The organism is Streptomyces sp. NPDC053513 (assembly GCF_044544765.1).
Classification (GTDB): Bacteria; Actinomycetota; Actinomycetes; order Streptomycetales; family Streptomycetaceae; genus Streptomyces; species Streptomyces litmocidini.
In genome coordinates, this window is record NZ_JBITXP010000023.1 from 1 (window position 1) to 114918 (window position 114918).

Consider the following 114918-nt stretch of genomic DNA (forward strand, 5'->3'; position numbering starts at 1 on the left):
GCGGGTTCAGGCACAGCAGCCTCGGGCGCCGGCAGGGCGCGGGTCCGTTGTGCCCACCCGTTCCGCCCCAGCGGAACGACTGCCCACAACGGGGGGCGGCGGGTCACCGCCCGGCGGTGTGCACCCACAACGGCGGGGGCACCGCCCCGGCAGGCGCGGCCCGCGACGGGGGTGAGTGCCGCACCGGTGGGCGCACGTCCACAGCGGCGGGTGGGCGCCGCCCGGCGGGTGGGCGCCGCCCGGCGGGTGGGCGCCGCCCGGCGGGTGGGCGCTCGCGACGGGGCGGGCAGGGGGCCGTGTCCTGCTACTCGTACGCCTCGACGACCTTGACCTCTTCCTCGGTCACGACGCCGTCGACGATCGAGTAGGAGCGGAACTGGAAGGGCCCGGCGCCGTCGGTGTCGGCGGTGGAGACGAGGACGTAGTGGGCGTTCGGCTCGTTCGCGTACGAGATGTCCGTACGGGACGGGTAGGCCTCGGTCGCGGTGTGCGAGTGGTAGACGATCACGGGCTCCTCGTCCCGGTCGTCCATGTCGCGGTAGAGCTTGAGCAGGTCCCCGGAGTCGAACTCGTAGAAGGTGGGCGAGCGGGCGGCGTTGAGCATCGGGATGAACCGCTCGGGGCGCCCGCTGCCGACGGGACCCGCGACCACGCCGCAGGCCTCGTCGGGGTGGTCCGCGCGGGAGTGCTCCACGATCTGGTCGTACAGGGCCTGGGTGATGGTCAGCATGCCGACAGGATAAGCAGACGGGCCGTTCCGTACCGGTGTTCGGTACGGAACGGCCCGCATGCTGAGACCTTGCAGGTCAGAGGGTCAGGAGCGCTTGGCGAAGGCCGCGCCCTGGGGGTTGCGGGCCTTGAGGACCAGGTAGGAGACCGCGAGGATCAGGCCCCAGACCGGAGCGCCGTACAGCGCGACCCGGTTGTCCTTGTCCATGCCCATGGTCACGACGACCATCCCGATGAAGGCGAGCGAGAAGACGCTGAACCAGATGCCGCCCGGGGCCTTGAAGGGGGACTGGGGCAGCTCGCCGCGGTCGGCCTTGAGCCGGTAGCGGATCTGGCAGATCAGGATGACGATCCAGGCCCACATGCCGGAGATGGTGGCGAAGGAGACGACGTAGTTGAACGCCTCGCCGGGCCACTGGTAGTTGACCCAGACGCCGGCCATCATCAGCGCGGCCGAGACGGTGGTGCCGACCAGCGGGGTGCCGGACTTCGTCAGCTTGGTGAAGACCTGCGGTCCCTGGCCGTTGAGCGCGAGGTCGCGCAGCATGCGGCCGGTGGAGTACATGCCCGAGTTGCAGGAGGACAGGGCCGCCGTGAGGACGACGAAGTTGACGATGGCGGCGCCGATGCCGAGGCCCATCTTCTCGAAGGCCGCGACGAACGGGCTGACGCCCGGCTTGAACTCGGTCCACGGGACGACCGAGAGGATCATGATCAGCGCGCCGACGTAGAAGACGGCGATGCGCCACGGCACGGTGTTGATCGCCTTCGGCAGGACCGTCTTGGGGTCCTTCGACTCGCCCGCCGTCACGCCGACCAGCTCGACCGCGAGGAAGGCGAACATGACCATCTGGAGGGTCATCAGGGTGGAGCCGATGCCGTTCTCGCCGGCGAAGAAGCCGCCGAGGTCCCACAGGTGGGTGACGGAGGCGGTGTCGCCGGCGTCGGAGAAGCCGAGGGTGAGGATGCCGGCGCAGATCAGGATCATGCCGACGATCGCGGTGACCTTGACCATGGAGAACCAGAACTCCAGCTCACCGAAGAGCTTCACGGAGATCAGGTTGGCGCCGTAGAGGATCACGGTGAAGACGAGGGCGGACAGCCACTGCGGGATGTCCCACCAGTACGTCATGTAGGTCGCCGCGGCGGTGACCTCGGTGATGCCGGTGACGACCCAGAAGAGCCAGTAGGTCCAGCCGGTCGCGAAGCCCGCGAAGGGGCCGATGAACTCGCGGGCGTACTCCGAGAAGGAGCCCGACACCGGGCGGTACATGAGGAGCTCGCCGAGCGCCCGCATGATGAAGAAGATGACGAGGCCCGCGATGGCGTACGCGAGGATCAGGCTGGGTCCCGCGATGGAGATGCCCTTGCCCGCGCCCAGGAAGAGCCCGGTGCCGATGGCGCCGCCGATCGCGATCATCTGGATCTGGCGGGCGCCGAGTGCCCGGTGGTAACCCTCGCCCGAGGCGGAGTCCGCGGCCTCATTGCCGTCGTGCTGCTTGTCGACCTGCACTGAGGTCATGGTGGTGCGCCTTTCTCCATGCTGATCCGCGCGACTGCGAGTGCGTCTGCCGCGGATCAGATCCTGATCCCCCCGGATGTGGATGGAGTGCCACCGGCGGTCAGCCGGTCCAAGCGCCCTCGGGAACAGGGGTGGCGTGCCCGAGCGGTCGTGAAGATTTATCACGACGTGGGGGGTGATCGACGGAGTTGGGTGTGGCGCGCACCACAAAAAAATGCGGACAAAGGGCGCGCAAGATGGCGAGGTGGGCGCTTGAATAACGTATTCGTTATCCGGATTTGAGCGTCCGCTGAGCGAACACCCCCTTTCACGGGGGTGTCGCCACGGCATCAGGGGCGCGAACCCGGACCGTCAGGGTCCCGAACTCAGACCGTCAGGGTCCCGACGAGGGACTCCTGGAGCGCCCCCAGCCAGAGGTACGCCATCACCATCGGCTTGCGCGGGTCGGAGTCCGGCAGCCGGTACAGCTGCTCGCTGTCCTCGTCGTCCGTGACCTCCAGGCGGGTGCCGATGGTCAGCCGGAGGTCGTTGAGCGCGCCGAGCCAGGACCGGGACTCGTCCGGGGTGAGCTTCAGGACCGCGCCGCCCTCCCCCGCCGCCTCGGCGGAGAGGGAGTCCAGGGCGCGCACGACCGCGAGGGCGTCCTCGCGCTTGCGGGCCCGCAGGTCGTTCTCGGTGTAGCGGCGGAAGTCGGACGCGGCCGCCCGGAGCTCCTCGCTGTCGTCCCCGTACGCGTCGGGGAAGAGGCGCCGGAGGGCGGGGTCGGACGGCGGCTCGCTCGGCCCCTCGGCGAAGAGCGCGGCCAGCGGGTCCTCGTCCGCGGCGGGCTCGTCGCCCGGGCCGATCAGCTCCATGAGCTGGACGGCGAGGGAGCGGAGGATGGAGATCTCGACGTCGTCGAGCGCGACGGCCGCGCCACCGCCCGGGAGGGCCTCGAACTGCCCGGCCATCAGACGCGGTCCTGGGAGAGCGTCGCCCACAGGCCGTAGCCGTGCATCGCCTGCACGTCCCGTTCCATCTCCTCGCGGGTGCCGCTGGAGACCACCGCGCGGCCCTTGTTGTGCACGTCGAGCATCAGCTTGTGCGCCTTGTCCTTGGAGTATCCGAAGTACGACTGGAAGACGTACTCGACATAGCTCATCAGGTTGACCGGATCGTTGTGCACGAGGGTCACCCAGGGCACGTCGGGTTCGACGACCGCGGAGACCTCCTCGGCCGATTCCGTACGTTCGATCTCAATAGGCGCGACGCTCACTCACCCCATGTTGTCACCCCTGGGGGGCGGTCGCGCAAACGGGGCGCGCACGGGGGTCCGCTGTTCGGACCCACTATTCGTCACTCTGACGATTTCTGCGCTAGCATCGCTGACATGAACGCTGCGGACCTTGGGCTGCCGGTGGACGTGCCGTCGACCGCGCTCTTCACCGATCAGTACGAGCTGACCATGCTCCAGGCGGCCCTGCGGGCCGGCACCGCCGACCGGCGCTCGGTCTTCGAGGTCTTCACCCGGCGGCTGCCCGAGGGACGGCGCTACGGCGTCCTCGCGGGCGTCGGCCGGGTCCTCGACGCCGTCGAGAACTTCCGGTTCGACCCCGCCGTCCTGGGCTTCCTGCGGGAGCGCTCCATCGTCGACGAGCCGACCCTGGAGTGGCTCGCCCGCTACCGCTTCTCCGGCGACGTCTGGGGCTACCCCGAGGGCGAGGTGTACTTCCCCGGCTCCCCCGTGCTGCGCGTCGAGGGCTCCTTCGCCGAGTGCGTGCTCCTGGAGACGGTGATCCTCTCGATCCTCAACCACGACTCGGCCATCGCGGCCGCCGCCTCCCGCATGTCGGCCGCTGCCGGCGGGCGGCGCCTGATCGAGATGGGCGCCCGCCGCACCCACGAGCTGGCGGCCGTCGCCGCCTCCCGCGCCGCCTACGTCGGCGGCTTCGACTCCACCTCCGACCTCGCGGCCGGCTTCCGCTACGGCATCCCGACCGTCGGCACCTCCGCCCACGCCTTCACCCTGCTGCACGACAGCGAGCGGGACGCCTTCCGGGCCCAGGTGGAGACCCTCGGGCGCGGCACGACCCTGCTGGTCGACACGTACGACGTGGCCGAGGCCGTCCGTACCGCCGTCGAGGTCGCCGGACCCGAGCTGGGGGCCGTCCGGATCGACTCCGGCGACCTGCTGCTCGTCGCCCACCGGGTGCGGGCGCAGCTCGACGAGCTGGGCGCCCGGGACACGAAGATCGTGGTCACCTCGGACCTCGACGAGTACGCCATCGCCTCGCTCGCGGCGGCCCCGGTCGACGCGTACGGGGTGGGCACGCAGCTGGTCACCGGCAGCGGCCATCCGACCTGCTCCATGGTCTACAAGCTGGTCGCCCGGGCCGCCTCGGCCGACCCGAAGGCGCCCCTGGTGCCGGTGGCCAAGAAGTCGCTGGGCGGCAAGGCCTCCGTCGGCGGCCGCAAGTGGGCGGCGCGCCGGCCCGACGCGGCCGGGGTCGCCGAGGCGGAGGTCGTGGGCACCGGCCCGGTCCCGCCGGAGCTCGCCGACCACCAGCTGCTCGTTGAGCTGGTCAAGGGCGGCGACGTGGTGGCCCGGGAGCCCCTGGAGGCCGCCAGGTCGCGGCACATCGCGGCCCGCGCGGGGCTGCCGATGTCGGCGATGCAGCTGTCGCGCGGCGAGCCGGTCCTGCCGACCGAGTACGCCTGACCGGGTACGCCCAGGAGTCCTCGGTGACGCCCCCTCCCGCCGGGAGGGGGAAGTCTCTAGGCTCGAAGAATTCCCTCCCGACCCGCTAAGGACACCCGCCATGCACCGCGCCTTGATCGTTGTGGACGTTCAGAACGACTTCTGCGAGGGCGGCAGCCTCGCGGTGACCGGCGGCGCGGACGTCGCCGCCGCCATCACCGACCTGGTGGGCCAGACGGCGGGCAGCTCCTACCGGCACGTCGTCGCGACCCGCGACCACCACGTCGACCCGGGCGCGCACTTCGCCCCGGCCGGCGAGGAGCCGGACTACGTGTCCTCCTGGCCGGTGCACTGCGTGGCCGGCACGGAGGGCGTCGGCTTCCACCCGAACTTCGCGCCCGCCGTCGCGAGCGGGGCGATCGACGCCGTCTTCGACAAGGGCGCGTACTCGGCGGCGTACAGCGGCTTCGAGGGGTTCGACGAGAACGGCCTGACCCTCGCGGAGTGGCTGCGCTCGCGGGACGTCACCGAGGTCGACGTGGTCGGCATCGCCACCGACCACTGCGTCCGGGCCACGGCCCTGGACGCGGCCCGGGAGGGCTTCCGCACCCACGTCCTGCTGGACCTGACGGCCGGCGTGGCCGGGGAGACCACGGACCGGGCCCTGGAGGAGCTCCGGGCGGCGGGCGTGCGCCTGACGGGCAAGCCGGTCGTGGCGTAGCGCCGGCGCCTGCCGGACGGTGTCCTGCGCCGCCGGCGCCTGCCTGGCGGGGGCCTCTACGCCGCCGGCGCCTTCGGGAGGGACCGTACGGGGTGCCACAGCTCGTGGACGGTGGTGCGCCACAGCAGGCCGTCCGGGTGGTGCAGGACGGCGGTGACCTCGTCCGGGGTGGGCGGCTCGCTGTTGCCACGGAGGTAGACCGCCCGCAGCCCCAGGTTCCGCAGCCGGGTCAGGGCGCGGGCGCGGTTGGCGGCGTGGACCAGGAAGCGGACGGTGGCGCCGTCGCCGGCCGGGCTGGGCAGCCCTATGGCGACGACCACACTGCCTCCCGGCAGTTTGCAGAACCCTCCGTTGGGCATGCGGAACCACTCCCCCGTGGATCAGATGTCAATAAGACTTGGGTCAGACGCACCTAAACACGAACGGCCGCCGCCCGCTAGGGGGCGACGGCCGATCATGCTTTGACCTGCGGTTTTACCAATTAATTGGTCGAAGGACCAACCTGAACCGTGATCGTCTGGCCATCCTTCGGCTCCTTGACGACCTGGATCTTGGTGTTGGTGTCAGTTACCTGGACACCGGCGCGCGGGTTCTCGGCGAACCAGTAGACGCCCTTGTGGTCGTCGAAGACCGGGTTGCCGGCCTGCGACGGGACCCAGGTGGCGACGCCCTTGTTGTGCAGCTGGAAGCCGTCCGTGCGGGCGATCGTGAACGGCGAGTCGTACGCCTGGACGCGGTTGCGCATCAGTTCGCCGTTGGACCACTTCAGCGGGCTCGGGTGCGAGTCGATCGGGAGGACCAGACCGGTGCCCGGGTGCTGGGAGGTGTTGTTGTCCTTCTGGGACAGGTCCCACTTCCAGATGAGCAGACCGTTCTGGTACGGGTAGTGCTCGACCCAGCCGGCCTTGTCACCCGTGAACCCGAAGTTGTACGGGCCGACCTTGAGGGTCGAGTCGTACGAGACGTACTGGCGGTTCTCCGCGATGTAGTACTGCTCGTACTCCTTCGTGAAGCCCTTGCCGACCCGCGAGAAGCCCTTGGCGACCCAGCCGTTGTCGCCGTTCTCGGCGCCGTCGGCGAAGACGGAGGCACCGTCGGCGGTCAGGTTGATGGCGTCGGCCGTGAAGCCCTTGCCGCCCGCGCCGCCGTCCGTCTGGTAGCGGAAGCGGAGGTCGAACTTCTTGCCCGCGTAGGCGCCCAGGTCGTAGACGAGCTTCTTGTGGGTGTCCGAGACGCCGGTCAGACCGGGGGCGCCGGAGGCGTCCTTCGGGATGGCCACGCCGTCGGCGGTGCCCTCCAGGGCCTTCCAGCTGGCGCCGCCGTCGGTCGACACCTCGGCGTAGAGGTAGTCGTACTCGGCCTCGATGTCGTACCAGCCCTGGAGCTCCAGGGAGGCGGACGTCTTGCCCGTGAGGTCGACGGAGCGGGTCAGGGTGTTCTTGAGGTCGTCACCCATGTTGCTCCACCACTGCGTCGCGCCCTCGGCGGGAGCCACGATGTCGGTGGTGACCTTCTTCTTCGGCAGCTCGACGACGAGCGCCTGCGGGTTCTTGGTGTTGTACTCCGCGACGCCCAGCTTGTGGGTGGTCTTGGTGGAACGCTGCCAGTCGTTGACCTTGGCGTAGTTCAGCCAGCCGAGCTGGAGCTTGTCCCAGGCGCTCATGTCGCCGGGGAGGTCGCCGATGGAGTCCTTGCCCTGGCCGAGCCAGGAGCCGGACGACATCAGGGTCCAGAACCCGGTGGAGTTCTCGCCGCCCGCGGTGTCGTAGTGGTCCGGCAGACCGAGGTCGTGGCCGTACTCGTGCGCGAAGACGCCGAGGCCGCCGTTCTCCGGCTGCATCGTGTAGTCGCCGACCCAGATGCCGGTGTCACCGATCGGGGTGCCGCCGGCCTTGTTGTTCGCCGGGCCGGTCTTGCCCGCGTTGGTGCCGTAGGCGTACCAGCGGTGGGCCCACAGGGCGTTCTTGCCCTCGGCGCCGCCGCCGGCCGACTCGTCCTCGCCCGCGTGCACGAGCTGGAAGTGGTCGATGTAGCCGTCGGGCTCGTTGAAGTTGCCGTCGCCGTCGAAGTCGTAACGGTCCCACTGGTCGTACGAGGCCAGCTGGGCCTTGATCTGGGCGTCGGTCTGGCCCTTGGCCTTCTGGTCGGCGACCCAGGCGGTGACGCCGTCGCGGACGGTGTCCCAGACGTTGGCGCAGTTGGTCTGGCCGCAGTAGTTCGAGCCGTAACGGGCCTCGTTGTACGGGACCTTGACCCAGTCCGAGACCGTTCCGTCGACCGAGTAGCGGCCGGACGAGGTGCGCTCGTAGAAGGTCTTCAGGGAGTGCTTCGGCTGGCCCTTCTTGTCCTTGCCGGTGCCGAAGTACAGGTCCTGGAAGTGCTGCTGGTTGTAGTCCGCCTGCCAGGCCGTGGAGTTGTCGTGCGCACGGTCGGGCTGGGCTATGCGGTTGTGCAGCGGACCGGGCGTGCCGCCGTACTTCGGCTTCAGCTCGTCCGTGTCGTCGTCCTTGCGGTCGACCAGGGTGGTGTTGTCCACCTGGTCGCCGAACTCGACGAGGATCGTGAAGATCTTGTCGGTCTTCTCGCGGCCGAGCTCGACGTACTTCTTGTTGTCGAGCTTGACGACCTTGGAGCCGCCCCGGGTCTCGACCTTGGACTCGCCGTTCAGCACCTGCTCCAGGGCAGCCTTGCGCTGCTGGTCCTGTCGCTCACTGAAGGGGCCTTCGAGGTCGTGGTCGACCGTCGTCTTGTCGACGGTCTGGATGCCGGCCGGCGTCACGCTGCCGTGATTGTCGGCCCAGGCGGTGGTGAAGGTCGAGGCGGTGGCGGCGGTGGCCGCGAGCGCCACGACGACTGCGGACGCTCTGATCGCCCGTCGTCTGTTGGTCACTTGATGTTGTCCTCCCCGGCGCCCGCGCCCTCGGACCGAAGGTGGGGTGTCCGTCCGGCGGGGTCGCGCGTCACAAGTGACGACATTCGACCGGAGTGGGGCGAGAAAAGACAGATCTTGACTTGCACGGGTCAACTGCACTATGCAGGATCCGTTTTCCGATTATCGAACACCCAGAGGGCGCACGGTGAAGGAAGATTGACGATTCCGTGACCCCGTGCGCCCCCCGTGCACCGGCGCTGTGGGTAAGGCCACGCTTACCTGCCATGCCCTCCGGGCATCCACCGCCGTAGAGTCGAACCGAAGTCTCGAGGGGCGGTACCCGTCATGCAGCGTCCGAACGCCGCACAGCTGACCTACGGTTCGACCACCGTCGTCCTCACGACCGTCGCCCTGCTGCTGCTCTCCGGCACGACGGCGCCCCTGGGCATCGCGGTGATCTGCGTCGCGGGCCTGCTGCTCGGCGCACTCGTGGCGGTGACGATGCCGGTGCGCGGGCGGCCCGTCAATACCCCCGCGGACGAAGAGATCCGGGTGCCGGCCCAGCGCGTGAGCGCGGGCATCGACACCCGGATCGGTTCGTGACGCTTCGTCCGTGTTGCCGCTTTTTCGGTCCTAGTGGGGGACGGTGACGACCACCGTCTTCGCCGCCTTGTCGTGCAGACCCTGCTTGTACGGCTTGTCGACCACGATCAGGATCAGGATCAGCAGCGGCCACAGACAGGCGCAGCAGATCAGCGCGGGAAGCCAGAGCACGACCGCGCGCAACAGCGACTGGCTCATCGGCGGCGTCGTCCCGTCGTTGAGCATCGCGACCCGCAGCTTCATCAGCTTCTTGCCGATGGTCTGGCCGTTCTTGGCGGTCAGCACCGTGTCGTACGCGATGTACGCGACGATCGTGATGAGCTGGAAGACGAGCTGGCTGCCGCCGTTGAGGCTGTTGACCGTGTCCCCGAAGTCGTTGCCGTCCCGGGACGCCCGTTGGTAGATGTCGAAGGGGATGCCGATGATCGCGAGCGGCACCGCGACGATCACCCAGTCGATCAGCCGGGCGAGGACGCGCCGGCCCGTCTCCGCGAGCGGCGGCATCCCGGAGAGCGGATCGTTTCCGCCGTAACCGCCGCCGTAAGGACTGCCGTACGGACTGCCGTACGGAGGCGGGGGCGGGGACGTGTTGTCGTACGGAGAGCCGCCGCCGTACGGGGAGTCGTACGGGCTCCCCGGTGGCGGGCCGCCCGGCGGAGGCCCTCCCGGGGGCGGCCCCGACGGCGGCGGACCTTCCGGCGGAGGCCCTCCGGGCGGCGGCTCCGGGGGCCTCTTGCTGAAGGGGTCGTCCTCGGGCGGCTGGCCGGGCGGCGGCTGGTCGGTGCTCATGGGGGCAGTGCATCCCGGGCGGGACGGCCCCGCAAGGAATCACCGCCCGTTCGGGGGACGGCGCCCGGTCAGCGCGCGACGAAGGTGCGGGCCGCCTTGTCGTGCCAGCACTGGCGCCAGGGACGGTCGAAGAGGCACCACAGGACGTTGACGACCCCGATGGCCAGGAGCCCCAGGACGCTGTAGACGAGCCAGCGGCGGAGTGCCTTCCCGAACGTCGGCGGCTCGTGCGCCTCGATGTCCCGCACCTCGATCCCGCACAGCTTCTTGCCCAGGGTGCGGCCCCACTTGGCGGTGGGCAGCGCCTCGTACAGGACGCCGAGGACGAACAGCGAGGCGAGCACGATGCCGAACTGGACGGAGGTCGTGGAGTCGAGCAGCCAGACCTGGACGGTGGTGCCGGACTGCCTGGCCGCCTCGATCTTCTCCTCGATGTGGTCCACGGCCGCGGTCACGAAGGGCACGGAGGCCGTGCCGACCAGCGCGCCCAGGACGACGCTGTCGATCAGCCGGGCGACCAGCCGCCTGCCGAGCCCGGCGGGGCGCGCGGCGGCCTGCGCGCGGGCCGCCTGCTGGAACACGTCCTCGACGGGCGGCTTCCACGGGAGGACGGGCTGCTGCTCCTGGGGCTGCCGCGGGGGCTGTGCCTGGGCCTGCTGGGCCCAGGAAGGAGCGGACGGAGTCATGGGGGTCGGGGCCGGTGCCGGGGTCGCCGCGGCGACGGGGGCAGGGGCAGGGGTCGGCTGGGGCTGAGCCTGGGGCTGGGGCTGAGGTGCCGGGGAGGGGGTCGGGATCGGGGTGACCGGCATGCCTCCGAGGCGCGCCGCTCCCCCGGTCGCCCGGGGATCCGCGGCGGGGGCGGGGGCGGCGGCCGCAGGGGCGGCGGGCGTCGAGGCGGCGGGCATCGGTGCGGCGGGCGCAGGGGCGGCGGATGCCGGGGCGGCGGCGGGGCGCTCCTGCTCCGGCTCGCTCCCGCCCGCGACCGGCCACTCCGCCGGGGTACGCGGGTCGGGCGTGCGGGGCGCTCCCCAGGAGACCTTCTGGTCGAGGTCGCCGCCGAAGCCGGTCTGACGGGAGGAGTCCGCCTGCCAGGCCGACGCGGGCTCCGGCGCGAGCGGCTCCTCGTCGAGGAAGACGGGCCCGGTCTCCTCCACCGTCGGTACGGGGGCGGGGGCAGGGGCGGGTGTGGAGGCGGGGGGCTGCGCCTGGGCCGGCACGTGCGCGGAGGCGGCCTGCACCTGCGCGGGCGCCGCGGCGGGCACGGTGGACTGCGCGGGCGCCGCCGTCTGGACGGGCGCCGCCGTCTGGACGGGGGTGGCCGACTGCGCGGGGGCCGCCGACTGCGCGGGCGCGGCGGTCGCCGGTGTCACGGCCGGGCTCGGGGCCGGGGCCGGGCCGGAGGCCAGGATGGGGCCGGCCGGGATCGCCGAGGCGGGCGGGTGCGGTGGAACCTCGCCGTCCGCGGGTGCGGGCCGACTCGTGCCGGGCACCCACGCGCCCCCGTTCCAGTACCGGATGTATCCGGGAATGGACGGGTCCGGGTAGTACCCCGCCTGCGGTACCTCTCCGCCGCCTCCAGGAGGAGTAGCCACTGCCCCGACTCCGTTCAGTCACAACGCCTTTGATCCGCACGGCCGCGCGCCGGGCGTGCCGCACCCAAGGAGGACAGTAACGAAGAACGTCCCCGAGGGAACAAAGAGCCCACGAGAAAGCCCGCCTTCGGGGGGACGCGCACCGGAACCGATCACTCCCCGTGATGTTCGGGCCGTTGCATCCTGCCCGGCGGACCCCCCGGAAAAACTTCCCGAAAAAACTTCCCGAAGTCGCGTAATGGACCGCGTCCACCCCGCTCTCTCCGGGTGAAGGCCCGCCCGGGGCCCGTCCGAGAGAAGGAGCACGGCCATGCAGAACACCGACAACACCACCGTCGAGCGCGAGCTGGAGCTGAAGCTGGTGCTCTCCCCCGAGCGCTCCGTCCCCGTCCCCGCCCGGCTCGCCTACCGGACCGACGACCCGTACGCCGTCCACGTCACCTTCCACATCGGCACGGACCACCCGGTCAACTGGACCTTCGCGCGCGAGCTGCTCGTCGAAGGCGTCTTCCGGGCCTGCGGCCACGGGGACGTCCGCATCTGGCCCACGAAGGTCGAGGGCCGCAGCGTCATCCTGATGGCCCTCTCCTCCCCCGACGGCGACGCCCTGCTCGAAGCCCCGTCCGCGCAGGTGTCCGCCTGGCTGGAGCGGACCCTGCGCGCGGTGCCGCCGGGCACCGAGTCCGAGCGGCTCGGCATCGACGACGGGCTCGCGGAGCTCCTGGCGACCACCGTGGTCGCCGACGAGCTGTGGCTGCGCGACCCGTGGCCGTCGGACGAGTCCCAGGACGGCGAGCTGTGACCCCCGTACGCGTGCGCGTGGACCCGGCGGACCCGGCGGACCCGGCGGACCCGGCGGATTCGACGGACCCGACGGACCCGGCGGATTCAGAAGAGTTTTCCGGGGTTGAGCAGGCCCAGCGGGTCGAAGGTGGCCTTGATGCCCCGCTGGAGTTCGAGCCCGACCGGGCCCAGTTCCCGTGCCAGCCACTCCTTCTTGAGGACGCCCACGCCGTGCTCGCCGGTGATCGTGCCGCCGAGTGCGAGCCCGAGCGCCATGATCTCGTCGAAGGACTCCCGCGCCCGCCGCGACTCGTCCTCGTCGGTGTGGTCGAAGCAGACGACGGGATGGGTGTTGCCGTCGCCCGCGTGCGCGCAGACGCCGATGGTCAGGCGGTACTTGTCCGCGATCGCCGCCGTGCCGTCGAGCATCTCGGCGAGCCGCGTCCGCGGCACGCACACGTCGTCGATCATCGTCGCGGACTTGATCGTCTCCAGGGCGGTGAGGGAGAGCCGGCGTGCCTGGAGGAGGAGTTCGGACTCGGCGGTGTCCGCGGCCGGGACGACCTCGGTGGCGCCCGCCGCCGTGCACAGCTCCCCCACGGCGGCGAGGTCGGCGGCCGGGTCCGGGGTGTCGAAGGCGCACAGGAGCAGCGCCTCGGTGGTGTCCGGCAGCCCCATGCGCGCCAGCTTGTTGACCGCCTGGACGGTGGTGCGGTCCATGAGTTCGAGCAGCGACGGGGTGTGGCCGCGTTCCATGATCGCGCAGACGGCCTCGCAGGCGGCGGCCGCGGAGGGGAACTCGGCGGCGAGCGCGAGCTGCGCCGGCGGCTGCGGCTTGAGGGCGAGCACGGCCCCGACGACGATGCCGAGGCTTCCCTCGGAGCCGACGAAGAGCCGGGTCAGGTCGTACCCGGCGACGCCCTTCGCCGTGCGCCGGCCGGTGCGCAGGAGCCGCCCGTCGGCGAGCACCACGTCGAGCCCGAGCACGTACTCGGCGGTCACCCCGTACTTGACGCAGCACAGGCCGCCGGAGGCGGTGCCGATGTTCCCGCCGATGGTGCAGGTCTCCCAGCTGGAGGGGTCGGGCGGGTAGTACAGGCCGTGTTCGGCGACGGCGCGGGACAGCACGGCGTTGACGACGCCCGGTTCGACGACGGCGATCCGGTCGACCGGGTTGATCTCCAGGATGCGGTCCATCTTGACGAGGGAGAGCACGATGCAGCCGTCGGAGGCGTTGGCGCCGCCTGACAGGCCCGTGCGGGCGCCCTGCGGGACGACGGGGACACGGAGTTCGGTCGCGGTGCGCATGACGTGCCGGACCTGTTCGACCGTGCGCGGGAGCACGACGGCCGCGGGGGTGCCGGCCGCGCAGAAACTCGCCATGTCGCGCGCGTAGGAGGCCGTCACGTCCGGATCGGTGAGCAGGGCCTCGGCCGGGAGTCCGGCGCGCAGGGCCTCGTGGAGCCTCTGAGGATCGTCCTTCTGAAGATCGTCCATGCGTCCAGCCTGGCACCCGGGGCCATCGGTGTGAACCCGCCGGAGCGGGCGCTTCGTGTGCTCTTCGTACAGGCGGAGGCGGGCGCACAGTGAGCGCCATGAAGACCGAGAACGTGTCGAGGACGGTCCTGGCGGCCGGGGCGGGCGCGGTGCTCGCGGCGACGGCCCTGCTGTACGTCCCGGAGTTCGCCGGGCAGGGCCCACCGTCCGCGCCCGGACCGGCGGAGCGGGCGACGATCGCGGCCCGTGCGGGCGCGCAGGCCGCGCTGCCGGACCTGGCCGCGCTGATCACCGACCGGGAGAAGTGGCTGCGGGCCCACCCGGACGACGAGGCCTCCTGGGCCGAGCTGGGCACGGCGTACACGGAACGGGGCAGCCGTCTCGGAGACGCACGGGACTATCCGCGGGCCGAGCGGGCCCTGCGCCGCTCGCTCGCCGAACGGCCCGCCGCACGCGGCAACCTGGACGCGCAGCTGGGGCTCGGGGCGCTCGCCGGGGCGCGGGGCGACTGGAGGACGGCCAGGGAGTGGGGCGAGCGGGTGCGGAAGGCCGACCCGCGCCGATGGCCCGTGTACCCGGTCCTGATGGACGCGTACAACGGCCTCGGGCAGTACGAGGCGGCCCGGAAGGCCATGGAGAGCCTGGAGGAGCTCCACGCGGGCGCGGTGGTGCGGGCCAGGGCCGCGCAGACCTACCGCGACCGGGGCTGGCGCGAGGACGCCGACGCGGCGGCCCTCGACGCGGCGGCGCTCGCGGAGACGGACACGGAGAAGGCGGCGGCCCTCGCGCGGCTCGGGGACCTGGCGTGGGAGCGGGGCGAACCGGAGGAGGCCCTCGGGCGGTTCGGGGCGGCGCTGCGGCTCGTACGGGACCACGGGCCGTCCCTCGCGGGCCGGGCCCGCGCGCTCGCGGCCCTCGGCCGCACGGACGAGGCGGTGCGCGCGTGGCGGGCGGCCCTGGCCCGGCTGCCGCTGCCGCTGCCGGAGCACCTCCTGGAGGCGGGCGAACTGTACGAGTCGCTGGGCCTCGACGGGGACGCGCGGGCCTCGTACGAGCGGCTGCGGACGGGCACGTGGGAGGGCGCGGAGGTGGCTCTCGGGCTGCTCGACGCGGATCACGGCGACCCGGCGGCGGCGGTCGCCCGGATGCGGGCGGAGTGGGCGCGGGGCCACCGCTCGGTGCGGGTGGCGGACGCGCTGGGCTGGGCCCTGCACCGCTCGGGAGCCTCGAAGGAGGCGCTGGGGTACGCGAAGATCGCCACGGAGGAGGGGCTGCGGAGCGCGCTCTTCACGTACCACCGGGGCGAGATCGAGCGGGCACTCGATCAGACCGGGCCTGCGCGGCGCCACCTGGCGGAGGCCCTGCGGATCAACCCGGGGTTCTCCCCGCTGCACGCCGGGCGGGCGGAGGCGGCGCTGGCGGCGCTGGGCCCGCTGCCGGACGAACTCCCGGCGGAACTCCGCCGAGCGCCGACAAAGCCACGACCCGACTGAACGCCCTCCGCACGAGCCGCCCCTCCCCCCTGCGCGGTCCACACCCGCCGGGACGACTCCCACCATGCGCACCCGCGCCCGCCGGACCACCCCTTCCGCCCGCGCACCCGCGCCTCGCGGGGCGGTGCTCTTCCCCACTCCCCCGTGTGGACCCGCGCCCGCTGGGACGGCTCCCCCTGCCCGCGTGGGCCCGCGCCCGTGCTGGGCGTTGCCCCACCCCCGTGTGGGCCCGCGCCCGGCGGGGCGTTGCCCCCTGCCCGTGTGGGCAGTCGTCCCGCTGGGGCGGGACGGGTGGGCACACGGGACGGCGCCCTTAGCGGCGCCTCCGCGTTCCGCGCCTGAACCCGCACCTCGTGTGCGGCGCACCTAGAGGTGCGGGTCCAGGCACATGAGCCTCGGGCGCCGACAGGGCGCGGGTCCGTTGTGCCCACCCTCCCCCAAGCTCTCGGCTTCGCTCGAGCAGGGGGGACCCCCTTGCCCCAGCGGAACGATTGCCCACAACGGGGGGCGCGGGGGTGGGCACCGCCCGGCGGGCACACCCGCAACGGGGGTGGGCAGGGGCGCCGCCCGGCGGCGCAGCCCGCAGCAACGGGCGCGGGGCCCGTAGCAGGTGGCCTGGCATGCGCGAGGGGCCCCGGGGCAGGCCCCGGAGCCCCTCGGCGGCTGGTGGCTAGAGGTTGCCGCGCTTCTCCTGCTCCCGCTCGATCGCCTCGAACAGCGCCTTGAAGTTGCCCTTCCCGAAGCCCATCGACCCATGACGCTCGATCATCTCGAAGAAGACGGTCGGGCGGTCCTGGACCGGCTTGGTGAAGATCTGCAGCAGGTAGCCGTCCTCGTCGCGGTCGACGAGGATCTTCAGCTCGCGCAGGGTCTCGACGGGCACGCGCGTCTCGCCCGCCCACTCGCCGAGCGTGTCGTAGTACGAGTCGGGGGTGTCGAGGAACTGCACACCCGCGGCCCGCATCGCCCGCACGGAGGCCACGATGTCGTTGGTGGCGAGGGCGATGTGCTGCACGCCGGCGCCGCCGTAGAACTCGAGGTACTCGTCGATCTGCGACTTCTTCTTCGCGATCGCCGGCTCGTTGATCGGGAACTTCACCTTGAGGGTGCCGTCCGCGACGACCTTCGACATGAGCGCCGAGTACTCGGTCGCGATGTCGTCGCCCACGAACTCCTTCATGTTCGTGAAGCCCATGACCTTGTTGTAGAAGCCGACCCAGTCGTTCATCTTGCCGAGCTCGACGTTGCCGACGCAGTGGTCGATGGCCTGGAAGGTCCGCTTGGCCGGGGGCTCGACGATCGGGTTGGCGGAGACGAAGCCCGGGAGGTACGGGCCGTCGTAGCCGGAGCGCTCGACGAGGGTGTGGCGGGTCTTGCCGTACGTGGCGATGGCGGCGAGGACGACGGTGCCGTTCTCGTCCTTCAGCTCGTAGGGCTCGGTGATGCCGGTGGCGCCGTGCTCGACGGCGTAGGCGTACGCGGCGCGGGCGTCCGGCACCTCGATCGCCAGGTCGACGACGCCGTCGCCGTGCTCGGCGACGTGCTCGGCGAGGAAGCGGCCCCAGTCGGTCGAGGCCTTGATGACGGAGGTGAACACGAAACGGGCGGAACCGTTGGTGAGGACGTAACTGGCGGTCTCGCGGCTGCCGTTCTCCGGTCCGGAGTAGGCGACCAGCTTCATGCCGAAGGCCGTGGAGTAGTAGTGCGCGGCCTGCTTGGCGTTGCCGACGGCGAAGACGACCGCGTCCATTCCCTTGACCGGGAAGGGATCGGCCTCACGCGCGGTGGAAGGGGTGTGATCGATGGTCTCAGTCATGGCAGCAATGTCCCGCCGTTCGGCAAGGTGCGCAAGAGTTTGCTGATCCACTGGTCAAGGTGTACAGCGACCGACGAGTATGGCCGTGCGACTTGTACATCCTGACCATGGGGAGGCCGCTGTGGCGATCGATCATTTGGACGGTCGGCTGATCGCGCTCCTGGCGCGCGAGCCGCGCATCGGGGTCCTGGAGGCCTCCCGGCGCCTGGGGGTGGCGCGCGGCACGGTGCAGGCGCGCCTGGACCGGCTCCAGGCGAGCGGGGTGATCCGCGGGTTCGGCCCGCAGGTGGACCCGGCGGCGCTCGGCTATCCGGTGACGGCCTTCGCGACCCTGGAGATCAAGCAGGGCCAGGGCGCCGATGTGCGGGGGCATCTGGCGACGGTGCCGGAGGTCCTGGAGCTGCACACGACGACGGGCCACGGCGACATGCTCTGCCGGCTGGTCGCCCGCTCGAACGCGGACCTGCAGCGGGTGATCGACAAGGTGGTGGCCTTCGAGGGGATCGTGCGGGCGTCGACGGCGATCGTGATGGAGAACCCGGTCCCGCTGCGGATCATCCCGCTGGTGGAGCAGGCGGCGCAGGAGTAGTCGCGGCCCGGCCGCCGAAGTTGCAAAGAAGTCTCTGCAAAAAACTCTTGCAGAGACTTCTTTGCAAGTCTACGGTGGAACCATGACCGAGCCCGAAGAGCAGCCCTACACGCGGACCGAAGAGTCCCTGAGCCGCATGCTCGACCCGCGTTCCCTCCGCGCGATCGCCCACCCGCTGCGCATCCAGCTGCTGCGCGCACTGCGCCAGCACGGGCCCGCCACCGCCTCCCAACTGGCCGAGCGGCTCGGCGAGTCCAGCGGCGCCACCAGCTACCACCTGCGACAGCTCGCCGCCCACGACTTCATCGTGGACGACCCGACGCGCGGCAAGGGCCGGGAGCGGTGGTGGAAGGCCGCCCAGGGAGGGACGAGCTTCGACGAGACGCTCCACAAGAACCCGGACCCCGAGGTCCAGGGCGCCCTCGACGTCTTCATGCACGAGATCGCGACCATCCACACCCAGGAGCTGTCGACCTGGGTCGCGACCCGTCACACCTGGGACGAGGCCTGGTACGGCGCCTCGGACTTCAGCGACTTCAGACTGAGCCTCCCGCCCGAGCGGCTGCGCGAGCTCAACCAGAAGATCCACGCCCTGATCAACGAATACGGCGAGACCGGCGACCCCGACGCGCCGGGCGCCGCCCGCGTACGGATGCACCTGCACGCGTTCCCGCAGCGCGACGACTGACTCCGACACGAGGACCGTCCCGCCACGGGGGCCGCCCCCGCACGAGGACCGTCCCGCCACGGGGCCGACCCCGCACGAGGGCCGGCCCCGGCCCGAGGGCTGCCCCAGCGACACGAGGACCGCCCCCGGCGACACGAGGACCGGCCCCGGCAGCACAAGGACCGGCCCCGCCCCGGCTCCACCGCGCCGCCCGCACCGTCATCACCCGCGCCGCCCGCACCACCCGCACCGTCATCGCCCGCACCCACGGAAGGACCCGCATCATGCATGCCGACATCCACCTCCAGCTGCACGCGCTGACCGCCGAGGAGCTCCGGCGCAAGGCCGCCGCCGTCCGGCCGCAGGCACCCGCCCGCCTCCCCGTCCTCCGCTCCCGACTGGGCTGGAAGCTCGTCGAACTGGGTCTGCGCCTGGTCACGCCCGCCCACCGCCCGGCCGTCCTGGCCGCGTGATCGAGTCGGGGGAATCGGGGGACCGGGGGGGGACACGAAGTGACGACGAAACAGAACGACCGCACTCCACTGGCCGGCGTCCTGACCGCCAACGCCGTATCGGTCACCGGCAATTCACTCACGCTCATCGGCGTCCCGTGGTTCGCGCTCGAGACCACGGGAAGCCCCGGCAAGGCCGGACTGGTCGCCTTCTTCGCGGCCGTCCCCGTCGTGCTCGCCGCCGTCGCCGGCGGCCCGGTCCTCGACCGCATCGGGCGCCGACGGGTCAGCATCACGTCCGACCTGGTCTGCGGCCTCGCGCTCACCGCGATCCCGCTCCTGCACCAGACCGGCCTCCTCCGGTTCTGGATGCTCTGCGCGCTGATGGCGGTCACGGGCCTGCTCCACGCGCCCGGCGAGACGGCGCGGTACGTGCTCGTCCCCGACCTGGCCGGGCGGGCCGGGACCTCGCTCACCCGGGCCGCCAGCCTGTACGACGCGGTGGCGCGCGGGGCCCGGATGACGGGCGCCGCGATCGCCGGACTGCTCGTCGCGTTCATGGGCCCCGGCACCGTGCTGTACATCGACGCGGCCACCTTCGCCGTCTCCGCGCTGCTCGTCACGGCGACCCTGCGCGGGGTGCCGTCGGCGGAGCCGCTGCGCGAGGGCCCCCGGCTCTCCGTCGCCCGCTACCGCGCCGATCTGCGCGAGGGGTACTCCTTCCTGCTCCGCGCCCGGCTGATGCTCGGGATCATGGTCATGGTGATGGTGACCAACGGCCTCAACCAGAGCTGGAGTTCGGTGCTGCTGCCGGTCCACGCCCGGGAGGAGCTCGGCGGACCCGCCGCACAGGGCCTGCTCGTCTCGGTCTTCGCCGGCTGCGCCCTGGCAGGCGCCCTGCTCTACGGGGCGATCGGGGAGCGCTTCCCGCGCCGGGTCGTGTTCACGGCGGGCTTCCTGATAGGCGGCGCCCCGCCGTACGTGGTGGCCGCCCTCACCGACACCACCGCGCCGCTCCTGGTGACGCTCGCCGTGTCGGGGCTCGGGATCGGGGTCCTCAATCCGATCCTGGCCACCGTCGCCTACGAGCAGGTGCCCGACGAGCTGCGCAGCCGGGTCACGGGCGCGAGCACGGCGGGAGTGCTGCTCACGACCCCGCTGGGCGGCCTCGTGGCGGGCCTCCTGGTCGAGCGGGTCGGACTGACGGCGACGCTGCTCGGGATCGGGACGCTCTACTTCCTCACGACGCTCTCGCCGATGTTCTTCCCGGCCTGGCGCGGCATGGACGCCCCGCCGAAGAACGGCCCGGCGGGCACCGCCAAGGGCACCGACATCGCCGGCGTCACCGAGGGCGCCGATGGTGCCGGTGGCACCGCCGGGGACGTCAGCAGGACGGGACCTTCGATTCCTGCCCCTGCCGCAGGGCCCGCAGGGACGCCACCGCGTCGCTGAGCTCGGTGACGGGCACCAGCCGCAGGCCCTTCGGCTGCTCGGCCAGGGCGTCCGAGCACTCGTTCTTCGGGACGAGGAAGACGGTGGCCCCGTCCCGGGCGGCGGCCTGCGTCTTCAGGGAGACCCCGCCGACCGCGCCGACCGAGCCGTCCGGTTCGATCGTCCCCGTACCGGCGACGATCCGGCCGCCGGTGAGGTCGCCGCCGTTCCCGTCGCCGTCGAGCTTGTCGACGATGCCGAGGGAGAAGAGCAGCCCGGCGCTGGGCCCTCCGATGTCCGCGAGGTGCAGGGTCACCTTCACCTTCTCGGGGTCCTTCTTCAGGTACCCGAGCGCGGCGAGGGTGGCGGCGTCCTGCGACTCCTTCATCTGCCCGAGGTTGCGCTTCTCGATCTCGGCGTCGGACTTCCCCGAGGGGTAGACGGAGTTGTGCGGCAGGACGGCCCGGTCGGTACGGAACCAGGCGTCGACCACGTCACCGAGGTCCACGTCGGTGGACGGCCCGGTCGCGATGATCGTCGTCATCCGCAGCTGCCCCTGGGTGGGCCGGACGGGGGCGCCGGTGATGGTGATGACCTCCCGCCCCTGGTCCTCGCCGAGCACGTCGGCGGTGGTGCCGGGCTGTGCGATCGCGTACGGCAGCGGCGCGAGCCCGACGACGGCGAAGAGGGCGGCGACGGGCAGGGCGCAGAGCGCGAGGGCGCGGGGACGGGAGAGGCTGGAGAGCACGCCCCCAATCTACTGGGGCGCGCGCCGGGGCCGGGCCGGGGGCGCGGGCGCCCGGAGCCGGTGGTCGAAGAAGGCCCGCACCCCGTGCCGTACGAGGGCCGTCGTCGCCGCCGTGTCCCCCGCCCCGACGAGCGCGTTCCTGGTGCCGGCGGTGACGAGCCCGGCGGCCTGGAGCTGCGGGACGAGGTGGGCGTAGTCGCTGAGGACCCAGTGGCCCGCGTCGGTCAGCAGGACGCGCCGGGCCGGGACTCCGGCCCAGGAGCGTTCCAGGCGGGCGGCGCACTCGAAGCCGTCCGTACGGAACATGAGCAGCGGCCGGTCGAGGCGGGCGACGAGGTCCGGGTCCAGGTCCAGGTAGCCCTCCAGGTTGACGCCGGCGGTGATCCGGTCGTCGCCGGCCAGGGCGTGGACGGCGGCGGTGCCGCCCGCCGAGTGCCCGTACGCACCGATCCGTCGCAGGTCCATGACGGGGGCGAGGGGCAGGTCCCCGAGCCGGTCGAGGACGAAGCGGAGGTCCGCGACCCGGGTGTCGATCATGGTGCGGAAGGTCTCCGGGTCCGGATCACCCCGGAGGACGGTCGTCCGCATCCCGCTCGGCAGCTCCACCTGGCTGGCGTCGCCGGGGTGGTCGACGAGGACCACGACCCGGCCGTGGCTCGCGAGGTCCTCGGCGAGGGTCGTCCCGAGGGTCCGGGAGTCGCCTCCACCCGGGGAGTACAGCAGCACCGGGCGGCGGCCGGGGAGCGGGGGCGCGTCGACGTGCCCGTGGGTGAGGACCGCGCCCCAGTCGACACCGGCCTCGGGCAGCCCGGGGTGGACGAGGGGGGCGAGGACGGCGAAGACCCCGGCCTCGTCGGGGGTGAGCTGCGGGGCGCGGGGGCAGTCGCGGACGGCACGGGCCGACCGGGCCGGGTACAGGACGCTGATCTTCACCTCCCGCACCCCGGCGGCGGGCTCCCAGGGGTCGACGCGGGAGGTGTCCGTCAGGGCGAAGGTGCGGAGGCCGACGGGGTGGGGGCCGGTCGGGGCGGGCAGCCGGAGGGCGGCGGACCGGCTGGCCGCCACAGCGGACGCGGCGGGGCCGAGGAGCGCGGCGACGGCGAGGAGGGCGCCCTTGGCGACGGTGCGGCGGCTGGGTGCGGAGTACTGGGTCATGAACGGCATCCTTGGGCGGGGCGGGACCGCGCGCGAAGGTTCAGGCCCTGGCCGAAAGGCTGGCGGAGGCCCGACGGAAGAGCGGCGAAGGACGGGGGAAGGGCGGGGATGCTCCACATCCACTTCACGGCGGAGGACTTCACGCGGGTGCGGTTCGCCCCCCGGCCCTCCCCCGTGCCGGAACTCCACGCCGCCCTGATGATGCTGGGCGCCCCGCACGAAGAGCTGCTCTTCGGGCGCTGGCGAGGCAGGCTCCTGCGCGCCCTGCCCGGCGCGGCCGAGCCGCTCGCGGACCTGGCGCCGGGCGGGACGGCGCCGTACTTCCTCGACGTCCTCGGCGAGACCCGGGAGGAGGGCCTCGCGCTGATCCGGGCGGCCCGGCCGGAGTTCGTACGGTCCGAACTGGAGCGGGTGTACGCGGGGCGGGGCGCCGTGCCGCCGTGGATCCGGGACCTGCACGCCACCGGGGGTGGAGAGGCGTGGCGGGTGCTGGAGCGGGCGCAACGGGCGGCGTACGAGGCGGTCCTGGCACCGGTGTGGGGGCAGGTGCAGGACCTGCACCGGGCGGAGTTCACCCGGTACGCACTGACGCTCGCCGAGCGGGGCCTGGGGGCGGCGCTGACGGCGCTGGCTCCGGGTCTCCGCGACGGCGTCTGGGAATGGCCCGGGGCCCCTCGCGAGGTGCGGCTCGCCGGGCGCGGCCTCGTCCTCCTGCCGACCTTCCACTGGCGGGGCGGGCCGCTCGTCCAGGACCTCCCGGACCGCCCGGTGGTCCTGGCCTACCCCGCGGGCGGGGGCCTGCCGCTCGCCCCCTCCGGCCCCGGCGAGGACGCCCTCGCCGGGGTCCTGGGCCGGACCCGCGCCGAACTCCTGCGGGTCCTGACGGAGCCCCGCACGACCACGGAACTGGCCCGGCGCCTCGGCGTCAGCAACGCGACGGCCTCGGCGCACGCGGCGGCGCTTCGGGCGGCGGGGCTGGTCACGACGACCCGCACGGGCAGATCGGTCCACCACGCGCCGACACCGCTGGGCACCCTCCTGAAGCCCTGACGCGACCCCCACCCCACCGGGCGGTACCCGCCCCCCGCGCCCCCGTCGTGGGCGCGCCCGCCGGGGCGGTGCCCCCACCCACGCCCGTTGTGGGCTGCGCCCGCCGGGCGGTGCCCACCCCCGCGCCCCCCGTTGTGGGCAGTCGTTCCGCTGGGGCGGAACGGGTGGGCACAACGGACCCGCGCCCTGCCGGCGCCCGAGGCTCATGCGCCTGAACCCGCACCCCGTGCACAGCGCACCAGTGGTGCGGGCCAGGGCGCGGGACGCGGAGGCGCCGCTGAAGGGCGCCGTCCCGTGTGCCCACCCGTCCCGCCCCAGCGGGACGACTGCCCACACGGCGGGTGGGCAGGGGAGCCGCCCCGCCGGGCGCGGGCCCGTGCGGGAGGTGGGAGCCGCCCAGGCGGGCGGGAGCGTGGGGCGTCACGCCGGGTGGGGTCCACGGGAAGGGAGCGGGAGGGCGTCGGGTGCACGGGCAGGGGCGCAGCCGGCAGCGTGGGGGTGCCGCCCGCCGGGGGGCGGCGGCGGCGCGCGCTCTAGCGCAGCGCGTCCGCGACCTCCCGGGCCGCGTCCACCACCCGCGGCCCCACCCGCTCCGGCACCGCGTCCGCGAGCATGACGACGCCGACGCTGCCCTCGACGCCGGTGACGCCGATCAGCGGCGCGGCCGCGCCGCTGGCGCCGGCCTCCAGTTCGCCGTGGGTGAGGGTGAAGCCGGGTTCGGTCAGTCCGCCCTGGCGGGCGGCGAGGATCGCACGGCCGGCAGCGCCCCGGTCGAGCGGATGCCGGAAGCCGGCCCGGTAGGCGACGTGGTAGTCGGTCCAGGTCGGTTCGACGACGGCGACGGCGAGCGCCTCCGCGCCGTCGACGAGGGTCAGGTGGGCGGTCGCCCCTATGTCCTCGGCGAGGGAGCGCAGCGCGGGCAGCGCGGCCTCGCGCACCAGGGGGTGGACCTGGCGGCCGAGCCTCAGCACGCCGAGGCCGACGCGGGCCCGTCCGCCGAGGTCGCGGCGGACGAGGGCGTGCTGCTCGAGCGTGGCGAGGAGCCGGTAGACCACGGTCCGGTTGACGCCGAGTTTGTTGGACAACTCGGTGACCGTCAGGCCGTGGTCGGTGTCGGCGAGCAGTTTGAGGACTCTGAGTCCCCGGTCGAGCGTCTGGGAGGTCTCCGCGGTCACGACGCCCTCTCCTTCAGGGTGAGTGGCGGCGGGCTCTCACGGAGTTACGGCGCCGGTCCCGCGGCGACGCACGTCAGAGGCCGCCGGCAGGAAGGGGTACACCGGCTGCGCTCCGCGGCGGCGCTGCCACGGGGCGAATGCTTGTGAGCCGGGACAGTAGCGGCGCGCTCCGCTCAGCGGAAGACCTCGTCCAGAATCCGGGCGCAGGCGACCGGATGAAGTCGTTTCGGGACTTTCGTCGGTCGGACGAGGGACTTTGGCGGACAAGATCGGCTATGTCGTGCCCGTGGCGTGGAGGCGGCGGGAGGCCGACCGCGGGGCCGGTCTCCGGGCCCGCTCCCGTCCTCACGGGAGCGTCCTCACGGGATGCGCGAGGCCCGTACGCGCGGTGGCGTACGGGCCTCGGTCACACCCGGAGAACCCCTCGGGGGCCGGGGGTCAGCGCATGCGGGTGGCCCACTCCTGGACCTTCTTGATCCGTTCCCGGATCTGTCCCGCCGTCGCCTCCGCGCTCGGCGGCCCGCCGCAGACCCGGCGCAGCTCGGTGTGGATCACGCCGTGGGGCTTGCCGCTCTGGTGGACGTACGCGCCCACCATCGTGTTGAGCTGTTTCCGCAGCTCAAGGAGCTCCTTGTGGGAAACGACAGGCCGTCGTTCCGCCGGAAGCTCCAGGAGGTCCGCCTCGGTGTCCGGCTTCTTGCGGCTGTGCGCGATCTGCCGGGCCTGGCGCTTCTGGAGGAGCAGCTGCACCTGGTCGGGTTCGAGGAGGCCGGGGATGCCGAGGTAGTCCTGCTCCTCCTCGCTGCCGGGGTGGGCCTGCATGCCGAACTCGGCGCTGTTGTAAAGCACGCGGTCGAAGACGGCGTCGGACTCCAGCGCCTCGAAGGGCAGCATGTCCTGCTCGCCGGTGTCCTCGTCCTGCTGGCGCTCGGCCTCGGCCATCTCCTTCTCGGACTCGGCGTACGGGTCCTCGTCCTCGCCGGCCTTCTTCGGCTTGTCGAGGACGTGGTCGCGCTCGACCTCCATCTCGTTGGCGAAACCGAGGAGGCTGGGGATCGTGGGAAGGAACACGGACGCGGTCTCGCCGCGCCTGCGGGATCGCACGAAACGGCCGACGGCCTGGGCGAAGAAGAGGGGGGTCGAGATGGTGGTGGCGTACACGCCGACGGAGAGGCGGGGGACGTCGACGCCCTCCGACACCATCCTGACCGCGACCATCCAGCGGTCGGTGCTCTCGCTGAACTCGTCGATGCGGTTCGAGGCGCCGGCGTCGTCGGAGAGGACGACGGTGGCCTTGGTGCCGGTGATCTCGCGGATCAGCTTGGCGTACGCGCGGGCCGAGTCCTGGTCGGAGGCGATGACGAGGCCGCCGGCGTCCGGGATGGACTTGCGGACCTCGGTCAGCCGCCGGTCGGCGGCACGCAGGACGTTCGGCATCCACTCGCCCTTGGGGTCGAGCGCGGTGCGCCAGGCCTGCGAGACGGCGTCCTTGGTCATCGGCTCGCCGAGGCGGGCGGCGATCTCGTCGCCGGCCTTGGTGCGCCAGCGCATGTTGCCGCTGTAGGAGAGGAAGATGACCGGCCGGACGACGCCGTCGCCGAGCGCGTTGCCGTAGCCGTAGGTGTAGTCGGCCGACGACCGCCGGATGCCGTCGTTCCCCTCCTCGTACGTGACGAAGGGGATCGGGTTGGTGTCCGAGCGGAAGGGGGTGCCGGTGAGGGCGAGGCGCCGCGTGGCGGGCTCGAAGGCCTCCAGGCAGGCCTCGCCCCAGGACTTGGAGTCTCCGGCGTGGTGGATCTCGTCGAGGATGACGAGGGTCTTGCGCTGTTCGGATCGGTTGCGGTGGAGCATGGGCCGTACGCCGACGCCCGCGTACGTGATGGCGACGCCGTCGTACTCCTTGCTGAGCGGGCCGGCGCTGTACTCCGGGTCCAGCTTGATCCCTATCCGCGCCGCGGCGGCCGCCCACTGCTTCTTCAGGTGCTCGGTGGGGGCGACGACGGTGACCTGCTGCACCACGTGGTGGTGCAGCAGCCATGAGGCGAGGGTCAGCGCGAAGGTGGTCTTGCCGGCGCCGGGCGTGGCGACCGCGAGGAAGTCACGGGGCTGCTCCTGGATGTACTTCTCCATCGCGCCCTGCTGCCAGGCGCGCAGCTTTCCGGCGGTACCCCACGGGGCCCGGCCGGGGAAGGCGGGAGAAAGGTGATGGGAGGAGGTGGCGGTGGTGGTAGTCACGATCTCCGGGTTCGACGCTCGTCCAGATATGACAACCGGGCCACCTTACCGGTGTGACCGTCGCGACCCGCCCCGCGCGAAGGCGTGGCGGGTGCGCTTGAGACGGTCCTCACAGCTCCCGGATCCGGCGCGCGATGTCCGGAATGTCGACCAGGTCGCCGCCTGCGACGGCGATGACCAGGTCGTATGCCCGGTCGAGGTCGACGTCGGCGAGATCGACTCCGTTGACGGCGAGGAAGGTGGCCGCGGAGAGCCAGGCCGCGCGCTTGTTCCCGTCGACGAAGGGGTGGTTCGTCGCGAGGGCGTGGAGCAGCGCGGCGGCCTGCTCGTACACGTCGCCGTACGCGCTCTGTCCCATCATCCGGGCCCGCGGCCGGTGCACGGCGGACGCCAGGAGGCCGGGCGCCCGCAGCTCGGGCACGCCGTCGCCGGTGAAGGCGAACCGGGCGACCTCTGCGACTTCGGCGACGGTGAGGAAGCGGGTGGTGGTGGCATCGTTCATTCGCCGAGCCTCCTCAGGAGGGACTCGTGGCGCCGGGCGAGGCGCAGGGCCTGATCCCCCACCTGGTGGGCTTCGGCGGCCACGACCCGGGCGCAGGCCTCCGCCGCCAGTTCCTCCGGGGTGAGCCCCAGGGCATCGGCGAGGTCGGCGAACCCGTCACCGACCGGAAGGGTCATCTCGCGCATACCGGGAGGGTAGAAGGACGGCCGCACCGGCGGCGACGGATTTACGCCGCGCCGTCCCGGGCCCCGTGCAGCCGCGTCGCGACCCACACCCCGATCGCCGCCACCCCCGCCACCGGCAGGAAGACGGCCGCGAAGGCGGCCGGGTGGGAGCCGGTGGTCGCGCCGGCGTCCATCGCGTGGCCCACCGCGCCGCCGCCGAGCGCCGCGAAGGCCGCGCCTCCGGCCGCGAGGAGCAGGATGTTGGAGAGGCCGTCGGAGATCTGGAGCGCGGCCGAGTTGGCGCCGACCTCCTCGGGGGCGGAGAGCTTCATCAGGAGCACGCTCGTGGAGGAGATCACGACGCCCATGCCGAGGCAGCCGAAGGCCCAGACGATCGCGACCGTCCACGCCGGCACCCAGGTGATCAGCACGGCGGGGGCGGCGGCGATCGCGAGGGTGATGAGGACCATGGCGAGGACGACGAGCCGCTCCCGGTACGGCTCCGTCCACGACTGGGACTGGATCCAGGAGCCGAGCGCCCAGGTGAGGCCGCCGAGGGCGAGGGAGAAGCCGGCCAGGGTGGGGCTGAGGCCGCGCTGGGAGACCAGCATCAGGGGGATGAAGGACTCGGCGGCGATGAAGGACCCGGCGGCGATGCCGCGGAGCAGGACGACGGAGGGCAGACCGCGGGCGGCCCGGTAGGTGCCGCGCGGCAGCAGCCCGCGGACGGCGGGCACGAGCAGCGCGAGACCGGCCGCGGCGGGGAGGAGGGCGAGGAGGCGCAGCTCCTGGCCCGCGTACTGGAGGAGCGCCGCGCCGGCCGAGATGCCGAGGGCCAGCACGATCCGGCGCCGGTCCCAGGGGGCGAGGGGCGCCTCCGGGTCGGCGGGGCCGGAGGCGGTGCGGCGTATCGCGGGGAGGGCGAGGGCCAGCGGGAAGACGACGAGGACGGGGATGCCGACGAAAACCCAGCGCCAGCCGAGCTGCTCGGTGATCGTCCCGGAGGCGAGGGGGCCGACGATGGAGGGCACGACCCAGCTCGCGGCGAAGGCGGCCATGATGGCGGGCCTGAGGTGTTCGGCGTAGGCCCGGCCGACGACCACGTACAGGGCAACGATGACGAGGCCGCCGCCGAGGCCCTGCACGGCCCGGCCGAGGATGAACATCCACATGGCGCCGGCGGTGCCGGAGAGGAACAGGCCGGCGGCGAAGGCGCTGATGCCGGCGGTGAGGGGCGCGAGCGGGCCGCTCCGGTCGGACCACTGGCCGGCCAGGACCATGCCGAAGAGGCTGGTGGTGAAGTACGCGGAGAAGGCGAAGGCGTAGAGCGGGATGCCGTGCAGTTCGCGGGCGGCGACGGGCATGGCGGTGCCGACGGCGGTCGCTTCGAAGGCGATGAGCAGGATGACGGAGACCATGCCGATGCTGAGCGCCCGGTGGTCCGGGTCGAGGACGGATCCCTTGGCGTCGCCGCGTGCGGCAGGGGGCGCGGGGGTGGGGGCGACGTCGGCGTCGCGGGGTTCGAGGGCGCTCATTCCCCCAGGGTAAGAGGCGAAGGCCGGTATGGCTCCTGTCAGGAGTCCCGGTCCTCCTCGGTCCTTGGACGTACGACCACGAACGGAATGTTGCGGCGGTGTGGCAGTCGCATGGCACGCCCCCGGGAACCCTTGAGCCCCTCCCGGCCCCCGCCCTACGGTCGTACTCGTGCACAACACGACCGTGTGCCCGAGTGGTTGAGGGGCTCGCCTGCAAAGCGAGTTACGCGGGTTCAATTCCCGCCACGGTCTCTGAGCGGGCTCCTTCGCGGGAGCTCACGGGATCTTCACAGCGCGCCGCCCGGTGTGCGACAGTCCGCCCATGAACGATCAAGGCAGACGCAGACTGGGCGTCCTCATCGGCGTGGGCCTCGCGTGCGGCCTCCTGCCCGGCATCACCCTGGGCGGCACGGAGACGATGGACAAGGTCCTCGCCGTCCTGATGGCGGCCGTCGTCATGACGATCGCCACCCAGCTGGTCTTCGTCGGCCCCTCGGGGCGCGTCCCGCTCCCCGCCCTCCTGGTCTTCGGCCTCGCCGGCTTCGTCCAGGACGCCCTGGTCTGGTGGCTGCTGTCCTGGCTGGGCCCGAAGATGAGCCACCTGCACGTCGAGGGCCTCGCGACGATCCTCCTCGCGGCGCTGATCACCCGGGCGACGGTCCTGCTCCTGTCCCAGCTGTCCCCGGCCGTGGAGACGGCCGGGGACTGAGGACGCACGGACCTCGCGATGCCGGCCCGCCCCCGCGTCACTTCGGCAGCAGCGAGGTGGGCACCGCGACGGGGTTCTCGCAGCCGAGTCGCTTCCGGGTGTCCCGGACGAGAGAGGCGAGCAGCCTCCCGGCCAGGGTGTCCCTGTCCGGTCCGAGCGCGTGGCTCCGTACCGAGATCTCCAGGGGCAGGTCACGCTCCTGCCCCTTCTTCGCGCCGGGGACCCGGCAGGGCAGCACGGCGGCAAGAGCGCCCAACTGCCCCACCCGCTGGACGTACACGTCGTCGGCGGCCTTGGTCCACTCCCGCTTCGTGTCGTCCACGCTCACGTGGTCCATGGAGATGTGGGACCACGCGATGTGCGCGTAGACCCGCTTGACGGTCCCGCCGTCGCTCGTGGACATGTTGCACGGCTCGTGGTTGTTGCGCGAGTAGTCCTCGCTCCCCGGCGTGTACGCGCGCACCTCCTTGAGCATCGACTCCCGGATCCGGTCCAGCGGTTGGCTCTCCGCCCGGAAGTCGGAATCGCCCAGGACGGCGCGGGCCGCCGAGACGCCGTCCGCGCCGAAGACCTCCTCGCAGACCTTCAGCGCTGCCGAGGTCTCGGCGTCGGCTCCACCGGACGTGTTGCCCTCGGAACAGGCCGTCAACGCGAGCGTCATCGCCGCGACCAGGCCCATCGTCACGCTCCGCGTCATCCGCGCCATCCGCTTTTTCCCGTTCACTTGTTCCTCGTCAGGCCCTGGACGTCCTGGCCACCCGAGTCGTAGGACTGCTCGATCTCGCGCATCAGGTCGTGCTTCTCCTTGGGCGTCAGTCCGTAGGTATCGGCGAGATTCAGGATGGGAACAGCCGCGGCAGCCTCTCCCGCCTGCTTGAGGCTCGTGACCGCCGTGTCGGCCTCGTCGTCGTTCTTGTACTCGTTGTCCTTGAGGTACTGCAGCGTGTCCGTCGCGTAGCCCGTGTCCACTGCCGAACCCACGCTCTCCATGACCAGCGGCACGACGGTCGTCGCCACGAGTCCCGCGGCGGGACCGAGGACCACGGCCGATCCGACGCCCACCACCGCGGCGACGCCGCCGCTTACGGCCGTCTTGCGCCACTCCGCCTGCTTCTCCATCTCCAGGTTCATGGCTTCTTCCTGTCCCTTGAAGTCGATGGAGATCTGCGCGGTGCGCGACTCGTCGAGGATGCCGTGCACCTTGGTGGCGTTGTGCGCGAACGTGAACGCGGAGTCCTTGTCGCCCTCCAGCGCCTTGATGCCGCCGGCCTCGAAGACCTGCTGCGCCGCGGACATGGTCTTGTAGCCCTCCTCGTCGCTCGCCACGGCGTTCATGAACCTGAGGCTCGCCCCCTCCCCGAAGTCCGTACGGGAGCTGCCGTCACTGCTTCCGGGGAAGAGCTTGTCCCGGCCGAGGGCGTCGCCGGTGCCGCCGAAGTTGTACGTGGAGTAGTTCAGGTCGTCGATGTACGCCGCCCCCATCCGCCCCAGGCTGTCCATCAGCGGCTTGTGCTGCTCGCGCAGTTCGGTGTTCGTCCCGTACGAGTCGATCACCTGCTTCATGATCTCGGCCGACTTCTCGTCGCGGTGCAGCTGGGGGTCGGGGTCGTCCCAGCCGTGGCCCGTGGTCGCCGCCTCCAGGGCGTGGCCGAGGGCGTCCGGCATGTACTCGGCGGTCTTCTTCCAGTCGTCCGGGTCGTGCCCCTCGATGTCGGGGAAGAAGTCGTACTCCTTGTTCTGGAAGTAGTCGAGGTAGCTCTTCTGGGCTCCGTCCTTCTTCGGGTCCAGGTCCACCGTCCCGCCGACGCTGCCGTCCTCGTTGTAGGACGTGGGCTCCTTGGAGAAGTACTCCTTCGACGCCTCCGGGCTGTGCCCCAGCGCCTCCAGCATCGAGACCATCGGGTCGAAGCCGGAGCCGTTGACGCCCGAGGGGTTGTACTGGTTCTTGAGCCAGCCGCCGCCGAGCGGCTTGCTGTTGCCGAAGAGGTACGGGTCCTTCGCGTGGAGCTGGGTGACGTGCTCCGCGATCGGGACCAGGAAGTTCTTGTCGTAGTTGCCGTAGCGCATGATGCCGCCGAGCAACTGGTAGCCGTACGCCGGGTTGTTGTCGTACTTGACGAGCGGGATGCGCTCCGTGCCGAGCTTGCGCATCTCCGTCGACCACTTGTCGGTCCACGCGTCGCCGCCCTGCGTGGCGGTCGCCAGGTTGAGGCCCAGGTTCTTCTGGAGGTCCTGGACGTCGGCGAGGCGCTGCTTGTCGACCTTCGAGTAGTCGTACGTGTCCGTGGACAGCTGACCGAAGAACTCCAGCGCGCCCTTCGGGCCCATGCCGTCGTAGAAGGCCCGGGAGAACTCCTTGGAGGCGCTGTTGTCCTTCAGCAGCTCGTTGAGGCGCATCAGCTCCTCGTGCGAGATGTCCCGCCCCTTCTTGGCGAGGTCGACGGCGCGCTGCGCCTCCTCGGCGTCGAGGCTGGTGTACTTCGGGGCGCTGAAGTCGTGCTGGGCGGTGGTGATGTCGGCCTTGAGCGCGTTGGAGCAGGCGACGTCGGCGTCGTCGCAGGTCTCGACGATCGCGTCGATCCGCCGCTGCATCGCCTCGATGTCGGCGCGCTCCTTGCGGACCATCTCCTGGAAGTCGGGGTCGTGCCGCATCCCCTGGTCCTTGGTCTGCGACAGCGGTTCGACGGCCTCGACCGTGCCGTCGGACCTCACCCGGAAGCCCTTGGCGGGGGCCTCGGTGTCGACGATCTTCTTGAGCTCGTCCTTCGCCTTCTTGAAGGCGTTGTAGCCGTCCTCCAGCACCTTGTGGATGCCGTCGGCCGCCTTGGCGGCGTCGCCGAACTCCTTCGCCGTCTTGTCCACGAAGGGCTTGGTGACCTCGGCGTTCACCCCGCGCCAGTAGTCGTCCCTGGCCTTCGCGGCCATCGTCGTCTGCGCGTCCTGGGCGAGGGTGTCGAGCTTGCCCTTCATCGCGGCCCAGTCGTCGGCCGCGGCCTTCATCCTGTCGAGCGGCGCCTGGTAGACGTTGTCGAAAGTCAGCACAGCAGGTCCCCCGCCTACTTGAGGTACTCGTTGATCCTGGACGCCGAGAGGGCGGCCGCGATGTCGGCCTCCTCCTTGGCGTGCGAGGCCGCGCTGTAGTCGAGGTGGTTGGAGATGTTCGCGCAGGCGTCGAGCAGCGTGTTCAGCTGCGAGCTCCACGTCTCCTGGACGGTCGTCAGCGCGGCTCCGGTGAGGAAGCCGTGGCTGGACAGCCCCGCCCCCGCCTCCGTCGTGCTCGTACGGGCGTGGTTGCCGTCCTTGACCAGCCGGCCGTGCAGGGCGTACGCGGCGCTGCCGATGGCGCCGAGCTTGTCCTGGTCGACGCTCAGGTCGGCGTTGCCCCCGCCGCCACCGCCGGGTTCGGGGGCGACCTGGTTGAGCCTCATGTCCACGTTGGCCGTGGAGGTGGTCCGTACGGACGCCCACTCCTGATCGAACGACATGCTCTCCCCCGCTGCTCCCGCGACCTCGCCGCTCCCGCGACCTCGCGACATTGATCGTTGAATGTTGATCGTTGATCGTTCCGGCTTCGCCTCAGCAAGTTCCACAGCCGGGGAAGCATCGCGATCCTAGCCTTCGGGCACCCGTTGGAGCGGTCCCCGTCCGGGAAATATCGCAGGTGCGAGATCATCACGGCGTACCCACGGGTAATTCACCTTCGCAACTCGGACAGCCCGGACGTTCCAGACCGGGATCGTCCGGTCCGGACCGGGCCGCCGCTCTCCCGGCCGCGGTCCACCCCTCCCGCCTCGATAGGCTCGTCCCGCCCCCGTCGTCACGGGGCGCCGGAACCACGGGGGGACGTACGCATGGAGCAGTCGCGCACGCGGGAGGAGTCCGCGCGCCGGATCGGCCCGTACCGGCTGATCACCCGCCTCGATCCGCCCGCCCGTCCCGGCCGGCCCGGTTCCCCCGTCCCCTGCCGCCGGTTCATCGCCCGTACGGACGACGGGGAGCGCACGGTCCTCCTGAGCGCCCCGCTGCCCGGCGCCGACCCGGCCAGGTTCGCCGCGGAGGCCGACGCGGCCCGCCGCCTCCTCGGCGCCTGGATCGCGCCGGTGACGGACCTGGCCGCCCCGGGCGAGGCCCCCTGGTACGCGACCCCCTACCTCCCCGCGCTCCCCCTCCCCGTGGCCCTCGCCGTCCACGGCGGGCCGCTGCCCGAGGCGACCGTACGGGCCGTGGGCGCCGTCCTCGCCGAGGCGCTCGCCGCCGCGCACGCCCAGGGCCTCACGCACGCCGGGGTCTCCCCCGCCGCGGTCCTGCTCACCGCCGACGGCCCCCGGCTGACCTGCTTCGGCGCGGTACGGGCGGCCGCGCCCGACGGCGAGCCGCGCACCGGCCTGCCGGGCCTGGACCCGGGCTCCCTCGCCCCCGAGCAGGCGACCGGCGGCCGTCCGCGCCCGCCGGGTGACGTCCACGCCCTCGGCGCGGTCCTCGCGTATGCCGCCACCGGCCACACCGTGCCCGAACGTGACGAACTCCCGGCCGGGCTGCGGCCGGTGGTCTCCTCCTGCCTGGCCCGCGACCCCGCGGACCGGCCGACCGCCGCCGACCTGACGGCGGCCCTCGCGCCGTCCACCCCGCACGGGACGGTCCTGAACTCGGCCGGCGCCCTGCTCACGCCCGGCTGGCTGCCGGGCCGGGTGGTGGCGGCGCTGGCCCGCCAGTCGTCCGAACTCCTCGCGGCCGAACTCCCCACCGGCGCTCCCGGCGCCCCCACCGCTCCCGGCACCCCCGGAGCCCCCCACGCCCCCGGCACCCCCGGCACTCCCAACACCCCCGGCTCCCCCGCCCCCCTCTCCCGGACCTGACGGACCTGACCTCATGCTGTCGCCCCTGACCCACGACGACCCGGCCGCCGTCGCCACGTACCGCCTCCTCGCCCGCCTCGGCTCCGGCGGCATGGGCACCGTCTACCTGGCACGCACGCCCGGCGGCCGCACGGTCGCCCTCAAGACCGTGCACGCGCGCCTGGCCACCGACCCGGCCTTCCGCAGCCGCTTCCGCCTGGAGACGGACGCGGCGCGGATCATCGGGGCGCGGCACGGAGCGGCCGTCGTCGACGCCGACCCGCTGGCCGAGACGCCGTGGCTGGCCACCGAGTACGTCCTCGGGCCGCCGCTCGACGACGCCGTCGCGCTCGGCGGCCCGCTCCCCGAACCGACCGTCCGCGCCCTCGGCGCCGCACTCGCCGGGGCCCTGGCCCAGCTGCACTCCTCGGACGTGGTCCACCGCGACCTGAAGCCCTCGAACGTCCTCGTCACCGCGTACGGCCCGAAGATCATCGACTTCGGCATCGCCCGCGCGGCCGGCGACGACCACCTCACCCGCACGGGGGCGGCGGCCGGCACGCCCGCCTTCATGTCGCCGGAGCAGGCGAGCGGCGAGGAACACACCGCGGCGGGCGACGTGTTCGCCCTGGCCGGCGTCCTCGTCTTCGCCGCCACCGGCCACGGCCCCTTCGGCACGGGCTCCCCCGCCGACCTCCTCTACCGCGTCCGCTACGCCGAACCCGACCTCACCGGCGTCCCGGAGGCCCTCGTACCGCTCCTGACGGCCTGCCTGTCCAAGGACCCGTCGTCCCGCCCCACCACGGCCACCCTGACGGAACACCTCCACGACGGCCACGGCGACTTCGCGGACCACCTGCCGCCCCTCCTCCTGGCGGACATCGCCCGCCGGGCGACGGACGTGTGGCTGCACTCGCCCCGCCGTCTGCCGGCACCGGCGGAATCCGCGACGACGGCGACGGTCCCGGATGCTCCGGTCTCCCGCCGCCGCGCCCTCGTCCTGGGCGGCGGCTCCCTGCTGGGTCTGGCGGGGGCGGGTGCGGGGGTGTGGACGTGGGCGGGCTCCCGGGGCGACGCCGGGAGCAACCCGCCCGCCGCGGGTCCGACCGCGATCCCGGCGACGACGGCTTCGGACGGGGCACCTCGAGCGCTGTGGCGGGGGGAGCACCTGGACCGTGAGGAGAGCATCACGCCGCTGCTCGCGGGGGACGTGGTGGGGTTCGCGGAGACGGTGTCGTTCCGGGCGCTGGACACGCGGAACGGCACCGAGCTGTGGATCGACAGGATTCCGCGGCCGAAACAGATCACCACGGACGGAACGTACTTCTACACCACCGAACGCCCCCACGACGGCACCCTCGCGCTGCAGATCCGTACGCTCGCACCCCGCACCGGCAAAGAGGCGGCCCGGCCCATCAACCTCAAGGGCTTCGAGGGCTCCCAATTCGGCACGGACATCCTCACCGCGTCCGACGGACGGCTCTACGCCGCCTCACACATCGGCGACGGAGGGTCCAGCAGCTACACCGGCCGACACCTGATCTCCGTCGACCTGCGCACGGGCAAGGAGGTCTGGCGGCAGCCGTCCACATGGGATAACGCCCGCCCCTGGCTCTCCCGAGTCGTCGGCGACCTGCTGCTCCTCGCCAAGAACAGCGACGACCTCAAGTCGTTCGATCTCCAGGTGCGGGACGTGCGCACCGGGCACCGACTGTGGCTGCGGAGCATCCCGCTCGAGGAGTCCCTGTACTACCACCCCGGCCAGCTCTCGGCAGACAGCCGGCACGTGTACCTCGGCGGTGACCGCCTCCGGGCACTGCGCCTCGCCGACGGCGCCGTCGCCTGGGAACACGGCAAGGGCTCCTCCTTCGGGTTGCCAGCCGTCTCGGGCGGTCTCGTCCACGCCAACGAGGCCGGCCGAGGCCTCGTGGTCGTCAGCGCCGACAGGGGTGACGAGCGCTGGAAGGAGGCTCCCTCGGGCCGCAGTCTGTCCCCGGACCTCTTCAGCGTCCCGGTGGTCGGAACGAAGTACGTGTACGCCCCCGTCCGGGGCGGACTGAGCGCGGTCGACCGAGCGACCCGCCGTTCGGCCTGGGTGTTTCCGACGGACGCGACCCGGTACGTGGTCGACAGAACACGGGCCCGGATCATCGGGGCGGGGGCGTCGTCCGTCGTGGCCATCCCGTTCGCCTGATCCCCCCTTCCCGGCCCAAGTCCTCGCAACTCATCGCCCCGGAAAGCAGCATCGTGACCACACAGCCCCTCGCCGCCGGCGATCCGCTCCGGCTCGGCCCGTACCGGCTCCTCGGCGTCCTCGGCGAGGGCGGCATGGGCAAGGTGTACATCGGCCGGGACGGCGCCGGAGCGCCCGCCGCCGTCAAGGTCCTGCGCCCCGAACTCGCCCACGACCGGCACCTCGCGCAGCGGTTCGTCCGCGAGGCCGACATGGCACGGGCCGTCACGAGCAAGGGCGTGGCACGGGTCCTCGGCGCTCAGACGGAGGGCGGACGGCCGTGGATCGCCGCCGAGTTCCTCGCCGGCCCGACGCTCGACGAGGCCGTCCGCGCGTACGGCCCGATGGACGTGCCGACGGTCCGCGCCCTCGCCGCCCGGCTGGCCCGCGCGCTGCACGACATCCACGCGGCGGGTCTCGTCCACCGCGACCTCAAGCCCGCGAACATCGTGCTCACCTCCACCGGCCCCCGGATCATCGACTTCGGCATCGCCCGCCCCGAGCACGGCCTCACGCTCACGACGACCGGCCAGATCCCGGTCACCCCGGGGTACGGGGCTCCCGAGCAGGTCCTCGGGCAGCGCGTCGGCCCGGCCGCGGACGTGTTCTCGCTCGGCGCGGTCCTCGCGTACGCGGCGAGCGGGAGGCGCGCCTTCGACGGCGCGCACGTGGCGGCGGTCCAGTACGAGGTCGTGCACGGGATGCCGGACCTGAGCCGGGTGCCGCCGGAACTCCAGGAGCTGATCGGCCCGTGCCTGGCGAAGGACCCGGCGTTCCGCCCGGCTCCCCCGCAGATCGCGGAGGCGTTCGCCCCGCCGAAGGGCGCCGACCGCGCCTGGCGCAGGGGCCCGCTGGCCGAGGACGTCAAGCGGCGCGAGACGGCCACGAAGCGCCTGGCGGCGCACGAGGACACCGCCGCACCGTCCTCGTCGCCGTCCCGGCGCCGCTTCCTCGCGATGACGGCGGCCGGTGTGGCCGTGCTCGGTGTGGGTGGCGGGGCCGGGGCTTGGTGGCTGAACCGGGAGCAGTCCCCGACCGCCGACGTACCGCCGGCCGTGGCGACCCCGGAGGCGGCCTTCATCTCCCTCATCGACAGTGAGCCCGACAAAGCCCCGGAAGCCCTGTGGGGCCCTCTGGACGTCGGCTCCCCGCGCGGGAACCTCCCGCTGCCCGTGCGAGATGTGCTGATCGTGCAGGCGAAGGCGGGCGGCCTGCTGGCCCTGTCCGTCACGGACGGCAAGGAACGGTGGCGGGCCGAAGACATCCACTCGGTCGCTGGTTTCGTCTCCGTCGCCGACCGGCTCGTCGTCGGCGTCGACAAGAACGGCGCTCTGAACGCGTTCGTCGCCTCCACCGGAGCCCCGGTCTGGCAGACCGGTGACGATGTCGACGACGTCCTCGCCGCCGACGACACCCAGGTCTACCTGGTGACGAAGGACAACCGGCTGCGTGCCGTGAACGCATGGACGCTCAAGACGACTTGGGATCGCCCGATGCTCTCGCCCCGCTCCCCCAAGGGTCCTGCGCGGGCGGCCGCGGGCGGAAAGCGGCTCGTGGTCCACGGCCGGGACGGCCAGGTCGACGTCGTCGACACCGTAACGGGCAAGACCGCTTGGAAGATCCAGGGCCAGGGCATCCACGGCCAGGCTCCCGCGATCGGCGGCGACACCGTCTATCTCAGCGGCCCCAAGCTGGTGGCCCGACGTCTGAACGAGGGCACCTACCTGTGGTCGAAGGACGCAGACAACTTCGCCAACCGAGAGCTGGGCTGGGCCACCCCCACCGTCGACGGAAAATTCGTCGTGGCCATCGGCGGTTCCTGGGGCTACCGCTTCAGTGCCCTCTCCACCAGCGACATCCCGAACACCGAGTGGATGGAATTCCTGGATCATCTGCGCAGCACGACCGGCGTCCCCACCGCCCCGGCGGTGGAGGGCGGGACCGCGTGGCTGCCCGAGCCCGACGGTGGTGCCGTCCGGGTGGTGCAGAAGATCACCCACAAGACACTGTTCACTCTGAGGATGCAGCGTAAGGGCCCCTACCAGCTCGTCAGCGACGCCCACCGCGTCTTCGTCGCACGCGGCGGAAGGATCATGGCCATGCCGGTCTACGACGAGTGAGAGCTCCCGTTCCTACGACCGCGCCTTCGCCGGCGTGCCCTCCACCAGCCCCGTCCCCGTACACCCCAGTTCGGCGGCGACGTGCCGGGCCGCCGCGTTGGCCAGGGTGATCTGCTCGTCCCTGATGCCCGCGTGGTCGGCCTCGTTCTCGTCCGCGCGTTCCAACTCGGCGTCGAGGACGATCTCGTGGGCCGGTGCCGGCGTCCGGCAGGTGAAGTAGACCGAGGCGAAGAGGTCGGACGAGGTCGCCAGGCGCCCGGTGGAGTAGGCCGTCACGGACGCCTTCGCGGCCTCGCCCGCCGGGACGGCGAGGGCCTCCCGGAGGGTGATGCTCAGGACGTTCTTCTCGTCCCCGGCCGCCTCCAGCGTGCAGAACGGGATGCCCTCCATGCGCTGCTTCCCGCTCTGCGGCGTCCGCGCCGCCTTCCGCAGCTCGGCGAGGACCCGGTCCGGCTCGGACCGGTCGGCCGTCAGCCGGACGTCCTTGCCGGCGATGGCCTCGAGCGCCGAGGCCGCAGCGGGCTCCTGGGCGAAGCCGCCGCAGACCTCCGAGGCCGTCTGTCCCCGGGGAGCGGCGTCGTCGCTTCCCGGGGTGCAGCCGGCCGCCGCCATCGCGAGGACGGCGGCGGCCGGGAGCAGGATCCTGTGGGCGGTGAGGCGCATGGAAGAAGCTTCTCAGGAGGACTTCGCGGCGCGCTTCGGCACGCCGGTCACGAGTCCGTCCCCCTCACAGCCCAGCTTCGCCGAGACATCCCGGGCCGCCGCGTTGGCGAGGGTGATCAGGCGGGTGCGCTGTTCCTCGTCCGTCTTCTCGACGTCCGCCGGGCCCCAGACGGCCGTCTCGACGACGATCGGGAGGGCGGGCGCCTTGAGGCGGCAGGAGAAGAAGAGCTTGCCGAGGGTGGACGAGGAGAACGCCTCGACCCCGGTGTCGTACGAGGTCACGGATTTGGCGAGCTCAGGGCCCAGGTACGGCCCCTTCCCCACGGCGTTCACCTGGATCTTGAGGTTCCTCGACACCTCCTCGGCGGCCTGGAGGCCGCAGTACGTCACCGGCTGCGGCCGGTACGAGTCGGCCCACGGCGCGGCGGCGTCGTCGCGCAGCCTGTCGAGGGCCTTCTCCGGCTTCGAGAGGTTGTCCTCGAAGCGCTCGCCGCCGAGGACGGCCTTGAGCGCCGCCGCGGCCGGCGTGTCCTTGGCGAAGCCGCCGCAGGCCTCGGCGGCCGTCAGGCCCTCGGAGGCCTGCGGGGCCGTCCCGCCGCCGCCACCGCATCCGGTGAGGACGGCGGCGACGGCGAAGGCCGTTCCGACCCTGGTCAGTACGGACCGCATGTGCGTCACTTCTTCTCGTACGGGTCGGGCAGCGAGTTGTCGCGGGCGTGCATGCGCGAGTCCCGGACGTACTTGACCAGTTCCTCGTCGAGGTAGTTCCGGTCCTTCTCGCTCCAGCCGGGGGCGTTGGCGTAGGCGATGCCGGGGCGGAGCGCGTTCTCCTTGCCCATGGCCAGCGCCTCGTCCGAGAGGTCGTCCGACTTCTTCTTGAGCAGCTCGTCCTTCTCGTACTTCTCCGCCATGTCGTCGGCCTCCATGCCGATGACGGTCGTGACCGCGCCGCCCACCGTCTCGGCGGCCAGCGGCACCAGGACGCCGCCGGCGCCGCCGGTCAGGGCGGCGACGCCGCCCGCCGCCGCCGCGCCGATGCCGAACTTGACCCACTCGGTCGTCCTGCCGACGGCCTTCTTGTGCTCCTCGGAGTCCTTCTCGTAGTCCTTGTCGATCTGCGCCATGCGGGACTCGTCGAGGATTCCCTGGGCCTCCGACCCGACCCGCAGCGTGGTCCGCGCGTCGGTGAGGTCCCGGTCGTCGAAGGTGGAGCCGGGCTTGGGGCCCACCTCGTCGAGGACGCTCGTCGTGTACAGCGACTCGGCCGCCGAGAGGGTGGAGTGGCCGGTCTCGCTCTGCGCCACGATGCCCATGAAGTTGACGGCGTCGCCGCGGTTCCAGAGCAGCTTGGTGTCGAAGTCGTCGCCGAAGCGGGACTTGCCGTGGGCGTCGTTGTAGCCGAAGGGGGAGTTCCGCTTCTCCTCCATCGTCGTGTCGCTGTCCGTCTCCAGGGAGCGGTTCAGCTCGTCGATGTACGCGGCGCCCATCTTGCCGAGGCTGTCGTCGATGCCCGGCTGCTCGTGCATGTACTTGGGGTCGCTGCCGTACCGCTCGACGACCTTCTGCATGACCTCCGCGTTCTCCTTGGTCCGCACGTCCTTGAGGCCCTCGGCCTCGGCGTCGTACGGGTGGCCGGTGGTCGCGGACTCCAGGGCGTGACCGAGGGCGTTGTAGCCGGGCTCCTTGGTCCGGTCACCCTTGTCGTTGATCTCCTCGGGCCACTCGCGGTCCTTGGTGAAGTAGTCGAACGGGTCGAGCTTCTTGTCGTCCTTGGTGTTCTCGGGCGTGAGGTCGATGTCGCCGTTGAAGAAGTCCGTCGACGCCTTGGGGTTGTGCCCGAGGCCCTCCATGAAGCCGACCATGGGGTCGTTGCCCAGGTCGCCGCCCATCCAGTTCAGGTGGCTCGGGCCGCCGGTCAGCTGGTGCCAGGCCCGGTCGGCGGGCAGGCGTCCGTCGCCGGTCATCTTGCGCTCGGTGACGACGAGCCCGGTGCCGTAGTCCTTGAGGAACTTGTCGTCGTAGTCGCCGACGCGCATCAGGTTGCTCATGACCTGGAAGCCGTACGGGCTGGTGCCGCGCGTCTGGATCGGCTCGCTGCCGGCCTTGATGACGTCGGCCTTCCACTGCTCCATCTCGGGGCTCGTGGAATGGGTCGCGGTGGCGAGCGTCAGACTCCAGTTCGTCTGGAGTTCCTTGAGCTTGTCGCGATGGTCGACGCCGAGCCGGGAGCCGTCGCTCGGGTCGCCCATGTCGGCCCAGTACTCCATGCTGCCCTTCGGCCCGACCTCCAGGGCGAACTTCTCGGCGAAGTACGGGTCCTTCTGGTTGGCCTTGAAGAGCGCGTTGAGCTTGTCGATCTCCTCGGGGGTGGCGTCGTCGCCCTTCTTGTACAGCTCGTAGGCGGCGTGCGCGTCCTCGGCGTCCTGCGCCTTGGAGGCGGCCTTGAGGGAGTCGTAGTTCGTGCCGGAGAAGTTCATCTTGTCGCTGCCGACGAGTCCGCGCAGGGCGCGGGAGGCGACGTCGTCGGCGTTGTTGGCACGGTCGATCGCGGCCTTGATCGCCGACCGCATCGCCTCGAAGTCGGCCTGCTCGGGCTTGGGCCCGTCGTAGTCCTTGGAGCGGCGGTCGGGGTGGACCAGATAGCTGACGACACCGTCGGGATCGATACGGATGCCCTTGCCCGGAGCCTCCGCGACCAGCTTCTCCAGCTCGGACTTCGCCGCCTGGAACTCGCCCTGCGCGTCCCGGAGGATGTTGCGGATGCTGCTCGCCTCGGTGAGGGCGTCGCCGAACTCCTTGGCGGTCTTGCGGACGAACGCCTGGGTCACACCGGCGTTCTCGCCCTTCCAGTCGGCCTTGTCGGCCTTGGCCTGGAGGCCGGTCTCGGCCTTCTCCTTGGTCTTCTCCAGCTTGGAGACGGTCTCCCCCCAGACGGTGACGGCCTCTTTGAGGCCGCTGAGGTTGGCATGGAGGACCTGTTCGAACTTCAGCATCTGTTTCCCTCGTCAGCCGTGCGCGATCGTCGTGGCCGTCACCGGCTCCGGCTTATGTGAAGTGCTTGTCGAGATCGGACATGGAGAAGTTCGCGATGAGCGACTCCTCGTGGTTGACGTGGCTGACCACGGTGTCCTCGAGGTGGTTGTGGATGTGGGCGCAGGCGCTGAGGAGCGCCTCGGCCTGGTCGCGCCAGGTGTCCCACATCGTCCACATCGCCGAACCGGTCAGGAACCCGTCGCCGTCGAGGCTCTTGGCGGCGGTGTCGGTCTGGGCGCCGGCGTGGAAGGCGTCCCGCTCGAACCAGTGGAAGAGCTCCTGGGCCTCGTTGCCGATGGCCTTGAGGTCGGCGGAGGTCACCTTGTAGTCGCTGGCGCCTCCGCCACCGCCGCCACCTTCGGCGGGCACGCTGTTGAGCCTCATCGCCGCGGCCTGGCTGCGGACTTGGCTCCACTCCTCGTCGAACGACATCTACTTCCCCATGAGTGAGTTACGGACGGCCGACGGCAGGGGGTGGGACTCAGCCCCGCCGCGACCGGAGTACGGGTACGGCGACGGCGGCACCGATCAGCACGGCGGCACCGATCCCGAGGCCGATCCAGAGACCGGTGTTGCCGCCGTCGTCCTCGGCGGCCGCCTGGGGGGCCGGGGCGGGGGCGACGGAGGACTGTGACGGGGCGGGGTCCGCCGAACCGGAGGCGGAGGCGGACGGGGCCGCGACCTCGGCAAGGTCGTCGATGGGCCGGACGCCGGCGGGACCGGGGTCGCCCGGTGTCTTCAGGCTGCGCAGAGGACGGATGGCACCGAAGCCGATGTAGTCACTGCGCTTCTCGCCGCCCTTGGGCTTCGCGGCCGTGTCGAGCATGACCTTCAGGACCTGGTTGTTGGTCCAGTCGGGGTGCTTCGACCAGAGGAGCGCGGCGGCGGCTGAGGCAAGAGCGGTGGCGTCACTGGTGCCGGTCGACTTGCACATCCCCGTGCCGCCACCACAGGCGTGCACCATGTCCTTGCCGGGGGCCACCAGATCGACCTGGGAGCCGTACTGGGACGTCGAGACGTGCTTCGCCTTGTCGTCGACGGCGCCGACACCGACGACACCGGGAGTCGCTGCCGGATACTCGACCTCGTTGCCCTTGTCTGCTGTGTTCCCGGTGGCTGCGAAGACCAACGAGCCCTTGCTCAAGGCGTACTTCACCGCTTCGGCGAGCTGCGTCGAACCTTCCGACGCGCCCTGCGAGATGTTGATGACCTTCGCCCCCGAGTCGGCGGCATAGCGGATGGCCTGCGGCATGACCCTGTTGAATTCCTCGTTGGCCGCCGCCTGACTGACCTTGCCCGTGTCCGCACCGGGCACACGGACCGGAAGGATCTTGGCCCCCGGCGCCAGTCCGAAGGACCCGCTGCCACCGTCGCGCGCACCCGTGCCGGCGATGAGGCCGGCCATCCCCGTGCCGTGCCCGGTGTAATCGGTGTACTCGTCGCCCGGCTTGTCCGTGGCGAAGTCCTTGCCCTGGAGGACCTGGCCCCGGAGATCCGGGTTCCCCTTCTCCACACCGCTGTCGAGGACCGCGACGGTGACGCCCTTGCCCGTACTCAGCTGCCAGATCTCTTCCGCGCCCATGGCGTCCAAGTGCCACTGCTGGGCACGGAAGTTCTCCGCGTGGGCGGGGACGGAAGCGATGCCCACCAGCAGCATCCCCAAAGCGGCGGAGGCGGTGACTCGGGCACGGCTCCGACGAATACTGCTGGTACGCATCTGCTTCCTCGCGCTGATCAGTCGATGACGGGCGGCGCCACGCGGCGGCCCTGCTGCCAGGTCTCCTCGTCCTCGACGAGGTAGTCGGGACGCTCTCCGTTCTGCTCCTCGCGCTCACCGGGCTTCGCGGCGTTTCCGCGGACGAGGCCCGAGCCGCCGGCGGTGAAGGGCTTCCCACTCCCACCGGCGGCACCGGCGCGCTGCGCCTTGCCGCCGACCACTCCGCCGGACTCGCCGGCGAGACGACGGCCGCCGGTGATGCCGCTCTGGCCGGACGCGCCGCCCATGGAACCGCCCATGCCGTGCGCGCCGCCCATGCCCCGGCCCATGCCCGTACGGCCCTGGCCGGTGGGCTCGTTGCCGATGACGGTGCTGCGCGGGATGCCGGTCTGCGGCCGACCCGTGGTGCTGGGAACCTGACGGCCGCCGCTGATGCCCTCACGGGGCATGCCGGGCGTGTTGCGGAGTCCGCCGGTCACCGGGCCGCGGGGGTTGCCGGTGCCCCCGGTGAGGGGCGAGGTGGGGCCGAAGGGGCCCGGACCACCCTTGACGGTCAGCGGAGGCACGCCGGTGGTCACGAACGGAGGCGTACCGCCGTCCGGCTTGGTGATCGGCGGCGGGCCGCCCGGGAGCTGCGTCGTCGGCACGGTGATGTCCGGCTTCGGCGGCGTCTTCACGCTGTCGATGCCCAGGTCCACAGGAGGCTCAGACCGGACCTCGGGCTTGACGACGTGCGTCGGCCCGGTCGAGTCGCCCGTGGGCGGGACCGCGGGCGTGTCAGGCGTGGTCGGGGTGCCAGGCGGCGGGGTGTGCGTGGTGCGCGTCCCGGTACTCGTGTCCGTACCTGCGGAGCGGTCGCTGCTCTGCGGCGTGGATCCGATGTAGTTGCCCGTGCCGCGGTCACCCCCGTAGTCCGGCACGAACGCCCCCGGCGGCGGCGGGAACGTGGGCGGCACCTCGTTCTTCATGCGGTAGCTCGACCACTGGTAGGCGGAGGAGAGGCGGTACATCTCGTCCGCCGCCGCCTGCTGGTTCTCCCTCTCCTTCGCCTCGATGGCCGCCAGCTCCTCGCTGGGGGACATCTGGTTCCTGGCGTTGCGGGCGATGGTCTGCGCGTCGGGGTCGTTGTGGTACTTCTGGGCCGCCTGCAGGTTCGCCTTGGCCGCCTCGTGCGAGGTGTACCGGGGGATGGCGCTCTGGGCCGAGGCGATGGCGGTCGAGTTGTCCTCCATGCAGACAGCGCCGTGCTCGGCGTAGTCCGAAAGGCTCGTGGTCGAGTTGGCCACGTTGGTGGCCCACTCGACGAACGCCTTCTCGGCCTCGCCCTCCCAATCCATGTTCCTCATGCTGGCGCGCAGCTCACCGGCGATCTTGGCCATCTGCTGCGAGACGCTCTTCAGTCGCCGCGCCGCCTCGCCCACGGAGAAGCTGCTCGCCTCGTCCAGCCACGCCAGCATCTGCTCGTGCTTCATGGCGGCGAAGTTGGTTCCGCCGCCACCGCCGCCCTCTGCAGGCCTCATTCTTCGCCTCTTCCCCGTGTCCCCGAAATTCCGTCCGCGCCCGACTACTTGAAGGAGCCGTCGCCCTCGGCCGCGTCGTTGCCTCCGACGCCCGCTTCCTTGTCCGCCTTCTCCTTGGCGTTGTACGTCCGCTGGTGGATCTGGATCATCTTGCGCTTGATGTCGTCGTCCATCTCCTCCATGCCGTTCTTGGAGGCGACGACCGCGATCCCGAGTCCTTCCAGGCAGTCGTTGAGCAGGCTGGAGAGCTCCACCAGCTTGCCGAGGACCTCGTCATAGGCCGCGTAGGCGCTCTGGGCCTCGGCCCAGGCGGCCCCGCCCCCGCCGAACTGGGTGCGGGTGACCGGGTCGGCCTTGAGCTTGCCGGGGCTCGCGTCGGAGCCCTTGAGCTGGGTGATGAGCTCGTCGACACCCTGCTTGAACTTCTGCATGGAGTCGGCGCTGTACTTGACGGCCTGCGTCCGCATCCCGGACGCCATTCCTTCCATCGCAGCAAGCATGCTCGCGCTCCTCCCCCGGTGAACCACCGTGCCGTGCACGGCACAAGTCTAGAAGTCCACTGTAGTCAGGAACGACGACAGTCCGCACCTCTCAGTTGCACAAGCAACGGACATCACATGGTTACGAATTGGGCACGGCCACCGCCGCCTGCGGGCGGATCGGGAGGCGGTTGACCGGGCGGCCCGTCGCCGCTCGCACGGCTGAGGCCACTGCGGCGGGCGAGGTGACCACGGGGACCGCGCTCGCCGCCTTCGCGCCGAAGGGGGCCACGACGTCGCGTTCCTCGACGAGTTTCACGATGCGAATGTCCGGGGCATCCAGGGATGTCGGGAGTGCGTAGCCCGTGAAGTCGGGGTGGCGGACCAGACCGCGGGCCGTGCGGAGGTTCTCCGTGAGGGCCGCGCCGACGCCCTGGGTGACGCCCGCCTCGATGCGGGCGGCCAGTTGGGCGGGGTTGAGGACGCGGCCGACGTCCTGGGCGACGGCCATCTCCACCACGCGCACCGCGCCGAGTTCGATGTCGACGTCCACGACCGCGCGGATCGCGCAGAAGGCGAGGCCGACGAAGGCGTCGCCCTGGCCGGACTCGTCGAGGGGCTCGGTGGGGTGGGGGCGGCACTGGGCGGTGGCCCAGAGTTCCTTGCCGTCCATCGCCTCCGTGACCGTCGTCGAGAGGACTCCGTCGTACGAGGTGATCTTGCCGTCCGTGATCTGGAGCAGCTCGGTCGACATGCCGAACTTGTGGGCCAGCGGCTGGAGGAGCTGCGTGCGGACCATCTTCGCCGCGCGTTCGACCGCGCCGCCCGAGACCCATGTGTGGCGTCCGTGGGCCGCCGGTCCGGCCGGCGGCTGGTCGGTGTCGACGGGGGCGACGTGCACCTCGTCGATGCCGAGGGTCTCCTGCACGATCTGGCGGGCGAGCGTCGAGAAGCCCGAACCGGTGTCCACCGCCGAGCAGATGACCGTCGCCGCCCCGTCCGCGACGCGGACGGTGGCCGTCGAGACCTCGTCGGTGCCCTCGGCGCCCAGCATGTGCACCATGCCGAGCGCGTAGCCCACGCCCCGCCGCACCGCGCCGGGTTCGCCCGCGCCCTCCAGGCCGCCGGGCAGCAGCCAGTCGCCCTCGGGGGTGTCCTTGGGGAGGGCGGGGAGCGGGAAGTCGCGGACCGCCGCGAGGAGTTCGGCCACCGGGGCCGGGCAGGTCACCGTCTGGCCCGTCGGCAGGATGTCGCCGGTCGCCATGACGTTCCGCATGCGCAGCTCGGCCGGGTCCATGCCCAGCTTCGCGGCCAGCTTGTCCATCTGGGCCTCGTACGCCGCGCACACCTGCATCGCGCCCTCGCCCCGGACGTGGCCCGAGGGGGGGTTGTTCGTACGGACCGCCCAGCCCTCCACGAAGGCGTGCGGGACGACGTACGGACCGCAGGCGAAGGCCACGGCCGCCGCCAGGGACTCGGACGAGGAGTCCGCGTACGCGCCCGCGTCCAGCAGGATCTGCGCCTCCACCTTCACCAACCGCCCCTCCGCGTCCGCGTGGTGGCGGTAGCGCAGCAGGGTGGGGTGGCGGTGGGCGTGGCCGAGGAAGGACTCCTCGCGCGTGGCGGTGAGTTTGACCGGGCAGCCGGTGCGCAGCGCGAGGAGGCCCAGCGGGATCTGGAAGCCCGGGTCCTCGCGGTCGCCGGTGGCGCCGGGGACTCCGGTGACGACGAGCTTGACCTGCTCGGGCGGCAGGCCGAAGCAGGCGGCGGCCAGGTCGCGGTCGGTGTGCGGGTCGGTGGAGGCCGTGTAGAGCTCGACGCCCCCGTCGGGACGCGGAACCGCGAGGGCCGCCTCCGCGCCGATCGGCGCCGGGTCCTGGCGGCCGATCCGGTACAGGCCCTCGACGACGACCTCGCCCGTCGCCTCCGGGTCGCCGAAGCGGAGGGGAATGTGCCGGATCAGGTTTCCGTCGGGGTGCAGCGCCTCCGCCGCGAAGGCCTTCTCCGGGTCGGTGACGGGTTCGAGGAGCTCGTACTCGACGGCGATCGCCGCGGCCGCGAGGCGCGCCGTGTCCGGGTGGTCGGCGGCGACGGCCGCGAGGGCCTCGCCGTGGTGCCGGACCAGGTCGGAGGCGAAGACGGGCCGGTCGGCGACCCTGCGGCCGTACGTCGCCGCGCCCGGCACGTCCGCGGCCGTCACCACGGCCCGTACGCCCGGCATGGCGGTCGCCGCCGTGGTGTCGATCGACACGATCCGCGCGTGCGGGTGCGGCGAGCGCAGGATCGCGGCCCAGAGCAGCCCCTCGGCCCACAGGTCGGAGGCGTACGGGAAGGTGCCCTCGGTCTTCGCCCGCGCCTCGGCCTGCGGGAGCGAGGCGCCGATTCCGCGCGTGGCCTGTTCCTGATCGGGGGTGTCCAGAGCCGCGGTCGTCGCGTCGCTGCTCACGCCATGCCTCCGTCGTGCGGGTGGGGAATCTGGTGCGGGACACGGACCTCGTCGGCCGCTTCGGGCGCGGCGGCCGCGGCGGCGGCCTCGCGCTCGGCGACGACGTCCCGGACGGCGTCGAGCACGCCGCGGTAGCCGGAGCAGCGGCAGAGGTTGCCGGCGAGGGCCTGCCGGGTCTCCAGCTCCGTGGGGGCGTGGTTGCCCTCCAGGAGGTCGTGCACGGTCATGCACATGCCGGGGATGCAGAAGCCGCACTGGACGGTGCCGCACTTGGCCATCGCCCGCTGCACGTCGGAGGGTTCGCCGTCGACCGCGAGGCCCTCGACCGTCCGCACCTCGCTCCCGGCGGCGGTCGCCGCGGGCACCAGGCAGGAGGCGACGAGCCGGCCGTCGACCTGCACGTTGCACGCGCCGCACTCGCCCTGCGAGCAGCCGTCCTTGGCCCCGGCGAGGCCGAGGCGCTCGCGCAGGACGTAGAGCAGCGACTCGCCGATCCAGGAGTCGGTGACGGGGCGGTCGGTGCCGTTGACCCGCAGCATGTACGAGGTGTGGGGGTGCTCGTCGCTGTCCGTGCTGCCCGTGACCTCCGTGACGTGCACGCCCTCCGTGGTCACCGGGTCGACGACGACGGTCGGGACGGGGACCGCGGGGGTCTCCTCTTCCGGGGCGGGTTCCGGAGCGGATTCCAGGGCGGATTCCGGTGCGGACGACGGCACGGTCTCGGGGGCCGTCTCCAGAGTCACCTCCGAGGCCGTCTCCCGTACGGCCTCGTGAGCCGTCTCCGGTGCCGCCCCGTGAGCCGTCTCCCGTACGGCCTCCGGCACGGCCTCGTGTGCCGCCTCCGCCTCCTGCGCCGGCGGCTCCTCCGGGAGCGCCCAGGGCGCGGGCGCGCCGCCCGGCAGCGTCGCCGGGGCCTCGGCGTACGGGGCGGCGGGCGCCGGGGCCCCCTCGGGCCCTCCGGGCTCCCCCAGCGCCCCGGGGCCCGCCTGCCCGGCCGGGTCCGGGTCGGCGGGGACCTGCCACTGGCCCGTGGAGCCCGGGTCGGCGGCCGGAGCCACCGCCTCCTCGAAGCGCCACTCGGCCGTCGCCTGCGGGTCCTGCTCGACCAGGTGCTCCACGTACGCGGGCGGCTGGAAGTGCTCGGCGCCCTGGTACGGGGCGCTCTGGTACGGGGTGCCCTGCTCGCCGCCCTGGTACGGGGCGTCCTGCTCGCCGCCCTCGTACCCCTCGAAGTACTGCGTCTGCTGCGCCTCCGTCGGGACGTGCACCGACCAGGTGCCCGTCGCCGCCGGGTCCGGCGCCGCGGGCGGGGCGAGCGGCTGGAGCGGGGTGATCATCGGCGGCACGTAGCCGTGGCCCGGCGCCTCCAGGGGGACGCCGTCCAGCATGAAGTCGGGCGGCAGCTGGACGAAGGCGGTCGCGTCGCCGTCGTACCCCTCGCTCTGCGGCAGCGGCTCCCAGCCGCCCGTCTGATTCGTGTGCTCGTCGCTCATGCCAGTGCCCTCCCCAGTGCCCGTCGGGCGAGTGCGGCGACCGTGCGCCGCAGGTGCAGTACGGCCGGCGGCAACTGTTCGTCGCCCGGCGGGTCCGGGATGCAGGCGGCGGCGACGTACTCGCCGAACGCCGCGAGCGCCTCCGGCGCGAGCCCCCGGTCGTTGTCCCAGTCCACCAGCGAGGCGATCCAGCGCTCGGCCTCCAGGGGGCGCAGCGGCATGGGCGCGACGGCGCCGACGGCGCAGCGCACGCCGCGCCGGGCCGGGTCGAGGACGACGGCGACGGAGGCGGTGGCGCGGGCCGGGCCGGTGCGGCCGGTGGCCTTGAGGAAGACCTGGGGGGCGTGGAGCAGCGGGACGCGGACGAAGCCGACGAGCTCGCCGGGGGCGAGCAGGTCGCGGCCCGCGAGGAGGTGGGAGACGGGGATCTCGCGGCTGCCGAGCGGGCCGAGGACGACGAGGTCGGCCTCCAGTGCGGCGAGGACGGGCAGCGAGTCCCCGGTGGGCGCGGCGGTGACGACGTTGCCGCCGAGGGTGCCCGCGTTGCGGATCTGGGGCGGTCCGGCCGCGCGGGAGGCGGCGGCGAGGGCCGGAATGAGGGCGGCGAAGTCCGGGCGGCCCATCCGGGCGTGGGTGAGGCCCGCGCCGAGGAGGGCGTGCCCGTCCTGGTACTGCCAGCCGCGGATCTCGTTGATGCGGCTCAGGCCGACGAGTCCGGCGGGACGGAGCTGGCCCTTGTTGACGGCCGCCATGAGGTCGGTGCCACCGGCGACGGGCACGGCGGCCGGCATGGCCGTGAGGGCTGCCACGGCCTCGTCGAGCGAGGCGGGCAGCGTCACGGACTGCGTTGTTTGTGGTGCGTGCGTGGTCAACCCGCTGCCCCTTCCCGGTGTCCCGGTGGTCCCCGACTGTGCCCGGCCGTCGCGCCTGCGTGTGGGCGTACCGTACGTGCTCACAGGCCGGACGTGGCAACTCTGGCACATCTTCCGGGCGGTCCGGAGCGAGGGTCCGCGAAGGACCGTTCGTCCGGGACGCCCCGGGTGTGACGGCGACTCCCGTTTCGCCGCTCCCGGGTGACGGGGGGACAGGGGGTCTCTCACACGTTCGGGGGTGCGCCCTCCAGGGGCCTGCCGGCGACCCCGGGCCGCCGCTGCCAGGGGCGGGGGCCGGTGGGCGGGCGGTGGTCGACGCCGAGGGCTTCCAGGCGCCGGTAGTGGGTGCGCATCCGGCGCTCGAAGCCGGCGTGGTCGCGCGCCTCCGGCGCGGGCAGCGCGGACCAGGCGACCTCGGCGAAGGCGGCGAGGCGCGGGAAGACCTGGTAGTCGACGCGGGAGCGGTTCTCCGTGACCTCGGTCCAGACGTTGGCCTGGGTTCCCAGGATGTGGGCGGCGGCCTCCGGGGAGAGTCCGGGCGGGACGGGCTCGAAGCGGTAGACGTCCGCCAGGGTGCGGACGTATCCGATGGGCATCGGTTCGTCCTCGCCGGGCGCCTGGCGGTGGTCGAGGTAGACGTGCTGTTCGGGGCACATGACGACGTCGTGGCCCGCCTCGGCGGCGGCGATCCCGCCCGCGTACCCCCGCCAGGACGACACGGCCGCGCCTTCGGCGAGTCCGCCCTCCAGGATCTCGTCCCAGCCGATCAGACGCCTGCCGCGGGCGGCGAGCCAGCGGTCGAAGTGGCGGATGAACCAGGACTGCAGTCCGTCCTCGTCGCCGACCCCGAGCTCCTTGATGCGGGCCTGGGCGGTCGGGGAGGCCCTCCACTGGTCCTTGGGGCACTCGTCGCCGCCGACGTGGACGAAGGTGGACGGGAAGAGGTCGAGGACCTCCTCGAAGACGCCCTCGTAGAAGCGCAGGACGGCCTCGGTGGGGGCGAGGACGTTGGGGTTGACGCCCCAGGTGTCCCAGACGGTGAGGGCCGCGGTGTCGACGACGTCGGTGTTGCCGAGTTCGGGGTAGGCGGCGATGGCGGCCTGCGCGTGGCCGGGGAGGTCGATCTCGGGGACGACGGTGATGTGCCGCTCGGCGGCGTACGCGACGATCTCGCGGATGTCGTCCCGGGTGTAGAAGCCGCCGTGCGGGGTCTCCGTCCAGAGCGGTGAGGCCCGGTGCCCCCATTTGGTGCGGGTCCGCCAGGCGCCGACCTCGGTGAGCTTCGGATGGCGCTCGATCTCGACCCGCCAGCCCTGGTCGTCGGTGAGGTGGAAGTGGAAGACGTTCAGCTTGTGGGCGGCGAGCAGGTCGAGGTAGCGCAGGACGTCGTCCTTGGGCAGGAAGTGCCGGGCGACGTCGAGCAGCAGCCCGCGCCAGCCGAAGCGGGGGGCGTCCTCGACCGTCGCGTACGGCAGGTCCCAGGTCCCGTTCGGCCGTACGGGCGCCTTGCGGTACGCGTCGGGGCCGAGGAGCTGGCGGAGGGTCTGGGCGCCCCAGAACACCCCGGCGGGGCCGCCGCCCTCGATGACGACGGCGGCGTCCGGGTCCTCGGTGGTCAGGCGGTACGCCTCCGGGCCGCGTCCCCCGGCCGTCCCCCCGGCGATCCGCAGTCGGATCGCGTGCGGCCCGGCGCCGTCGGCGAACGGCAGCCCGGTGGCGGCTCCCAGCGCGGTGCGGATCCAGCGGGCGGTGGCCTCGGTGCCGGGACCGGCGTCGAGCGTGGTCCGCCCGTCGAGCGGGCGGCGGCCCGGGGCGCCGCTCCGGCGCCCGGCGGACAGGGGCGCCGGGATCAGGTCCAGGAAGGTCATCGCGTCGTCCTCCACCGCCGAATGCGCGCGTTGCGACATGCGCAACGCGCGTTTCGCGCCGCACAACAGGCGTGAGGCTAGGCGCGCCGGGGCGGACCGACAAGAGGTCTCGACCACTTCGCCCACCCGTCCCCGCCTTCGCCCGGAACACGGAACGGCCCCCGCCGCGCGCGCCGAAGCACGCACGGCGGGGGCCGCCGAAGGGTCGCCCCGACGTCAGGGACGCGCTACTTGTCCTTGCCGCCCTTGTCCTTGTCGCCGCCCGCGCCCATGGAGTCGTAGATCTCCTTGCACATCGGACAGACCGGGTACTTCTTGGGGTCGCGCCCCGGTACCCAGACCTTTCCGCACAGCGCCACGACGGGCGTGCCGTCGAGGGCGCTCGCCATGATCTTGTCCTTCTGGACGTAGTGGGCGTAGCGCTCGTGGTCGCCGTCACCGTGGGACACCTGCGGCGTCGGCTCGACGAGGGTTCCCGTACCTGCCCCGCGCTCGGGCTCGAGAGTGCTCATAACCGCCAAGGGTACTGAAAGCCCGGGGCCTCAGTTGAGGGACGGGTCGTCGGGGTACGTGGCGATCATCGCGAGCTCGCCGCGCTGCCGTCGCAGCACCTGCCGCCAGAGCGTCTCGGGGTGCGGCGAGGAGACGTCGCCGGGCTCCGACTCGACCACGTACCAGGCGCCGTCGTCGAGCTCGGACTCCAGCTGGCCGGGGCCCCAGCCCGCGTATCCGGCGAAGATCCGCAGCGAGCCGAGGGCCGGTCCGAGCAGCTCGGGCGGGGTCTCCAGGTCGACCAGGCCGATCGCGCCGTACACCCGCCGCCAGCCGAGGGGACCCTCGTCGCCGGGGATCACCGCCACGCCGAGGGCCGCGTCGAGGGAGACGGGGCCGCCCTGGAAGACGACGCCCGGTTCGCCGGCGAGGGCGGCCCAGGGGGCGAGGATGTCGCCGACGGTGACCGGCGTGGGCCGGTTGAGGACGACGCCGAGGGAGCCCTCGTCGTCGTGGTCGAGCAGCAGGACCACCGCGCGGTCGAAATTCGGATCCGCCAGCGCGGGGGTGGCCACGAGCAGCCGTCCTGTGAGCGAGGACACCTCGGTCATGCGACACATGATCCCGCATCTTCGGCGTTCGCGGGGGTTGTCGGGCGGGATGGCGGGAAGGCGGGCCCCACCGCAGTTCAGGGTGGACGGGGCCGGCGCGTCGGGTCGCACCGCCAGGACAAGCGGACGGTGACACTCCGCAAGATCTCGGAAGCAGAGGGTGTTGTGCCGAATTCATTACATCTGACAGGCCCCATGGAGCACCCGATCGGGGTCTCATGGGCCCTTACCCTTTTCTCTGGCCACCCGTCGGACCCCACTTTCGGAACGCGAGATTCATGACCGGCACTGACGATGTCCTGCTTGTCCACGGCGGAACCCCGCTGGAGGGCGAGATCCGCGTCCGCGGCGCGAAGAACCTCGTGCCCAAGGCGATGGTCGCCGCCCTGCTCGGCAGCGGCCCCAGCCGTCTGCGCAACGTGCCCGACATCCGTGACGTCCGCGTGGTCCGCGGGCTGCTCCAGCTGCACGGGGTGACGGTCCGTCCGGGCGAGGAGCCCGGCGAGCTCGTCCTCGACCCGACGCACGTCGAGTCCGCCAACGTGGCCGACATCGATGCCCACGCCGGTTCGTCGCGCATCCCGATCCTCTTCTGCGGCCCGCTGCTGCACCGCCTCGGCCACGCCTTCATCCCGGGCCTGGGCGGCTGCGACATCGGCGGCCGGCCCATCGACTTCCACTTCGACGTGCTGCGCCAGTTCGGCGCGACCATCGAGAAGCGGGCCGACGGGCAGTACCTGGAGGCCCCGCAGCGCCTTCGCGGTTGCAAGATCCGCCTCCCGTACCCCTCGGTCGGCTCGACCGAGCAGGTGCTGCTCACGGCGGTCCTCGCGGAGGGCGTCACCGAGCTGTCGAACGCGGCCGTGGAGCCCGAGATCGAGGACCTGATCTGCGTCCTGCAGAAGATGGGCGCGATCATCTCCATGGACACCGACCGGACCATCCGGATCACCGGTGTCGACCGCCTCGACGGCTACACCCACCGGGCGCTCCCGGACCGCCTGGAGGCGGCCTCCTGGGCGTCGGCGGCCCTGGCGACCGAGGGCAACATCTACGTGCGCGGCGCCCAGCAGCGCTCGATGATGACCTTCCTCAACACGTACCGGAAGGTCGGCGGCGCCTTCGAGATCGACGACGAGGGCATCCGCTTCTGGCACCCGGGCGGCTCGCTGAACGCGATCCACCTGGAGACGGACGTGCACCCCGGCTTCCAGACGGACTGGCAGCAGCCGCTGGTCGTGGCCCTGACGCAGGCCTCCGGCCTCTCCATCGTCCACGAGACGGTGTACGAGTCCCGGCTCGGCTTCACCTCCGCGCTGAACCAGATGGGCGCGCACATCCAGCTGTACCGCGAGTGCCTGGGCGGCTCGGACTGCCGCTTCGGCCAGCGGAACTTCCTGCACTCCGCGGTCGTGTCGGGCCCGACGAAGCTCCAGGGCGCCGACCTGGTCATCCCCGACCTGCGCGGCGGCTTCTCGTACCTGATCGCGGCGCTGGCGGCCCAGGGCACCTCCCGGGTCCACGGCATCGACCTGATCAACCGCGGCTACGAGAACTTCATGGAGAAGCTCGTGGAGCTGGGCGCGAAGGTCGAGCTGCCGGGCAGCGCGCTGGTCTGACGCGCCCCGCGGGGCCCCGCGAGGTCCGGGCCCCGCGGGGTCCGGGCCCGGGGCGCGGGGCCCGGTAAGGCGCCACGGGCCCCCACGGCCCCGTACACGCACGAACGAAAGGGCGGCCACCCCCTGACAGGGTGGCCGCCCTTTCTGCGCCTACAGGCCGCCTTACTTGCCCTTGGCGGCTTCCTTGAGCTTCGAGCCCGCGGAGACCTTCACGCTGTAGCCGGCCGGGATGTCGATCGGGTCGCCGGTCTGCGGGTTACGAGCGGTGCGAGCGGCACGGTGGGTGCGCTCGAAGGTCAGGAAGCCGGGGATGGTGACCTTCTCGTCGCCCTTGGCGACGACCTCACCGACGGTCTCGGCGAGAGCGGCCAGCACGGCGTCGGCGTCCTTGCGGGTCACCTCGGCGCGGTCGGCCAGGGCGGCCACCAGCTCACTGCGGTTCATGTTGTTACTCCCGTGTTCTTCTTGCCTGTGAGGCGTGCCACGCGGCGGAAGCCGCGCGGCTGGGTACAGCGAAGCCGATGCTGCCAGGGCCCTCGGACAGTCCCCGGACCCGGGTCAAATGACAGACCCTCGCGCCCAAACACGCATCCTGCCCCCACCAGCGGCGGGAACGCCAATCCGGCACCCCCTCGGGTCACACGAAAAGCGCCGGAGTCCCGTGGTGGTGACGTTGTGTCGACACCACGAAAACCGCGCGGAGCCGAAAAGCCACCCTAAAGGCGGGTTTACGGCTCCGCGAATCGCGACGCGCCGTCAGCGCCGCTCGGCGGAGTGCCGTGGCGCCGCTCGGCGGAGTGCCGCGGCGTCCGTCGGCGGAGTGCCGCGGCGTCCGTCGGCGGAGTGCCGTCAGCGACCGTTCGACGCCGTGCCCGCGCCCGCGTTCTTCGCCGCGGTCCGGACCGCGCCGGCGACCGCGCCCGCGACCTTGTCGTTGAAGACCGACGGGATGATGTAGTTCGGGTTCAGCTCGTCCTCGGTGACCACGTCGGCGAGGGCGGAGGCCGCCGCCAGCATCATCTCCGTGTTGACCGTGCGGGACTGGGCGTCGAGCAGACCGCGGAAGACGCCCGGGAAGACCAGCACGTTGTTGATCTGGTTCGGGAAGTCCGAGCGGCCGGTGGCGACGACGGCGGCCGTCTGCCGGGCGGCGGCCGGGTCGACCTCCGGGTCGGGGTTCGCGAGCGCGAAGACGATGGAGTCCTCCGCCATGGCGGCGACGTCCTCCGCGCCCAGCAGGTTCGGGGCCGAGACGCCGATGAAGACGTCCGCGCCGACGACGGCCTGCTTGAGGGTGCCGGTGACGCCCTCGGGGTTGGTGTTGTCGGCGATCCAGCGCAGCGGCGAGTCGGCCGGGGCGTCCACGAGGTCCTCGCGGCCCGCGTGCACGACGCCGTGGATGTCGGCGACGACGGCGTGCTTCACGCCCGCCGCGATCAGCAGCTTGAGGATGGCCGTGCCGGCGGCGCCGGCGCCGGACATGACGACCCGGACGTCGCCGATGCCCTTGCCGACCACGCGCAGCGCGTTGGTGAGGGCGGCGAGGACGACGATCGCCGTGCCGTGCTGGTCGTCGTGGAAGACGGGGATGTCGAGGGCCTCGCGCAGCCGGGCCTCGATCTCGAAGCAGCGGGGCGCGGAGATGTCCTCCAGGTTGATGCCCGCGAAGCCGGGGGCGATCGCCTTGACGATCGCGACGATCTCGTCGGTGTCCTGGGTGTCGAGGCAGATCGGCCAGGCGTCGATGTCGGCGAAGCGCTTGAACAGGGCCGCCTTGCCCTCCATGACCGGCATCGCGGCCATCGGGCCGATGTTGCCGAGGCCGAGGACGGCGGAGCCGTCGGTGACGACCGCGACGGTGTTGCGCTTGATGGTGAGGCGGCGCGCGTCCTCGGGGTTCTCGGCGATCGCCATGCACACGCGGGCGACGCCCGGGGTGTAGATCATCGAGAGGTCGTCACGGTTGCGGATGGGGTGCTTCGCCGCCATCTCGATCTTGCCGCCGAGGTGCATGAGGAACGTACGGTCCGAGACCTTGCCCAGGACGACGCCCTCGATGGTGCGCAGCTGCTCGACGATCTCGTCGGCGTGCGCGGTGGAGGTGGCGGCGATGGTGACGTCGATGCGGAGCTTCTCGTGGCCGGAGGCGGTCACGTCGAGGCCGGTGACGGATCCGCCGTGGGACTCCACCGCCGTGGTGAGCTGGGAGACCGCGGTTCCGCTGGCGGGAACCTCCAGCCGGACCGTCATCGAGTACGAGACGCTGGGCGCCGTTGCCATGGCCGAGTTCCTCTGCTTTCCCTGAGCTTCGTTGCTACGCCGCCCCGGCTGGTTGCCCGGCGGCGCCCTCCGATGGTCGCACCTACCTGCCGGTAGCAGGTAATACGGTCATTTTGTTTTCGGAAAGTAGTTTCCACCATACGAGAAGTCGCGGGCAAACAGAAGAGGCCCCCGTCACCGGAGGTGACAGGGGCCTCAACTTTGTACGTACGTCTAAGTGGCACCGACCCGCCATGCTCGCCTCGCGGCAAGTGGTCCCTCTGAGGGACGAAGGTTGGGCCCGGGGGCTTGGATCGAGCCGGTGCCACGACAAGGCTAACAAACCACCCTGCTCGGTGATTCCAGCACCGCAGGTTGACCTGAAATCAGCCATGGGCGGAGGGGCGGGCCCGGGCCCGCGGACCTGCCCGCCCGCTCGGTCCCGGGCGGCGGAGGGCCCCTCCCCCGCCGCCCTGTCCGCTCAGTCCCGCAGGAGGTCCGGGACCCCGGCCCCGTCCGGCATGTCCCGGTCGCCCGAGAGCACCGTCAGGGCCTGCGTGGACCGGGTCAGCGCCACGTAGAGCACCCGCAGACCGGCCGGTGACTCGTCCGCGATCTCGGCGGGCGAGACGACCACCGTCGCGTCGTACTCCAGGCCCTTCGCCTCCAGGGAACCGAGCGCCACCACCCGGTCGCCGAGGTCCGCGAGCCAGCCGGCGGCCTCCGCGCGCCGGTTCATGGCGACGACGACACCCACCGTCCCGTCCACCTCGCGGAGCAGCCGCTCGGCCTCCAAACGTACGGTTTCGGCCAGTTCCGCCCCCTCGCCGAGGGTGACGAAGCGGGGCTCGACGCCCGTCGAGCGGACCGCCCGCGGCGACTCCTTGCCCGGCATGGCGAGCGCGAGGACCTTGGCGGCCAGCTCGGCGATCTCCGCCGGGTTCCGGTAGTTCACGGTGAGCTCGAAGCGGCGGCGCGGCCGCGAGCCGAGCGCCTCGTCCCGGGCCTCCGCCGCCTCGTCCGGGTCCGACCAGGAGGACTGCGCCGGGTCGCCGACGACCGTCCAGGTGGCGTGCCGGCCGCGCCGCCCGACCATCCGCCACTGCATGGGCGTCAGGTCCTGGGCCTCGTCGACGATCACGTGCGCGTACTCGGTGCGCTCCGCCGCGAGCCGCTCGGCCCGCTCCCGCTGGGTCTCCTCCCGTACGGGCATCAGCTCCTCGAGGCCCGTGAGCTGGTCCAGCGGGTCGTACTCCCGCTTCTTGCGGGGGCGGGCCGGGGCGCCGAGCAGCGTGCCCAGCTCGTCGAGGAGGGCGACGTCGTGGACGGACAGCTCCCGGCGGCGCAGCGAACGCGCGAGCCGCCGCACATCGCCCGGGTTGAGGATCCGGCGGGCCCAGCGGCCGAGGCGCCGCTCGTCGGCCATGGCGTCGAGGACCTGGCGGGGCGTGAGCTCGGGCCACCACGCGTCGAGGAACCCGAGGAAGGAGTCCTCCGTGGACACGTCCTCGTCGAACGACGAACGCAGCTCGGCGGCGAGCTCGGGATCGCTGTGCCGGCCGGCGGCGCCGGACTTGGCGTACAGCGCGTCGAGGAGCAGCCGGCGGGCGCGCGGGCGGAGCAGGTTGACGGGGGCGGTGCCGCCGAGGACGTTGTGCCGGATGCGGCGCAGCTCGTCGGCTTCGAGTTCGAGCCGCCGGCCGAAGGCGACGACGCGCAGCAGCTGCGGGGCGTCCGGGCTGTCCAGGGCGCCCCGGGCGGCCTTCCGCAGCACGTGCACCATGCGGGAGGAGCCCTTGACGCGGGCGACGGCGGGCTCGTCGTACGCGGTGGCCTCGGCCCCGTCGACGAGCGAACCGACGGCGCGAATCGCGACCTGCCCCTCCTCGCCGAGGGAGGGCAGGACCCCCTCGGTGTACGAGACGAGGAGCGGGGTCGGGGAGACGATCAGGATGCCGCCCGCGTACCGCCGCCGGTCCTGGTAGAGCAGATAGGCGGCACGGTGCAGCGCGACGGCGGTCTTGCCGGTCCCCGGGCCGCCCTCGACGTACGTCACGGAGGCGGCGGGCGCCCGGATGACGAGGTCCTGCTCGGCCTGGATGGAGGACACGATGTCCCGCATGGTGTGGCTGCGGGCCTGGCCGAGGGCGGCCATCAGGGCGCCGTCGCCGATCACGGGCAGCTCGCGCCCGTCGAGGGTGGCCCGCAGCTCGGGACGCATGAGGTCGTCCTCGACGCCGAGGACCCGGCGGCCCTTGGAACGGATCACCCGGCGGCGCACGACCCGGCCGGGGTCGACGGGGGTGGACCGGTAGAAGGGTGCGGCGGCGGGCGCGCGCCAGTCGATGACGAGCGGCGCGTAGTCGGAGTCGAGGACGCCGATCCGCCCGATGTGGAGGGTCTCGCCGATGTCCGCGGTGTTGTCGGGCCGCACGGCGTCCTCGGCGGGCTCGACGGAGGTGTAGGCGCCGTCCGGTCCCTTCTTGCCGTCCTTGCCGTACAGCAGGTCGATCCGGCCGAAGAGGAAGTCCTCGAACTCGTTGTTGAGCCGATTGAGGTGGATGCCGGCCCGGAAGACCTGGGCGTCGCGCTCGGCGAGAGCGCCGGGCGTGCCGACCTGGCCCCGCTGGGCGGCGTCGTTCATCAGGAACTCCGCCTCGTGGATCTTCTCCTCCAGACGGCGGTAGACCTGATCCAGATGTTCCTGCTCGACACCGATCTCACGGTCTCTGACCGTGTCGACGGCTTCCTGCGCGGCCACCTAAGGCCCCCTTCTCACGTGCACTGGGCAGCCGTCGAGCGTACGCCACGGTGGCCCGCCGTGTCAGTCGCGGGGCACTTCCGAACGCACCCCCTGCCCGTGCGGTACCCGCCACTGCCGGACAGCCCCCTCCGCCCACCCGGGTCCCGCACCCGGCTGGGCGGCTCCCCCGCCCGTGCGGGGCCCGCGCCCTGCGGGGCGGTGCCCCCGCTCACCCCCGTGTGGGCAGTCGTCCCGCTGGGGCGGGACGGGTGGGCACACGGGACGGCGCCCGTCAGCGGCGCCTCCGCGTCCCGCGCCCTGACCCGCACCACCAGTGCGCTGTGCACGGGGTGCGGGTCCAGGCGCACCAGCCTCTGGCGCCGGCAGGGCGCGGGTCCGTTGTGCCCACCCGTTCCGCCCCAGCGGAACGACTGCCCACAACGGGGGTGGGCGGGGGCGCCGCCCCGGCGGGTGCGCGCCCACAACGGGGGCGCGAGGGGTGGGCACCGCCCGGCGGGCGCAGCCCACAACGGAGGGGCGCGGAGGCGGGCGCAGCCCGCAACGGGGGGCGCCGTCCCGGCAGGGATGGCGCCCGCGACGGGGCGGGCGGCGGTCCGGCAGGGTCAGGTGTCGTACTTCTGCTCCGGTGGGGCGTCCAGGGCCAGCCGGTACCCCCGCTTCACCACCGTCTGGATCAGCTTCGGCGTGCCCAGCGCGGAGCGGAGCCGCGCCATCGCCGTCTCCACGGCGTGCTCGTCGCGTCCCGCCCCCGGCAGCGCCCGGAGGAGGTCGGCGCGGGAGACGACCCAGCCGGGCCGGCGGGCGAGGAGGCCGAGGAGGGCCATTCCGGCGGGCGGGACGGGGCGGAGGAGCCCGTCGACGAGGACCGCGTGCCCGCGGACCTCGACGCGGTGCCCGGCGACGGGCAGGACCCGGGAGCGGGCGGGCAGCTCCCTGCAGAGGAGCTGGACGAGCGGCCCGAGCCGGAAGCGTTCGGGCTGGTGGGTGTCGATGCCCTCGGCCTGGAGCGGCAGCGCCGTGACGGGCCCCACGCACACCGTGAGCACGTCGTGCCGGAGCGCGGCGACGAGTTCGTCCCGTACGCCCCGCTCCGCCGCCCGGGAGAAGAGCGAGGCGGCGGCCGGCGCGCTGGTGAAGGTCACGGCGTCGAGGCCGCGGGAGAGGATCGCGTCGAGGAGCCGGTCGAGCGGCCCGAGGTCCTCGGGGGGCATCCAGCGGTAGACGGGGACGCCGACGACCTCGGCGCCGCCCGCCGCCAGCGCCTCCACGAAGCCCGGCAGCGGCTCTCCGTGGAGCTGGAGCGCGATCCGCCGTCCGGCCACGCCTTCGTCGAGGAGCCGGTCGAGGACCTCGGCCATGGATTCGGAGGAGGGTGACCAGGACTCGGTGAGGCCGGCGGCCCGGACGGCGCCCTTGACCTTGGGTCCGCGGGCGAGGAGTTCGACGTTCCGCAGGACGGCGAGGAGTTCGTCCCCGTGCCCCCAGCCCTCGGCGGCCTCGATCCAGCCCCGGAAGCCGATCGCCGTGGTGGCGACGACGACGTCCGGGGCGTTGCCGATGAGTTCCTTGGTGGCGGCGAGGAGTTCGGTGTCGTCGGCGAGGGGCACGATCCGCAGCGCGGGGCCGTGGACGACGGCCGCGCCGCGGCGACGCAGCAGCGCGATGAGCTCGTCGGCGCGGCGTGCCGCGGTGACGCCGATCGTGAAGCCGGCGAGGGGGCCGTGTTCTTGCTCGTCCATGGGGTCTGAGCCTGACGGGGGTGCGTGTCGGTCTGGGTTCGCCCGTATTTCCTGGTCGTTACGGTACGCGCCGGGCATCGGGGGTCACACCTGCGCGTAACCGGGCCGGGGCTCGGGGTCGGTGACCGTCTCGGCGGTGTCGGGGACGGTGCCGGGGGCCCGAAGGTATACCGCCCAGGTGACGGCCATGCAGGCCGCGTAGAAGACGAGGAAGGCGACGAAGGCGGCGGTGCCGGTGCCGGCGGTCTGGAAGGACTGGCGGAAGGCGAGGTTGATGCCGAGCCCCCCGACCCCGCCGACGGCGCCGACGAGGCCCATGGAGGCGCCGGAGAGCCGCCGTCCGTAGGACTCGGCCGCCTCGCCCGTGAGGCCCTTGCGGTGGCCCTGGGCGAGGAAGATCGCCGGGATCATCTTGAACGTGGAGCCGTTGCCGAGGCCGCTGAGGACGAAGAGGCCGATGAAGCCGACGAGGAAGACGGCGAGCGACTCGACGACGGAGGCGTAGATCACCACTCCGGTCGCGACGGCCATCGCGGCGAAGGTCCCCAGGGTGATGCGGGCGCCGCCGTGCCGGTCGGCGAGGGAGCCGCCGACGGGCCGGATGAGGGAGCCGAGCAGGGGGCCGATGAAGGTGAGCGAGGCGGCCTGGAGCGGGGTGCGGCCGAACTGGGTCTGGAGGACAAGGCCGAAGGCGAAGCTGTAGCCGATGAAGGAGCCGAAGGTGCCGACGTAGAGGAAGGCCATGATCCAGGTGTGGCGGGCCGTGGCGGCTTCCTTGAAGGCTCCGGAGTCGTTCTTCACGGGGGCGAGGTTGTCCATGAAGAGGGCGGAGCAGACGGCGGCGACGACGATCAGGGGCAGGTAGACGCCGAGCACGATCCTGGGGTGCATCGCTCCGGCGGTGCCGATGACGAGGAGGCCGACGAGCTGGACGACGGGGACGCCGATGTTGCCGCCGCCCGCGTTGAGGCCGAGGGCCCAGCCCTTCTTCCGCAGCGGGAAGAAGGCGTTGATGTTGGTCATCGAGGAGGCGAAGTTGCCGCCGCCGACGCCGGTGAGCACGGCGACGAGGACGAAGGTGGTGTAGGAGGTGCCGGGGTGCATCACCGCGAAGGCGAGGCCGGTGGGCAGCAGGAGGAGCAGGGCGCTGAAGACCGTCCAGTTGCGGCCGCCGAAGCGGGCGACGACGAAGGTGTACGGGATGCGGATCAGCGCGCCGACGAAGGTGGCGGTGCCGATGAGGAAGAACTTGCCGGCCGGGTCGACCCCGTACTGGGGGCCCATGAAGAGGACCATGACCGACCAGAGGCTCCAGACCGAGAAGCCGATGTGCTCGGAGAGGACGGAGAAGAGCAGGTTCCGTCGGGCGATCCGTTCTCCCTTCTCGCGCCAGAAGGTCTCGTCCTCCGGTTCCCAGCGTTCGATCCAGCGACCACCCATCTCGCACCTCCACGGAATCGGATACCTGACGCGGCCGACGTTAGGAAGGGCGCGTTTCAGGCCGGTGCCGTGAGGTGACGGTGGCGGAACCTTGCTCTCACCCGGAGCGCGCGGGCCCTGTGAGCGCCCCCACGCTACGCCGCAGGCAGCCCCGGCTCCCCCTCCGGCAGCCAGGCGCCGGCCGGGCGGGCGAGCCAGCCCTCCCGGGCGCCCAGCTCCGCCGCCGCCCGGCGCAGGGCGTCCAGGCCGGGGTGGCGGAGTCCCTTGCGCCACACCAGGCTCACGGGCGAGAGGGGGACGGGGTCGACGAGGGGCCGGATGACGCAGTCCGGCATGGCCGGGAAGTCGACGACGGCGAGGACCGGGTGGCGGTACTTGGCCATGAGCCGCCGGAACTCCTCCTTGCCGACGGCGAGCGGGGCGGGCGGGGCGATCTCGATGCCCCGGCCGGCGAAGAGGCGGGCGGCGAGGTCGGTCCACTCGGGCGTGCGGTCGTTCCCGGCCCCGGCGTAGATCCGCTCCCCGGCGAGCCGGTCGAGCGGCACCTCGGGCAGGCCGGCGAGCGGGTGGTCCTCGGGGAGGATCACGGCCATCGGCTCGTACCGGACGAGCTGGGAGTCGAGCCGTGCCCGGAGCCGGGCGTCGAGTCCTCCGTACCGGCCGAAGGAGGCGTCGATCCGGCCGGCGAGGATGGATTGGGCGGCGCCGGTGAGTCCGCTCTCGTAGCGGGCCATCAGCTCCTGTTCCGGGGCGAGTTCACGGGCCAGGAGGAGGACGCGCTCATGGACGAGGTCCGGGCTGTTGAGGTCGACGAGGAGCGGCCGGGGCTCGGCGCGGAAGGCGTCGACGAGCTCGTCGTGGGCGGCCAACACCCGGCGGGCGTAAGGGAGGAGGCGCTCGCCGTCGGCGGTGAGGGCGACCTGCCGGGTGGTCCGCACGAAGAGTTCGGTGCCCAACTCCCGCTCCAGGCGCCGGATGTCGCGGCTGAGCGCCTGCTGGGCGAGGTAGAGGCGGGCGGCGGCGCGGGTGAAGTGCAGTTCTTCGGCGACGGCGGTGAAGGCGCGCAGGAGGCGGGGGTCGATGTCGTACGAGGAGGTCACCACCGCCGCAGTTAACATCACAGGTGCGTCAATCGCCACCGAGAAGGTGTTGGACCGGCAGGGCCATGCCAACAGAGCCTTGGTCCATGCCGCAACCGGACCTCACCCTCACCCCGGCGGGCCCGGCCCTCGCCCCCCGCTACCGCGACCGGGCGCCCCGCCCCCTCCCCGCCAACCCCTACCTCCGCCTCTTCTCCCACCCCGGCACCCGCGCCTTCACCGCCGGGAACCTGATCGCCCGGCTGCCCGTGGGCATGTTCGGCGTCAGCGCCGTGATCATGATCGCGGCGGCGTACGGCTCCTACGCCCTGGCCGGGGCGGTCACCGCCGCCAACCTCGCCGTCGGCTCCGTCACCGGCCCGCTGATCGCCCGGCTCGTCGACCGGTACGGGCAGGCCAGGATCGCGGTCCCGGCCACCGCCTACGCGGTCCTGGGCCATCTGGTGCTGTTGCTCTGCGTCCACGAGCGGGCCCCCGTCTGGGCGCTCTTCCTCACGACCGCCGTCACCGCCACCACCCCGAACACGGGCGGCATGTCCCGGGCCCGCTGGGCGCACCTCCTCCGCGACGACCCGGACGCGCTGCACACCGCCAACGCCTTCGAGCAGGCCGTCGACGAGCTCTGCTACATGATCGGCCCCGTCCTCGCCGCCGCCCTCTGCTCGGCGCTCTTCCCGGAGGCCGGCACGCTCACCGCCGCCGTCCTCTTCCTCGGCGGGACCCTGGTCTTCGCCGCCCAGCGCTCCACCGAACCCCCGGTCGCCCCCCGCACCGCCGCCGGTTCTCCGCTGCGCGTCCCCGGGGTGGCCCCGCTGCTGGCGGTCTTCCTCGCCACGGGAGCGGTCTTCGGCTCCATGGAGGTGGTCGCCCTGGCGTACGTGGACGGTCCCGTCGCGGGCCCGGTCCTCGCCCTCCAGGCCGCGGGCTCCTGCGCGGCCGGCCTCCTCTACGGCCGCGCCCGCCGCACCGCCCGGCTGCGCACCTGCCTGGCCGCGATGACCGTCGTGATGGCGATGCCGCTGCTCGCCGCCTCGACCGGCTCCCTGCTCGCGCTGGCCGCCGGCCTCCTGGTGGCGGGCATGGCGACGGCTCCGACGATGCTGACGGGCATGGCCCTGATCCAGCGGCTCACGCCGACGGCGCAGCTCAACGAGGGCATGACCCTCACCGTGACCGCGCTCCTCGCGGGCATCGCGACCGGCTCGGCCACGGGCGGCTGGGCCGCCGACCACGCGCCCTTCGCGTCCTTCGGCTTCCTGATCCCGGTGACGGCGGCGGCGCTGGCGCTGGCCCTGTGCACGACGACCGGCGTGGGCCGCCGGGCATGACAGAGGCCCGGCGGTCGCTCGCGCGACCACCGGGCCTCTGCCCACATGGGATGAGTGGAGATGGCGGGAATCGAACCCGCGTCCAACGGTGCAGAATCAGGGCTTCTCCGTGTGCAGTCTGGTACGAGTTTCTCAGCCCTCCGGATCACCCAGACAAGTCCGGAACGGGCTCAGTCACTGTTTGATTTCCCTCCAACCCCCGTGACCGGGGCTAGAGGTTTAGATCCCTAGATGACGCCAGGATCCGGGTCGGGACCACCCCCGGGCTGACGCTCCTCACAGAGGCTTCTGCTCGTTACCTAGAATTAGGCAGCGAGGGCGAAGCGGGAGTTATCGCTCTTGGTGTTGGCGATTATTGGTTGCGACATATGGTTTACGAGATCATTGCCGCTTCCTCGACACGCTTCCCACTGCTTCGACATCCGCTGTCGAAACCGATCATCCCCATGTTGTTTTTTCAAAAGACACACCCTCTGTGGGGTGCAGCACCCATGGTACGTGACCGACGGGTGCGGTTGCCAGCGCATTAACGGCGCGGGGCGCTACGCGCTCTGGGCCGCCCGCTGCCGCCGCCGCGCCGCCGCGATCGCCCGGTTCGTCTCGCGCGTGTCCTGCTTCTCCCGCAGGGTCTGGCGCTTGTCGTACTCCTTCTTGCCCTTGGCCAGCGCGATCTCGCACTTCACCCGGCCGTTCAGGAAGTACAGCGAGAGGGGCACGATCGTGTGACCCGTCTCCTGCGACTTCGACTCCAGCTTGTCGATCTCGGCCCGGTGCAGCAGCAGCTTCCGCTTCCGCTTCGCGTGGTGGTTGGTCCAGCTGCCCTGCATGTACTCGGGCACGTGGATGTTGTGCAGCCACGCCTCGTGGCCGTCGATCTGGACGAAGCCGTCGACCAGCGAGGCCCGCCCCATGCGCAGCGACTTCACCTCGGTGCCCATGAGCACCACACCGCACTCGTAGGTGTCGATGATGTGGTAGTCGTGCCGCGCCTTCTTGTTCTGCGCGATGAGCTTGCGCTCCGGCGCCTTGTCCGATGCCTTCTTCGCAGGCTTGCCCTGCACGTTCACGAGTCCCTTTGCCATAGTGCGGTCATTTTCGCACTACGAGCCCCCTCCGAGGCCACTCAATACCGTTCTCGCCCGCGCCTCGGCCCCCTCGCCCGCCGCCAGGTCCGGAGTGATGCCGCGGCCGTCGACGGCGTGCCCGGCGGGGGTGCGGTAGTGGCCGACGGTCAGCTCGGCGACGGAGCCGTCGGGGAGCGCGCTCGGCATCTGGACCGAGCCCTTGCCGAAGGTCCGCGAGCCGACGGTCACCGCCCGGCCCCGGTCCTGGAGGGCCCCGGTGAGCAGCTCGGCCGCGCTCATCGTGCCCCCGTCGATCAGCGCCACCAGGGGCCTGCCGGTGTCGCCGCCGCCCTCCGCGTACACGGCCCGCTGCTCGCCCTCCACGTCGTACGTGGCGACGAGCCCGCCGTCGAGGAAGGCGGAGGCGGCGACGGCGGCCTCCGTGACCAGGCCGCCCGAGTTCCCCCGCAGGTCCAGGAGGACCCCGGCGCCGGCCGGGGCGGCCCGCACGGCGTCCCGCACGCGCGCGCCCGCGCCCTTGGTGAAGGCGGCGACCCTGATCAGGACGGCCCCGTCGTCGAGGCGGCGGACGGTGACCGGGTCCGTCGCGAGCCGGGCCCGGCGCAGGGTCTGCGTCCAGGCCGCGCGACCGCGCTCGACGCGCAGGACGACGGTGGAGCCGGGAACGCCGTCGCCGCGCAGCAGGGAGACCGCCTCGGAGACGGAGAGCCCGTCGACCGGGCGCCCGTCGACGGAGACGAGCCGGTCACCGGCCCGCAGCCCGGCCCGGGCGGCGGGGCCGCCGGGCTGCACCCGGGTCACCCGCACCCCGTCCTCACCGGTGCGGCCGGCGGAGAGGCCGACCCCGGTGTAGGCGCCGTCGAGGGCCTGCTCGAACTCGGCGTACTCCCTCTTGTCGTACACCGCGCCCCAGCGGTCCCCGCTGCGGCTGACGAACTCCTCGGCGGCCTTCTTCCCCGACTTCCCGTCGGCCATGGCCGCGGCGGCGGCCCGCGCGAGAGCGGCCCGGTCGACGGTCGCACCGCCCGCGGCCACCCCCTCGTCCCCGCCGGACGCGCGCGCCGCCCTCACCGCGGGCTCCTGCCGGGGCAGCGCACCCGTGGCGGCGGCGGTGGCGAGGACGCCGGTGAAGACCAACGTCAGAACGGCCCCACGGAGCACTCCGCGGGGCCGGATACAGAGGTCGTCGGTGCCGGTCGACATGCCGCCCACTCTAGGACAAGGCGATGGCGCCGCACGGGCTTTGGCCGTACGACGCCATCCGTCGTCAGAGGTGACTTGTCACACCTTCAGGTACTTGCGTAGCGCGATGAAGGCGGCCACGGCGGGCATGAGGAGCCCGATGGCGATCACCAGCGGCAGCTTGGCCAGGACGGCGTCCCAGCCGATGAAGTTGACCAGCTGCATCTTCTCGGCGAGCGCGATGCCGTGGTCGATCAGGAAGTACCGGCCGACGAGCAGCAGCACACAGGCGACGGCGCCGCCGAGGAGACCGGCGAAGGCGGCCTCCATGATGAACGGCATCTGGATGTAGAAGCTGGACGCGCCGACGAGCCGCATGATGCCGGTCTCGCGGCGGCGGCTGAAGGCCGAGACGCGGACCGTGTTGACGATCAGCATCAGCGCGATGATCAGCATCAGGCCCATGACGCCGAGGGCGGCGATGTTCATGCCGTTCATCAGGTCGAAGAGGTTCTGCAGGATGTTCCGCTGGTCCTGGACCGACTCGACGCCGTCCCGGCCGGCGAAGGCCGTGGCGACGACCTTGTACTTCTCCGGGTCCTTGAGCTTGACCCGGAACGACTCCTGCATCTGGTCCGGCGTCACCACGGAGGCGATGGCGGTGTCGCCGTACTGCTCCTTGTAGTGCTTGAACGCCTGGTCGGCCGACTCGTGCTGGACGGACTCGACGATGTCCATCTTCTTCAGATCGGCCTCGATCTGCTCCTTCTGCTGGCCGGTGACCGCGCCCTTGGCGCACTTGGCCGCCGTGGCCGCGTCCGCCTTGTTGCAGAGGAAGATGGAGACGTTGACCTTGTCGTACCAGTAGTCCTTCATCGTGCTGACCTGCTCGCGCATGAGCAGCGCGCCGCCGAAGAGGGCGAGCGAGAGGGCCACGGAGACGATGACGGCGAAGGTCATCGTGAGATTGCGCCGGAGACCGACACCGATCTCGGAGAGCACGAACTGAGCGCGCATGGTGTTCTGATTCCCCCGCCGTCAGTGCTGGTATCCGTAGACGCCGCGCGCCTGGTCGCGGACGAGACGGCCCTTCTCGAGCTCGATGACGCGCTTGCGCATCTGGTCGACGATGTTCTGGTCGTGGGTCGCCATGACGACGGTGGTCCCTGTCCTGTTGATCCGGTCGAGCAGCTTCATGATGCCGACGGAGGTCTGCGGGTCGAGGTTGCCGGTGGGCTCGTCGGCGATCAGCAGCATCGGCCGGTTGACGAAGGCCCGGGCGATGGCGACGCGCTGCTGCTCACCGCCGGAGAGCTCGCCCGGCATCCGGTCCTCCTTGCCGCCGAGTCCGACCAGGTCGAGCACCTGCGGCACGGCCTTGCGGATCTCGCCGCGCGGCTTGCCGATGACCTCCTGGGCGAAGGCCACGTTCTCGGCGACGGTCTTGTTGGGCAGCAGGCGGAAGTCCTGGAAGACGGTGCCGAGTTGACGCCGCATCTGCGGCACCTTCCAGTTGGAGAGCCGGGCCAGGTCCTTGCCGAGGACGTGCACCTGGCCCTGGCTGGCACGCTCCTCACGCAGGAGCAGTCGCAGGAAGGTCGACTTTCCGGAGCCGGAGGAGCCGACGAGGAAGACGAACTCGCCCTTCTCGATCTCCAGGGAGACGTCCCGGAGTGCGGGGCGGCTCTGCTTCGGATAGGACTTGGAGACGTTGTCGAATCGGATCACGGATGCACCACGGTCGGCCGGGAGTAGGTGTGCGTGACCTTACGCGACCGGGGATGACCTGCGCAGTCGCGGTCCTGACTTGCGTCGTTTATCCTTTTTAGCCCCTCCCGACGGAAGCCGGGCGATCCGGCGGGGCGCGCCGAAACGCCCCGGAGCTGGCACAGTGGTAGGGGAACGTCCCGATCCCCCCGGACGTTGTCCTGGTGTGTACCCCGTGCGGGAGGAGGAGAGCGCATGACCTACGACCGACTGGTGTGCGCCAACTGCGCGGCCCCGGTCGCCGAGGGCCGCTGTCCCGTCTGCCGCGCGAACCGGGAGCGTCTGACCCCTCAGGGGCTGTCCCCCGCGATGCTGCTGACGTTGGCGATCGCCCTGCTCGCGGCGATCGCACTGCTCGCGGCCGTCCAGACGGTGTAGCCCGGGCCGGATGCGTGACGAAGGGCCGGGGAGCACAGCTCCCCGGCCCTTCGCACGTCCTGCGTCACGCGCCCGGGCGAATGCCTCAGACGGCGGCGCGGCCGCCGCCCACGAGACGCGGCAGCATGCGGAAGCCGATGCCGCCGGCGATCATGGTCGCGGCGCCGATGATCAGGAACGAGGTCTCGGCCGCACCGGTCTCGGCGAGCTCCTCCTTCGCCTCACCCTGCTGGACCGGCTGCGAGCCGCCCTGGTTGGGGTCGGCGTTGTTCGGGGTGTCCACGCACTCGGCGCCGTCGAGGTCGACGGTGCAGGTGCCGGCGTCACCGGTGGAGCCGGAGCCGCCGGTGGCGGAGGAACCGCTGGTCGCGGACCCGTTCCCGTTCCCGTTGGTGCCCGTGGTACCGGTGGTGCCCGTGGTGCCCGTGGTGCCGGTGGTGCCCGACGTGCCGGTGGTGCCCGTCGAACCGTCCGTGCCCGTAGTACCGGTGGTGCCGGTCGAACCGTCGGTGCCGGTGGTGCCCGTGGTGCCGGTCGAACCGTCCGTACCCGTCGTACCGGTGGTACCGGTCGAACCGTCGGTGCCGGTGGTGCCCGTGGTGCCGGTCGAACCGTCCGTACCCGTGGTGCCCGTGGTGCCGGTCGAACCGTCGGTGCCGGTGGTGCCCGTGGTGCCGGTCGAACCGTCCGTACCCGTCGTACCGGTGGTACCGGTCGAGCCGTCCGTGCCGGTGGTGCCGGTCGAACCGTCGGTACCGGTCGTACCCGTCGAACCGTCCGTGCCGGTGGTGCCGGTCGAACCGTCCGTACCGGTCGTACCCGTCGAACCGTCCGTACCGGTGGTGCCGGTCGAACCGTCCGTACCGGTCGAACCCGTCGTACCGGAGATGCCACCGAGGATCGTGTTGCCCTCGGTGTCACCCCCTTCCTGGATACCGATGCCCACGTCCTGGGTCGTCTCGGTTCCGAAGCCGCCGACGGCCTGCGCGGCACCGGCCGCCGTCAGGGACGCACCGGCGACGATCACGGCGCTGGCCGCGACCCGCACCAGGCGGACTCGCGTCTTGTTGGTCATCTGGCTGCTACCCCCAGTAGCTCATCTCGTCATGGGGCAGCGCTCGGGCCCCGCGCGGCAGGGGCGGGGTCACGACTGGACCGGCCCCCGTTCACACGCGTCCCAGAAAAGCGCATGCCAGTACGCCACCCTTCCGAGTTTCCGATGAGGCGTCAAGGTCGTTGCGCGTGCGATGCCCGAAAGATCACCAGCTGACCGACATGCGACGATGCAACTGTGACGTAAACCCTGAACTCCGGGCTCGGCGGCGGCAGTTCCCTTGTCGACAAAGCGTCTCGGAGGCCTCGCCGCCGCTTGCGTCAGCGAATGCGCGGAAGGCCGCGGAACGGCACCGGGCCCCGCACCGAAAGGTGCGGGGCCCGGCCGGAACCACGGAGGGGTTACTTCTCCTGCTGCTTGCGCCAGCGGATGCCCGCCTCCAGGAAGCCGTCGATCTCGCCGTCCAGGACGGACTGCGGGTTGCCGACCTCGAACTCCGTGCGGAGGTCCTTGACCATCTGGTACGGGTGCAGCACGTACGAACGCATCTGGTTGCCCCAGGAGCTGCCGCTGTCCTTGAGGGCGTCCATCTTGGCGCGCTCCTCCTGGCGCTGGCGCTCCAGGAGCTTGGCCTGGAGGACGTTCATGGCGCTCGCCTTGTTCTGGATCTGGGAGCGCTCGTTCTGGCAGGAGACGACGATGCCGGTCGGGAGGTGCGTGATGCGCACGGCCGAGTCGGTCGTGTTGACGCCCTGGCCGCCGGGGCCGGAGGCGCGGTACACGTCGACGCGCAGGTCCGACTCCTCGATCTCGACGTGGTCCGAGGACTCGACGACCGGGAGGATCTCGACGCCGGCGAAGGAGGTCTGGCGGCGGCCCTGGTTGTCGAAGGGCGAGATGCGGACGAGGCGGTGGGTGCCCTGCTCGACGGAGAGCGTGCCGTAGGCGTACGGGGCCTTCACGACGAAGGTGGTGGACTTGATGCCCGCCTCTTCCGCGTACGAGGTCTCGTAGATCTCCGTCGGGTAGCCGTGGCGCTCCGCCCAGCGCAGGTACATGCGCTGGAGCCGCTCGGCGAAGTCGGAGGCGTCGACGCCGCCGGCCTCGGCCCGGATGTTGACCAGGGCCTCGCGCTCGTCGTACTCGCCGGAGAGGAGGGTGCGGACCTCCATCTCGTCGAGGGCCTTGCGGACGGAGGCGAGCTCCGTCTCGGCCTCGGCGAGGGTGTCCGGGTCGTCCATCTCCTCGGCGAGCTCGAAGAGCACCGCGAGGTCGTCGATCCGGCCGCGCAGGGTCTCGGCCTTGCGGACCTCGGCCTGGAGGTGCGAAAGCTTGCTCGTGATCTTCTGCGCCGCCTCCGGGTCGTCCCACAGGGACGGGGCCGCGGCCTGCTCTTCGAGCACGGCGATGTCGGCCCTCAGCTTCTCGAGGTCCAGGACGGCCTCGATCGACCCCATGGTCGAGGAGAGGGACTTCAGCTCTTCGGATACATCGACGACTGCCACGCGTCCAGCGTAACGGCTCCTGGCAAGGAGCCGAACCCGTGACGGGAGCGACGGGTGGGACGCCCTACGGCTGGGAGGACTGCTTGGAGTCCTGCGGCGGGGTCTCCCCGTCGCCGGAGGCCGCCAGGTAGCCGCCGACGCCGAGCGCGCCCGCGACCACGACCGCCGCGACGGTGAGGGTGATCCTCCGCTTGCGGACCGCGCCCGCCTTGTGGCGGGCCGAGCCGGGGCGGCGGGCGCCGGAGGGGCGCGGGGCGCGGGCGGTGCCGAGGGGGCCGCCGGAGAGCTCGTCGGGGGCCGGAACCCGCATGGAGGTGTGGGTGTCGCGGTTGGAGTCGGCGGAGGCGCCGGGGACGAGCGGGACGGCGGCGCGGCGGGGGCCCGGCTCGCCCGCGCCCGTGGCGGTGGCGTACGCGTCCTCCTCGTACGGCTCCGGGGCCGGTTCCGCGCCGGGCTCGTCGACGTCCAGCGGCGGGATGCCCTTGAGCAGCGGCAGGACGTCCCCGAGGCGGGCGGCGAGCTCGGAGGCGCGCAGCCGGGAGGCGGGGGCCTTGGCGAGGCACTGGACGATCGTCTGCCACAGCTCCTCGGGGATGCCGGGCAGCGGGACGACGGTCTCGGTGACGTGGCGGCGCAGGACCGCGCCGGGGTGGCCGCCGCCGAACGGGGTGAAGCCGGCCAGCAGCTCGTAGAGGACGGTCGCGAGGGCGTAGATGTCGACGGCGGCGCGCGGCGGGAGGCCCTCGACGATCTCGGGGGCGAGGTAGTCGGGGGTGCCGATGATCCGGGTGGCCTTGGTGCGGCCGGGGGTGTCGATCAGCTTGGCGACGCCGAAGTCGGTGAGGAGGGCGGGGTGGGCGCCGCCGGGGCCGAGCGGGCCCTCCATGTCGAGCAGGATGTTCTCCGGCTTGACGTCCCGGTGGACGACGCCGGCCTTGTGGGCGACGGCGAGGGCCTCGGCGACGTCCCTGACGATGGCGACGGCGGCCTCGGGCGCGAGGCGCCGCTCCCGGTCGAGCCGGGTGCGCAGGTCGGTGCCGCGGACGAGGTCCATGACGAGGGCGAGGTCGGTGCCGTCGACGACGAGGTCGCGGACCTTGACCACCCGGGGGTGGTCGAGTCCGAGGAGCGCGGTCCGCTCCTGGACGAAGCGGCCGACGAGTTCCTGGTCGGAGGCCAGGTCCTCGCGCAGCAGTTTGACGGCGACGGGCCCTTCGGGGCCCTCGCCGAGCCACACCGTTCCGGCGCTGCCCCGTCCGAGGATCTGGTGGGCGGTGTAGCGGCTGCCGATGTTCCGTGCCAAGACTGCTCCCTCAGCGGCTGCGGTTCTCGACAAAGCTACGCGTCCACGGCCGCCGGTCTCGACTTCCGAGGGGAAATCACCCCTCGGAAGTCGACAAATCGGCAGTGTTACTGCCCCGTACCGCCGGTAGCACCCCCGGAACCGGTGGAGTCTCCGATCGAGGAGACCCAGTCGGTCACGGCCGAGATCCCGTCGCCGATGGCCTGCCAGTAGCCCTTGCCCTGGGCGACCCAGTCCTGGAGCGGGGTGAGCTCCCAGATGAGCCAGCCGGCGACCACGAACAGGACGATCATGATCAGACAGCCCTTGAGGCAGCCGAGTCCGGGGATCCGCACCGGGTTGGCGCTCCGCTGGCGCGGTGGGCGCGGCTCGCGGGGCGCGGGGGCCTGGGGCGGCGGCTGCGGCGGCGCGTACTGCTGCTGGGGCGGGGCGTACTGCTGCGGCTGAGGGGGCGGCGGGGGCGCGTACTGCTGCTGCGGGGGCTGCTGCTGGTACGGCTGGGGCGCGGGGCGCTGCGGGGCCGGGCGCTGCTGCTGGTACGGCGGGGGCGGCTGCTGCTGCCCGTACGCACCGGGGCGGCCGTCCTGCGGCTGCTGCGGCCTGCGCTGCGGGCGGCGGCGCAGGGGGTCCTCGCTCGGGTCGAGGTACTGCACCTGCGTCTGCTCGTTGCGGTCGCGGACCTGTCGCAGCTGGCTCTGCCAGGGGTGCGGGTCCTCCGCCGGAGGATTCTGCGGTACGGGGGGCATGACCGCCGTCGGGTCGGCGGCGCCCGCCGGGCCGCTGGTCGGCATGACGCTGGTCGCGGCGGCGGGGTCGTACTGCGGGGGCGTCCCGGCTCCGGCCCCGGCGGCACCGGTGGGCAGCACCTGGGTCGGGTCGGCGGCGCCCGGGGGCTGCGCCTGCGGGGTGCCCGGGACCGGCGCGGGTGCCGGGTCCGGGGCGAGGAGCGCGCCCACGCCCTCCGCCGCCTCGATCTGGGCGGGGTTGGCGTGCACCCCGATGCCGGCGGCGACGGCGCGCAGGCCCCGGGCGAGGTTCACGGCGCTCGGCCGCTGGTCCGGGTTCTTGCTGAGGCAGCGCTCTATGACCGTCCACAGGGGCCCGGGCACGGTCGAGGGGCGGCGGGGCTCCTCGCTGAGGTGCTGGTGGAGGACCTCCAGGGCGGTGGCGCCCGTGAACGGGGGCCGGCCGGTGACCAGCTCGTAGAGGAGGATGCCGGCGCCGTAGATGTCGACGGCGGAGGTCTGCGGGCGGCCCTCGGCGGACTCCGGCGCCACGTACGCGGGCGTGCCGACGAACTCGTGGGTGCGGGTCAGGCCCGGGGAGTCCGCGAGGCGCGCGATGCCGAAGTCGGTCAGCATCGGGTGCATCTCGCCGCCCTGCTCGGCGAGCAGGACGTTGGCCGGCTTGAGGTCGCGGTGGACGACGCCGTCGGCGTGGCTGGCGGCGAGCGCGTCGGCGATCTGGGCGGTGAGGAGGGCGGCGGCGACCGGGGTGAGCGGGCCGCTCTCCCTGATGTACCGGTGCAGGTCGGGGCCTTCGACGAGGTCCATGACGAGGGCGAGGACATCGCCCTCGACGACCAGGTCGCGGGTGCGCACGATGTTCGGATGGGTCAGCCGGAGCAGCACGGACCGCTCGCGCAGGAAGCGCATCACGATGTCCGCGTCGTTGGCCAGCTCCTCCTTGAGGACCTTGATCGCCACGGTCTCGCCGGGCTGGCCGGGCACGGCCGCCTCGGCGCCGGCCGTCTCCCGCTGGCGGGCTCGCCAGACGGTGCCCGTGGCGCCGCGGCCGAGCGGCTCCTCGAGCAGGTACTTGCTGCCGATAGGCCGCACGTCACGCGCTCCCTGCTGATCGTTGGTCCTGGGGTGGTCCCCGGGTGTCCCGGGGACCCTGTCCTCTGTTGCCCCGGGTCCCTGTCCTCTGTTGTGACCCGTCCGGGTGTCCGACCCACTTTAGTGCCGCCGAACGGGTCGCAGGCCGGTCGTCCACAGGCCGGTTCCGCTGCCGCGTCCGGGTCTCGCCCGGGGGTCGGAGCGGACGGAACTTGTCCGGAAGAAGACGCTCCACAGCGGGCGACGGTTGCCAGGCATGGTCCGAAGGCATGCCCAACCAGGCTATTTCTCGCCCACTGCCGAACATTCAAGATCACTTGTGACCGACCCGCGGGCGTGTTGTCGGTGGCAGGTGCGAGGATGCCTCCAGCACGTCGCGTCGACGGGGTCGGGAGCCCCCGCGCCGTGCCGACCTGTACCGGGCGACGCGTCCGTGCCGGGTGGGGGGAGACACAGGGCGGTTCCCCCCTGCCGAGCCGGCTCGCGCAGAAGGGACCGCTGACGGCGATGCAGATCCGGCTGACCGTCCTCGCGCCGCACGCCGGCCACGGCGCCGGGCGCGCCTGCGACGTGCTCGTCACGGCCCCCGCCGGGACGGCCCTCGCCGCCGTGGCCTCGAACCTCGCCGCCGCCGTCACCGGCCCCGACACCTCCGCCTCGGGCACCACCGTGCTCTACGCGGGCGCGGAGCGGCTCGACGGCCGGCGCTGCGTCCTCGGCGAGCCCCCGCTGGTCGACGGCGCGGTCCTCTCCCTCCAGGTCCCCGGCCCGGACGACCGGGTCGACGAGACCGCCTCCGCCCGGCTGCACGTGGTGGCCGGCCCGGACGCGGGCGGAGTCCACCTGCTGCACGGCGGAACGATCAGAATCGGCCGTTCCGTCGACGCCGACGTGCCCCTCGACGACCCCGACGTCTCCCGCGCCCACTGCACGGTGACCGTCGGCGAGGACGGCCGGGTCACGGTCTCCGACCGCGGCTCGACGAACGGCACGACGCTCGACGGCGTGCCCGTCGGCGACCGCCCGGTGCCGCTCCGCCCGGGCGCGCTGCTGCGCCTCGGCGAGTCCGCCCTCCGGCTGACGGGCCCCGCCGGCGGCCCCGGCGGCACGGACGCGGTGACGACCGCCCCGGACGGCGAGGGCCATCTGCGCGTCGCGCCCGGGACGCGCCCGCCGGCCCCAGCCGGGCAGGCGGGACCCGGCGACGACACCACCCACGGCGGCGCGCGCGGCATCGCGTACGGCGAGGTCCACGACGGGGGCCACGCGCACGCGGGGGACCCGCGCGACGGCGGCGAGCCGCACGACAGGACCCGGCAGACCGACCGCGCCCCGGGCCGGGGGGACGCGCCCGCGGCTCCCGCCCCGGCCACGCGCGGCGGCAAGCGCGGGCTCGGCGCATGGGCCCGGCGGCTCGCGGGCGGCGGCCGCGAGGAGTTCCCGGCCCCCGCCGGCCTCCACGACTCCCCGGACACGCACGCGGGCGTCCGGCCCGGCCCCGGCGTCCGGGACGGCGCCCCCGGCCCCGTGCCGCGCGCCGACACCTGGCCCGACCCGGCCACCGTCCTGCTCACCGCCCTCGGCCCGGGCCCCCGGCTCTGGGAGCGGACCCAGGACCACCCCGAGGCCCTGGTGGTCCGGCTCGGCACGACCGACCGCGCCGAACTCTCCGGCGTGCCGGTCACCGTCGGACTGCGCGAGGCCGGGTCCCTCGGCCTGGCGGGCCCCGGCGACCGGCTCGCCGGCCTCGCGCGCTCGGTCGTGGCCCAGCTCGCCGCCCTGCACTCCCCCTCCGACCTGGAGATCGTCCTCATCAGCGCCGACCGGAACCGCTCCCTGGAGGAGCGGCGCCGCGCCTGGGGCTGGCTCGGCTGGCTCCCGCACGTCCGGCCCGCCCACGGCCAGGACTGCCGGCTGCTCCTGGCGTACGACCGCGACCAGGCCCACGCGCGCACGGCCGAGCTGACCCGCCGGCTCGACGACGGCCCGCTCGGCCCCGGCTGGCCCAGCGCCGACCTCGCGTCGATCGCCGAGGCCGCGGCCCGCCACGAGGGGCCGACGACGGTCGTCGTCGTCGACGGCGACCCCGGATCGGCGGCCCTCCGCGAGACGGTCGCGCGGCTCGCGGGCGCGGGCGCGGCGGCCGGCATCCACCTCCTGTGCCTCGCCGAGGCCCCCTCCGCCACCCCGGACTCGCCGGTGGCCGCCACGTACGAGGTCGCGTGCGCCGCGTCCCTCGCCTTCCGCGAGTGCGGGGCAGCGGCGCTCCTGAGCGGTGACGTGGCGACGGCCCTGCGGCTGCTCCGGACCTCCGGCGGGCGGCTCGCGGGCCACGGCACCGTCGGCGTCGTCGACGCGGTCTCCGTGGCCTGGGCCGAGCGGTTCGGCCGGGCCCTCGCCCCGCTGCGCCCCGAGACGGCCGCGGCGCCGGGCGCCCGGGCCACCGCGCTGCCCCCGTCGGCCCGGCTCCTCGACGAGCTCGGGCTCGCCCGGGCCACCCCCGCCTCCCTGATGGCCCGCTGGGCCTCCGCCGGGGACGGCACGGCCGTCCTGGGCGCGGGTCCGCGCGGACCGCTCTCCGTGGACCTCACCAAGGAGGGCCCGCACCTGCTGATCGAGGGCCCGGCGGGCAGCGGGCGCACGGAGCTGCTCCGCTCGATCGCCGCCTCCCTCGCGGCGGGCGGCCGCCCCGACCGGCTCGGCCTGCTCCTCGTGGACGGCGCGGGCGGCGAGCGCGGCGAGGGCCTCTCGGTCTGTACGGAGCTGCCGCACGTCACCGAGCACCTGGTCGCCTCGGACCCGGTGCGGATGCGGGAGTTCGCGCAGGCGCTCGGCGCCGAGCTGAAGCGCCGGGCGGAGCTCCTGGGCGACGGGCACTTCGCCGACCGCCGGGGGGCGGCGCGCGCCGCCGACCGGCTGATCGGGCAGCGCGCCCCGAGCGCGGCGGAGAGCCTGCCCCAGGGCGCCCGCGCGACCGTCCGCGTCCCGGACACCGGCGACCTCGCGGACCGCACGAGCGGCCGCACGCTGCGCACGGGCGACGGCACGATCGGCGCGCTCCCGAGCAGCGGCCGCGCCCCGCGAGCGGGCGCGGACGACGTACCGGGCCGCACGAGCGGCCGCGTCCCGTACCCGTCCGGCGAGGACCTCACCGGGCGGGCCGGCAGCCGCACGCCGTACCCCGGCGCCGACGACGTGGCGGGCCGGTCCAGCGGTCGCGTCCCGTACCCCTCCTCCGACGACGTCAGCGGCCGGAGCAGCGGCCGCACCCCGTACCCGGGCTCGGGTGATCTCGGTGACCGTCCGAGCGGGCGCGTCCCCCGGGCCGCGGGCGGAGCCCCCGACGAGCGGTCCGGTGCGCGGGCGCGATCCGGTGGGGACGCCTTCCTGGCCGACACGCCCAGCGGGCGACTGCCGCGGCGGGACGGCGGATCCCTCGGCGACCGCCCGAGCAGTCGCACCCTCCGCGCGGGCGACGGCGACCTCGCCGAGCACCCGAGCGCCCGCACCCCGCGTGGAGGCGCGGACGACGTCACCGGCCGGTCCGGCGGCCGGGTCCCGTACCCGGGCGCCGACGACGTGACGGGCCGCACGAGCGGACGCGTCCCGTACCCGTCCGGCGAGGACCTCACCGGGCGCTCCAGTAGCCGCACCCCGTACCCCGGCGCCGACGACGTGACGGGCCGCCCGAGCGGGCGCATCCCCCATCCCGCCACCGAGGACTCCGCGGGGCGGATCCCCCGGCCCGCTTCCGGGGAGCAGGGGGCCGGGCGGGCGGTGGGAGCCGGGCAGTTGCCGCGGCTCGTCGTGCTCGTCGACGACTTCGACGCCCTGGTCGCCCCCGCGCTCGGCGCCCCCGGCCGGCCGGCCGCCGGGTCCGTCGTGCGGGTCCTGGAGGCCATCGCGCGCAGCGGCGAGCGGCTCGGGGTGCACCTCGTGGCGACCTCGGCGCGCCCGGACCGGACCGTCGACACGGAGCTGGCCCACGGGGCCCGGCTGCGGATCGTGCTCGACGCGCCGCCGGTGGCGCCGGGCCCGGACGTGCCGGCGGCCGGGCGGGGCCGCCTCGGGCATCCGGACGGCCGGGTGACCCCCTTCCAGGCGGGTCGCGTCACGGGCAGGATCCCCCGGACGGCGACGCTCCGTCCGACGGTCGTCCCGCTGGAGTGGGAGCGGATGGGCGATCCGCCCACCCGTCGCCCGGTCCGCGAGCTGGGCAACGGGCCGACGGACCTGGCGCTCCTGGCGAGCGCGCTGGACCGGGCGGCACGCTCGGTCGAGGCGACTCCGGTGGCCCCGCTGGCCCCGGCCGCGCACGGCTGACCGCACGTCACGAGGGCATCACGATCGCCCACTTGACGCGGGAGGCGGTATTGCGGGGCCCCGCGGCCCGGCGTAGACCTGTCGGACGGACAGCGAAACGCACGGGACAGCGACGCACGGGAGAGACGGGGCAGCAATGCGTACAACTCTTCGTCCACGCAGGACCGCGATGACCCTCACGGCCTTGACGGCGGTGGCCGCGCTCGCCCTCGCGGGCTGCGGCGGCGACGCCGACAAGGACAAGGGAGAGCCCGCACCGGACCGCGACCTCTCCCTCAAGGGCGAGAAGATCGAGGTCGCCGCCGTCTGGACGGGCCCGGAGCAGGAGAACTTCACCAAGGTCCTGAAGGAGTTCGAGAAGCGGACCGGCGCGACCGTCACCTTCGTGCCCGCGCAGGACCCGATCGTGAACTTCCTCGGGACGAAGATCGCCGGCGGCGCGCCGCCGGACGTGGCGATGCTCCCGCAGGTGGGCGCGATCCAGCAGGCCGCCGCGCAGAAGTGGCTGAAGCCGGTCGGCCCGGAGGTCAAGTCCCAGCTGGCGGCGAACTACTCGCGCGGCTGGCAGGAGCTCGGCGCGGTGGACGGCACCCAGTACGGGGTCTACTTCAAGGCCGCCAACAAGTCCCTGGTCTGGTACAACACCGCCGTCTTCGAGGGCGCGGGCGCCTCGGAGCCGAAGACCTGGAAGGAGTTCCTCGGCACCGCCGAGACGATCTCGGCCTCCGGCGTGACCCCGGTCTCGGTGGGCGGCGCGGACGGCTGGACCCTCACCGACTGGTTCGAGAACGTCTATCTCTCCCAGGCGGGACCGGCCAAGTACGACCAGCTGGCGAAGCACGAGATCAAGTGGACAGACCCGTCCGTCGCCGCCGCGTTGAAGACCCTCGCCGAGCTCTTCGGCAAGCCGGCGCTGATCGCGGGCGGCCCGACCGGCGCGCTGCAGACGGAGTACCCGGCCTCGGTCACGCAGACCTTCACGGGCGGCGACCAGCCCAAGGGGGCGATGGTCTTCGAGGGCGACTTCGCCGCCGTCAACATCGCGCAGACCAAGGCGGAGATCGGGAAGGACGCGAAGGTCTTCCCGTTCCCGAAGGTCGGCGACGGCGGCACGGCCCCGGTGGTGACGGCCGGCGACGCGGCCGTGGCCCTGAAGGACACCAAGGGCGCGCAGGCGCTGCTCGCCTTCCTCGCCTCGCCGGACGCGGCGAAGATCTGGGCGGCCGAGGGCGGGTTCCTCTCCCCCAACAAGAACCTGGACCCGGCGGCGTACCCGAACGACGTCCAGCGCGAGATCGCCAAGGCGCTCATCGGCGCGGGTGACGACTTCCGCTTCGACATGTCGGACCAGATGCCGCAGTCGTTCGGCGGGACGCCGGGCAAGGGCGAGTGGAAGGCGCTCCAGGACTTCCTGAAGAACCCGAAGGACGTCGCCGGGACCCAGGCGCGTCTGGAGGCGGACGCGGCGAAGGCGTACAAGGCCGCCGCGAAGGGCTGAGGCCGACATGCCGGCCACCATCAGGACCAGGGGCCGGAGCAGGGCGGTCGCGGCGGGGTTCCTGCTCCCCGCGCTGCTCCTGCTCGGCGCGCTCGTCGTCTACCCGATCGGGTACTCCGTCCGGCGTTCGCTCTTCGACCGTTCCGGCGCCTCCTTCGTCGGCCTCGACAACTACCTCGCGCTCGTCACCGACGACTCGCTCCGCACCGCCGTCCGCAACAACCTGATCTGGCTGGTGGTGGCCCCGGCGGTCGCCACCGCGCTCGGTCTGGTCTTCGCGGTGCTGACCGAACGCGTGCGCTGGGGAACGGCGTTCAAGCTGGTCGTCTTCATGCCGATGGCGATCTCGATGCTCGCCGCCGGAATCATCTTCCGGCTCGTCTACGAGCAGGACCCGGACCGCGGGGTCGCCAACGCCGTCTGGGTCGGGGTCCACGACACCTTCGCCGAGGCCTCCGGTTTCCCCCGGGCCCGGCCGCTGCCGGTGCACCCGCTGAAGGCGGCGGGGGGCGGGGCGTTCGAGACGAAGACGCCGGTACGCGCCGGGGTGCCGGTGCTGCTGCCGCTGGTCGGGGTGGCTCCGGCGCGGATGCCCCGGGACGCCCGCCCGGCGCACGCGCCGACGCCCGCGGCCGGCGGGATCACCGGAACGGCCTGGCTGGACTTCACGCGGGGCGGCGGCGGGAAGCCGAACGCGGTCGATCCGAAGGAGCTGGGCCTGAAGGGGCTGCGGATCGAGGCGGTACGGGACGGGAAGGTGGTCGCCACGGCCACGGCGGCGGCCGACGGCAGCTTCACCCTGCCGGCGGACCGCGCCGACGGGGCCGTGCTGCGGCTGCCCGCGAGCAACTTCCGGGAGCAGTACAACGGCGTGGAGTGGCTGGGCCCCTCGCTCGTGACGCCGGCGGTGATCGGGGCGTACGTGTGGATGTGGGCCGGGTTCGCGATGGTCCTGATCGGCGCCGGGCTCGCGGCCGTACCGCGCGAACTCCTGGAGGCGGCGCGGGTGGACGGGGCGAACGAGTGGCAGGTGTTCCGGCGGATCACGGTGCCGCTCCTGGCGCCCGTCCTCGTGGTCGTCCTGGTCACCCTGATGATCAACGTGCTCAAGGTCTTCGACCTGGTCTTCGTCATCGCGCCGGGCTCCGCGCAGGACGACGCGAACGTGCTCGCGCTCCAGCTGTACCGCTCGTCCTTCGGCACGGACGCGGACCTCGGGGTCGGCTCGGCCATCGCCGTCGTCCTGCTCCTCCTCGTGCTGCCGGTGATGGTGGTCAACATCCGCCGCATCCGAAGGGAGTCCCGCCGATGACGTCGCTCACCACCGGGACGGCCGCCGAGGCCGCCCCCCGGAGTGCTCCCGGATCCGGCGCGCGCCTCGCCGCCCGGCTCGCCGGCGGGGTCGCGTCCGGCACCGTCCGGGTCTTCCTCGTCCTCGCCGGCCTGTTCTGGCTGATGCCGACGGTCGGGCTGCTGCTCTCCTCGCTCCGCTCGCCGTCCGACATCGCGGCGAGCGGCTGGTGGGAGGTGTTCACGGCGCCGGCGCAGCTGACCACCGAGAACTACACCCGTCTCCTCGCGAACGACACGATCACCGGCTCGCTGCTCTCCACCGTCCTGATCACCGTCCCGGCCACCCTGCTGGTCCTCCTCATCGGCTCGCTCGCCGGTTACGCCTTCGCGTGGCTGGAGTTCCCGGGCCGGGACTGGTGGTTCCTGGGCGTGGTGGCGCTCCTCGTGGTGCCGGTGCAGGTGGCCCTGGTGCCGGTGTCGAAGCTGTTCGGGGCGGTGGGGCTGTTCGAGACGACGGCCGGGGTGGTCCTCTTCCACACGGCCTTCGGCCTGCCGTTCGCGATCTTCCTGCTGCGGAACTTCTTCGCGGAGATCCCGCGCGAACTGCTGGAGGCGGCGCGGCTCGACGGGGCGGGCGAGATCCGGCTCTTCACGCGCGTGGTGCTGCCGCTCGGCGGTCCGGCGATCGCCTCGCTGGGGATCTTCCAGTTCCTGTGGGTGTGGAACGACATGCTGGTCGCGCTGATCTTCGCGGACTCGCAGTCGCCGCCGATCACGGTGGCGCTCCAGCAGCAGGTGCGCCAGTTCGGCAACAACGTGGACGTGCTCGCGCCGGGGGCGTTCGTGTCGATGGTGGTGCCGCTGGTGGTGTTCTTCGCGTTCCAGCGGCAGTTCGCGTCGGGGGTGATGGCGGGCGCGGTGAAGTAGCCCCGGGAGGTCACGCCTTGAGCGCCGCCACCGCCGCGCGCGCGAGTTCGTCCACGTACCCCTTGGGCAGGGGCGTGCGGACGACGACGAGGCGCCAGTAGAGCGGGCCGACGGCCAGGTCGAGGGCCTTGGCCGGGTCGGTGCCCTCGGGGAGTTCGCCGCGGGCGACGGCCTCGCGGACGACCTGGGTCATGACGCCCTGCTGCCCGTCGAGGAGCACGGCCTTGACGGTCTCGGCGATCTCGGGGTGGCGGGCGGCCTCGACGAGCAGGTCCGGGATGACCTGGGAGGCGACCGGGTGGCGCAGGGCGTGCGCGGCCACTTCGAGGAGGGCGCGCACGTCCCCGTGGAGGGAGCCGCTGGCGGGTGCCGGGAGGCCCTGGGCGGCGAAGGCGCCGACGAGGTCGAGGACGAGGGAGAGCTTGGACTTCCAGCGCCGGTAGACGGCGGTCTTGCCGACGCCCGCGCGGCGCGCGATGCCCTCGATGGACATCCGGGCGTAGCCGACGGCCGCGAGCTCCTCGAAGACGGCGGCGCGGATGGCCTCGGTCACGTCCTCGCGGAGTACGGCGGCGCCGGCGGGGGCGCGGCGGGGGGTCGGGGCGGTCATGAACGGCATCCTAACCAACGGCGATATCCCGGGGGCGTTACGACGATACGGTTGCGTTCCGTCGTCGGAGCGTCCTAACCTCACCGTAGCGACGATACGGATCCGTTCCGTCGCCGACGGCCTCACGCGCCCCGCCCCCCTCGTCGAAAGCGCCCGCCCGTGACCACGACCCTGGCCCCACCCGTACGACAGACGCCCGCCCCGGCCGCCCCCGCGGAGGACCTCGCCGCCCTCGCCCGCCGCCACGGCCTGAGCGTCAGCGGCGCCCGCCCCTCGCTCCCCTCCTACGTGCGGCAGCTCTGGTCCCGCCGCGACTTCATCACCGCCTTCGCGACCGCCCGCCTCACCGCCCAGTTCAGCCAGGCGCGCCTCGGCCAGGTCTGGCAGGTGATGACCCCGCTCCTCAACGCGGCCGTGTACTACCTGATCTTCGGCGTGCTGATGAACGCGAAGAGCGGCGTGCCCGACTACGTGCCCTTCCTGGTGACCGGCATCTTCGTGTGGACCTTCACCGCCAACACGATCCAGGCCGGCACCCGGGCGATCAGCGGCAACCTGGGCCTCGTCCGCGCCCTGCACTTCCCGCGCGCGAGCCTGCCGATCTCGCTCGCCTTCCAGCAGCTCCAGCAGCTGCTGTTCTCGCTCGGCGTGCTCGCCGTGCTCCTGGCCTGCTTCGGCGAGTTCCCCACCTGGAGCTGGCTGCTCGCCGTCCCCGCGCTGTTCCTGCAGACGCTGTTCAACACGGGCGTGTCGCTCGTCCTGGCCCGGCTCGCGGCCCGTACCCCCGACATCAGCCAGCTGATGCCGTTCGTGCTCCGCACCTGGATGTACGCCTCGGGCGCGATGTGGTCGATCCAGAACCTGGCCACCAGCGGCCGCTTCCCGGCGGCCGTGGTCCTCGCGCTCCAGTGCAACCCGGCGGCGGTCTACATCGACCTCATGCGCTTCGCCCTGATCGGGAGCTTCACCGGGGAGCAGCTCCCGCCGCACGTGTGGGCGCTCGCCGCGGGCTGGGCCCTGCTGGCCTTCGGGGGCGGTTTCGTCTGGTTCTGGAAGGCGGAGGAGACGTACGGCCGTGGCTGAGCCCCCGAAGACGCCGACCGTCGTGGCCGACGGCGTCCACATCACGTACACCGTCCACGGCGGGCGCCCCGGCGGCCGGGGCGGCGCCGCCGCGCTCGGCCGGATGCTGCGCCGCGGCACGGCTCCGGCCGGCCGCCGGGTCCACGCCGTGAAGGGCGTCAGCTTCGTCGCGCACCGGGGCGAGGCGATTGGCCTGATCGGTTCGAACGGATCCGGGAAATCCACCCTCCTGAAGGCCGTCGCGGGCCTCCAGCCCGTGGACCGGGGGCGGATCTACACCCAGGGACAACCCTCCCTCCTCGGCGTGAACGCGGCCCTGATGAACGACCTGACCGGCGAGCGGAACGTGATCCTGGGCGGTCTCGCGATGGGCATGAGCCGCGCGGAGGTCCGGGAGCGCTACGACGGGATCGTCGACTTCTCCGGCATCAACGAGAAGGACGACGCGATCTCCCGCCCGATGCGGACCTACTCCTCCGGGATGGGCGCGCGGCTGCGCTTCTCCATCGCCGCCGCGAAGAGCCACGACGTGCTCCTCATCGACGAGGCCCTGTCGACCGGCGACGCGCGTTTCCGCCGCCGCAGCCAGGAGCGGATCGACGAGCTGCGGGCGGAGGCCGGGACGGTCTTCCTCGTCAGCCACTCGAACTCCACGATCACGGAGACCTGCGACCGGGCGCTGTGGCTGGAGGCGGGGACGCTGCGGATGGACGGGCCGGCGAAGGAGGTCGTGGCGGCATACGAGGAGTTCACGGCCGGGCCGCGAGCGAAGGAGACGAGCAAACCGGACATCGCGGTCTAAAGTGCGGTGGGATGACGAACGATCACCCTGAGTCGCCGCCCCGCTCCGGAAGCGAAGCCCGGCCCCGCCCCGGAAGCGAAACCCGCTCCCGCTCCGGAGACGGGCCCCCGGCCCCGCCCCGCCCCGGAGACGGACCCCCGGCCGCACCCCGCTCCGCGAGCGAACCCCCCACCCTCACCAAGTCCCCCTTCGACTCGGAGACCTTCACCTCCGCCACCTTCGTCACCGTCGGCCGCGGCCCCGACCTCGCCCTCGCCGCCGTCTGGATCCTCGCGCGGGCCGGCATGCTCCTGCTGCTCGTCCGCGACGACCTCGGCATCGGCGGGGTGGGCCGCGAGGTGGGCCTCTACCAGTACTGGTACGGGCAGTTCGCCGCCGGCACCTTCCCGCCCGGCGACGCCATGTGGCAGTACCCGCCCGGCGCGGGGCTCGTGGTCATGGCGCCGGGCCTCCTCCTCCCCTGGCTCACCTACTTCAAGGCCTTCGTCGCCCTCACCCTCCTCGCCGACGCCGTCGTCACGCTCGCCCTCGCCCGCGCCGACAGCGCCCGCCTCACCCACGGCGCCTGGATCTGGGTCTGCGGCCTCCCCCTCCTCCTCCATCTGCCGCTCGCCCGGTACGACGTGCAGACCACCGCCCTCGCCGTGCTCGCCCTGCTCGCCCTCGGCGCCCGCCCCGCCGCCGCCCACCGGCTCGGCGGCGCGCTCGCCGGGATCGGCGCCCTGGTCAAGGTGTGGCCCGCGCTCGCCCTGATCGGCACGCCCCGGGGCCGTACCACCCGGGAGGCCTGGACCGCCGCCGCCGTCACCGCCCTCGTCCTCCTCGCCGCCCTGGCGCTGTTCTTCTCCGAGTCGCTGGGCTTCCTGCGCCAGCAGGGCAGCCGCGGCATCCAGATCGAGTCCCTCGGCGGCACGGCCCTCGCCGTGGCCCGCGCCACCGGCGCCTGGTCGGGCGGGGTCGGCTTCCGCTACGGGGCCTTCGAGTACGTCGGCCCGTACGTCTCCACCCTCGGGCACCTCGCCCTGCTGCTCACCGTCCTCGCCTTCGGCTGGCTGCTCCTGTGGCGCCTCCAGGCCCGCCGCTGGACCCCCGCCACCCCGCTCGACGCGGCCCTCGCCGCCGTCCTGCTCTTCACCGTCACCAGCCGGGTGATCAGCCCCCAGTACATGATCTGGCTGATCGGCCTCGCCGCCGTCTGCCTGACCTCCCGCGACACCGTGATGCGCCCGGTCGCCCTGCTGCTCCTCCCGGCGGCCGCCCTCAGCTCCCTCGCGTACCCCGTCCTCTACGCGGACGTGGTGGACGGCACCCCCGTCGGCCTGGCCGTCATGGTGCTCCGCAACGGTCTGCTCCTCGCGGCGGCCCTGCTCGCCGCCCGCCGCCTGTGGACCTCGACCGCGGCACCCGACGCGGAATGAGGAAGGGCCCCGACCGGAACACCGGCGGGGCCCTTCCTCATGCACGGATCAGCTGTGCGAGCGCAGCAGCGTCCGCATCGTCCGCATCGCCACCGACAGGTTCGCCAGGTCGAAGGTGTCCGAGCCCTGGATCTCCTCCAGGGTCGTCCGCGCGCGGCCCAGGATCGCCGCGTTCTTCTCCTCCCACTCCTTGAACCGCTCCTCGGGGCTGGTCGTGCCGTTGCCGACCGTCAGCACGTCGGCGGTCAGCGCCGCGTGCGCCGCGAAGAGGTCCTCACGGATCGAGGCACGGGCCATCGACTGCCACCGGTCGCTGCGCGGCAGCTCGATGATCCGGTCCATCAGGTCGGTGATCCGCAGCCGGTCGGCCAGGTCGTAGTAGACCTCGGCGACCGCCAGCGGTTCCTTGCCCATCCGGTCCGCGATCGCGACGACGTCGAGGATCGGGAAGGCGGAGGAGAAGCCGGCGACGCGCAGCGCGAGCTCCTCCGGCACGCCGACCTCGGTCAGCTCGTCCAGGATCGACCGGTACCACTCCAGGTCCGCGCCGCGCAGCAGCTGCGGCAGCTGCGCCCAGACCTCCTCGACGCGCTCGGCGAAGAACTCGATGGTCTCGCTGAGCTGGAGCGGCTGCGGCCGGTTGTTGAGCAGCCAGCGGGTGCCGCGCTCGACGAGCCGGCGGGAGTGCAGCCGCATCCGGGTCTGGACGTCGGCCGGCACCACGTTGTCGAGGGCCTCGACGGCGTCCCAGACCTGGCCGAGGCGGAAGACGACCCGGGCGGCGGTCTGCGCGCGGACGATCTCCTCGATCGACGCGCCGGTCTCCTCGCGGAGGCGGTGCAGGAAGGTCGAGCCACCGGTGTTGACGGTGTCGTTGACCAGGACCGTCGTGATGATCTCGCGGCGCAGGGCGTGGTTGTCGACGGCCTCGGTGAACTTCTCGCGCAGCAGCGTCGGGAAGTACGCGTGGAGCAGGCCGCGCAGGTACGGGTCGTCCGGCAGCTCCGTGCCGATCAGCTCGTCGGCCACCGTGATCTTGGTGTACGCGAGGAGGACGGCGAGCTCGGGCTGGCTCAGGCCCCGGCCGTTGTTGAGGAGTTCGCGGATCTGCCGGTCGTTGGGCAGGAACTCCAGCTGGCGGTCGAGGGCCCCGTCACGGCCCAGGCGGCGCATGAAGCGCTGGTGGGCGTGGAGCAGGGACGGCGACTGGGCGACGGCGTTGGCCAGGGCGGTGTTCTGCGCGTAGTTGTTGCGCAGGACGAGCCGGCCGACCTCGTCCGTCATCTCCGCGAGGATCTTGTTGCGCTGCTTGACGGTCATGTCGCCCTCGGCGACGAGCCCGTTGAGCAGGATCTTGATGTTGACCTCGTGGTCGGAGGTGTCGACGCCGGCGCTGTTGTCGATGGCGTCGGTGTTGACCTTGCCGCCCTGGCCCTCGGGACCGCCGGAGCGGGCGAACTCGATGCGGCCCAGCTGGGTCGCGCCGAGGTTGCCGCCCTCGCCGATGACCTGGGCGCGGACGTCCTGGCCGTCGACGCGGATGGCGTCGTTGGCCTTGTCGCCGACGTCGGCGTTGGACTCGGCCGAGGACTTCACGTACGTGCCGATGCCGCCGTTCCAGAGCAGGTCGACGGGCGCCTGCAGGATCGACTTCATCAGCTCGGCCGGGGTCATCTTGGTGACGCCGTCCTCGATGCCGAGGGCGGCCCGCATCTGCGCGTTGACCGGGATGGACTTGGCGCTGCGGGGGTGGACGCCGCCGCCCGCCGAGAGCAGCGAGGTGTCGTAGTCCGCCCACGAGGAACGCGGCAGGTCGAAGAGCCGGCGGCGCTCGGCGTACGAGACGGCCGCGTCCGGGTTCGGGTCGATGAAGATGTGGCGGTGGTCGAAGGCGGCGACCAGGCGGATGTGCTCGGAGAGCAGCATGCCGTTGCCGAAGACGTCGCCGGACATGTCGCCGACGCCGACGACGGTGAAGTCCTCGGTCTGGGTGTCGTGGCCCAGCTCGCGGAAGTGCCGCTTGACGGACTCCCAGGCGCCGCGGGCGGTGATGCCCATGCCCTTGTGGTCGTAGCCGGCGGAGCCGCCGGAGGCGAAGGCGTCGCCGAGCCAGAAGCCGTACGACTCCGCGACCCCGTTGGCGATGTCGGAGAAGGTCGCGGTGCCCTTGTCGGCGGCGACCACCAGGTACGTGTCGTCCTCGTCGTGGCGGACCACGTCGACCGGCGGCACGACCTCGCCCGCGACCAGGTTGTCGGTGATGTCGAGGAGCGCCGAGATGAAGGTCTTGTACGAGGCGATGCCCTCGGCCAGCCAGGCGTCCCGGTCCACGGACGGGTCCGGGAGCTGCTTGGCGACAAAGCCGCCCTTGGCGCCGACCGGCACGATGACGGTGTTCTTCACCATCTGCGCCTTGACCAGGCCGAGGATCTCCGTACGGAAGTCCTCGCGGCGGTCGGACCAGCGCAGACCGCCTCGGGCGACCTTGCCGAAGCGCAGGTGGACGCCCTCGACGCGCGGGGAGTACACCCAGATCTCGAAGGCCGGGCGCGGCGCCGGCAGGTCCGGGATGGCCTGCGGGTCGAACTTCATCGACACGTAGGAGTGCGGCTCGCCGTCCGCCGCCGTCTGGAAGAAGTTCGTCCGCAGCGTCGCCTTGATGACGGTGAGGAAGGACCGCAGGATCCGGTCCTCGTCCAGGCTCGCGACCTGGTCGAGGGCGCCGTCCAGCTCCTCCAGGATGCCGTCGATCAGCTCGGTGCCGGCGCGCTGGCGCTCCGGCGCCATCCGGGCCTCGAAGAGGGAGACGAGCAGCCGGGTGGTGTGGACGTTGTCGCGGAGGGTGTCCTCCATGTAGTCCTGGCTGAAGGTCGCCCCGGCCTGGCGCAGGTACTTGGCGTAGGCGCGCAGCACCATCGCCTCGCGCCAGGTGAGCCCGGCGGAGAGGACGAGCGAGTTGAAGTTGTCGTTCTCGGCCTGGCCGGTCCAGGTGGCGGCGAAGGCCTCCTGGAAGCGCTCGCGGGCGTCGTCGCCGAGGTAGTCGCCGCCGTTGCCGGAGGCGGCCGGCATCCGCAGGCCGAAGTCGTAGATCCAGGCGTGGGTGCGGTCGGCGCAGCGCAGCTCGTACGGACGCTCGTCGGTGACCTCGACGCCGAGCCGGTTGAGGACCGGCAGGACGGCGGAGAGGGAGATCTGGTCGCCCGTCTTGTAGATCTTGAAGCGGCGCTCGCCGGGACCGGCGGCGACCGGCTCGTAGAGGGAGAGCGCGAAGTCCTTGCCGCTGGCGGCGAGGTTCTCCATGCGGACCAGGTCGGCGACGGCGGCGCGCGGCGAGTGGTCGGCCTTGTAGCCCTCGGAGAAGGCGTTGCCGTAGCGGCGGAGCAGCTCGGCGGCGCGCTCCTCGCCGAACTCGGCGTTCAGCGCCTCGCCGAAGCCGTCGGACCAGGAGCGGGCGGCCTCGACGAGCCGGGTCTCGATGCGGTCGACGTCGGCGTCGGTGAGCTTCGCCAGCTCGGTGCCGGGCTTGACGCGGACGACGAAGTGCAGCCGGGAGAGGATCGACTCGGTGTTCCAGGCGGTGAAGTCGACGCTGGTGCCGTCGAGCTCCTCCTTCAGGATGTCGATGATCCGCAGCCGGACGCGGGTCGTGTAGCGGTCGCGCGGCAGGTAGACGAGGGCCGAGTAGTAGCGGCCGTACTCGTCCTGGCGCAGGTAGAGCCGCAGCCGGCGCCGCTCCTGCAGGTACAGGACGCTGGTGACGATGGACTGCAGCTGGTCGGCCGGGGTCTGGAAGAGCTCGTCGCGCGGGTAGGTCTCCAGGATCTGGAGCAGGTCGCGGCCGTCGTGGCTGTTCGGCGAGAAGCCTGCGCCCTCCAGGACCTCCTGGACCTTGCGCTTGACGACGGGGACCCGGCGGACGGACTCGGTGTAGGCGGCGGACGAGAAGAGGCCGAGGAAGCGGCGCTCGCCGATGACGTTGCCCTGGGCGTCGAACTTCTTCACGCCGATGTAGTCGAGGTACGAGGGGCGGTGCACGGTCGCCCGGCTGTTGGCCTTCGTCAGGATCAGCAGCTTGTGCTCGCGCGCCTTGGCGCGGGCGTCGGCGGGCAGCCGGCTGAAGGAGGGCGAGACGGGGTGGGCGTGGTGGCCCTGGTCGTCGGCGCCGTGCTGCGGGTCGGAGCGCAGGATGCCGAGGCCGGTGCCGGGCACGGCGGACAGGGCGTCGCCGTCGACCAGCTCGTACTCGCGGTAGCCGAGGAAGGTGAAGTGGTCGTCGGCGAGCCAGCGCAGCAGCTCCTGGGCCTCTTCGACCTCGGTGGGCCGCAGGTCGGAGGCGGTGGGCTCGGCCGGGAGGCCGTCGGCGATGCGCAGGGCGGCGTCGCGCATCTTGTCCCAGTCCTCGACCGTCTCGCGGACGTCGGACAGGACGCGCAGCAGGTCGTTGGTGATCTGCTTGAGGTCGGCCTTGTCGGTCTCGCGGTCGATCTCGACGTGGATCCAGGACTCGGTGAGCGCGTCGTGCGGCAGCTCGCCGTGGATCTGGGCCGACAGGACCTCGATGAGCTTGCCGGTCACGTCACGGCGGACGAGGACCTGCGGGTGGATCACGACGTGGATGCCGCGGCCCTGGCGGGACAGCTCGTTGGTGACCGAGTCGACGAGGAAGGGCATGTCGTCGGTGACGACCTCGACGACGGAGTGGCTGCTGGTCCAGCCGTTCTCCTCCACCGTCGGGGTGTGGACGCGCACGTTCGCGGTGCCCTGCGGGCGGTTCTCCGCGAGCCGGTAGTGAGAGAGCGCGGCACCGAACACGTCGACCGGGTCGCGGTCGGCGAGGTCCTCGGGCGCGGTGTGCAGGTAGTAGCGCTGGAGGTAGTCGAGCACGGTGTCCTGGTCCGGTCGCGTCTCCGCGCCCTCCGGGCCCGTGGGAAGTCGCCCCCCGACAGGGCTGTGCTCAGCTACCCGAGCGGCCCTCTCGAGCAGCTCGGCCTTTGCTTCGTCCAGCTTGGTCTGCATGTCCTCTGACTCCTGGTCGCGCGCCGTTGCGTGACGTCGGTGGAAGGAAGGGCACGACTCGCCTCGACGCGGTGATTCCGGTCGAAGTCGACGTTATGCCCGGATGAGAGATGCCCGGGTCGTTATCGGCCACGAAGAGCGGCGCGCCCGGGCGGAGAGGATCGGCGAACGCACGGTCGGCCCGGCCGCTGTCGCGGACCGGGCGGCAGCCGGGGGCTTCGCTGCCCCCACGGCGTATCGCGCTGATCACGGCAAAAGCCTATCGCTCATGACCCCCGAACCGTCATGAGCCGTATGCGTACAAAAGAGCGGGGGAAGTTTGACGATATGGACAGCGACACGCGTCCTCTTGGCAAACCACCCCGCCGGGGGCAGCGTGTGCGCGAGCATGGGCACAGCACGACAGACCGACCATCCGTGATCTGGGAGAGCCATGGCGAAGATCCTGATCGTGACCGGGGACGCTGCGGAGTCGCTGGAGGTGATGTACCCCTACCAGCGCCTCCTCGAGGAGGGCTACGAGGTCGACATCGCCGCCCCCGCCCGCAAGCAGCTCCGCTTCGTCGTCCACGACTTCGAGCCCGGGTACGACACGTACACGGAGAAGCCGGGCTACACCTGGCCCGCCGACCTCGCCTTCTCGGAGGTCGACCCGGGCGATTACGTGGCGGTGGTGATCCCGGGCGGCCGGGCTCCGGAGTACCTGCGCAACGATCCGGAGCTCCGCAAGATCCTCAAGGCCTTCTTCGACTCCGACAAGCCGGTGGCCCAGATCTGCCACGGCCCGCTCCTGACGGCCGCGGTCGGCAGCCTGGAGGGCCGCCGCGTCACGGCCTACCCGGCCCTGGAACTCGACATGCAGACGGCCGGGGCGACGTTCCAGGACAGCGCGGCCGTGGTCGACGGCCTCCTGGTCTCCTCCCGGGCCTGGCCGGACCACCCCACCTGGATGCGCGAATTCCTGAAGATCCTCCGCACGAAGGGCTGACACCCCCGACCCCGACGACTCGCGGGCACGCCCACCGAGCCCTGCCCGGTGTTTGTGGGCGAGCCCCCGCCGAGCCCTGCCCGGTGGTTCGCGGGCACGCCCGCCGAGCCTGGCCACGGTGGTTTGTGGGCATGCGTTCCGCCGGGGCGGAACGGGTGGGCACAAACCACCCACCGGGTCGCACCCGACCGACCCTCGCCCGCCCACCACCGGGCAGAAACCGCTCGCGGGGCGCAGCCCCAGAAGCCCCGCCCCGCAGGGGCAAGGCCCACAGGGACAAGGCCCACAGAGGCAGGGCCCGCAGGGGCAAGGCCCCTAGACCAGCTCCTCCGCGACAGCGACCGCCTCCTCCAGGGAGTCCACCACCGGCACCCCCACCCGCGCCAGCGAAGCCCGACTGTGCGACCCCCCGGTGTAAAGCACCGCCCGCGCCCCCACATGCGCCGCCGCCACCGCGTCATCAGCCGCGTCCCCGATGACGACGACACGCTCGGCCGGGACGGCAAGCGCGGCCAGATGCCGCACCATGTGCCCGGACTTCCCGTCGGTCGAGGTGTCGGGCCGCCCGTCCACACGGACGAACCGCTCCGCGATCCCGTACCGCCGCACGAGAGGCACGAGATCCGCGTGCGGCGCGAGCGACAACAGCGACTGCGTGGCCCCGGCCGCCTGCCGCGCCGCGAGCAGCTCCGCCGCCCCGGCGGTGAGCCCGCACGCCTCGGCGCGCACCCAGTAGTGCCGGTGGAAGGCCCCGTCCATGACGGTCCACTCCTCGTCCGTCGGCAGCCGCCCCATCAGCCGCTCGTAGAACTTCGGCACCGGCACCGTGTACAGCTCGCGGTACCGCTCCAGCGTGATGGACGCGAGCCCGAGCTCGGCGAAGGCCGCGTTCGTCGCGCCGATCACCGCGTCGATGTCGTCGAGCAGCGTGCCGTTCCAGTCCCAGACCAGGTGTTTTCCGTGCTTCCCCATGGAGAGACGGTACCCGGCCCCACCGACACGGCCGACGGACGGGCGTCAGCCCAGCAGCGCGGGGATCTCCTGCACGCCGAACCACAGCAGTTCGTGGTCCTCGGCCCCGTCCACGACGAACTGGGCGTCGTCGTCGCCCTGGTCCGCCGCGCCCAGCGCGCCCGCCGCCGCCGTGACGTCCGCCTCGGCGTCGTCCGCGTCGGCGTGCACGGCCGCGGCCTTGGCCAGCGGCACGGCTCCGGCGATGCGGACCTCGCCGATGGAGCCGCCGTCGAGCCCGCGGTCGGGGTCGACGGTCGCGTCCTTGTCGGCCACGTCGACGGCGACGACGATCCGGCGTCGGGGCGCCTCGGGGTCGCCGGCGAGGAGCCGCAGGGAGGCGGAGGCGGCCCGGTTGAGCGCCGCGTACTCCAGCTCCTCGATGTCGTCGGAGACGTACCACTCGCGCAGCGCGGGGGTGACGGCGTAGGCGGTCAGGGGGCCGGGGCCCAGCTCGCCCGTCTTGTGCGCCTGTGCGAGACCGGGGAGGGTCAGGGGGATGTAGACGCGCATGGCAGGCCGCTTTCGTAGACGGAGAGGCCCTCAGGATACGTGCGGAGTCCCCCTTCGGGGTGGCGGGCCCGGATCCTCGCCCGTCCACCGCGGAGGGCCGTCCGCCGAGGCGCCGGAGAGCCGATTTCCGACCGCGTCACCCTGATAGGTGATCCGTTTCCGGGACCGCGCCGCCGCGGCGGCGTCCTTGCGGGACCCCGGAGTCCGGCCGTACAAGATCCCCAACGGAAGTTACCGACTGGTATCACTCGGTTACGCAGCGACAGGGGACCGCCATGAACACCACGCTCACCGCCACGCCCTCCCCGCTCCCCCGCCCCCGCACGGCCCCCGGCGGCCCGGCCGGCACGCGCCCGCGCGGTTCCGCCGGATCCCGGCCGCGCGGCGCCGCCGGATCCCGCCCCCGTACGCCCGCGCAGGGCGGCCCCTCCCGCACCGCACCCCGGGCGCTTCCCTCGCACACCGTCTTCGCCGAGCGCCTGCTCGCCGTGCTGAGCGGGGAGCGGCCCGTCCACTGGATGCTCGGCCACACCGTCGGCGTCGCGTACGAGCAGCTCGTCCGGCTCGCCCCCGAGACCCCCCTGCGCTCGCTCGGCCCCCGTCCGGTCCTGCGCCGCTGCTCGGTCCAGGTGCACTCCCCGCAGGCCGTCGTCGAGGCCTTCGCGACGATCGCCACCGGCGCCCGGGTACGGGCCATGGCGTTCCGTCTGGAACGCGGCGAGGACCAGCGCTGGCGCTGCGCGGCCGTGGAACTGGACGGCCTCGGCCTGACGCCCCGACACGCCTGACGAAGACCACCGGCGCACACCCCCCGGAACCCCGTCGGCGCGCCCACCGAAGCCCCACCTGCACACCCGTCGGAACCCCGTCGGCACGCCCGCCGAAAGCACCCCGCCCATGACAAAGGGGCCGATCGCCACCAGGCGACCGACCCCTCCCGTCACATCACTTCAGACGCGTCACTTCTTGCGGCGACGCCCGCCGCCCGCGTTCTTCTGCGCCTTGCGACGCTCGGCCCGGGTCATCCCGTCGCCCTCCACGTCGTCGGAGGCGAAGTCGCCCTCGATGACACCGCCCTCCCCGTCCACGGTGGGCGCGGAGAAGTGCAGCCGGTCCGGCCGCTGCGGGGCGTCGAGCCCCTTGGCGCGGATCTCCGGACGCCCGGCACCGGCCACGGTGCCACGAGCCGCTGCCGCGGCGGGCGCGTCCTCCTTGGCGAGCGAGGGAGCGGACGCCTGCACCGGGACCTCCTCGACCTGCTGCTCGACCTGGACCTCCAGGTTGAACAGGTAGCCGACGGACTCCTCCTTGATGCCCTCCATCATGGCGGTGAACATGTCGAAGCCCTCGCGCTGGTACTCGACCAGCGGGTCCTTCTGCGCCATGGCGCGCAGGCCGATGCCCTCCTGGAGGTAGTCCATCTCGTAGAGGTGCTCGCGCCACTTGCGGTCGAGGACGGAGAGGACCACGCGCCGCTCCAGCTCGCGCATGATGTCCGAGCCGAGCTGCTTCTCGCGCGCCTCGTACTGCTCGTGGATGTCGTCCTTGATGGACTCGGCGATGAACTCGGCGGTGATGCCCGCCCGGTCCCCGGCCGCGTCCTCCAGCTCCTCCACGGTGACCTTCACCGGGTAGAGCTGCCTGAAGGCGTTCCACAGACGGTCGAGGTCCCACTCCTCCGCGAAGCCCTCGGCGGTCTCCTGGCGGATGTAGTCGTCGATCGTGTCGTCCATGAAGTGCTTGATCTGCTCGTGCAGGTCCTCGCCCTCCAGGACGCGGCGGCGCTCGCCGTAGATGACCTCGCGCTGCCGGTTGAGGACCTCGTCGTACTTCAGGACGTTCTTGCGCGTCTCGAAGTTCTGGGTCTCGACCTGGGACTGGGCGGAGGCGATGGCGCGGGTGACCATCTTGTTCTCGATCGGCACGTCGTCCGGCACGTTGGCCATGGCCATCACGCGCTCGACCATCTGCGCCTTGAAGAGGCGCATCAGGTCGTCGCCGAGCGAGAGGTAGAAGCGGGACTCGCCGGGGTCGCCCTGACGGCCGGAGCGACCGCGCAGCTGGTTGTCGATACGGCGGGACTCGTGGCGCTCGGTACCGAGGACGTACAGCCCGCCGAGCTCCTTGACCTCCTCGAACTCCGCCTTCACGGCCTTCTCGGCGCGCTCCAGGGCCCCGGGCAGGGCCGCGGCCCACTCCTCGACGTGCTCGACCGGGTCCAGGCCCGCCTGGCGCAGCTCGGCCTCGGCGAGGTCGTCCGGGTTGCCGCCGAGCTTGATGTCCGTACCGCGGCCGGCCATGTTGGTGGCAACGGTGACGGCGCCGCGGCGACCGGCCTGGGCGACGATGCTGGCCTCGCGCTCGTGGTGCTTGGCGTTGAGGACCTCGTGCGGGATGCCGCGCTTGGCGAGCTGCTGCGAGAGGTACTCGGACTTCTCGACGGAGGTCGTGCCGACGAGGACCGGCTGGCCCTTCTCGTGCTTCTCCGCGATGTCGTCGACGACGGCGGCGAACTTGGCGACCTCGGTCCGGTAGATCAGGTCGGACTGGTCCTTGCGCTGCATCGGCTTGTTCGTCGGGATCGGGACGACGCCGAGCTTGTAGATCTGGTGGAACTCGGCCGCCTCGGTCATGGCCGTGCCGGTCATGCCGGAGAGCTTGTCGTAGAGGCGGAAGAAGTTCTGGAGGGTGATCGTGGCGAGCGTCTGGTTCTCGTCCTTGATCTGCACCCCCTCCTTCGCCTCGATCGCCTGGTGCATGCCCTCGTTGTAGCGGCGGCCGGCGAGGATACGGCCGGTGTGCTCGTCGACGATCATGACTTCGCCGTCCATGACGACGTAGTCCTTGTCCTTCTTGAACAGTTCCTTCGCCTTGATGGCGTTGTTCAGGTAACCGACGAGCGGCGTGTTCACCGACTCGTAGAGGTTGTCGATGCCCAGCCAGTCCTCGACCTTGGCGACGCCCGCCTCGTGGATGGCGACGGTGCGCTTCTTCTCGTCGACCTCGTAGTCGCCGGTCTCCTCGATGCCCTTGAGCGGGTTGCCGGGCTCGCCCTTGCTCAGTCGGGTGACCAGCTTGGCGAAGTCGCCGTACCACTTGGTCGCCTGGTCGGCCGGGCCGGAGATGATCAGCGGCGTACGGGCCTCGTCGACGAGGATGGAGTCGACCTCGTCGACGCAGGCGTAGTTGTGGCCGCGCTGGACGAGCTCGTCCTTGGACCACGCCATGTTGTCGCGCAGGTAGTCGAAGCCGAACTCGTTGTTCGTGCCGTACGTGATGTCGCAGTTGTACTGCTCGCGGCGCTGGGCCGGCGTCATGTTCGCCAGGATGCAGCCGACGGTCAGGCCGAGGAACTTGTGCACCCGGCCCATGAGCTCGGAGTCGCGCTCGGCCAGGTAGTCGTTGACCGTGATCAGGTGGACGCCCTTGCCGGAGAGCGCGTTGAGGTACGCCGGGAGGGTACCGACGAGGGTCTTGCCCTCACCGGTCTTCATCTCGGCGACGTAGCCGAGGTGGAGAGCGGCGCCGCCCATCAGCTGGACGTCGTAGTGGCGCTGGCCGAGGACGCGCTTGGCGGCCTCGCGGACGGTCGCGAAGGCCTCGGGCATCAGGTCGTCGAGGCTCTCGCCGTCGGCGTACCGCTGCTTGTACTCCTCGGTGAGCGCCCGCAGGTCGGCGTCGGAGAGGTTGACGAAGTCCTCTTCGATGGAGTTGACCTGGTCCGCGATGCGGTGCAGTTTGCGCAGGATCTTGCCTTCGCCTGCACGCATGAGCTTGTTGAAGACGGACACTGAGGCTGGTCTCCTTGCCGGTCGGGCCTGGCACTGGGTCTTGTGATGGACGCGAGCGCGGGCACGGCAGGTGGTCCCCACCGCAACGGCCATCGTAAGCGAGACCGCCCTCGCACAGGGAGGCCCGCAGTGCCGGAGCCGTACGTCCGCTCGTAAAGAGAACGCACGAGGTGGGCGGAAGGTGCCGCCCCACCCGAAAAGTGTTCGCTTCCGGCCCCCGGGGTCACCACAATCCCGGCATGGATCCCATCACCCTCACCACCGACCGGCTGCGCCTGCGGACCTTCGTCCCCGAGGACGTCGACACCGTGTACGCCATCTGCCAGGACCCCGGCATCCAGCGCTGGACGACCGTCCCCTCCCCGTACAAGCGCGAGGACGCGGAGTTCTTCGTCCAGCGCCTCGTCCCCGACGGCTGGCGCGAGGACACCGAGTACACCTTCGCCGCCGAACCCGTGGAGGGCGGCCCGCTGCTCGCCTCGGTCGGTCTGAGCAGTCGCGGCGCGGGCGTCTGGGAGGTCGGCTACTGGCTGGCCGAGGAGCACCGCGGCGCCGGCCACATGACGGAGATCGTCCGCGCCGTGGCCCACTGGGCCTTCACCGGCCTCGGCTGCACCCGCCTGATCTGGCGCGCCGAAGTCGGCAACGCCGGCTCGCGCGCGGTGGCCGAGCGGGTCGGCTTCGTCGTCGAGGGCGTGCAGCGCGCGGCCCTGGCCAACAAGGGCACCCTCCGCGACAGCTGGATCGGCGCCCTGCTCCCCTCCGACTTCGGCCTGCCGAGCCCCCTGCCGTACCTCCCGGCGCCCGAGCGTCCGGCGGAGGCGGCGTGACTGTCGGTGCCGGGGCCTAGGGTGCGGTCCATGACGACTGCGCCGCGCCCCGCCGCCGAACTGTCCGCCGACGAAGCCCGCAGGATCGCCCTGCGCGCCCAGGGCTTCCTGGGCGCGCCCGACCGCAGGGCCGGGGTGCGCGGGGTCCTGCGCTCGCTCGGCCAGGTCCAGCTCGACACCATCTCCGTCCTCGCCCGCTCCCACGAGCTCATCCCGTACGCGCGGCTGGGCGCCGTGGGCCGCACGACCGTGGAGGAGGCGTACTGGACGGGGGCTCACGCCTTCGAGTACTGGTCGCACGCCGCCTGCATCCTGCCCGTCGAGGAGTGGCCGCACTTCGCCTTCCGCCGGCGCGCCTACCGCGACCGGCCGCACTGGGGGCACGAGCTGTCGCCCGGGGCGTACGAGAAGGTGATCGAACAGCTGCGGGACCAGGGCCCGCTGACGGCGACCGAGCTGGGCGGCGCGAAGAACAAGGGCGAGTGGTGGGACTGGTCCGACAGCAAGATCGCCGTCGAGCGGGCCCTGATGTACGGCGAGGTCGTGGTCACCCAGCGACGCGGTTGGAAGCGCGTCTACGACCTGGCGGAGCGGGCGATCCCGCAGGAGCTGCTCCACGACGAGCTGGACGACGCCGAGTGCGTGCGGCGCCTGGTGCGGCAGGCGGGCGAGGCCCTCGGCGTGGGCACGCGCGCGGACATCGCGGACTACCACCGGATCAAGGGCGAGCAGTTCGACGCCGTGGTCGAGGCCTCGGGGCTGGTGCCGGTGACGGTGGCGGGCTGGGGGAAGCCCGCCTGGGCGGATCCGGCGGCGCTCGCCGCCGAGCCGCGCGGCCGGCACCGCACGACGCTGCTCTCGCCCTTCGACTCGCTGATCTGGGAGCGGGCGCGCACGGAGCGGATCTTCGGCTTCACGCACCGTCTGGAGGCGTACGTGCCGAAGCAGAAGCGGATCCACGGCTACTTCGCGATGCCGGTGCTCGCCGGGGGCCGTCTCGTCGGCCGGGTGGACCCGGCGCGGGAGGGCCGGACGCTCGTCGCCCGACAGGTGACGCTCGACGGTCCGAAGGCCGTGCCGGCGGTGGCACGGGCCCTGCGCGAGGCGGCCGAGTGGGTGGGCTGCGACGCGGTGACGGTGGAGCGGATGGACCGCCCGGAGCTGCTGCCCGAGCTGCTCAAGGCCCTCGCCTGAGGCTCGGCCCGGCCTCGGCGGATCTCCTCCCGCGTGGCACTGCATCCCCCCGGGGGGGACGACCCCCGGACCCCAGCAGGGGCGTCCTGCGGGCGGAGCCTCAGCGGATCTCGAGGATCTTCTCCCGCATGGCACTGCATTCCCCCGGGGGACGACCCCCGGACCCCCGGCAGGGGCGTCCCGCGGGCGGAGCCTCAGCGGATCTCGAGGATCTTCTCCCGCATGGCGTACACCACGGCCTCCATCCGGGAGTGCAGCTGCAGCTTCTCCAGGATGTTCCGGACGTGGTTCTTCACCGTGTTCTCGGAGATGAACAGCTCCTTGGCGATGTCCCGGTTGTTCATGCCGGTCGCGACGAGCTTGAGGACCTCCAGCTCGCGGTCGGTCAGCCGGGGCGCGGGCACGAGCCGGCGCTCGTCGGTGCGCTGGATCATCGACTTGAACTCGGTGAGGAGCTTGGACGCCATCGACGGGCTGATCTGCGACTGTCCGTCGGCGACCGCGCGGATCGCGGTGGCGACCTCGTCGGTGGAGATCTCCTTGAGGAGGTAGCCCGTGGCCCCCGCCTTGATCGCCTCGTAGAGGTCGGCCTCCTCGTCGCTGATCGTCAGCATGATGATCTTCGCGCTGGGGGCCACCTCCTTGATGGAGGTGCACGCCTCGATGCCGCCGCGCCGGGGCATCCGTACGTCCATCAGGACGATGTCGGGGAGCAGATCGGCGGCCTTGTCGACGGCCTCGGCACCGTCCCCGGCCTCGCCGACGACCTGGATGTCCTCTTCCTGCGCGAGGACGATCTCGAGTCCGCGGCGGAAGAGGGCATGGTCGTCCACGACGAGAACCCGGATCGGCTCCTTGCGGAATGCCCCGCTGTCCGATTCCGATCCCTCCGGGACCGCACCACCGTGCTCGCGCTCGCTGAGCACCGGCCCGAAGCTGTCCGCCATCGTTCCTCCCCCTGAAGGCCGTGGCCTGAATTCGTTTCCGGTCCTCCAACCCGTACTCGAACGGCACCGGTTGGCGTGCACGCCATGATTTCATGCCCGGGCGACGGCGGGGGTGCTCCGCGGGCGCACGGGGGTGCCCCTGGGGGCGCGCATTGCGCTCCAGGGGCACCGAGAGGGACACCTGTTCGGAGGCGGTGCGGTGCGGCGGATCAGCCGCCGAGCGCACCACCGGCGCCGCCGCCCTCGGCGAGCGGGTCGCTCTCCAGGTGGATGACGCCGTAGTCGTAGGCGTGTCGCCGGTAGACGACGCTCGGCTGCTTGGTGTCGGAGTCGACGAAGAGGTAGAAGTCGTGCCCGACCAGCTCCATCTCGTAGAGCGCCTGGTCGAGCGTCATCGGTGCGGCCCGGTGGGTCTTCTCGCGGACCACGAGCGGGCCCTCGCCCTGGACCTCGATGGATCCCATCATCGTGGTGGGCACCTTCTCGGTCTCGTCGACGGCCAGTTGGCCGTCTCCGTTGAGCTTGGCGGCGCCGGGCACCACGTCCCCGACCTCCGCCGCGGAAAGCCGGCCGCTGCCACGCCGGGTGTATCGCTTGTCGTGCTGCTTGCGCAGTCGTGCCTCGAGCTTGTCGCTGGCGAGGTCGAGCGCTGCGTACGGGTCGCCTGCCGCCGCTTCCGCCCGGATCACCGGGCCTCGGGAGTGGAGGGTGATCTCCACGCGGTCGGACCGGTCGGCCTGCCGCGGGTTGTGCTCCTTGGACACCTCGACGTCGAGGCTGATCACCTTGCCGTCGAGCTTCTGGATCTTCTCCAGCTTCAGCTTCTCGGCCACGTGCTTGCGGAACCGCTCGGGCACCTCGGTCTTGCGGCCCTTGACGACGATGTCCACGCAGAACTCCGTTCCCGGATCGCCCTGGTCGGCTCCTTGGCCGCCGGGCATCTCCCTTTGCACCAGACTCCGGTGGTGTCACCGGAGCTCGGACTTGGCGACTTCGCCTCTCCTCCTGCCCAGTCGACAAGATCTCCACCCCATCGACAAGAGGTTAATTCGCCCTGAACTCCTGTCCTGTAGGCGCAACCATGTATTCGCCGAGGCGATGGCATTCGCCATTCCTCACAACCGAACATAGCCCCTTCGGACGGGTGTCGGCACCCGCTACCGCGACATACCTCCGTACGGGTGCTTTCACCTCTCACCACCTGCAACGATCGAAGTTTCCGACGAGTTCCGGTTTATTTCGAACGAAGCGGGAGAGGATGCGATCACAGCCGCTACCCGCTGTTCGATTCCGCGCTGCGCCGAACCGGTCGGTAAACCGTGCGGTATTCCAGGAATGAACGGAAGGTGTACGGCTCCGAGGGCGCGGGCCGCTTCCGCGAGCGAGGCGCCGGTGGTCATCAGGTCGTCCACGAGGACCACCCGCCCCGCCGTCAGGAGCCGCGTCCCGCCCGGCACGACCTCCAGCGCCCCCGACAGGTTGGCGAGGCGCCCGCGCGCCCCGAGCCCGGCCTGATCCGCCACGTACCGCCGCTGCCGGAGCACGGGCACGACCCGCGCCGGCCTCCCCGACCGCCGCAGCCGGGCCGCCGCGGCCAGCGCGATCCGCCGCGTCGGATCGTGGCCACGCGCCCGTACGGAACGCCGCGAGGAGGGTACGGGCACGAGGAGCAGCGGTCCGTCCGCGGACCCCGCCGTCCCGGTCGGGGCAGCGGCCGCCACGGCCCCGGCGAGGGCGCCGCCCAGGGGCCCGGCGAGCGCGAGGGCCCCGCGCTCCTTGTGGGCGAGGAGCAGCTCCCGTACGGCGTCGGCGTACGGCGCGGCGGCGTGGACCACGGGCAGCCCGGCGGGCTCCGGCGAGGGCCTCACCCTGCGCGGCGGCGCCCCGGCGAGCGCGTGCGCGCAGGCCGCGCACAGCTCCGTCCGCGGTCTGCCGCAGCCTCCGCAGGCGACCGGCAGCACCAGCCCGGCGATCTCGCGCCACCACCCCCGCATGGCTCCACTGTGCGCCTCCGGCCCCCTCCCGGCCACCCCTGTGGAAAACCGCCCGCGGAACCCCGAGTACGTCAGGTACGTCCCGGGACCGGCCCCGGCCTAGCCGGGGTAGACCGGCGAGAACCCCTTCTTGATCACCGGCCGCCAGTTCGTCCCCGGCGCGAGCCGCACGATCCCGTCGTCGCCGGAGTCGGCCACCACCGGCGCCGTGTCCTTGTGCGGGGCGGTCACCGAGGTAACCCCGTTCAGGCCGGGCAGCACCGAGGTCGCCGAGGTCGAGCCGTCGGTCTGGAGGTAGCGGATCTGCTGGACGCCGCCCGCCTCCTTGCCGACCACGACGAGACGGCTGGGGCCGGCCCAGGAGACGGCCGTGACCGACTCCATCCGGGGCGCGGCGGGCTGCAGGTCCAGGACGGAGACGACCGGCTCCTCGCCCGTCGTCTGCCGCTGGATCCGGCCGATCTGCAGGGTCGTGTGCTCGCCCCGCGTGACCACCAGCGCGATCCGTACGCCGTCGGCGGAGACCCGCAGGGACTCGATGCGGGCGTCGTCCCCGAGCCACGGCGTGCGGACCTTGACCGGGTGCCCGGTGCCGTCCGGCACCATCCACAGCTGCGGCGCGGCGGGGTCCCGGTCGGCGACCCACAGATCGCCCCTGCCGTCCCAGCTGGGCGCGGACAACCGGTCGGCCGGCCGGGCGGCCCTGCTGGCGAGGACGGGCGGCAGCGGGTCCTGCTCCGTGGTGATGGAGGAGACGAACAGCTCACGGCCGCTCTTCCCGACCCCGGCGGCCCGGGTCTCACCCCGGTCGACGGCGACCGAACGGAGCGGCACCGTGCCCTTGCCGAACGGCCCCGGCACCTCGACCGGCGCGTCCGCCTGCTTGTCCCCGACCAGGAGCATCATCAGCTTGTCGTGCTCGTCGACGAAGTACGGGTGCTCCTCGCGGTCGGTGTTCCCCACCGCCGCGAACTCGAGCGCCTGCCCCTTGCCCAGCCGGCACAGCGACTGCCCGCCCGAACCCAGCAGCTCCACCTGCTCGACCCGTACGGAGGTCAGGTCGCCCAGCGTGAACAGCAGCTGCGCCGCCATCCGCCGGCACGCCTCGCCACCGGCCCGGTCCGCCTTGTGGTTGAGCGGCACCCTCAGCGTGGACTGGTCGTCCGTGGTCAGGGTGGTGACACCGGCCTTCAGCTCCGTACCGGAGGGGAACTGCGAGTCGACGGCGGGCTTCAGCCAGTTCGTCGGGCCCTCGAGCAGCGCCTTCACCGTCTGCGTCACCGGATCCATCCGGGTGACGGGGTCCTGCCGCTGCCGGATGTAGACGGGGTCGGCGACGACCTGGTCCTCCCCGGAGGCGAAGTAGTACTTGTTGACCGAGCGGTAGTTGCGGAGGAAGTCGGCCTCGCCGAGGACCAGCCCGGGCGGGAGGCCGTCGATGCGCCACTCCTTGCCCTTGCCGTTCGCCGACGGCTGCTGCACGACGTGGATCGACTGCAGGTACTCGGTGGGGCTGTTCGGCTGGTAGGCGTGGCGGGCGTCCACGGTCGCGATCTTGCGGCCGGAGAGCGGGAAGGCACGCCCCTGGTTCTCGGGGTCGGCGTTGCGGTCGGCCTGCTCGCGGTCGGGCGCGGTGGTGAGCACGGTGATGCTCTCCTCCGGCTTCCAGCTCTGCGCGGCCTTCTTCGTGAGGTACTTGCGGGCGGTGGCGAAGCCGGGGTCGTCACTCGTCATGGCTTCCAGGAAGCCGTCGACGATCTCGTCCGGGTCCGCGTTCTCCCGGGGGGCGACGGCATAGACGCGCACCTGCGAGTCGCCCGTGTCGGCGCCCCGCACCGGCTGCACGTCCCCGCTGTCGGGCATCGTCGCGCACCCGGTCACCAGAAGTCCGCCGCACGCGGCGAGGACCACCGCGCGTGCACTCCGTCCCCGCCCCGCGTGCTCCACTCGGGAGTCAGCGCCCACGTGTCCCGTCCTCCCGCTCCGGATGCCCGTTCCCCCCGGCCGTCGCCGGGCCCGTCCCGCCGTTGCCGTCCGTCGTCGTCCGCGCCACGACCCGTGCGCCGCTGCCGGGCAGCGCCGTCGGGTCGACGGTCGCCCGCGGCGGCCCCGGCAGCCTCGGCGGTACGGCGAGCGCCGACCGGTCGCCGGCGGGCTGCGCGGGCACGGCGGTGAGCCGGCCGCTCTCCCGGTCGCGCCCGGCGGCCTGCTCGCGGTTGCGCCGGGAGTCCTCGGGCTCCAGCGGGATCGGGGACCCCCGCAGCGGCTCGTCCGCGGTACGCGGCAGGGTGAGCCGGAACTGCGAACCGCCCCCGGGCTCGCCCCAGGCCTGGAGCCAGCCGCCGTGCAGCCGCGCGTCCTCCACGGCGATCGACAGGCCGAGGCCCGTGCCGCCGGTGGTGCGCGCGCGTGCGGGGTCGGCGCGCCAGAACCGGTTGAAGACCCGGGTCGCCTCGCCCGGCTTCAGGCCCACGCCGTAATCCCGTACGGCCACGGCGACGGCCCCGCCGGCGGCGGCCAGCTTCACGACCACGTCCCGGCCCTCGCCGTGCTCGACGGCGTTGACGACGAGGTTGCGCAGCACCCGCTCGACCCGGCGGGCGTCCGCCTCGGCCACCACGGGCTGCTGGTCGCCGAGGACCACGATCCGGGTGCCCTTGCGCTCGGCGAGGGGCTCGGCGCCGCCGATGACGCGGCGGACGACCTGGCGCAGGTCTATCGGCTCGGCTTCCAGGGCGGCCGCACCCGCGTCGAAGCGGCTGATCTCCAGGAGGTCGGAGAGCAGCGACTCGAAGCGGTCGAGCTGGTCGCCGAGGAGTTCGGCGGAGCGGGCGGTGATCGGGTCGAAGTCGACGCGGGCCTCGTGGATGACGTCGGCGGCCATCCGGACCGTGGTGAGCGGGGTCCGCAGCTCGTGCGAGACGTCGGAGACGAAACGCCGCTGCATCCGCGACAGCTCCTCCAGCTGCTGGATCTTGAGCTGGAGGTTGGAGGCCATCTTGTTGAAGGCCTCGCCGAGGCGCGCGATGTCGTCCTCGCCGGTGACCTTCATGCGTTCCTGGAGGCGGCCGGCCGAGAGCCGCTCGGCGATCCCGGCGGCCATCCGCACGGGCGTGACGACCTGGCGCACCATGAGCCAGGCGATGGCGCCGAGCAGGACGACGACGAAGAGCCCGGCGGTCGCCAGGGTGCCCTTGACCAGGGTGAGGGAGTCCTCCTCCTGGCTCAGCGGGAAGAGGTAGTACAGCTCGTACTGGTCGCCGTCGGCGTCGTTCAGCCGCTTGCCGATCACCAGGCCCGGCTCGGACGCCTTGCCGCTGGTGTAGTGGATCCGCGTGAACTTCTGGAAGGTGCCGGTGCCCTGCGCGACCCAGTGCCTCAGGTCGGCGGGGATGCTCGTGGTCGGGTCGACCTCGCCGGAGGCGCGGGCGCCCCGGCTCGCGGTGTCGCCGCTGTCGAGGGAGAGCGCGACCACGTTGAACGCGCTCTGCCCGCCGCTGGCGAGCTGCTCGACCAGCGTGGAGCGCCAGTTCACCGAGGCCCCGGTCCGCACGCCGTCCTGCTGGCCGGGCGCGGAGGGAGTGGTCGCCGCCCGGTCCTGGGCGGCGGAGAACCCTCCGGCGGCCTGGCTCTGGGCGGCCCTCTCCTTGGCCTCGAGCAGGCCGTTGCGGACCTGCCCGATGACGACGAGACCGAGCAGCAGCACCACTCCGAGCGACATGAACAGGGTGCCAGCGACGATCCTCAGCTGGATGTTCCGCCGCCACAGCCGCACGGCGGGCAGCAGCGGCCGGCGGACCCAGCGCGCGAAGAGCCGGAGGACCGGCCTGCTGCGGAGGAGCCCTCCGCCGCGCAACAGACGGCCGAATCGCGAGCCCCCCCGCCCCGGTCCGGCAGTCCGCCCCGTACGGACTCCCGGCTCCCCGGGCTTCGGAGCAGCACTGCCTCCGCTCATGTCAGCTCGGTCCCGCCTTGTAGCCGACACCGCGGACGGTCACCACGATCTCCGGGCGCTCGGGGTCCTTCTCGACCTTCGAGCGCAGCCGCTGGACGTGCACGTTCACCAGCCGGGTGTCGGCGGCGTGCCGATAACCCCACACCTGCTCCAGGAGCACCTCGCGCGTGAACACCTGCCACGGCTTGCGCGCGAGCGCGACCAGCAGGTCGAACTCCAGCGGGGTCAGGGCGATGGACTGCCCGTCCCGCTTCACGGAGTGCCCGGCCACGTCGATGACCAGATCGCCGATGGTGAGCTGCTCGGGAGCCGGCTCCTCGGACCTCCGCAGCCGCGCCCGGATACGGGCGACGAGCTCCTTCGGCTTGAACGGCTTCACGATGTAGTCGTCGGCGCCGGACTCCAGACCCACGACCACGTCGACGGTGTCGCTCTTGGCCGTGAGCATGACGATCGGCACACCGGACTCGGCGCGGATGAGCCGGCACACCTCGATGCCGTCCCTGCCGGGCAGCATCAGGTCCAGCAGCACCAGATCGGGCTTGGCCTCTCTGAAAGCGGCAAGCGCCTTGTCACCGTCCGCGACGAACGACGGCTCGAACCCTTCACCCCGCAGCACGATGCCGAGCATCTCGGCCAGTGCGGTGTCGTCGTCGACGACAAGAACGCGTCCCTTCATATCGACATCATCCCATTTCCGTATCAGTCCTAAGGCGGCTGGTGAGATACCTCACTGACCTGCGGTGACGTCCTTGATCCACCGTCGGTGACTGCCCGTGTTCGTGGGTGTTGATGTCAGTCATGGATGTCACCCCCGTGTCCCCCGTGGTCGCGCAGAACCGTACCGTGTACCGCCCGGCGTAGCCCATGGAGAGGGCCGGTCTCTTCGGCCCGCCGCCACGCCGCCGCCGCCGCAAAGGTGCCTACCGCTGGCGCACGGGGCGAACCATTCTGGCGCGAGCGAGTATCCGACCGACTCGGGACGGCTGACCCACGTCAGCAAGGCAATTGCCTGGCAGCCCTGCCGCGCAAGCGCCTAACCTGCCCCCATGAGCCACGGCAAGACCTCCTACGTGTGCCTGCCGTGCCGGGCCTCGTACAAGCAATTCCACGGTCCCGATCGTGAGCGGCGCTGTCCGCGCTGTGCGCGAGCGATGATCCACGCCGGTTCGGCGTTCGCGCCGCCCCGGCGTCGGGACAAGGACGCCTGGCGAGTGCTGTCCGTTCTTCTCCACGCGGGGATCGGCTTCCACAAGAGCTGCTGCGGAGGCCCCGGCTGGCGGCCCACCACCCTGCGCGAGGTCAAGGCCCGCACCGCGTACGCGCGCCGCACCGGCGAACCCGTCGCGCGCGCCTTGAAGCGCTACGTCGTCTAGCCGTCGAACCAGACGACAAGCCGGACATGCTCATCGCCGTGGACGTCGGCCAGGGCACGCATCGTCGCCCACACGGGAGCCCATTGGCCGCCCTCCGGCACGGCATCCCGCCGGCTCATGCGCACGCGCCGGAAGAGTCGGCCGTCTTGGACCCACTCGTCCCCCTCCGGCCTGTCGTCGGGGTCCCAGAACCCCTTCCCGGTCAGCACCCAGTCCCCGGAAGACCCGCGCGTGAACTCGTGGACGCGATCGTCCACCCGCTCCGCCCGCTCGTCCCAGTCCACCCGGGACAGCTCTTCCCACCCGATCCACGTCGCGTGGTGCGCGTCCCGCCCCCAGTCCTCGTACTCCCGCCGGGCCTCGTCCGAGACATCCTCAGGCAGCCCCCGCTCCGCGGCGAGGGGGCGGAAGCCCGCGTGGTTCCGTACACCGAACAGGCAACCGAAGGCGTCGTAGTCGCTCCCGCCGTACAGCAGGTCCAGATAGATGGCACCGTGCCAGCCGCTCACGTCCTCGACGTCGAGCGTGCGGTACGTGGAACGGCACTCCACGAAGCCATGTATGTCGGTTCCCACACCGATGGATTCTGCGCCCCGCTCCCTGGGAGGGCCACGTGATTTCGGGGGCCTGCCTCCCGGATCAGGGCAGGGCGGCGAGCACCGCGTGCCCAAGGCCTTGGTGTCCAGACGACTCGCTCATCAGCCACGGCGAGACCGGTACCGACGCGGAGCGACCGCACCGGCCGGCACCACTTCGCGGCAGCGGCTGCTCCCGCCCGCCCCTTCCCGGCGGTGCGGTCGCCTCACGCTCCCGTCATCCGTGACGGCGGGGGTACGGCGCCCCGCTCTCCTCAGGCCCGGCAGTCGGCCGGCCATGCGCAAGGGATCACCCCTCCCTCGCTGCCAGCCGTCTTTGGGATCGCCCGTCTTGGCCGCATTCGGCAGCGCTCGTGGCTACGCATGCCATGTAACGGTTGCCGTGCTTGGAGGCCTGCTTTGGTCGCCCATCGACCCGGGCTGTCAGGCGTGCGCGCCGCCGGGCGGGGCCGCCGCTGGCGAAGACAGTGGCGGCCCCGCCGTAAAGGCGGCGCGCTCCCGCGCCGTGCGCGGGTCTTGACATCTACGCCGAAGCCCTCGACCCGGACGTGATCGCCGCGATCGGTCAGCTCGGTGGATTGCTCCGTCAGCCGGCCACTCTGCGGAGTCTCGACATCGGCCCGTCGGGGGTCGAAGCCCGGGACTGATGTCAGTGGTGGATGTCACAGCCCTCTCATCGGCGGAACCTCGCTGGTGAGGGGGCCGTTTTCATGAGGCGCTGGGACAACATCCCACTAGCCAATCGTTACCTGCCGTGACCTGTCCCACAGCGCTTCCCCCTGTCCGGACCGCGCTCTCGTGGAGGGGCGGCCCGCTCGGCCCGCCGGCGCGCGGTTCGCGCGACCTGATCGGGCATCCGCACAGTGTGCCGCCTGCCGCTCGCACAATGACGGTCCGGACAAAGGTACGAAGGAGATCAAGGCTCCGGCCCATGGGCGGGCCCCGCGTGGCACGATGGCACCCGGCCCGCCGCCGTATCAGGTGTCGGCCGCCGTGACCGAGCCGGTTCGCCGATCCGGCACCGCGACCATTCCTCCGAGGTGGACGACCGTGAACGACACTCCGGGCTGGACCTCGCCCGGATCCGCCCCCTCCGACGGCCAGGACGGCTCGGGGGTCCCCGCGCCCCCCTCCTCGGCCGAGGCGAACGGCTCCTCCGCCCAGTGGTCCAAGGACCAGCCACCCGCCGGCCAGTGGTCCCCGCCGACCGATCGGACCCCGCCGCCCGCCCCCGGCCAGAACTGGGGAGCCCCGCCGCCGAACGTCCACTGGGGCAGGCCCCCGGCCGCGAAGCCCGGAGTCATCCCGCTGCGTCCGATGGGCATGGGCGAGATCCTCGACGGCGCGGTGAAGACCCTCCGCACCTACTGGCGCACGGTCCTCGCCCTCACCGTCACGGTCGCGGTGATCTCCCAGATCGCCGACATCCTGGCCCAGCGCTACCTCGTGCCGACTCCCCCCGCGATCAACGCGGACGCCACGCCCGCCGAGAAGCTGCAGCAGTCCATCGACTCGGCCCAGGCCTCCCTGATCGCCCTGGGCCCGTCGCTCCTCGTGACGATGATGGCCTCGCTCGTGAGCACCGCCCTGCTGACCGTCATCATCAGCCGCGCGGTCCTCGGCCGCCCGGTCTCGCTGGGCTCCGCCTGGCAGGAGGCCCGCCCGCGTCTGCTCCAGCTCCTCGGCCTGACCCTGCTCCTCGCGGCGATGGCCGCCGGCATCGTGACCGTCGGCCTGCTCCCCGGCCTCCTGATCGGCGGCGCCCCGGGCGTGGCCCTGACCTTCCTCGGCGGCCTCGGCGCCATGGTGGCGGCCGTCTGGCTGATGATCCGCTTCAGCCTCTCCTCCCCCGCCCTGATGCTGGAGCGCCGGGGCGTCACCCAGGCGCTGAAGCGCTCGGCGAAGCTGGTGCAGGGCTCGTGGTGGCGGATCTTCGGCATCACCCTGCTGACACAGCTGCTGATCTTCCTCTTCGCCATGATCATCGCGATTCCGTTCACCATCATCGGCATCGCGGTCGACGGCGGGGGCTTCTCCGGCCTGCTGTCCGGCACCACCACCACGTTCGGCTGGCCGTTCCTGATCATCACGGGCATCGGCGGCGTGATCACCAGCGCGATCACCTACCCGATCTCGGCCGGCGTGACCGTCCTCCTCTACGTGGACCAGCGCATCCGCCGCGAAGCCCTGGACCTCGAACTGGCCCGGGCCGCGGGCCTCCCCGGCTACGGCCCCACGCCGGGCACCGACACCGTCGGGGGCTGATGCGGTGACGTTCACGGGGGGAGCGGCCGCGGCAGCGGCACGGCTGCGCGCCGACGGCGACACACCGGTGGACATCTCCCGCGTCCCCGCCCGCGAGGCGGCGGAGCGGGAGCTGTCCGACCCGAAGTACCACGAGAACGACCCGAACCTCCTCCAGCGCGGCCTCAGCCGCTTCTGGGAGTGGCTGGATGACCTCTTCGGCGCCGCCTCGGGGGCCACCCCGGGCGGCGTCCTCGGCCTCGTCGTCATCGTCCTGGTGGTGGCCGCCCTGGCCGCCGCCCTCTGGTGGCGCCTCGGCACCCCGAACCGGGCACCCGGCACCACCGGCGACTCCCTCTTCACCGACGGCCCCCGCACCGCCCGGGACCACCGGACGGCCGCCGCCCGGCACGCCTCCGCCGGCCGCTGGAACGAAGCCGTCCAGGAACGGATGCGGGCCATCGTCCGCTCCTTGGAGGAGCGCACCCTCCTCGAACCCCGCCCCGGCCGCACCGCCGACGAGGCCGCCGCCGAAGCCGGCCGCTCCCTCCCCTCCCACGCGGACGACCTGCGCCTCGCGGCCCGCGCCTTCGACGACGTCACATACGGCGGCCGCACCGCCGACGAGCCCGCGTACCGCCGCGTCGAGGCACTGGACACCGCCCTGGAACGGACCCGCCCGACCCTCGACACCGCCTCCACGGGGACGCCCGCATGAGCCACCCGGTCACCGGCACCACCTCGACGGCCCCCTCCGCCCGCCAGGTGTGGACCCGCGTCCGCGGCGCGGTCCTCGTCCTCGCCCTGATCCTGACCGGCGGCCTCGCCCTCGCGACGGTCCGGTCCACCGACGCCCACGACGCCCTCGACCCGCGCTCCGCCGACCCGCAGGGCAGCCGCGCCGTCGCCGAACTCCTCAAGGCCCGCGGCGTCACCGTCACCCTCGCCACCACCCTGGCCGAGGCCACGGCGGCCACGGACACCGGAACCACCCTCCTGGTCACCGCCCCCGATCTGCTGACGGGCACTCAGCAGTCCACGCTTCACTCGGCCATGACCGGCTCCGCCACCCGCACGGTCCTCGTCGGCGCCGGCCGCGCCTCCCTCGGCACCCTGGCCCCGGGCGTCACCAGCGCCCCGAGCACCCCGGTGGAGGAACGCACCCCCGGCTGCGCCCTGCCGGCCGCCACCCGCGCCGGCAGCGTCGACCTCGGCGGCGAACGCTACGAGACCTCCTCCGGCACCTCCGCCGAGGCCTGCTACCGGTCCAACGGCCTGCCCACCCTGCTCCTCCTCCCCGGCACCGGCAGTGGCACGGGCACCACCGACACCGTCCTCCTCGGCTCGCCCGACATCCTCTACAACTCCCGCCTCGACCAACGGGGCAACGCCTCGCTGGCCCTGCAACTCCTCGGCTCCCAGCCCCATCTCGTCTGGTACCTCCCCTCCTTCTCCGACACCTCGGCCACCACCGACGCACCCGCCGGCGACACCACGGGCAACTTCCTCTCCCTCATCCCCTCCGGCTGGCTGTGGGGCACCCTCCAACTCGCCCTCGCGGCCCTGCTGGCCGCCTTCTGGCGCGGCCGCCGCCTCGGCCCCCTGGTCACCGAGCGCCTCCCCGTCGCCCTCCGCGCCTCCGAGGCCACCGAGGGTCGCGCCCGCCTCTACCGCAAGGCGAACGCCCGCGACCGCGCCGCCTCCGTCCTGCGCACCGCGACCCGCACCCGGCTCGCCCCACTGCTCGGCGTCCCCGTCCAGGACGCCCACTCCCCCGACCGCCTCCTCCCCGCACTCTCCGCCCGTCTCCCCGAGACGACCGCGGCCCCCAGGAACCTCCTCTTCGGCCCGGCTCCCGCCGACGACGCCACCCTCATCCGCCTGGCGGACCAACTCGACGCCCTCGAAAGAGAGGTACGCACCTCATGAGCGCCCCGACCCCCGAGACCGCCACGGACTCGGACAGCGCCCGCGCCTCCCTGGAGGCCCTGCGCACCGAGATCGCGAAGGCCGTGGTCGGCCAGGACCCCGCCGTCACCGGTCTCGTCGTCGCCCTGCTCTGCCGGGGACACGTCCTCCTCGAAGGCGTCCCCGGAGTCGCCAAGACCCTCCTGGTCCGCTCACTGGCCGCGGCGCTCGAACTCGACACCAAGCGCGTCCAGTTCACCCCCGACCTGATGCCCAGCGACGTCACCGGCTCCCTGGTCTACGACACCCGCACCGCCGAGTTCTCCTTCCAGCCCGGCCCGGTCTTCACCAA

The 114918-nt window shown here is 72.4% G+C and carries 92 protein-coding genes, 1 tRNA gene and 1 other RNA gene (1 of these 94 only partly in view); 34 read left to right on the top strand and 60 right to left on the bottom strand.

Translation table 11 applies throughout. The features are described from left to right. Window positions 1-304 precede the first annotated feature (304 nt). The 4 genes from ACIGW4_RS29635 to clpS form a co-directional block, all read right to left on the bottom strand. Window positions 305-730 carry a Mov34/MPN/PAD-1 family protein gene (locus ACIGW4_RS29635; RefSeq protein WP_030691591.1) on the bottom strand — a complete coding sequence of 142 codons (426 nt, stop codon included), beginning with the start codon at window positions 728-730 and terminating at the stop codon, window positions 305-307. Window positions 731-814: 84 nt separating this feature from the next. Beyond that, complete coding sequence (locus ACIGW4_RS29640) at window positions 815-2251, bottom strand: amino acid permease (protein WP_359587375.1); 1437 nt, start codon at window positions 2249-2251, stop codon at window positions 815-817. Window positions 2252-2616: 365 nt separating this feature from the next. Next, window positions 2617-3201 carry a DUF2017 domain-containing protein gene (locus ACIGW4_RS29645; RefSeq protein WP_123452737.1) on the bottom strand — a complete coding sequence of 195 codons (585 nt, stop codon included), beginning with the start codon at window positions 3199-3201 and terminating at the stop codon, window positions 2617-2619. Then, window positions 3201-3506, bottom strand: a complete 306-nt coding sequence (gene clpS / locus ACIGW4_RS29650) for an ATP-dependent Clp protease adapter ClpS (protein WP_123452739.1) — start codon at window positions 3504-3506, stop codon at window positions 3201-3203. The genes ACIGW4_RS29645 and clpS overlap by 1 nt, the downstream gene beginning before the upstream one ends. A gap of 114 nt (window positions 3507-3620) precedes the next feature. On the opposite strand from clpS, the gene ACIGW4_RS29655 reads away from it, so the two are divergent. Together ACIGW4_RS29655 and ACIGW4_RS29660 are read left to right on the top strand one after the other, a co-directional pair. Continuing rightward, window positions 3621-4949, top strand: a complete 1329-nt coding sequence (locus ACIGW4_RS29655) for a nicotinate phosphoribosyltransferase (RefSeq protein WP_398713025.1) — start codon at window positions 3621-3623, stop codon at window positions 4947-4949. A gap of 100 nt (window positions 4950-5049) precedes the next feature. Then, window positions 5050-5649 (top strand): nicotinamidase, encoded by a 600-nt coding sequence (locus ACIGW4_RS29660; RefSeq protein ID WP_123452742.1) that lies wholly within the window; start codon window positions 5050-5052, stop codon window positions 5647-5649. 56 nt (window positions 5650-5705) lie between these two features. Here the strand turns inward: ACIGW4_RS29660 and ACIGW4_RS29665 are convergent, their stop codons facing one another. Both ACIGW4_RS29665 and ACIGW4_RS29670 read right to left on the bottom strand, forming a co-directional pair. After that, window positions 5706-6008, bottom strand: coding sequence for a hypothetical protein (locus ACIGW4_RS29665; RefSeq protein ID WP_123452744.1), 303 nt, complete (start codon window positions 6006-6008; stop codon window positions 5706-5708). 122 nt (window positions 6009-6130) lie between these two features. Further along, window positions 6131-8539: an immune inhibitor A domain-containing protein gene (locus ACIGW4_RS29670; RefSeq protein WP_123452746.1), complete on the bottom strand. Its 2409-nt coding sequence runs from the start codon at window positions 8537-8539 to the stop codon at window positions 6131-6133. A 327-nt stretch (window positions 8540-8866) separates the two neighbouring features. Between ACIGW4_RS29670 and ACIGW4_RS29675 the strand changes: the two genes are divergently transcribed. Beyond that, window positions 8867-9124, top strand: coding sequence for a hypothetical protein (locus ACIGW4_RS29675; protein ID WP_399583975.1), 258 nt, complete (start codon window positions 8867-8869; stop codon window positions 9122-9124). 30 nt (window positions 9125-9154) lie between these two features. Here the strand turns inward: ACIGW4_RS29675 and ACIGW4_RS29680 are convergent, their stop codons facing one another. Both ACIGW4_RS29680 and ACIGW4_RS29685 read right to left on the bottom strand, forming a co-directional pair. Beyond that, entirely contained in the window at window positions 9155-9913 is a 759-nt protein-coding gene (locus ACIGW4_RS29680; RefSeq protein WP_398713028.1) for an RDD family protein, read from the bottom strand. 68 nt (window positions 9914-9981) lie between these two features. Further along, complete coding sequence (locus ACIGW4_RS29685) at window positions 9982-11505, bottom strand: RDD family protein (RefSeq protein WP_399583978.1); 1524 nt, start codon at window positions 11503-11505, stop codon at window positions 9982-9984. A gap of 310 nt (window positions 11506-11815) precedes the next feature. On the opposite strand from ACIGW4_RS29685, the gene ACIGW4_RS29690 reads away from it, so the two are divergent. Beyond that, window positions 11816-12307: an SsgA family sporulation/cell division regulator gene (locus tag ACIGW4_RS29690; protein WP_123452754.1), complete on the top strand. Its 492-nt coding sequence runs from the start codon at window positions 11816-11818 to the stop codon at window positions 12305-12307. Between the two features lie 86 nt (window positions 12308-12393). On the opposite strand, the gene ACIGW4_RS29695 is transcribed toward ACIGW4_RS29690, so the two are convergent. Beyond that, window positions 12394-13785 (bottom strand): FAD-binding oxidoreductase, encoded by a 1392-nt coding sequence (locus ACIGW4_RS29695; RefSeq protein WP_123452756.1) that lies wholly within the window; start codon window positions 13783-13785, stop codon window positions 12394-12396. A 98-nt stretch (window positions 13786-13883) separates the two neighbouring features. On the opposite strand from ACIGW4_RS29695, the gene ACIGW4_RS29700 reads away from it, so the two are divergent. Further along, window positions 13884-15278, top strand: a complete 1395-nt coding sequence (locus tag ACIGW4_RS29700; protein WP_399583982.1) for a hypothetical protein — start codon at window positions 13884-13886, stop codon at window positions 15276-15278. A 670-nt stretch (window positions 15279-15948) separates the two neighbouring features. On the opposite strand, the gene hppD is transcribed toward ACIGW4_RS29700, so the two are convergent. Next, window positions 15949-17094: a 4-hydroxyphenylpyruvate dioxygenase gene (gene hppD, locus ACIGW4_RS29705; RefSeq protein ID WP_123452762.1), complete on the bottom strand. Its 1146-nt coding sequence runs from the start codon at window positions 17092-17094 to the stop codon at window positions 15949-15951. Between the two features lie 121 nt (window positions 17095-17215). On the opposite strand from hppD, the gene ACIGW4_RS29710 reads away from it, so the two are divergent. The 4 genes from ACIGW4_RS29710 to ACIGW4_RS29725 all read left to right on the top strand — a co-directional run bounded on the left by ACIGW4_RS29710 (window position 17216) and on the right by ACIGW4_RS29725 (window position 20254). After that, complete coding sequence (locus ACIGW4_RS29710) at window positions 17216-17683, top strand: Lrp/AsnC family transcriptional regulator (RefSeq protein ID WP_123452764.1); 468 nt, start codon at window positions 17216-17218, stop codon at window positions 17681-17683. Window positions 17684-17765: 82 nt separating this feature from the next. Continuing rightward, on the top strand, window positions 17766-18371 hold the full coding sequence (locus ACIGW4_RS29715) for a transcriptional regulator (protein WP_123452766.1): 606 nt from the start codon (window positions 17766-17768) through the stop codon (window positions 18369-18371). A 263-nt stretch (window positions 18372-18634) separates the two neighbouring features. After that, window positions 18635-18823, top strand: a complete 189-nt coding sequence (locus ACIGW4_RS29720) for a hypothetical protein (RefSeq protein WP_398713036.1) — start codon at window positions 18635-18637, stop codon at window positions 18821-18823. 39 nt (window positions 18824-18862) lie between these two features. Then, the gene (locus ACIGW4_RS29725; protein ID WP_399583987.1) at window positions 18863-20254 is read left to right on the top strand and encodes an MFS transporter; all 1392 of its coding nucleotides are present in this window, start codon (window positions 18863-18865) and stop codon (window positions 20252-20254) included. Here the strand turns inward: ACIGW4_RS29725 and ACIGW4_RS29730 are convergent. Both ACIGW4_RS29730 and ACIGW4_RS29735 read right to left on the bottom strand, forming a co-directional pair. Then, window positions 20187-20981 carry a S16 family serine protease gene (locus ACIGW4_RS29730; protein WP_399583988.1) on the bottom strand — a complete coding sequence of 265 codons (795 nt, stop codon included), beginning with the start codon at window positions 20979-20981 and terminating at the stop codon, window positions 20187-20189. The genes ACIGW4_RS29725 and ACIGW4_RS29730 overlap by 68 nt on opposite strands. Window positions 20982-20990: 9 nt before the next feature. Next, window positions 20991-22136 carry an alpha/beta hydrolase family protein gene (locus ACIGW4_RS29735; protein ID WP_399583991.1) on the bottom strand — a complete coding sequence of 382 codons (1146 nt, stop codon included), beginning with the start codon at window positions 22134-22136 and terminating at the stop codon, window positions 20991-20993. 108 nt (window positions 22137-22244) lie between these two features. Between ACIGW4_RS29735 and ACIGW4_RS29740 the strand changes: the two genes are divergently transcribed. Next, window positions 22245-23186, top strand: coding sequence for a helix-turn-helix domain-containing protein (locus ACIGW4_RS29740; protein WP_359587363.1), 942 nt, complete (start codon window positions 22245-22247; stop codon window positions 23184-23186). A gap of 533 nt (window positions 23187-23719) precedes the next feature. On the opposite strand, the gene ACIGW4_RS29745 is transcribed toward ACIGW4_RS29740, so the two are convergent. The 5 genes from ACIGW4_RS29745 to ACIGW4_RS29765 form a co-directional block, all read right to left on the bottom strand. Continuing rightward, window positions 23720-24361, bottom strand: a complete 642-nt coding sequence (locus ACIGW4_RS29745) for an IclR family transcriptional regulator (RefSeq protein ID WP_123452778.1) — start codon at window positions 24359-24361, stop codon at window positions 23720-23722. A gap of 438 nt (window positions 24362-24799) precedes the next feature. Continuing rightward, window positions 24800-26596 (bottom strand): DEAD/DEAH box helicase, encoded by a 1797-nt coding sequence (locus ACIGW4_RS29750; protein WP_030692023.1) that lies wholly within the window; start codon window positions 26594-26596, stop codon window positions 24800-24802. Between the two features lie 109 nt (window positions 26597-26705). Further along, window positions 26706-27098 carry a type II toxin-antitoxin system death-on-curing family toxin gene (locus tag ACIGW4_RS29755; protein WP_399583996.1) on the bottom strand — a complete coding sequence of 131 codons (393 nt, stop codon included), beginning with the start codon at window positions 27096-27098 and terminating at the stop codon, window positions 26706-26708. After that, entirely contained in the window at window positions 27095-27283 is a 189-nt protein-coding gene (locus tag ACIGW4_RS29760) for a hypothetical protein (RefSeq protein ID WP_399583999.1), read from the bottom strand. The genes ACIGW4_RS29755 and ACIGW4_RS29760 overlap by 4 nt, the downstream gene beginning before the upstream one ends. A gap of 41 nt (window positions 27284-27324) precedes the next feature. Beyond that, window positions 27325-28797: an MFS transporter gene (locus tag ACIGW4_RS29765; RefSeq protein WP_399584001.1), complete on the bottom strand. Its 1473-nt coding sequence runs from the start codon at window positions 28795-28797 to the stop codon at window positions 27325-27327. A gap of 180 nt (window positions 28798-28977) precedes the next feature. Here ACIGW4_RS29765 and ACIGW4_RS29770 point away from each other — a divergent pair. Together ACIGW4_RS29770 and ACIGW4_RS29775 are read left to right on the top strand one after the other, a co-directional pair. Continuing rightward, window positions 28978-29049 (top strand) — tRNA-Cys (locus ACIGW4_RS29770). 70 nt (window positions 29050-29119) lie between these two features. Beyond that, on the top strand, window positions 29120-29506 hold the full coding sequence (locus ACIGW4_RS29775; protein ID WP_399584004.1) for a hypothetical protein: 387 nt from the start codon (window positions 29120-29122) through the stop codon (window positions 29504-29506). A 37-nt stretch (window positions 29507-29543) separates the two neighbouring features. Here ACIGW4_RS29775 and ACIGW4_RS29780 read toward each other — a convergent pair whose 3' ends face one another. From ACIGW4_RS29780 to ACIGW4_RS29790, 3 genes are read right to left on the bottom strand one after another with little or no spacing between them, the layout of a single operon-like run. Continuing rightward, complete coding sequence (locus tag ACIGW4_RS29780) at window positions 29544-30203, bottom strand: hypothetical protein (RefSeq protein WP_398713048.1); 660 nt, start codon at window positions 30201-30203, stop codon at window positions 29544-29546. Between the two features lie 23 nt (window positions 30204-30226). Further along, the gene (locus ACIGW4_RS29785) at window positions 30227-32548 is read right to left on the bottom strand and encodes a hypothetical protein (protein WP_399584007.1); all 2322 of its coding nucleotides are present in this window, start codon (window positions 32546-32548) and stop codon (window positions 30227-30229) included. A 14-nt stretch (window positions 32549-32562) separates the two neighbouring features. After that, complete coding sequence (locus tag ACIGW4_RS29790) at window positions 32563-32991, bottom strand: hypothetical protein (RefSeq protein WP_123452789.1); 429 nt, start codon at window positions 32989-32991, stop codon at window positions 32563-32565. A gap of 366 nt (window positions 32992-33357) precedes the next feature. On the opposite strand from ACIGW4_RS29790, the gene ACIGW4_RS29795 reads away from it, so the two are divergent. The 3 genes from ACIGW4_RS29795 to ACIGW4_RS29805 are packed head-to-tail and all read left to right on the top strand — an operon-like array spanning window position 33358 to window position 38694. Then, window positions 33358-34362, top strand: a complete 1005-nt coding sequence (locus tag ACIGW4_RS29795; RefSeq protein WP_399584010.1) for a serine/threonine protein kinase — start codon at window positions 33358-33360, stop codon at window positions 34360-34362. A gap of 13 nt (window positions 34363-34375) precedes the next feature. Continuing rightward, window positions 34376-36535 (top strand): protein kinase, encoded by a 2160-nt coding sequence (locus ACIGW4_RS29800; RefSeq protein WP_399584013.1) that lies wholly within the window; start codon window positions 34376-34378, stop codon window positions 36533-36535. 53 nt (window positions 36536-36588) lie between these two features. Next, complete coding sequence (locus ACIGW4_RS29805) at window positions 36589-38694, top strand: protein kinase (protein ID WP_399584016.1); 2106 nt, start codon at window positions 36589-36591, stop codon at window positions 38692-38694. A 12-nt stretch (window positions 38695-38706) separates the two neighbouring features. Here the strand turns inward: ACIGW4_RS29805 and ACIGW4_RS29810 are convergent, their stop codons facing one another. The 13 genes from ACIGW4_RS29810 to ACIGW4_RS29870 all read right to left on the bottom strand — a co-directional run bounded on the left by ACIGW4_RS29810 (window position 38707) and on the right by ACIGW4_RS29870 (window position 53888). Continuing rightward, a complete protein-coding gene (locus ACIGW4_RS29810) occupies window positions 38707-39357 on the bottom strand; it encodes a hypothetical protein (RefSeq protein WP_399584019.1) in 651 nt (216 codons plus the stop codon). A gap of 12 nt (window positions 39358-39369) precedes the next feature. Then, window positions 39370-40026: a hypothetical protein gene (locus ACIGW4_RS29815; protein WP_399584021.1), complete on the bottom strand. Its 657-nt coding sequence runs from the start codon at window positions 40024-40026 to the stop codon at window positions 39370-39372. Between the two features lie 5 nt (window positions 40027-40031). After that, on the bottom strand, window positions 40032-42350 hold the full coding sequence (locus tag ACIGW4_RS29820; RefSeq protein ID WP_123452800.1) for a DUF6571 family protein: 2319 nt from the start codon (window positions 42348-42350) through the stop codon (window positions 40032-40034). A gap of 52 nt (window positions 42351-42402) precedes the next feature. Beyond that, window positions 42403-42822 carry a hypothetical protein gene (locus ACIGW4_RS29825; RefSeq protein WP_123452802.1) on the bottom strand — a complete coding sequence of 140 codons (420 nt, stop codon included), beginning with the start codon at window positions 42820-42822 and terminating at the stop codon, window positions 42403-42405. Between the two features lie 49 nt (window positions 42823-42871). Next, window positions 42872-44047: a type VII secretion-associated serine protease mycosin gene (mycP, locus tag ACIGW4_RS29830; protein ID WP_399584103.1), complete on the bottom strand. Its 1176-nt coding sequence runs from the start codon at window positions 44045-44047 to the stop codon at window positions 42872-42874. 77 nt (window positions 44048-44124) lie between these two features. After that, complete coding sequence (locus ACIGW4_RS29835) at window positions 44125-45627, bottom strand: WXG100 family type VII secretion target (RefSeq protein WP_399584024.1); 1503 nt, start codon at window positions 45625-45627, stop codon at window positions 44125-44127. Between the two features lie 44 nt (window positions 45628-45671). Continuing rightward, the gene (locus tag ACIGW4_RS29840) at window positions 45672-46127 is read right to left on the bottom strand and encodes a hypothetical protein (RefSeq protein WP_399584026.1); all 456 of its coding nucleotides are present in this window, start codon (window positions 46125-46127) and stop codon (window positions 45672-45674) included. A gap of 121 nt (window positions 46128-46248) precedes the next feature. Further along, the gene (locus ACIGW4_RS29845; RefSeq protein WP_398713065.1) at window positions 46249-48552 is read right to left on the bottom strand and encodes a xanthine dehydrogenase family protein molybdopterin-binding subunit; all 2304 of its coding nucleotides are present in this window, start codon (window positions 48550-48552) and stop codon (window positions 46249-46251) included. Continuing rightward, entirely contained in the window at window positions 48549-50045 is a 1497-nt protein-coding gene (locus ACIGW4_RS29850; protein ID WP_399584028.1) for a 2Fe-2S iron-sulfur cluster-binding protein, read from the bottom strand. Before ACIGW4_RS29850 ends, ACIGW4_RS29845 begins: the two co-directional genes overlap by 4 nt. Continuing rightward, complete coding sequence (locus ACIGW4_RS29855; RefSeq protein ID WP_123452814.1) at window positions 50042-50917, bottom strand: xanthine dehydrogenase family protein subunit M; 876 nt, start codon at window positions 50915-50917, stop codon at window positions 50042-50044. The genes ACIGW4_RS29850 and ACIGW4_RS29855 overlap by 4 nt, the downstream gene beginning before the upstream one ends. Window positions 50918-51141: 224 nt before the next feature. Further along, window positions 51142-52785, bottom strand: a complete 1644-nt coding sequence (locus ACIGW4_RS29860) for a beta-N-acetylhexosaminidase (protein WP_399584032.1) — start codon at window positions 52783-52785, stop codon at window positions 51142-51144. Window positions 52786-53012: 227 nt separating this feature from the next. Next, complete coding sequence (locus ACIGW4_RS29865) at window positions 53013-53297, bottom strand: DUF3039 domain-containing protein (protein WP_056558193.1); 285 nt, start codon at window positions 53295-53297, stop codon at window positions 53013-53015. A gap of 30 nt (window positions 53298-53327) precedes the next feature. Next, on the bottom strand, window positions 53328-53888 hold the full coding sequence (locus tag ACIGW4_RS29870) for a YqgE/AlgH family protein (protein WP_123452817.1): 561 nt from the start codon (window positions 53886-53888) through the stop codon (window positions 53328-53330). A 278-nt stretch (window positions 53889-54166) separates the two neighbouring features. On the opposite strand from ACIGW4_RS29870, the gene murA reads away from it, so the two are divergent. Next, the gene (gene murA / locus ACIGW4_RS29875; RefSeq protein WP_030692046.1) at window positions 54167-55507 is read left to right on the top strand and encodes a UDP-N-acetylglucosamine 1-carboxyvinyltransferase; all 1341 of its coding nucleotides are present in this window, start codon (window positions 54167-54169) and stop codon (window positions 55505-55507) included. A 162-nt stretch (window positions 55508-55669) separates the two neighbouring features. On the opposite strand, the gene ACIGW4_RS29880 is transcribed toward murA, so the two are convergent. The 6 genes from ACIGW4_RS29880 to ACIGW4_RS29905 form a co-directional block, all read right to left on the bottom strand. Next, the gene (locus ACIGW4_RS29880) at window positions 55670-55951 is read right to left on the bottom strand and encodes an HU family DNA-binding protein (RefSeq protein WP_015033921.1); all 282 of its coding nucleotides are present in this window, start codon (window positions 55949-55951) and stop codon (window positions 55670-55672) included. Between the two features lie 405 nt (window positions 55952-56356). Beyond that, on the bottom strand, window positions 56357-57787 hold the full coding sequence (locus ACIGW4_RS29885; RefSeq protein ID WP_123452819.1) for an NAD-dependent malic enzyme: 1431 nt from the start codon (window positions 57785-57787) through the stop codon (window positions 56357-56359). Window positions 57788-58247: 460 nt separating this feature from the next. Then, a complete protein-coding gene (locus tag ACIGW4_RS29890) occupies window positions 58248-60527 on the bottom strand; it encodes a HelD family protein (protein WP_398713072.1) in 2280 nt (759 codons plus the stop codon). A gap of 605 nt (window positions 60528-61132) precedes the next feature. Next, on the bottom strand, window positions 61133-62269 hold the full coding sequence (locus ACIGW4_RS29895) for a uroporphyrinogen-III synthase (protein ID WP_359589780.1): 1137 nt from the start codon (window positions 62267-62269) through the stop codon (window positions 61133-61135). Between the two features lie 84 nt (window positions 62270-62353). After that, window positions 62354-63709 (bottom strand): nitrate/nitrite transporter, encoded by a 1356-nt coding sequence (locus ACIGW4_RS29900; protein WP_359589781.1) that lies wholly within the window; start codon window positions 63707-63709, stop codon window positions 62354-62356. Between the two features lie 134 nt (window positions 63710-63843). Continuing rightward, window positions 63844-64827, bottom strand: coding sequence for a LysR family transcriptional regulator (locus ACIGW4_RS29905; RefSeq protein ID WP_399584038.1), 984 nt, complete (start codon window positions 64825-64827; stop codon window positions 63844-63846). A 68-nt stretch (window positions 64828-64895) separates the two neighbouring features. Here ACIGW4_RS29905 and ACIGW4_RS29910 point away from each other — a divergent pair, with 68 nt between their 5' ends. Continuing rightward, on the top strand, window positions 64896-66137 hold the full coding sequence (locus ACIGW4_RS29910; RefSeq protein ID WP_399584040.1) for an MFS transporter: 1242 nt from the start codon (window positions 64896-64898) through the stop codon (window positions 66135-66137). A 52-nt stretch (window positions 66138-66189) separates the two neighbouring features. Here ACIGW4_RS29910 and ssrA read toward each other — a convergent pair. From ssrA to ftsE, 5 genes are all read right to left on the bottom strand, one after another. Continuing rightward, window positions 66190-66583, bottom strand: a transfer-messenger RNA (tmRNA) gene (ssrA, locus tag ACIGW4_RS29915). A 96-nt stretch (window positions 66584-66679) separates the two neighbouring features. Further along, window positions 66680-67219: an SsrA-binding protein SmpB gene (gene smpB, locus ACIGW4_RS29920; protein ID WP_052499114.1), complete on the bottom strand. Its 540-nt coding sequence runs from the start codon at window positions 67217-67219 to the stop codon at window positions 66680-66682. Between the two features lie 18 nt (window positions 67220-67237). After that, window positions 67238-68425 (bottom strand): S41 family peptidase, encoded by a 1188-nt coding sequence (locus tag ACIGW4_RS29925; protein ID WP_398713080.1) that lies wholly within the window; start codon window positions 68423-68425, stop codon window positions 67238-67240. Between the two features lie 78 nt (window positions 68426-68503). Further along, on the bottom strand, window positions 68504-69421 hold the full coding sequence (gene ftsX / locus ACIGW4_RS29930; protein WP_123452836.1) for a permease-like cell division protein FtsX: 918 nt from the start codon (window positions 69419-69421) through the stop codon (window positions 68504-68506). Window positions 69422-69442: 21 nt separating this feature from the next. Beyond that, window positions 69443-70132, bottom strand: a complete 690-nt coding sequence (gene ftsE / locus ACIGW4_RS29935) for a cell division ATP-binding protein FtsE (protein WP_030692056.1) — start codon at window positions 70130-70132, stop codon at window positions 69443-69445. Window positions 70133-70366: 234 nt separating this feature from the next. On the opposite strand from ftsE, the gene ACIGW4_RS29940 reads away from it, so the two are divergent. Continuing rightward, window positions 70367-70549: a hypothetical protein gene (locus ACIGW4_RS29940; protein WP_030692057.1), complete on the top strand. Its 183-nt coding sequence runs from the start codon at window positions 70367-70369 to the stop codon at window positions 70547-70549. An 85-nt stretch (window positions 70550-70634) separates the two neighbouring features. On the opposite strand, the gene ACIGW4_RS29945 is transcribed toward ACIGW4_RS29940, so the two are convergent. The 4 genes from ACIGW4_RS29945 to ACIGW4_RS29960 form a co-directional block, all read right to left on the bottom strand. Continuing rightward, the gene (locus tag ACIGW4_RS29945; RefSeq protein WP_399584045.1) at window positions 70635-71624 is read right to left on the bottom strand and encodes a hypothetical protein; all 990 of its coding nucleotides are present in this window, start codon (window positions 71622-71624) and stop codon (window positions 70635-70637) included. Between the two features lie 380 nt (window positions 71625-72004). Further along, entirely contained in the window at window positions 72005-73108 is a 1104-nt protein-coding gene (gene prfB, locus ACIGW4_RS29950; protein ID WP_123452842.1) for a peptide chain release factor 2, read from the bottom strand. Window positions 73109-73172: 64 nt separating this feature from the next. Beyond that, the gene (locus ACIGW4_RS29955) at window positions 73173-74411 is read right to left on the bottom strand and encodes a serine/threonine-protein kinase (RefSeq protein ID WP_123452844.1); all 1239 of its coding nucleotides are present in this window, start codon (window positions 74409-74411) and stop codon (window positions 73173-73175) included. A 107-nt stretch (window positions 74412-74518) separates the two neighbouring features. Further along, a complete protein-coding gene (locus tag ACIGW4_RS29960; RefSeq protein WP_123452846.1) occupies window positions 74519-76249 on the bottom strand; it encodes a serine/threonine-protein kinase in 1731 nt (576 codons plus the stop codon). A 507-nt stretch (window positions 76250-76756) separates the two neighbouring features. On the opposite strand from ACIGW4_RS29960, the gene ACIGW4_RS29965 reads away from it, so the two are divergent. From ACIGW4_RS29965 to ACIGW4_RS29980, 4 genes are all read left to right on the top strand, one after another. Then, entirely contained in the window at window positions 76757-80572 is a 3816-nt protein-coding gene (locus ACIGW4_RS29965; protein WP_399584048.1) for an FHA domain-containing protein, read from the top strand. Window positions 80573-80708: 136 nt separating this feature from the next. Next, window positions 80709-82070, top strand: a complete 1362-nt coding sequence (locus tag ACIGW4_RS29970; protein ID WP_399584051.1) for an ABC transporter substrate-binding protein — start codon at window positions 80709-80711, stop codon at window positions 82068-82070. 7 nt (window positions 82071-82077) lie between these two features. Next, complete coding sequence (locus tag ACIGW4_RS29975) at window positions 82078-83382, top strand: carbohydrate ABC transporter permease (protein ID WP_123452852.1); 1305 nt, start codon at window positions 82078-82080, stop codon at window positions 83380-83382. After that, window positions 83379-84290, top strand: a complete 912-nt coding sequence (locus ACIGW4_RS29980) for a carbohydrate ABC transporter permease (protein WP_399584054.1) — start codon at window positions 83379-83381, stop codon at window positions 84288-84290. Before ACIGW4_RS29975 ends, ACIGW4_RS29980 begins: the two co-directional genes overlap by 4 nt. A 10-nt stretch (window positions 84291-84300) precedes the next feature. Here the strand turns inward: ACIGW4_RS29980 and ACIGW4_RS29985 are convergent, their stop codons facing one another. Next, window positions 84301-84900, bottom strand: a complete 600-nt coding sequence (locus tag ACIGW4_RS29985) for a TetR/AcrR family transcriptional regulator (RefSeq protein WP_260174383.1) — start codon at window positions 84898-84900, stop codon at window positions 84301-84303. 159 nt (window positions 84901-85059) lie between these two features. Here ACIGW4_RS29985 and ACIGW4_RS29990 point away from each other — a divergent pair, with 159 nt between their 5' ends. From ACIGW4_RS29990 to ACIGW4_RS30000, 3 genes are read left to right on the top strand one after another with little or no spacing between them, the layout of a single operon-like run. Continuing rightward, complete coding sequence (locus tag ACIGW4_RS29990) at window positions 85060-85983, top strand: ABC transporter permease (protein ID WP_399584058.1); 924 nt, start codon at window positions 85060-85062, stop codon at window positions 85981-85983. Next, a complete protein-coding gene (locus ACIGW4_RS29995) occupies window positions 85976-86785 on the top strand; it encodes an ABC transporter ATP-binding protein (RefSeq protein ID WP_399584061.1) in 810 nt (269 codons plus the stop codon). Before ACIGW4_RS29990 ends, ACIGW4_RS29995 begins: the two co-directional genes overlap by 8 nt. 11 nt (window positions 86786-86796) lie before the next feature. After that, a complete protein-coding gene (locus ACIGW4_RS30000; protein ID WP_399584064.1) occupies window positions 86797-88203 on the top strand; it encodes a glycosyltransferase 87 family protein in 1407 nt (468 codons plus the stop codon). 48 nt (window positions 88204-88251) lie between these two features. On the opposite strand, the gene ACIGW4_RS30005 is transcribed toward ACIGW4_RS30000, so the two are convergent. Next, entirely contained in the window at window positions 88252-93219 is a 4968-nt protein-coding gene (locus tag ACIGW4_RS30005) for an NAD-glutamate dehydrogenase (protein WP_123452861.1), read from the bottom strand. A gap of 433 nt (window positions 93220-93652) precedes the next feature. On the opposite strand from ACIGW4_RS30005, the gene ACIGW4_RS30010 reads away from it, so the two are divergent. Beyond that, window positions 93653-94207: a DJ-1/PfpI family protein gene (locus ACIGW4_RS30010; RefSeq protein WP_399584067.1), complete on the top strand. Its 555-nt coding sequence runs from the start codon at window positions 93653-93655 to the stop codon at window positions 94205-94207. A 315-nt stretch (window positions 94208-94522) separates the two neighbouring features. Here the strand turns inward: ACIGW4_RS30010 and ACIGW4_RS30015 are convergent, their stop codons facing one another. Both ACIGW4_RS30015 and ACIGW4_RS30020 read right to left on the bottom strand, forming a co-directional pair. Beyond that, on the bottom strand, window positions 94523-95179 hold the full coding sequence (locus tag ACIGW4_RS30015; RefSeq protein ID WP_123452863.1) for an HAD family hydrolase: 657 nt from the start codon (window positions 95177-95179) through the stop codon (window positions 94523-94525). Window positions 95180-95224: 45 nt separating this feature from the next. Next, on the bottom strand, window positions 95225-95731 hold the full coding sequence (locus ACIGW4_RS30020; RefSeq protein WP_093875832.1) for a DUF6912 family protein: 507 nt from the start codon (window positions 95729-95731) through the stop codon (window positions 95225-95227). A 275-nt stretch (window positions 95732-96006) separates the two neighbouring features. On the opposite strand from ACIGW4_RS30020, the gene ACIGW4_RS30025 reads away from it, so the two are divergent. Further along, complete coding sequence (locus tag ACIGW4_RS30025; RefSeq protein WP_399584071.1) at window positions 96007-96519, top strand: Rv3235 family protein; 513 nt, start codon at window positions 96007-96009, stop codon at window positions 96517-96519. Between the two features lie 171 nt (window positions 96520-96690). Here ACIGW4_RS30025 and secA read toward each other — a convergent pair whose 3' ends face one another. Then, entirely contained in the window at window positions 96691-99522 is a 2832-nt protein-coding gene (gene secA, locus ACIGW4_RS30030) for a preprotein translocase subunit SecA (protein ID WP_123452867.1), read from the bottom strand. Window positions 99523-99761: 239 nt separating this feature from the next. Between secA and ACIGW4_RS30035 the strand changes: the two genes are divergently transcribed. Together ACIGW4_RS30035 and ACIGW4_RS30040 are read left to right on the top strand one after the other, a co-directional pair. Continuing rightward, window positions 99762-100352 (top strand): GNAT family N-acetyltransferase, encoded by a 591-nt coding sequence (locus ACIGW4_RS30035; RefSeq protein WP_123452869.1) that lies wholly within the window; start codon window positions 99762-99764, stop codon window positions 100350-100352. 30 nt (window positions 100353-100382) lie between these two features. Continuing rightward, window positions 100383-101546, top strand: coding sequence for a winged helix-turn-helix domain-containing protein (locus ACIGW4_RS30040; RefSeq protein ID WP_399584075.1), 1164 nt, complete (start codon window positions 100383-100385; stop codon window positions 101544-101546). A 194-nt stretch (window positions 101547-101740) separates the two neighbouring features. Here ACIGW4_RS30040 and ACIGW4_RS30045 read toward each other — a convergent pair whose 3' ends face one another. From ACIGW4_RS30045 to mtrA, 6 genes are all read right to left on the bottom strand, one after another. Further along, window positions 101741-102493: a response regulator transcription factor gene (locus ACIGW4_RS30045; RefSeq protein ID WP_093875828.1), complete on the bottom strand. Its 753-nt coding sequence runs from the start codon at window positions 102491-102493 to the stop codon at window positions 101741-101743. A gap of 209 nt (window positions 102494-102702) precedes the next feature. Then, window positions 102703-103383 carry a ribosome hibernation-promoting factor, HPF/YfiA family gene (gene hpf / locus ACIGW4_RS30050; RefSeq protein WP_030694148.1) on the bottom strand — a complete coding sequence of 227 codons (681 nt, stop codon included), beginning with the start codon at window positions 103381-103383 and terminating at the stop codon, window positions 102703-102705. A 297-nt stretch (window positions 103384-103680) separates the two neighbouring features. Continuing rightward, on the bottom strand, window positions 103681-104487 hold the full coding sequence (locus tag ACIGW4_RS30055; RefSeq protein ID WP_399584079.1) for a ComF family protein: 807 nt from the start codon (window positions 104485-104487) through the stop codon (window positions 103681-103683). Window positions 104488-104586: 99 nt separating this feature from the next. Further along, complete coding sequence (locus ACIGW4_RS30060; protein WP_399584081.1) at window positions 104587-106350, bottom strand: LpqB family beta-propeller domain-containing protein; 1764 nt, start codon at window positions 106348-106350, stop codon at window positions 104587-104589. 91 nt (window positions 106351-106441) lie between these two features. After that, window positions 106442-108442, bottom strand: a complete 2001-nt coding sequence (gene mtrB, locus ACIGW4_RS30065; RefSeq protein ID WP_399584085.1) for an MtrAB system histidine kinase MtrB — start codon at window positions 108440-108442, stop codon at window positions 106442-106444. Window position 108443: 1 nt separating this feature from the next. Continuing rightward, window positions 108444-109121 (bottom strand): two-component system response regulator MtrA, encoded by a 678-nt coding sequence (gene mtrA, locus ACIGW4_RS30070; RefSeq protein WP_010356958.1) that lies wholly within the window; start codon window positions 109119-109121, stop codon window positions 108444-108446. Window positions 109122-109491: 370 nt separating this feature from the next. Here mtrA and ACIGW4_RS30075 point away from each other — a divergent pair, with 370 nt between their 5' ends. After that, window positions 109492-109818 (top strand): deoxyxylulose-5-phosphate synthase, encoded by a 327-nt coding sequence (locus tag ACIGW4_RS30075; RefSeq protein ID WP_123452880.1) that lies wholly within the window; start codon window positions 109492-109494, stop codon window positions 109816-109818. Here the strand turns inward: ACIGW4_RS30075 and ACIGW4_RS30080 are convergent. Next, complete coding sequence (locus ACIGW4_RS30080) at window positions 109815-110393, bottom strand: hypothetical protein (RefSeq protein WP_399584093.1); 579 nt, start codon at window positions 110391-110393, stop codon at window positions 109815-109817. The two genes, ACIGW4_RS30075 and ACIGW4_RS30080, sit on opposite strands and share 4 nt — an antisense overlap. Before the next feature lie 1071 nt (window positions 110394-111464). On the opposite strand from ACIGW4_RS30080, the gene ACIGW4_RS30085 reads away from it, so the two are divergent. The 4 genes in view from ACIGW4_RS30085 to ACIGW4_RS30100 are tightly spaced (at most 4 nt apart) and all read left to right on the top strand, a layout consistent with a single transcriptional unit that may run on beyond the window. Next, window positions 111465-112679, top strand: coding sequence for a glycerophosphoryl diester phosphodiesterase membrane domain-containing protein (locus tag ACIGW4_RS30085; protein WP_398713111.1), 1215 nt, complete (start codon window positions 111465-111467; stop codon window positions 112677-112679). A gap of 4 nt (window positions 112680-112683) precedes the next feature. Further along, on the top strand, window positions 112684-113376 hold the full coding sequence (locus ACIGW4_RS30090) for a DUF4129 domain-containing protein (protein WP_123452886.1): 693 nt from the start codon (window positions 112684-112686) through the stop codon (window positions 113374-113376). Then, on the top strand, window positions 113373-114587 hold the full coding sequence (locus tag ACIGW4_RS30095) for a DUF4350 domain-containing protein (protein ID WP_399584097.1): 1215 nt from the start codon (window positions 113373-113375) through the stop codon (window positions 114585-114587). The genes ACIGW4_RS30090 and ACIGW4_RS30095 overlap by 4 nt, the downstream gene beginning before the upstream one ends. Next, window positions 114584-114918: the start of an AAA family ATPase gene (locus tag ACIGW4_RS30100; protein ID WP_398713114.1), read on the top strand. The gene runs 649 nt beyond the window's last position; 335 of the gene's 984 nt are visible here — the first part of the coding sequence; it begins with the start codon at window positions 114584-114586; its stop codon lies off the right edge, out of view. The genes ACIGW4_RS30095 and ACIGW4_RS30100 overlap by 4 nt, the downstream gene beginning before the upstream one ends.

Coding starts and splice junctions, on each gene's coding strand:
- ACIGW4_RS30040 (WP_399584075.1), top strand. CDS start 100,383: ATGACGACTGCGCCGCGCCCCGCCGCCGAACTGTCCGCCGACGAAGCC.
- ACIGW4_RS30045 (WP_093875828.1), bottom strand. CDS start 102,493: ATGGCGGACAGCTTCGGGCCGGTGCTCAGCGAGCGCGAGCACGGTGGT.
- ACIGW4_RS29880 (WP_015033921.1), bottom strand. CDS start 55,951: ATGAACCGCAGTGAGCTGGTGGCCGCCCTGGCCGACCGCGCCGAGGTG.
- ACIGW4_RS29695 (WP_123452756.1), bottom strand. CDS start 13,785: ATGGACGATCTTCAGAAGGACGATCCTCAGAGGCTCCACGAGGCCCTG.
- ACIGW4_RS29640 (WP_359587375.1), bottom strand. CDS start 2,251: ATGACCTCAGTGCAGGTCGACAAGCAGCACGACGGCAATGAGGCCGCG.
- ACIGW4_RS29850 (WP_399584028.1), bottom strand. CDS start 50,045: ATGAGCGACGAGCACACGAATCAGACGGGCGGCTGGGAGCCGCTGCCG.
- ACIGW4_RS29780 (WP_398713048.1), bottom strand. CDS start 30,203: ATGACGCGGAGCGTGACGATGGGCCTGGTCGCGGCGATGACGCTCGCG.
- ACIGW4_RS30075 (WP_123452880.1), top strand. CDS start 109,492: ATGAGCCACGGCAAGACCTCCTACGTGTGCCTGCCGTGCCGGGCCTCG.
- ACIGW4_RS29740 (WP_359587363.1), top strand. CDS start 22,245: ATGCTCCACATCCACTTCACGGCGGAGGACTTCACGCGGGTGCGGTTC.
- smpB (WP_052499114.1), bottom strand. CDS start 67,219: ATGGCAAAGGGACTCGTGAACGTGCAGGGCAAGCCTGCGAAGAAGGCA.
- ACIGW4_RS29985 (WP_260174383.1), bottom strand. CDS start 84,900: ATGACCGCCCCGACCCCCCGCCGCGCCCCCGCCGGCGCCGCCGTACTC.
- ACIGW4_RS30015 (WP_123452863.1), bottom strand. CDS start 95,179: ATGGGGAAGCACGGAAAACACCTGGTCTGGGACTGGAACGGCACGCTG.
- murA (WP_030692046.1), top strand. CDS start 54,167: ATGACCGGCACTGACGATGTCCTGCTTGTCCACGGCGGAACCCCGCTG.
- ACIGW4_RS29895 (WP_359589780.1), bottom strand. CDS start 62,269: ATGGACGAGCAAGAACACGGCCCCCTCGCCGGCTTCACGATCGGCGTC.
- ACIGW4_RS29885 (WP_123452819.1), bottom strand. CDS start 57,787: ATGGCAACGGCGCCCAGCGTCTCGTACTCGATGACGGTCCGGCTGGAG.
- ACIGW4_RS29860 (WP_399584032.1), bottom strand. CDS start 52,785: ATGACCTTCCTGGACCTGATCCCGGCGCCCCTGTCCGCCGGGCGCCGG.
- ACIGW4_RS29755 (WP_399583996.1), bottom strand. CDS start 27,098: ATGAACGATGCCACCACCACCCGCTTCCTCACCGTCGCCGAAGTCGCA.
- ACIGW4_RS30020 (WP_093875832.1), bottom strand. CDS start 95,731: ATGCGCGTCTACATCCCCCTGACCCTCCCCGGTCTCGCACAGGCGCAC.
- ACIGW4_RS29815 (WP_399584021.1), bottom strand. CDS start 40,026: ATGCGGTCCGTACTGACCAGGGTCGGAACGGCCTTCGCCGTCGCCGCC.
- ACIGW4_RS29775 (WP_399584004.1), top strand. CDS start 29,120: ATGAACGATCAAGGCAGACGCAGACTGGGCGTCCTCATCGGCGTGGGC.
- ACIGW4_RS30025 (WP_399584071.1), top strand. CDS start 96,007: ATGAACACCACGCTCACCGCCACGCCCTCCCCGCTCCCCCGCCCCCGC.
- ACIGW4_RS29840 (WP_399584026.1), bottom strand. CDS start 46,127: ATGCTTGCTGCGATGGAAGGAATGGCGTCCGGGATGCGGACGCAGGCC.
- ACIGW4_RS29690 (WP_123452754.1), top strand. CDS start 11,816: ATGCAGAACACCGACAACACCACCGTCGAGCGCGAGCTGGAGCTGAAG.
- ACIGW4_RS29655 (WP_398713025.1), top strand. CDS start 3,621: ATGAACGCTGCGGACCTTGGGCTGCCGGTGGACGTGCCGTCGACCGCG.
- ACIGW4_RS29790 (WP_123452789.1), bottom strand. CDS start 32,991: ATGTCGTTCGATCAGGAGTGGGCGTCCGTACGGACCACCTCCACGGCC.
- ACIGW4_RS29795 (WP_399584010.1), top strand. CDS start 33,358: ATGGAGCAGTCGCGCACGCGGGAGGAGTCCGCGCGCCGGATCGGCCCG.
- ACIGW4_RS29760 (WP_399583999.1), bottom strand. CDS start 27,283: ATGCGCGAGATGACCCTTCCGGTCGGTGACGGGTTCGCCGACCTCGCC.
- mtrB (WP_399584085.1), bottom strand. CDS start 108,442: ATGAGCGGAGGCAGTGCTGCTCCGAAGCCCGGGGAGCCGGGAGTCCGT.
- ACIGW4_RS29700 (WP_399583982.1), top strand. CDS start 13,884: ATGAAGACCGAGAACGTGTCGAGGACGGTCCTGGCGGCCGGGGCGGGC.
- ACIGW4_RS29800 (WP_399584013.1), top strand. CDS start 34,376: ATGCTGTCGCCCCTGACCCACGACGACCCGGCCGCCGTCGCCACGTAC.
- ACIGW4_RS29940 (WP_030692057.1), top strand. CDS start 70,367: ATGACCTACGACCGACTGGTGTGCGCCAACTGCGCGGCCCCGGTCGCC.
- ACIGW4_RS30005 (WP_123452861.1), bottom strand. CDS start 93,219: ATGCAGACCAAGCTGGACGAAGCAAAGGCCGAGCTGCTCGAGAGGGCC.
- ACIGW4_RS29975 (WP_123452852.1), top strand. CDS start 82,078: ATGCCGGCCACCATCAGGACCAGGGGCCGGAGCAGGGCGGTCGCGGCG.
- ACIGW4_RS29645 (WP_123452737.1), bottom strand. CDS start 3,201: ATGGCCGGGCAGTTCGAGGCCCTCCCGGGCGGTGGCGCGGCCGTCGCG.
- mtrA (WP_010356958.1), bottom strand. CDS start 109,121: ATGAAGGGACGCGTTCTTGTCGTCGACGACGACACCGCACTGGCCGAG.
- ACIGW4_RS29905 (WP_399584038.1), bottom strand. CDS start 64,827: ATGTTAACTGCGGCGGTGGTGACCTCCTCGTACGACATCGACCCCCGC.
- ACIGW4_RS29820 (WP_123452800.1), bottom strand. CDS start 42,350: ATGCTGAAGTTCGAACAGGTCCTCCATGCCAACCTCAGCGGCCTCAAA.
- ACIGW4_RS29765 (WP_399584001.1), bottom strand. CDS start 28,797: ATGAGCGCCCTCGAACCCCGCGACGCCGACGTCGCCCCCACCCCCGCG.
- ACIGW4_RS29635 (WP_030691591.1), bottom strand. CDS start 730: ATGCTGACCATCACCCAGGCCCTGTACGACCAGATCGTGGAGCACTCC.
- ACIGW4_RS29665 (WP_123452744.1), bottom strand. CDS start 6,008: ATGCCCAACGGAGGGTTCTGCAAACTGCCGGGAGGCAGTGTGGTCGTC.
- ACIGW4_RS29660 (WP_123452742.1), top strand. CDS start 5,050: ATGCACCGCGCCTTGATCGTTGTGGACGTTCAGAACGACTTCTGCGAG.
- ACIGW4_RS30060 (WP_399584081.1), bottom strand. CDS start 106,350: ATGCCCGACAGCGGGGACGTGCAGCCGGTGCGGGGCGCCGACACGGGC.
- ACIGW4_RS29970 (WP_399584051.1), top strand. CDS start 80,709: ATGCGTACAACTCTTCGTCCACGCAGGACCGCGATGACCCTCACGGCC.
- ACIGW4_RS29925 (WP_398713080.1), bottom strand. CDS start 68,425: ATGTCGACCGGCACCGACGACCTCTGTATCCGGCCCCGCGGAGTGCTC.
- ACIGW4_RS30000 (WP_399584064.1), top strand. CDS start 86,797: ATGACGAACGATCACCCTGAGTCGCCGCCCCGCTCCGGAAGCGAAGCC.
- ACIGW4_RS29675 (WP_399583975.1), top strand. CDS start 8,867: ATGCAGCGTCCGAACGCCGCACAGCTGACCTACGGTTCGACCACCGTC.
- ACIGW4_RS29715 (WP_123452766.1), top strand. CDS start 17,766: ATGACCGAGCCCGAAGAGCAGCCCTACACGCGGACCGAAGAGTCCCTG.
- ACIGW4_RS29865 (WP_056558193.1), bottom strand. CDS start 53,297: ATGAGCACTCTCGAGCCCGAGCGCGGGGCAGGTACGGGAACCCTCGTC.
- ACIGW4_RS29965 (WP_399584048.1), top strand. CDS start 76,757: ATGCAGATCCGGCTGACCGTCCTCGCGCCGCACGCCGGCCACGGCGCC.
- ACIGW4_RS29900 (WP_359589781.1), bottom strand. CDS start 63,709: ATGGGTGGTCGCTGGATCGAACGCTGGGAACCGGAGGACGAGACCTTC.
- ACIGW4_RS30035 (WP_123452869.1), top strand. CDS start 99,762: ATGGATCCCATCACCCTCACCACCGACCGGCTGCGCCTGCGGACCTTC.
- ACIGW4_RS29945 (WP_399584045.1), bottom strand. CDS start 71,624: ATGACCAACAAGACGCGAGTCCGCCTGGTGCGGGTCGCGGCCAGCGCC.
- ACIGW4_RS29835 (WP_399584024.1), bottom strand. CDS start 45,627: ATGAGGCCTGCAGAGGGCGGCGGTGGCGGCGGAACCAACTTCGCCGCC.
- ftsX (WP_123452836.1), bottom strand. CDS start 69,421: ATGCGCGCTCAGTTCGTGCTCTCCGAGATCGGTGTCGGTCTCCGGCGC.
- ACIGW4_RS29870 (WP_123452817.1), bottom strand. CDS start 53,888: ATGACCGAGGTGTCCTCGCTCACAGGACGGCTGCTCGTGGCCACCCCC.
- ACIGW4_RS30095 (WP_399584097.1), top strand. CDS start 113,373: ATGAGCCACCCGGTCACCGGCACCACCTCGACGGCCCCCTCCGCCCGC.
- ACIGW4_RS29910 (WP_399584040.1), top strand. CDS start 64,896: ATGCCGCAACCGGACCTCACCCTCACCCCGGCGGGCCCGGCCCTCGCC.
- ACIGW4_RS30055 (WP_399584079.1), bottom strand. CDS start 104,487: ATGCGGGGGTGGTGGCGCGAGATCGCCGGGCTGGTGCTGCCGGTCGCC.
- ACIGW4_RS29825 (WP_123452802.1), bottom strand. CDS start 42,822: ATGTCGTTCGACGAGGAGTGGAGCCAAGTCCGCAGCCAGGCCGCGGCG.
- ACIGW4_RS29720 (WP_398713036.1), top strand. CDS start 18,635: ATGCATGCCGACATCCACCTCCAGCTGCACGCGCTGACCGCCGAGGAG.
- ACIGW4_RS29980 (WP_399584054.1), top strand. CDS start 83,379: ATGACGTCGCTCACCACCGGGACGGCCGCCGAGGCCGCCCCCCGGAGT.
- hppD (WP_123452762.1), bottom strand. CDS start 17,094: ATGACTGAGACCATCGATCACACCCCTTCCACCGCGCGTGAGGCCGAT.
- ACIGW4_RS29735 (WP_399583991.1), bottom strand. CDS start 22,136: ATGACCCAGTACTCCGCACCCAGCCGCCGCACCGTCGCCAAGGGCGCC.
- ACIGW4_RS29810 (WP_399584019.1), bottom strand. CDS start 39,357: ATGCGCCTCACCGCCCACAGGATCCTGCTCCCGGCCGCCGCCGTCCTC.
- mycP (WP_399584103.1), bottom strand. CDS start 44,047: ATGCTGCTGGTGGGCATCGCTTCCGTCCCCGCCCACGCGGAGAACTTC.
- ACIGW4_RS29680 (WP_398713028.1), bottom strand. CDS start 9,913: ATGAGCACCGACCAGCCGCCGCCCGGCCAGCCGCCCGAGGACGACCCC.
- ACIGW4_RS30010 (WP_399584067.1), top strand. CDS start 93,653: ATGGCGAAGATCCTGATCGTGACCGGGGACGCTGCGGAGTCGCTGGAG.